Consider the following 115,343-nt stretch of genomic DNA (forward strand, 5'->3'; position numbering starts at 1 on the left):
CCGGAAGGCTCTATTGGAGAGAAACTGTACCACGCCAAGATCTACCTGAATACGCCGGACCTGTTTGCCTGGACCCTGGTAATCATTACGATCAGCTTCTTGTTTGAAAAATGTTTCCTGTGGGGACTAGGCAGAATCATCCAGTGGATAGAAAGGACATAGAAGGATGGATATTATTGTAGACAATGTAAGCAAGTCCTACGGAGACCAGGTAGTTCTTAAGAAACTGGCTTTTTGTTTCCCGGAGGGGAGAATCTCCTGCATCATGGGCCCATCCGGGTGCGGAAAGACTACGCTTATGCGGATTCTTCTTGGATTGGAAGGTGCGGATGAAGGACGGGTAGAAGGCGTCCCTTACGGAAAGATAAGCGCCGTATTTCAAGAAGACAGGCTATGCGAGAATGTAAGCGCCATCCGGAATCTGAAGCTTGTGTCAGACAAAGGCGAAGCAGAACTACGCCGCGAGATGGAGGCGCTGTGGCTTGGGGAGGCATTTGGAAAGCCCGTGCGGGAACTGAGCGGAGGGATGAAGCGCAGGGTCGCGATCCTGCGGGCACTTCTGGCACCGTGCGCCTGCATCATGATGGATGAGCCGTTAAAGGGACTGGATGAAGAGACGAAGATCGTTACGGCTGATTATATCCGTAAGAACGCAAAAGAAAAGACCCTGATTGTCATTACGCATGACAGGCAGGATCTGGAACTTCTGGGGGCAGATAAACTATTGACCCTTGCATAGGCTAAGGGCGGATGCCTTCCACTTCTACCACCTTGATGCCAAGAAAACTTTTCAGGCGCAGCCTGATAATGTCCTCATAGATGAGGGCTGGGGAGAGAATCAGGAGTTCGCCCGCCTCTCCGGGGATGATGCGGACGACTTTTCTGTGTTCTTTCAGGCTTTTGGAGAGCCTCTGGTCAGCAAACCTTGCTGAGATTTCCGGACGGCCTGTTCAAGAATGCCCGGCGTAGGACTCAATGACAATCGCGCAGAATCCCTTCTTGTCCATATAGTCTTTTAACTTCTGTTCATAGATGATCTGCATTTTCATTCCTCCGTATATGAGATAATGGTGTCCCTGATACTGTATGGTTAGATATTATACAGTCCGCTTGAGGGAAATACAATAAAACTTGGGAAAATATGAGATTTTGTAACCCGGTCACAGAAGATCCCTTTGGATTGCGCTATGATAATGCCAACAAATCAAACCAAGCAACGAAATCAGGAGGGATCACTATGAAGGCAGTAATAGATAAAAAATTAAGAGATTACATGGAAAATAAGAAATTAAAGAATATCGTTTTATTCAAAGAAACGTGCAACACCTGAGGCGGCTCCTACGAGGATATATCAGCAAGGTTTGCTGATGAGGAAGAAAAAGAGGAGTTAAAGGCAAGCGGGTTTAAAAGCATTCCGACGGAAACGGGCGAACTGTTCGTGCCGGAAAGAGGCATCTCGGTATCCGAGAATATCAAGCTGGGGCTTGTGAAGTTTCTATGGGGCACAAGAATCACTATCAAGGGAGTAGCGGTACAATAGGATATCTGCATAAAGGACTGCCGGGGTCACGTATGACTGCCGGCAGTTTTTTGATCAAATGATCCAAGCAAATTTACGTATACACGGGGATGTAAAAGGGGCTATAATAAGCCCATAGAAAGGAGGCAATATTATGGACGATTATAAATGGAAAACAGCTGTCATTACCTTAAGCGACAAGGGCTACAGGGGAGAAAGAGAGGATAAAAGCGGTCCGCTGATCTGCGAGATGCTGCCGGAAGATTCCTACAGTATCGAGGAGAGGCTGCTGCTCCCGGATGAGCAGGAGATGATCGAGAAGGAACTGATCCGTCTGTGCGACGATGACCATATGGATCTGATACTCACTACGGGGGGAACCGGATTTGCCCAGCGGGACTGTACGCCGGAGGCAACCTTGCATGTGGCTACGAGAAATGCGCAGGGAATCGCCGATGCCATGCGCTACTGCTCCCTTCAAGTCACTCCGCGCGCCATGCTAAGCCGGGGCGTATCGGTGATCCGGGGAAAGACGCTGATCATCAATCTTCCGGGCAGCACGAAGGCTGTCAGGGAAAATCTCTCATTCATCCTGTCCTCCTTGGAGCACGGGCTTGGCATCCTTACAGGAAGGGATGGAGAATGCGGAGGTGCATAGAATGAATGCAGGAAGAATAAGCAGGATTCAGGTATTTGAAGCGAAGAATATGCTGGGAAGGCAGGAAGCCGCTGTGCGTGTCGTCAGAAACGGCGGGATCGAAGGAGACCGGCATTGTATGGACCAGGAAAAGCAGATCAGCATTATGTGGGAAGATGCCAGCCGCTTTGTAGAAGAGGAAGAGATAAAAGGGCTGTGCTTTTCCAGGATAAAGGCGAACCTGATGATCGAGGGCCGGATGAGGCTTGAAGTCGGAGACAAGATCCGCGCAGGCAGCGCCCTGCTTCTGATTACTGATAGGAAAGGCGCTTGCTTTGACGAGTGCGGGCGGTACAAGACAGGGATGGATTGTATGCTGAAGGACTGCTGCTGGTTTGCCACAGCGCTTGAGGACGGGGAGATCCGTACAGGCGACTTGCTGACAAAGCCAGGTAGCCAGGAATATGACTGGCAGCGCTATGAAAGGCAGATGATGGTTCCCGGGATGGGAAGAGAGGCCCAGGAGAGGCTTGAGCGGGCATCCGTTCTGGTGGTGGGGGCCGGCGGGCTTGGATGCCCGGTATTGACCGCGCTGGCAGAGGCTGGCGTGGGGCGGATCGGAATCATGGACGGGGACGTGGTAGAACGGTCGAATCTAAACCGGCAGTATCTGTATACCCCTTCCGATATCGGAAAGAGAAAGGCGGCCTGCGCCGGAGCATGGCTTCAGCGGTTCCGGCCGGATATCGAGCTTGAGATATGGGAAGAACGGCTGACCCGGGAGAATGGGAAAAGAATCGTATCATCGTTTGATTTGGTTATCTGCGCGGTGGATAAGGTCAAGACCCGCCTGCTGATCAACCGGCTGGCAAAAGAAGCCGGAAAGCCCCTGATCGACGGAGCCATAGACGGGCACTATGGAACGGTGACCGCCGTGACCGGAAGGCAGGATCCCTGCCTGGCCTGCATGAATCCGGAGGGGAAAGAACCGGAACATATAAGCAGCTCCCTGGGAACCACTACGATGATTGTCGGAGCGTTGGAGGCCCAGCTTGCGGTGGCGTATCTGGCTGGTCAGGAGCGAAAAGGAGGCAGCGTGCTAAGCTACGATGGAATCTATGGAACCGTGGAAGAAATTCCGGTATTTAAGAATCCCTCATGTCCGATATGTGGAGAAGATGACTGTTAAATTGACAAATTATTAACGTAATTGGACATGCTGATGAAATAATTAATGATAATTTATGGAAATTTGTGGTATTATCAGTCACTTTATATTATAATGAGTACTAGAACAAGTAAATAAACTCCGAGTCCCGGATTTCTGACGTATGGATGCCGATAAGCATACGGGAAGGCGGGACCAATGGGTAGCGCGGGTAACGGCGCTGCCTGCCTGATTGCGAAGGAGTCCATTATTATGCGGGGCGTGATAATGGATTTTTCTATGTAGAGAAGGAGGTATTGGCTAATGGGTAAGCAGTTATTAATTAAGCCCGAAAAATGCCTGGGATGCAGAACCTGCGAACTGGTCTGCTCTTTCGGGCACAATGGAGCATTCAATCCAAGATTTGCCAACGTCAGCGTAATGGCCTATGAGGAGGCAGCCATCAGCGTGCCGATGATGTGCATGCAGTGCGAAGAGCCCTGCTGCATGGAGGTCTGTCCGGTAGGCGCTATATTCAGGGACGAGAAGGATGCTGTTATTATCAATCCGGATAAGTGTATCGGATGCAAGATGTGCATGAATGCATGTCCTCTCGGCAATATCGGGTTTAATACAGAGAGAAGGCAGGTACATAAGTGCGATTTGTGCGGCGGAGACCCCAAATGTGCCAAGTTCTGTCCGACAGGAGCCATCTCTTATGAGGATCCGGAAGAGGGTATCGACAGAAAGCGTGCGATTGCCGACCACTTTAAAGATGTGTTTGGAGAGGAGGCAAAAGCATGATGTATGGATATATGGGACAGATTATCAGAGTAAATCTATCGAACGGCAGTATAACAAAAGAACCGCTGAATATGAAGTCCGCACAGGATTTTGTAGGTGCAAGAGGGCTGGGAACGAAATATTTCTGCGACGAGGTGGATCCGCAGACAGACCCGCTTGGACCAGATAACAAACTGATATTTATGACGGGCCCGCTTACCGGAACCGCGGCATCCTGCAGCGGCCGTTTCGAGGTCGTAGCGAAAGCACCGCTTACCGGAACCATAGGCGCTGCCAATTCCGGCGGACATTTTGGGCCAGAACTGAAGTATGCAGGCTATGACGGCATCATCTTTGAAGGCGTAAGCGATCATCCGGTCTATCTGTATATCAATGACGATACGGTAGAGTTAAGAGATGCGCAGGAACTGTGGGGAAAGACGGTATATGATACGACAGACGAACTGAATAAGGCCTGCGGATCTTCCTTCCGGATCTCCTGTATCGGGCCTACAGGCGAGAACCTGTGCCTGTACGCGGGCGTTATGAACGACAAGCACCGTGCGGCAGGAAGAGGCGGCATGGGAGCGGTTATGGGAAGCAAGAAGCTTAAGGCAGTGGCGGTGAAGGGGACGAAGTCCATCTACGTTGCAAGACCGGAAGGCTTCATGGATGCCATTGAAAACGCAAGGAAGGTACTGAAAGCACATCCGGTTACAGGAGAAGGCCTGGGCGCATATGGAACGGAGATCCTGGTCAACATTATCAATGAGTCGGGAGCGCTGCCGCTGCGCAATGGGCGTGACGGTTCCTTGTATGCGGATGCGGATAACATATCCGGCGAGACGCTGGCAGAAAAATATCTGGTTCGAAACAAAGGATGCTTTGGATGCTGTATCGGATGCGGGCGTATCGTAGACATCCCGGATGGACCGTTCAAGTCCAGGGGAGAGGGCCCCGAGTATGAGGCAGGCTGGTCCTTTGGCGCGGACTGTGGCATTGATGATCTGGAGGCGGTGTGCAAGGCCAACTTCATCTGTAATGAATATGGATTCGATCCGATCACGCTTGGCTCCACCATTGCCTGCGCGATGGAATTGTTCGAGGCAGGATACCTCACAGAAGAGGACACTGGCGGCATCCCGATCCGGTTCGGGGATGCGGCGACGATGGTAAGACTGGCGGAGATGACAGGAAAGAATGAAGGATTCGGCGCACAGTTGGCTATGGGCTCTTACCGGCTGGCAGAAAGATATGGCCATCCAGAACTTTCTATGTCCGTAAAGAAACAGGAGATGCCGGCCTATGACGGACGCGCGATGCAGGGAATCGGCCTTGAATATGCTACTTCCAACCGTGGCGGCTGCCATGTGCGTGGCTATATGACGTCCCCGGAAGTCCTGGGGCTTCCGGTTAAGATGGATCCGCTGGTAACAGAAGGAAAGGCCTCTATGCTGAAGGTATTCCAGGATCTTACCGCGCTGATCGATTCTGTAGGAATCTGCCTGTTCACCTCATTTGCCATCGGACTGCCAGAAGTAGCGGCGCAGTACCGGGAGGCAGTAGGAAGCGATGAATCGGATACGGATATCCTGCTGAAGGGCGAGCGTGTCTGGAACCTTGAGAAGAAGTTCAACATCGCTGCCGGCGTGGAGAAGGATACCTTGCCGCCGAGGCTCCTTAGGGAGCATCTGCCGGAAGGGCCTGCCAAGGGCAAGGTGAATGACCTCTATACCATGCTGGCAGAGTATTATCAGGTTAGAGGATGGGATGCAGAAGGCGTTCCGACACCAGATAAAGAAAAGGAATTAGGATTATAGAACGGAATCATGAATCATAAATTGCGGCAGGGCAGCGGCCCTGCCGCAGGCAAAAGGAGATGAAGCAATGCAGATCAAGTTTTTTGCTTATCTCAGAGATTATACCGGCTGCAAGACGACGGATTTCCCCTATGAGGAAGATCTCTATCATCTGGCGCATTCCTTATGCGACGTTTACGGGGATAGGCTGAGGAAAAAGATGCTTACGCCGGATGGGGAAGATCTGGGAGAAGAGATCATTATTCTGATTAATGGAAGGCATGTGGCACATCTGGGAGGCATCCATGCGAAGCTTCTTCCCGGCGATGTGGTGTCGATCTTTCCGGTCGTGGCAGGCGGTTAAAGGTGGTGGAATTGTTGGAAGTTTCCAAAGAAAGTATTGAGAGGATCATTCATTCCTATGAATGCAGCCAGAGATATGCACTGGCTATCATGCAGGATATGCAGAGGACTTACCAGTATGTGCCAAGGGAAGGATTAGAGGCTCTTGCCGGATATCTTGGGTGTCCGGTATCGGCGCTGTATGCCATGGCGACGTTTTACAAGGCATTGAGCCTGGTACCAAAAGGCGAGCATATCATCAAATGCTGCGATGGCACGGCGTGCCATATCCGCGGCGCATCTACGCTGATTGACGGGATAGAGAGAGAACTGGGCATCGGACCCGGCGAGACGACAGAAGACGGGCTGTTTTCCTTCGAGACAGTGAACTGCCTTGGCTCCTGCGCGCTGGCGCCGGTGCTGGTGGTGGATGATGTCTATTATGGAAAAGTGACGCTGGAGAAACTAAGAGAGATTATCGAGGATGTCCGGGAAGGTGGTGCTGCATAGATGGAGAAGCAGATTCTTATATGCTGTGGTACCGGATGCCGGGCTAATGGCAGCATGAAGGTTGCCGAGGCGCTCTCGGAGGCAGCAAAGGCAAAAGGGGCCAAGGCCCAGGTGATTGCGGAAGTTAAGACTACCGGCTGCAATGGATTCTGCGAAAATGGGCCGATCGTGAAAATTATGCCGGATAATCTGGTATACTATAAAGTAAAGCCTAAGGACGCAGAAGAGATTATAGAGAAGACGGTTCTGGGGGGAGAAGAGATCAAGCGGCTCATGTATCAGGATGACAGCGGCGCGAGGGTACGCTCCCAGGAAGAGAATCCATTCTATGCCCATCAGCAGAAGGTGGCATTAAGACATATCGGGAAGATTGATCCCGAGAATATAGAAGACTACTTAAAAGAAGGCGGATACGAGGCTCTTAAGAAGGCGGTATCCATGACATCGGACGAAATCATTTCCGAAGTAGAGAAGTCAGGGCTTCGGGGAAGAGGCGGAGCCGGTTTCCCGGCAGGGAGGAAATGGAGGACTGCCGCTTCTTATGAGAATTTCCCCAAATATGTGGCTTGCAATGGAGACGAGGGAGACCCGGGCGCATTCATGGACCGCTCGATTCTGGAAGGCGATCCCCACTGCGTCATAGAAGGACTGGCCATCGCCGCGGTAGCGGTAGGAACTGAGGAAGGCTTCTTCTATATCCGGGATGAGTACGACCTGGCAGTGCGGCATGTAAAGAAAGCCATCGAGGATGCAAAGGCCAGAGGCATTATCGGCGAATCCGTGATGGGCTCGTCCCACAGGCTGGAACTTTCGGTAGTCAGGGGCGGCGGCGCGTTCGTATGCGGCGAGTCCACGGCGTTGATGGCATCAATAGAAGGACGGGTGGGAGAGCCCCGGGCTAAGTATATCCGTTCCGTGCAAAGAGGCCTGTGGAACCAGCCTACCGTGCTCAACAATGTGGAAACACTGGCTAATATACCGGTGATCATTAAGAAAGGCGGGGAGGCCTTTGCAGATATTGGAACAGAAGGCAGCAGCGGGACGAAGGTCTTTGCCCTGGTAGGAAAGGTAAAAAGGACCGGGCTTGTAGAAGTGCCAATGGGCACGACCCTGCGCCACCTGATCTATGATATCGGCGGAGGAATCCTGAACAACCGGGCGTTCAAGGCTGTACAGACGGGAGGGCCGTCAGGAGGCTGTATTCCGGAATCCATGCTGGATCTGGAAGTGGACTTTGATTCGCTGGCGAAGTACGGAGCCATGATGGGCTCCGGCGGTATGATCGTTATGGATGACAGAAGCTGCATGGTGGAGGTGGCCAGATACTACACCAACTTCCTGTGCGAGGAAAGCTGCGGAAAATGTACGCCTTGCCGCGAGGGCTTAAGGCGGATGCTGGAGATCCTTACGGATATCTGCGAGGGCAGGGGAAGAGAAGGAGATATTGAACTGCTGGAACGCCTGGGGCGGGCTATGCAGGACGCGTCCCTTTGCAGCCTCGGAAAGACGGCAGCCAATCCGGTGCTGACGACGATCCAGTATTTCCGGGAAGAATACGAGGCGCATATCCGCGAGAAGAGATGTCCGGCGGGCGTATGCAAGGAACTGACCAGGTTCGCCATACAGCCGGAGAAATGTATTGGCTGCGATATGTGCGCCAGAGGGTGCCCGGCGAATGCGATCAGCGGCGGCAAGAAGGAAATTCATGCCATTGACCAGGAGAAATGTATCGCCTGCGGAAGCTGCAGGGAAGCGTGCAAGTTTGACGCGGTCATTACCCTGGGAAGAAATGATGCCGCGGAAAGGGGGCAGCAGGCATGATAGAGATTACGATCAACGGAAAAGCATGTACCTGCGAAAAGGGAGAGTTCCTGCTTGAAGTAGCCAGAAGGAATGGCTTTTACATACCGACCTTATGCCATCATCCTGGCGTAGCGGAACAAGGATGCTGCCGGGTGTGCCTGGTGGAAGTGGTGGAAAACAAAAGAAGCAAGATCGTGGTATCCTGCGTATACCCGGTGGAGCGGCCCTGCGAGGTGTATACGGACAGCGCCCGGGTCAGGGAAGACCGGGGAGCAGTCCTGATGCTTCTGGCGGCAAGAGCCCCGGAAAGCACGGAGATCAAACTCCTGTGCAAGCAGTATGGAGCCATGGATGGCAGCCGTTTTGCCCCGATAGAAGGGGAGAAGTGCATCATGTGCGGACTATGTGCCAGGGCGTGCGCAAGCCTTGGAACAGGAGCCATCTCTACCGTCATGCGCGGAACTTCCAAGAAGATATCCACGCCTTACGACGAGCCTAGCAGCGCGTGTATCGGCTGCTTAAGCTGCGCAAAGATCTGTCCCACCAGAGCCATTGATTTTGCGGAAGATGAGAAGACGCGAAGCATCTGGGGACGGGAGTTTGAACTGATCCGCTGTAAGGAATGCGGCGCGGCCGTAGGAACAAAAGAAGAGATGGACTATGCGGCAATGCGCTGCGGCGAAGAACCGACGTATCTCTGCCCGGACTGCAGGAAGAAGAAGTTGGCAGACGTGATGGCGCACGCTTATGGCACGGAATAGACTTAAAACAGAAAATGACGCTTGAAAGAAGGAACGCAATGTGAAAGACCAGTATGGAAGAACCATAGATTATATCCGAATATCGGTGACGGACCGCTGCAATCTGAGATGTGTCTACTGCATGCCCGAGGAAGGCGTAGAGCAGGTGGCGCATGAAGAAATCCTGACCTATCAGGAGATTGTAAGAATTGCCGGGCTGTGCGCCCGGATGGGGATATCGAAAGTAAAATTGACCGGCGGAGAGCCGCTGGTACGCAAGGGCCTCTATAGCCTCGTAAGAGATCTGAAGAGATGCGAAGGCATCGAGCAGGTGACGCTGACGACCAATGGCGTAGAATTAAAAAGCCAGATGGAGGAACTTGCCAAAGCAGGGCTGGATGCTGTCAATATCAGCCTGGATACGCTGGACGCTATCATGTATGCCTCGGTCACGCGCCGGGATATGCTTGATAAGGCCCTGGAGGGACTTAAGGAAGCGCTTCGGTATCCGCAGGTCAAGGTCAAGATCAACTGCGTTCCTATGAGAAATGTCAATGAAGGACAGTGGACGGCACTGGCAGGGCTCTCCAGGGATCTGCCGGTGGACGTGCGCTTCATTGAGATGATGCCTATAGGGCTGGGAAAAGAGTTCCATGGGAGGAGCCAGGATGATATCCTTGAGGCGCTTAGAAAAGCCTATGGGCAGGAGACCCTCTTTTACGGGAAATGTGGAAATGGTCCGAGCGTTTACGTAAAATTTCCGGGATTTAAAGGAAGGATAGGATTCATCAGCGCCATATCCCATAAGTTCTGCGGGGAATGCAACCGTATCCGGCTTGCCTCGGAAGGCTTCTTAAAGCCCTGCCTCCAGTATGAAAGTGGAACGGATATAAAGGGACCGCTGCGGCGCGGGCAATCAGATGAAGAACTAGCCATGCTTATAGAGGATGCTATATACAGAAAACCCAGAAGCCACCATTTTGAACAGGCAGAAGGGGAAGGATTTGAACAAAGGCAGATGTCAAAGATTGGAGGATGATAACGGTGGGAAAAGTGATAGCGGTCTGCACAAGCCCGGCCAAGGGAACGCAGAAGACAAGCGTAGAACAGGCAGTGTTCATCGAAGATTATGGAATCGAGGGCGATGCCCATGCAGGCAAATGGCACCGGCAGGTTAGCCTGTTATCCTATGATAAGATCGAGGAATTTAGGAAGAAGGGCGCCCAGGTGGCAGATGGGGCTTTCGGAGAGAACCTGGTAGTGGAAGGGATTGATTTTAAAACGTTGCCGATTGGCACGATCTTTCAATGTAATGATGTCATCTTGGAACTGACGCAGATTGGGAAGGAATGCCACCATGGATGCGAGATATTCCAGAAAATGGGCGATTGTATCATGCCCAGGGAAGGCGTATTCGCAAAAGTAATCAAAGGAGGTGTGATTAAAGCCGGCGACATTTTAAAGATAGTAACCAATTAAAAATTACATATCAATTGCAGGAATTCGAGCCTGGCTGTCTAAAGTAGCAAAAGATGCCATGACAGCAGGCCAATGGGTGCTTTTTGAAAAGAGGGCGCCTTCCATATTTGAAAAGAATATCCGCAGACATCGATAGGTGTATTTTGCGTGGTCTTCTTTTTCAGAGGCCATTTTTTTAATGGGAGCGTGGCAATAGAATGTAATGGTACATGCTGAAAAGGAGGAAGAATTGTATGAAAAAGAAGGTTTTGGCAGTGATGCTTGTAGCTGCAATGTGTCTGGGGCTTGCGGCCTGCGCGAGCAAAGAAGAGCCCAAGAAAGAGGAGCCAAAAAAAGAGGCAGAATCCAAGGACTCGGTGAAGGATAAAGGGAAGCTTATGATGGCGACCACGACCAGCACGGAGGATACGGGACTTCTGGACTATCTGAAGCCGCTGTTTAAAGAGGACACGGGATGGGATCTGGAATGGAATGCCGTAGGTACCGGAGAAGCCTTGAAGATGGGAGAGAATGGGGACGTGGACGTTGTACTTGTCCATGCAAAGGCCAGCGAGGAGGAATTCATTGCAAACGGCTATGGCGTGGAGAGATTTCCTGTCATGTATAATGATTTCGTAGTGATTGGCCCGAAAGAGCCTATCGCCAAGACAGAAGACATCAATGCCGTATTCACACAGATCATCAATGACCAGCTTTCATTCGTATCCAGAGGCGACGACTCAGGTACGGATAAGAAGGAGAAGAAGATATGGAGCGAGTTAGGGCTTGACCCTGCTTCAGATCCGAACTACGTAGAGTCCGGACAAGGAATGGGCGCGACCATTACCATGGCGGACGAGCAGAAGGCTTACTGCCTGACGGACAGAGGAACCTGGCTTAAGCAGAGTAAGGACGCGACGCTTGAAAGCGAGCTTGAGATTATCTGCGAAGGAGACAAGAACCTGCTGAACCAGTATGGGGTGATCGCCGTTAATCCGGAGAAGTATCCGGAATTGAATAATGAAGGAGCCAATGATTTTATCGAGTGGATATGCTCTGACAAAATACAGAAACTGATCGGGGAATATGGAATCGACGAGTACGGGCAGGCATTGTTTACGCCGAATGCAGGTACCGATTCATAGATAGGAGGTATTAGCAGATGGTAGAGTGGTTAAAAAGCGTGATATCAGATCCGGGAATTATCAGCGCCATCAAAGTGACATTTACGATGGCGGTCTGTTCTACCGCGATATCATCTGTGCTGGGGATCGTGCTGGGGCTTCTCCTTGAGAGGTTCCAGTTTCCCGGAAAGAAGATTGTCGTCCGGTTCAACCGGACGCTGATGGGAGTGCCGCCGGTGGTCGTGGGCCTGGTGGTCTATCTCCTGATAATGCGCAGGGGGCCTTTGGGCCCTTTGTCGCTTCTATTTACCATCAAGGGGATGGTGATCGCGCAGACGCTGATCATTACCCCCATCATATGCGGGATGATCTATTCCTATGCAAGGAAGACGGCGCCTTCGATCAGAGTATTCGCGGTGACTATGGGGGCGGACAGATGGCAGACGGCGAAACTGACGGTGCGGGAGATGAAAAAGGAAATCTATTTCTGCATGGTTACCGGATTCGGGCGCTCCATCAGCGAAGTGGGGGCAGTCATGCTGGTGGGCGGCAATATCAAGGGCAGGACGCGCACGATGACGACGACGATCTCGCTGCTAAAGAGCCAGGGCATATTCACGGAAGGAGTGGCGCTTGGAGTCCTGCTTCTGGTCATGGCATTCCTATTGCAGTGGATATGCGATATACTCCAGAAAGAGGAGGCGGAGGATGAAAATTACTAACTTGGAAAAGACGATTGGAAACTTCCATCTGGAAGTTGATGATTTATATATAGAGCCGGGAAAGATCCACGGGATCGTGGGTCCTAACGGATGCGGCAAGACGGTGTTCCTTAAGATGGTGGCCAAAATATTGAAGCCGGACGGCGGGAGCATTGATTATGAGGGGCTTACGGGCCGGGATATCACGATGATGTCCCAGAGGCCCTATCTGATGGATGCATCCGTCTATCAGAACCTGATATACCCGCTTACGCTTCGAGGGATCAGGCCGGATGAGGATGCGGTAGACCAGATGCTTGAAAGAGCAGGGCTTTTGAGCCAGAAGAAGCAGTACGCAAAATCCCTCTCCAGCGGGGAGCGCCAGAAACTGTCCTTCCTGCGGGCGCTGATCTTCCATCCCAAACTGATTATGGTGGATGAGACGCTGTCCAATCTGGACCCGGAGAGCGAGGCGCTATTTGAGGGAATGATCGTGGAGGTGCAGAAAGAGGCGCCGATTACCTGGATGATCGTAAATCATCAGCTGGATCACATCTATCAGCTCTGCGACCAGATCCACTATATGGAAAAAGGAAGGTTTGTGAAATCATGAAATTGCTGAATGTAGACACATTGGAGGAGGCCCGCCGGAAGGTGATAAGAGCGATGGAGGGCTCGCCGCTTAGAGTAGAAGAAAAGGAACTTTTAACGGCACAAGGATACGTGCTGGCAGAGGACGTCTGTGCCAGGGAGAATGTGCCCTTATTCCGAAGAACTACGGTGGACGGCTATGCAGTCCGGGCAGCGGATACCGGAGGCGCAGGCGAGAGTATTCCCGCATTCTTAAGGATCGTGGGGGAGGTGGAGATGGGCCGTGCGCCAGAGATGGAAGTCACGCCCGGCACCTGCGTCTACGTTCCTACCGGCGGCATGATTCCGGAAGGTGCAGATGGCGTCGTAATGGTGGAGTACTGCGAACTGTTCTCGGATACAGAAGCGGCAGTCTACAAGCCGGTGCCAGTAGGAGCCAACATTGTAGAAGCCGGGGATGATATGAAGGAAGGACAGAAAGTTCTGGAAAAAGGGACGAAGATTACGCCCCAGGCAATCGGAGCCCTGGCAGCGCTTGGAATCACCAGGGTTCGTACATACTGTCCGTGGAAGATCACGGTGATATCCACGGGAGATGAACTGGTGGCGCCCCGGGAGACGCCAAAGCCAGGGCAGGTGCGGGATATCAACACGTATGGGATCTATGCGGCGGCCAGGCGGATGGGCTTTGAGGTGACGGAATGCGCGGTGCTCAAAGATGACCGGGAACTGCTTCTGGAGACGGCGCGAAAAGGAATGGAACACAGCGATATCGTAGTGATCTCGGGAGGAAGCTCCCAGGGGAAGAAGGATGAGACCAATTCCGTCATAGACGAGCTGGCCAGCGAAGGAGCATTTACCCATGGGCTGGCCCTTAAGCCGGGCAAGCCTACGATCCTGGGATATGACCGGCCTACACAGACCCTGCTTGTTGGACTTCCGGGACACCCGGCGGCAGCCATGCTGGTATTTAGGCTGGTGATTGGGTGGCTGTGGCGTGCGTCGACAGGGGAGATGGAGCCTTATCCCCGAACGGCAGCCATTTCTACGAACCTTCCGGCAGCGCCGGGCAAACTGACCTGCCAGCTGGTGCATCTTGCCAGACTAGAAGACGGAAGCCTTTCAGCCATCCCGATATTTGGCCGCTCCGGACTTATCAGCACGCTTTCCGGGGCGGACGGCTATATATTGATTGAAGAGAATAAGGAAGGGCTGAAAAAGGGAGAGCGGGTATCTGTATACGAGATTTGAAGGAGGAGCCATGGGAAAACGGAATCTATACTTAAAAACCATACCAGTGGAGGAGGCGCAGGCATTATACCAGGATGCGCTGAAGGCGATTGCCGTCAGGAGGACGGAGAAGATACCGGTAGAAGAATCTTTAGGGCGGATGACGGCAAAGGCAATTTACGCCAGATGCTGCTCCCCGCTGTTCAATGCGGCAGCCATGGACGGCATTGCCGTGATCGCGAAGGAGACAGCCGGAGCAACGCAGGAGAATCCGCTCACCCTCGTCAGAGGGAAGGATTATCAGATCGTAGATACAGGAGATCCGGTACATCCGCCCTATGACGCGGTGATTATGGCGGAAGACCTGCTGGAAGCGGAGGAAGACGTGGTACAGATCATGGAGGCGGCCAGCGGCTGGCAGCATGTGCGCCCTATAGGAGAAGATATCGTGGCAGGAGAAATGCTGCTTCCCGGCAGCCATAAGATACGGCCAATCGACATTGGCGTGCTTCTAAGCGGCGGCATACTGGAAGTCGAAGTGATAAAGCGTCCTAGGGTGGGATTGATCCCTACGGGGACGGAGATCATAGAGCCGGACAAAGAGCCGGGCGAGGGGGATATCATTGAATCCAATTCCCGTATGTTCGCGGCGATGACCATCAATTACGGAGGCATCCCCCGTCGATATGCGCCGGTGGAGGACGATTATGACAAGATTAAGGACGCCATAAAAAAAGCCCATGAAGAGAACGACATCGTGGTGGTGAATGCCGGATCCAGCGCGGGGACGGAAGATTACACTGTACATATCTTACGGGAGATGGGAGAAGTGCTCGTCCATGGGGTGGCAATCAAGCCGGGCAAGCCGGTGATCCTCTCCATTGTGGATGGCAAGCCGGTGATAGGCCTGCCAGGCTATCCGGTTTCCGCATACATCGACTTTGAGAATTTTGTCAGGCCTGTGATGGACAGGATGTCAGGAGAACGCCATTACGCCGGACATACCGTCAAGGCAGTACTTTCCAAACGTCTGGTGTCCTCGCTTAAGCACCGGGAATATGTGCGGGTCAAGGTAGGAAAGGTAGGAGACAAGCTGATCGCCTCCCCATTGGCAAGAGGCGCGGGGGCTGCCATGAGTTTGGTGCGGGCGGACGGATTCTGCGTCATTGACCAGAACAGCGAAGGAGTAGAAGCAGGCGAGACGGTGGAAGTCGAACTCTACCGGGACTTAGAAGAGATTGAGCACACGGTGGTATCCATCGGAAGCCATGACCTGATTTTGGACTTTCTGGCAGACCTGATGCCGCTATCTTATCCGGGAACCTTCCTGTCCAGTACCCATGTAGGGAGCATGGCAGGACTGATGGCGCTGAAGCGGGGAGAGACGCATATTGCGCCGACCCATCTGCTGGATGAGGAGACGGGGGTATACAATGTCTCCTATCTGAAAAAACTATTCCCGGGTAAACGTATGGCGCTGATCAAAGGGGTGAAGCGTATCCAGGGGATCATTGTCCAGAAGGGCAATCCCAAAGGAATCCGCGGGATCGAGGACTTGACGCGGGTTATGTATGTCAACAGGCAGCGAGGCGCCGGTACCAGGGTATTGCTGGATTACCGGCTGAAGACAGCCGGAATCCGTCCAGAGGAGATTGACGGCTACGACAAGGAAGCCGCGACCCATATGGCAGTAGCGGCCCTGGTGAAAAATGGAGGGGCAGACGCAGGGATGGGAATCTATTCGGCGGCCCACGCGATGGATCTGGACTTCATACCTGTGGGAGAAGAAGAGTACGACTTTGCTATAGAACAGGAGTCCCTGGAACTAGAGGAGATTAAAAAGTTCCTTGAAGTGCTGAAAAGCAGCGCATTCGCGCAAAAGGCCCGGGAGGCCGGAGGCTATGATATCAGCCATGCCGGGGAAGTGGCGAGGTTATAAAAGAGGTTCTAAAAATAGTACTAGCTTTCTTGTAGAATAAATGGTATAATACAAAAAGGTTTAAAGACAAGGGAGCAAAAGACATGAAAAAACCATTTACTTTTATCGACTTATTTTCCGGTATTGGTGGATTTCATCAAGCGATGAGCAGTTTGGGCGGACAGTGCGTGTTCGCCTCTGAGATAGATAAATATTGTATTGAGACGTATCAGGAAAATTATGGAATGGACTCGGGCATTGATATACGCAATGTCGATGAGAAGGATATCCCGCCGCATGACGTGCTGTGCGCGGGATTCCCTTGTCAGGCGTTCAGCAAGGCGGGAAAGCAGGAGGGCCTGGAAGACGAGACCAGGGGCACCCTGTTCTTTGAGATCGTGCGGATCTTGAAGCATCATCATACGCCTTATATCGTGCTGGAAAATGTGAGGAATCTGGTGTCCCATGACCATGGAAATACCTGGAAGGTCATTCGGGCAAACTTAAGAAAGCAAGGCTACCGCCTGATGGAGAAGCCGTTAATCCTCAGTCCCCACCACTTTGGCGTGCCACAGCTTCGGGAGAGGGTGGTCATACTCGGAAAGTACGAGCCGGACCGTGTGGACGAGCCGCTTAATATCGCTTTCCACGATCTGATGAAGAAGGAGCAGAATTCAATCTACGACGTGGTAAAGGATCATCCCGTGGATGAGAAATATGCCATATCAGAGCATGAAGAGATGGTGCTGAATGCCTGGGACGAATTCTACCATGGCATTGATATGAAGGTGATCGGCTTCCCGATCTGGTCCGAGTTCTTCCGCTATGAGAAGGCTCCTGCAGAGTTCCCGGCCTGGAAGCAGGAGTTCGTCAATAAGAACATCCGGCTGTATCAGAGCAACCAGAAGTTTATTGACCAGTGGCTGAAGAAATATAACGACCTTAAGGATTTTACGCCTACCCAGCGCAAGATGGAATGGCAGGCAGGAACCAATATTGACAGCGTATGGGAAGGGGTCATCCAATTGCGCCCCTCCGGCGTCAGGATCAAGGTGCCTACCTGTTTTCCAGCCCTGGTGGCCATCGTGCAGATTCCGATCATCGGCAGATACAAGAGAAGGCTTACAGTGGAAGAATCAGCGGCTCTGCAAAGTTTTCCTGCGAAGTTCATCTCCAATGCCAATGACCAGCAGGCTTATAAGCAGTATGGCAACAGCGTAAACGTGACGGTGATCGCAGAATGCGCGAAGCGGCTGTTTGATCTATAGAAAAGTTAAATTATGACGTCGCAGATAGAAAACTTGCTGATCATATCATGGTCGATCATAATCTTCGGCTCCCGCAGCTTGCCATTGCTGTTGACGCCCTGGCGGAACATGCTGAGGAAGTGCTTATTGGAGTTATTGATGTCCAGGATATGCATCTTGGATAGCACCACATGATGCTTCATCCGCTTCTGATAGCTCATAAGATTGGATTTGCCCTGTGCGCGGTTCCAGAACTGGGTAGTCTCGTATCCGTGCTCGCTGTCCTTGTAAGTGGCATGCTCGCAGATAATGTAGTAAATGTGGTGCTCATAATCGGTCTGGCCTAGAATGCCGAATATGGTGTTCCAGTCGTTCCCCTGGATGCCCTTAGAATAATCGCTGTGGGCCTTAAGGTCGCCGTAATCCATAAGCGTGGGAAAGTACAGGTCCAGATCGATGCCGTTCTTCTTCTTGTTCTGCTCGTAGCGGATCAGATGCTCAAGCGAATTCTCTTTCAGATACTTTTCGAATCGGTACTCCAGATAGAATCCGGCCCATTCCGGCTGATACTTATTCCGGTAGTTGTCGGCGATCATTTCCTTATAGCAGTCGATGCCGTCCCAGCGGCTGGGCAGCCCAAGGAAGAAATCCCGGAAGATATCCACAATCTCATCCGGCATCGCCCCAGGAAAGGCTGGCGCTGTTCCGGAGACGGGGGATGGCAGGCCTGTGAAATAATCCAGGATGTCAAACGCTGAATCCTCGTCTGCGCTGGCCTCCTGCAATCCGGCTTCCAGGCCGAACTTCTCTGATAGGAAGGCTTCGACGCAGTCCGGGCGAAATACGGTTATGTGATTGCCACGGTAGTCTGTCTTTTGGAAGATGCCGTCCTCCGCCGCGAAGGAAAGATCCTCGGTATAGACATGGGCGGAAGAATTGTTAGACTTCTTTGCGACGAAATCCTCAATGTTAAAGTCACAAAACAGCGTCAAGTCATCCCGGGTATAAATGCCCAAAAGCAGCGGAGTCATTCCCCGTGAAAGGGAATCGTTGTAGAAATCTTTAAGATCTCCGGATATCTGGATCCGTTTTTTAAAAACAGGGTGGGGGATGCCAAGATAGGTGATGTTCTTCACTCGGATGGAGTAAAGGCGGTCTTTAAAATTACCGGTTATCATTCCCTTGTCTTTCCGGATGTCCGGGAAATATGTTTTCAAGACTTCCAAAAGATCTTTGGCCGACAGGCTGATGTCCACGTCCATGTATGTATTGCCATCATGATCGACCTGTTCAACGATGGTATTTCCTCTCATAAGCAGTATCTCCTTATCGTTTAAATATTTGTAATGCGCATATTATAAAAATATGTGCCAGGGTGATGTCTTCTAAAGATGATTATACAGTAAAATAGAGGAGAATAAGCGGGACTTTATTGTTTTTTAATGAAAAAAATGATACGTTAATACTGTATTATACAAAAGCAGTGAGAGAAGTGAAGAGGCTGCTTATCGAGGAGGGTAATATGGCAAGATTTGTAAGAGATTTGGTGATAAACCAGCCGGATGATTTTGTTCATTTTATAATGAATGACTATCTCCAGAAGAATCAGTTTATAATGGCGGACTGGAAAGGCGAGCCGGCATACCGCGCGGGAGATGCCATGCTGGAAGGCTATAAATACCTGAAATGGTTCTATTCCAACGGAGCGCTTCACTTGGAGGCGTGGATAAAAGGAACGGCCGGAGGCGAATGGGACCTCGACGGATTCGTGGGATGTATGGCGAAGAAGCCTTATAAAGAGAGCCTGGAGCAGCTGTTCGTGACGCTTCAGCAGCCGGTGCCGTTGCCACAGGGAATGCAAAATCCGCAGGGAGCACAAGGGATGCCGAATCCGCAGCCGATACCGGTACATACGGTGGACAACACAAAGGCGGCCACAATGGCGCTGACGTTCGGCATATTAAGCCTTGTGTTCTGCTGGATACCGATCGTCAGCATTATATTTGCGTGCCTTGGAATATCGAGGGCGAGAATGGGCTCGGGTTCCAGTAAGGCCAGCCAGGCAAAGACGGGCAGGATACTCTGCATCGTGGGACTGGTGCTTGCGATCGTGCTCTGGATCGCCAATATAGCGATACTCTACATATAGCAAGCAAAGGCATCTGGCGTAAGGCAGGTGCCTTTTGTGATAGAAAGCGCATTCTTTACTCTAAAGCAGAATTGGGGGTAGAAAAATGGATGTTCTCAGCGAGCAGCAAAGAAGGAAAACGATGCAGCATATCAAAGGGAAGGACACCAAGATAGAAGTCCAGCTGCGAAAGGCATTGTGGGCCAAAGGATACCGGTACCGGAAGAACTATGACAAACTGAGCGGCAGGCCGGATATTGTTCTGACGAAGTATAAGATTGCCATCTTCTGCGACGGCGAATTCTTCCATGGCAAGGACTGGGAGATGTTAAGGCCCAAACTTGCCATGGGAAAGAATCCGGATTACTGGATTCCCAAGATTACAAGGAACCGGCAGCGGGATGAAGAGGTCAATAAAAAACTGCTCTTTGAGGGATGGACGGTGATACGGTTCTGGGGAAAGGATATACAGAAGAATCTGGATGAGTGCGTAAAAGCCATTGAAGAAGTCATCTTTGAAATCAAGATGGAGCCGGAGGAAATCGGCTGGGAAGATATGGAAGATGAGATTGGGAAATGAGGCGGCTTTGTGGTATACTTGATATTACAAGGCTTAATCCTTCTGGCCGTCTTTAACACCTGCATGGACAAAGGGAAAAAGTTCTTGAATAATATAAAAACCAGGGAGTGACGTTCATGGAGAATAGGACGGTCCGCATATTTGCGGACAGCACATGCGATTTGACAGAGGACTTGATTCAAAAGTATGGAATCGCCATACTGCCCCTCTGCATCGTACTGGATGATAAAAGTTATTATGACAGGACCCAGATTACGCCGGATGAGATATTTGCCTGGGCAGAGGCAAATAAAAGGACGCCAAAGACGGCGGCTATCACCTTTGAATACGCAGAGAAGATGCTTAGACCTTGCATGGAAGCGGATGAGGATGTCATCTTTTTTGGCATTTCTGAAGAAATGAGTACAACCTGCAATGTTATGCGTCTCGCGGCGAAAGAATATGATAAGGGAAGGGTGTTCGTGATAGATTCCCAGAGCCTGTCCACCGGAATCGGGCTGCAGGTATTGCGGGCCGCCGAGATGGCAAGGCAGGGAAAGAGAGCGGAGGATATCGTGACTGAGATTGAGACGGCGCGCTCCAAAGTGAAGGCCAGTTTCGTGGTGGATACGCTGACCTACCTCGCCAGAGGCGGAAGATGCTCCGGCGCAACGGCTCTGTTGGCAAATACGCTGAAACTGCATCCTTGCATCAATGTAATCGATGGCAGGATGGAAGTCGGGAAGAAATACCGTGGCAGCATGAATAAGGCATTGCTGCACTATGTAAGGGAAAAGGAAGAAGAACTTAAGAAGGCGGACGGCACGCGGGTATTCATCACGCATTCAGGGGCGTCACCTGAGATTGTGGAGCAGATCCGGGATTATCTGGCATCTCTGGGACATTTCCATGAGATACTGGAGACGACCGCCGGAGGCGTCATCTCCAGCCATTGCGGCCCGGGAACCTTGGGCGTGCTGTATTACGCAGAGTAAGCGAGGCAGTGATAAGGCGGCTGCAAATTCCTACTTATCATTTTTTATACTGTCTATATCCACCAGATTATATTTCTTGACATTGGAAGATATGACAAGTACGCAGAAGACGCCACCCAGGAGAATGAAAATATTCGGCAGCCCTCCAAGATTGGACACAAGTTTGATCCCATCAATTCCGGAAATTGTCAGCATGACGTAAGACAGGACGGCAAACATTATGCCCCACATTACCTTTAAAAATACTGGCGACTCTTGATCCTTAGGCGATATGCCAGAAGTAGATAATGCAGCGATGGAATTAGTGGTAGAATCCATAGCAGTAATCATCGAAAACATCAGCGCCGCAAAAAATAACAGTATTATAAAGGTAGAGCCAGGCATATCGCGGAAAATGGCATAGATTACGCCTTCCGCCCCTTTGGTTTCGAGGATGTGGATCAGATCAAGCTTTCCAGTAAGCTGGTAGTTTATTGCAAGATTGGAAAAAACGCCGCACCATACAATGTTGAATAGTATCGGAATGCCGAAATTAATCTTGATTAAATCTTTTACTTTATAGCCCACCCCGAGACGTGCAAGGAAACAGGCGGATATGGGAGCCCAGCTTCCGGCATAGAATACGGTCCAGCTTTTGGCCCAGGAATCTTCTGCATATGCGCCCGTAGTCAGAAGTTTGGAGGAAAGCTGCGAGAATGTGCCGCCAACTGCTTCCACTGTGCCATCTATCATAAACATGGTAGGGCCGATAATGAATAATACCCCCAGTATTGCAAAATAAATAATAACATTTATATTGGACAGCAGTTTAATACCTTTCTGTATTCCGGAGATGGAAGAGATAATAAAGCAAACAGTGACAATGGAAAGAATGATGAGCCAGGCGCCGGATCTGCTTTCCATTCCTGTTAATTCCCGGAGCGCGCCGCCCATGTTTAAAGTGCCGGTGCAGATGACGCCGAGGATGCCAAGCCCCATGGCAAACAGGAGAATTGTATCCAGTATCTGAGTAAATTTGCTGTTTTCAGTGGTTTTTATGTGAAGCCTGTCTGTAATGACGCTCAGTTGAGATGCAACAGAAAAAGGCTTTTTCATATTGAAAAAGGCAAAGGCAAACGCGATAACAGGAAGCGTGTAGAGGGAGTAAGGGTGTATGGACCAATGAAGAACCATAGTCTCCATAGCAAATTTAGCCGATTGCCATGTGTTAGGCTCCATTCCTGCCGGGGGCGCCGACATATGGTATATCGGCTCTGAGATTCCCCAGAACAGAGCGCCTGCCGCCATTGCAGTACACAGTGTAATGGTAGCCCAGTTCTTTTTGGAAAGAATCGGCTTGGCATCTTTTCCTCCCAGGATTACATTGCCTAGGGGAGAAAAGTATGCGATGGCAACTGCGGCAAGACAGAGGAAGCTTGTAAGACTGTAAGTCCACCCAAAATGCTCCAACACCCAAGTATTGGCAGTGTCTGCCATGGCATAAAATCCATCTTTATCCACAATGCTGTATACGAGCGAGCCAAAAAGGAGGATAAAGGCGGGCCAGAATGCGATCTTTCTGATTTTGCTTGTTTTTTTGATTTTTCCCATCATAACGGATTTCCTTTCTTTGGTAAATATTAAAAAACAACAAAAGATGCCCCAAACCCTTTTAAAGTTTGTGGCATCTTTCTTCTACTCAACTGATGCATTATCATTAAATTATTTAAATATTAACAGATGATATAAGACATGTCAATGCAGAAGGGCCAAAACATGAATATGCAAAGTATACAAAAATAAATGGGGCGAATTGTCTAAATAATCGAAAATCTAAATAAGGATTGACAAACAAAAGCAAAACTGGTACGATTGGGGCAAATAAAATAAATGTATCGTTAGAAGCAAAGAAAGACGAACAGGCATACTTTTAGAGTATGCTTGGTTCGTCTTTTTTTATTCTCTGCACAGTGAATATACAGGGAGGGAAGGGCCTTCACGATACCTAAATTACGCGAATGGAGGATACAGGTATGCATCAAATCAACGATTTCCACATGGGATTATTTTCACTGGAAGGAAAGAATGCGGTAGTGACAGGAGGAAACTCAGGACTGGGCCAGGCATTTTCCACAGCCCTGGCTAAGGGCGGTGCTAATGTAATGGCAGCCAGTATCGTAGATGATGACGGAGAGACGAGGAAATTAATCGAGGAATGCGGCAAAGAGTACAAATTTATCAAAGCAGATATCACAGCAGATGGAGAATGTAAAAGAGTGATAGATGAATGCGTGAACACATGGGGAAGCATTGATATCCTGATTAACTGCGCAGGGCTCAGTATTAATGTGGAAGATGTGACAAAGTATACGAGAAAAGAGTGGGATAAGATGGTGGCTGTGAATCTGACGGCAGCTTTCGAGATGACGCACGAAGCATGCAAATACATGATTCCTCAGAAAAGCGGCAAGATCATTAATATTGGCTCCTTGTACACCTTCCTGGGAGGCCAGTGGTCACCGGCTTATGCGGCAACCAAACATGGAATCGCAGGTCTTGCAAAAGCCATGTGTGATGAACTTGCACAGTTCAATATCCAGGTAAATACTATCGCGCCGGGATATTTTGCCACGAAACTAACAGAAAAGACAAGAAGCGATGCCAAGAGGAATGCAGAAATTTTGGCACATATTCCGGCTAATCGGTGGGGAGACCTTTATGATTTGATGGGAGCATGCGTTTTTCTCTGCAGCAGCGCGTCAGATTATGTAAATGGGCACGTGCTGACAGTAGATGGCGGGTTTTTGATGAGATAATGCAAAGGAAGAAGGAAAGGGACAGGTGAAAGACTTTGGAAAAAGGGAAAAAGAGAAACAAGTGGGTTACTTTTATGATTATCTGTATGACATGCGGAATTATTACAGAGCTGCCATATCTTAGATGGGCGCTGTATGAGCCGCTTAGAGAGGCACTGGGACAGAATAATACGCAGTTTGGCATGTCTATGAGTCTGTTTGGATTATTGGCAGCTATCCTTTACATACCCGGTGGATGGCTGGCAGACCGGATATCGCACAGAAAATTATTTGCGGCATCGGCAACAGGATGTGGAATCCTTGGAATCTGGCTTTCCACGATGCCATCTTTTTCTTCGACAATGATAATCCACGGTTTATGGGCGATTACCAATATCGGGATGTTCTGGCCCGCCATGACTAAGGCTGTGTCGCTTTTGGAAGAAAAAGAAGGGCAAGGCAAGATATTCGGATTGTTTGAAGGAGTCAGAGGAGTGTTCGTCCTTGTTATGTGGCTGGGACTGATGCAGGTATTTGAACGTATGGGAGGCATTCGCGCCGTTATACTCGCATTGGCCATCCTCTCTATCATCTGCGGAGTGGTAAGCTTCTTCTTTATGGCGGACAATACCGGGCAGGGAACATCAAGTGATACTTCCATAGTAAAAGACATGCTTACGGCACTTAAGACCCCGTCCGCATGGCTGGTGGCTGGCGTGATCTTTACTATATATGCCGCATATTCCTCATCCTCTTATATGCAGGCTTACGGACAGAATATATTAGGAATGTCGGCGGTGGCCGCGGGATATGTCGGGATTTTAAGAAAAGATGTAATACGTCTTGTGGCTGCGCCTTTGAGCGGCTTCATCTCTGAAAAGATAGGAGGGAAGTGTACCCTCTTGATCGGAATATTTGATATTATTTTTATTGCTTCGCTGATAGCGCTGCTTGGTATTCCGGTGGGAGTAGAATATACCATTATTACGGTTGTGATAATGGTGGTAAGTTCTTTTGCCATCTACGGCATGCGGGGAATGTACTATGCAATTATTGGCGAAATCGGAACGCCAAAGAAGATATACGGGGCGGTGGCCGGGTTTGCCATGTTTATCGGGTTCCTTCCGGACGCATTCAACTCTACACTGTGCGGGCACTGGCTGGATGCATACGAGGGAGCGCTGGGATACCGTTACATATTTATCTATATGCTCTTAACCATTATCGTCTGCCTTATACTGGTAGGGATATTGCTTCGCTATATAAAGAAGAATAAAACGCAGATTGAGGCAAATCAAAAAGAAATGATAAAGGATGCCGAAGGAGGAAATGCGTAAATGAAATACGTAATTGGAATTGACGGGGGAACCCAGAGCACTAAAGTTGGGATATATGATCTGGAAGGCCGGATTATATGCGAGGAAAAGGTTATGCTGCGTCCGTTGCTCGTCCCGGATGCAGACACGGCCGAGCATCCAGAAGATGATCTGTGGGATTCATTGGTGACGGCATGCCAGAGGCTAATGCGGAAGTTTGAAGGAAGCAAGAAAGACATTCTGGGAATTGGGCTTGGAAGTATCCGGTGCTGCAGAACTTATCTTAAGAAGGATGGAACGCTGGCATATCCGGTTATCAACTGGATGGATAAACGCCTTGCCAAGCCTTATCAGAACGATATTAAAGATATGGCCTATCTGTCCACCACCACCGGCTATCTGACGGTAAGGATGACCGGCCAATTCAAGGATACAGCGGCAAATTATGAAGGGGTCTACGGACCTTTCGACAAGAAGGAATGGAAGTGGAGCGACGATCCCCAGGACTATAAAGAATATAACATTACGAGGGAGAATTTGTTTGATCTGGTGATGCCAGGCGACCTCCTGGGATATGTGACAAAGGAGGCAAGCGAAGCCACGCTGCTCCCGGAAGGGTGCCCGGTAATTGCCACCGCCAATGATAAGGCGGCGGAAGGACTTGGGGCAGGCCTCAGAGATGATGGCTCTGTGCTGGTGTCGCTGGGAACTTACATTGGCGGAATGATGAGGGGGAAGGCATATACAGATACGGCTTCTGAATATTGGTCCAACCTGTCTGCCATTCCGTATGAATATCTTTATGAAACAAGCGTGGGCATACGCAGGGGAATGTGGAGCGTATCCTGGTTCAAGGAGCTTCTTGGAGAAGCGGCAGAAGAAAAGGCGAAAAGCATGGGAACCAGTGTAGAAGAACTTCTGGAAAGAGAAGCGAGGCTTATATCGCCTGGGAGCGAAGGACTGATAACTGTAGGCGAATTCCTGGCGCCCAATAATATGCCATACAGAAAGGCAATGTTCATCGGCTTTGATGGACGACATAAGAGGGCCCATATGTATCGCTCTATTTTAGAAGCCATAGCAATGACAATGAAGATGAGCGTGGATGCGATGTGTGAAGAACAGGGCATAAAGCCTAGGCAGGTAATCGTGTCAGGAGGCGGCTCCAACAGTCCTCTGTTTATGCAGATATTTGCGGATGTATTCGGCATCCGAAGCGTGCGCAATGTAATAAATAATGCAGCAGGACTTGGGGCGGCAATAAATGTGGCCGTTGGAACAGGCGCATATCCGGATTATGAGACGGCTATAGGCAAGATGGTAAGAATTCGGGACAGTTTCGAGCCGGATCTGGAGCATCGGGAAATATATGAAAAGATTATCAACAATATATACCGTGATATCAAAGACTATTCAGATCCGGTAAATAAAAAGATATATGAATTATTCGGTTAGAAAACAATGGAAAGAGGTAATGATAATGAGTTTATTAAGGGAAGAAATTGTAGAAGAATTAGTTAAGATTTGTGGGCCGGATCGGGTTGTGACCGACATAGAGGTACTGCAGGAAAGTTCTTATGACAGGTTCAGGAAATACGAAGGCTATAATAAAGTATTTACCAATCCGCTGCCTGCGGCCGTTGTATTTGTGCAAAACAAAAAACAGGTATCGGAAGTGTTGAGATTTGCCAATGCCAATGGAATCAACGTGGTCCCGCGTACCGGCCATTCGGCCACGGAGGGAGGGCTTGAGACAATCGTAGAAAATTCTATCGTGCTGGATGGCTCTCAAATGAAGAAGATTATTAATATAGACACTTACAACATGCAGGTGACCTGCGAGTGCGGAGTTGTACTTGAAGATTTGGAAAACAAGGTAAGGGAACTTGGATTTACAACCGGTCATTCGCCTCAGTCTAAGCCTTTGGCACAGATGGGCGGTCTGGTTGCGACAAGAAGTATCGGACAGTTCTCCACTATGTATGGTGGAATCGAAGATATGCTGGCTGGAGTGGAGGCGGTATTTCCGGATGGAACCATCACGAATATTAAGGCAGTTCCAAGAAGAGCGGCGGGGCCGGATATTCGGCATATCGTGCTTGGAAATGAAGGCGCGCTGTGCTTTATCACGGAAGTTACGGTAAAACTATTTAAATATTTTCCAGAGTATCATGTGTGCATGGGCTACACGCTGGATGATATGATTACTGGCATCCGTATTATGCATGATGTGATGTCTGAGGGATATAAGCCTTCCGTGGCAAGGCTTTACGATGCAGAAGATGGTAAGGAGCATTTCTCCCACTTTGCAGCTGGGAAGTGTGTCATCCTCTTCGTGACAGAGGGGCCAGAAAGAATCTCTAAAGCAAATGCAGAGGGAATCAAGGAAATTGTAGGAAAATATCCCGAATGTATGGAAGTTGATCACAAATTGATTGAGACATGGTTTGCGAACCTTAACTGGGATGCGGCGCGTATTGAAGAAGAGCGCAAGGAAGTCCTCGAGACAAAGAATGTATGCTGCACAACGGAGATTTCTGCAAACTGGAGCGCGGTAGAGGAGATCTACCGTATATGCAAGGAAAGGGTTGTGAATGAGATACCCGATATCACAGTATTCGGAGCGCATGCCTCCCACTGCTACTCCAACGGAATTAATCTTTACTTTGTATACTGGTATAATGTGGTGGACTGCGCGCCGGAAGATGAGATTAAAAAGTACCATCTTCCAATTAAGAAGATTATATGCGAAGAGACGATCAAGGCTGGAGGCTCTATGTGCCACCACCATGGCGTAGGCAAGCACAGGGTACACTGGATTGATAAAGAGCATGGCTCAGCGCTTTACATAGTAAAGAAATTAAAAGCGGCATTTGACCCGAATGGCGTAATGAATATTGGAACGATTCTGCCTTATAAAAAATGATGAAACTTCTGGTATGCTTTAAAATTATACCGGATCTGGATCAGATGTCGGCGAAAGATTATGAGGCGGATGTAAGGATGCAGGTGAATACTTCTTATGTCCGCACCATGTGGAATTGTTTCGACGAGAGCGGGCTGGAATTTGGATTAAGACTTTCTGACGAGGCGGAAGGTCTTAATCTGCATCTTGAGAAAACAGCGTTTACGGTCGCGGGAGAGCAGGCAGAACTCTACCTTAAGACATTGAATTCGCTTAAATATGATGAGACAGTCCGCATAGATGATAAGGGTCTTGATATACGATTCGTACCGGAGGCAATTGCGCAGGAGATTGCTCTTTATGTAAAAGAACATCCTCAGGATTATATCATCATGGGCCGGCAGGCATCACCGGGAAATAACGGACTGACGCCATACTTTACGGCGTCAGCCCTTGGCATGCGTCTGGTTCCTGATGTAGTGGATATTCATCTGCTTGAGGGAGGCAGGCTCCGGGCAGTTACGGAAGAAGGCGGAGCTCTTTATGAGCAGATTGTGGATAGGCCTGCCGTATTCAGTATTGGGAATGCAGTAATTAGCAAACTCAGAGTTCCGACTTTAAAAGATCGTATTCAATATGGAAAGAAAGAAATAAAGGTGGCAGAAGCAAAAGCCCTGGACGGATTTGCAGGTACGATACCTATTGCGCTCTCCTATATCGACAGGAAGCGAAAAGGGGAGAGGGTCAAGGAGAAAGGAAGAAAGGCCGCAGAAGAACTGGGAAGATTAATAAATGAGCACAGACGTAGTTAAAGGAAGGGAATATTGCATATGAAATGGTTGTTTGTAATATGCGCGCCGGATGACGTTTCTTATAGAAAACAAAAGAAACAATGGAAAATTATTAATTCCGCGCTTATGGATAGTTCAATAAGCATAACTGCCGTTGCCTACCGGGAGGCCTATACAGAATCTATTGCACAGGATATCTTCGAGCTTGACTATTCGGAAGGATATGATGGGGTGCTGGTGGCAGCAGGAGATTATACGGAGGACATAGCTGGCAGATATGCCGCGCTTAAAGAATGCAGATGTATTCTTGGGATATCTGGCATCACACGGGACGGGAAAGAAGCCCTCTTCTATAAATCCGTGTATCAGGCTAATATGGAAGCGGTTTTTCGGCTGGAGCCGCCATTTGCTTTAGGGCTTGCCCAGTGGAGAGACAGGGAGGTTCCTGCGTATAGCCAGAATCAGATATTTGAAAGGATTGTGCCAGAGCATTTTAAAGATGGCGCAGAGAAGACTTTGATAGAAGCTGGAGAGAAACAGAAGGAATCGGATGTTCTGCTGGTAGTGGGAAAAGGAGTACGAAGCAAGGAAGAAGTGCAAAAAATTAAGGCATCTGCAATAAGCAGAGGGTACATGTTTGGAGTCACCAGGCCGGTAGCCATGAATGGCTGGGCGCTGATCGATGAGATCGTGGGAGTATCAGGACATATCTACTCGCCGGAGGTTTGTATTACTATAGGCGTATCTGGCTCGGCCGCCTTTTATGCGGGGATTGAAAACAGTGGATTTATTGCGTCTGTAAATCATGATGAATGTGCTCCAATCATTGGAATGTCGGACGTCTTTGTGATTGATGATTATGAAAACATTTTGGAAAGACTTTTTCAGGTGCTGTGAGGAACGGAGTTATGAATAGAATGTAAAAGGAAGACGGAACCCTGGGGAATATGATATAATCGAAAATATAGAGGAAGGAGGCAGGAAAGATGGTAAATACGACTGCAAGAGCCTGGGGATCCCCGTCAAGATATATACAGGGGCCTGGGGAACTGATGCGATTAGCAATGCATACAAAGAAATATGGCAAAAAGATTTTTGCTGTGATTGACGAATACTTTTTTGAGGATTATGGAAGTAAATTAGAGTCCATGTATGAAAAGGAGGGAGCCGAATTACATAGTTTTTGCTATCATACAGAGATTACAAAGGAGCGTATTGATGAGGCGCTTGTAAAAGCATGCGAAGCAAAAGCGGAAGTTATAGTAGGAATCGGGGGCGGGAAGGCCATTGATACAGCTAAGTGCGTAGCTGCAAAGATGGAAGCGCCGCTTATCGTCATACCGACAAGCGCTTCTACGGATGCGCCGACAAGTGCAATGGCAATAATCTATAATGACAGACACGAACACGATGATGTCTACTATTTTACAAAAAATCCGGACATGGTACTTGTAGACAGCAAAATTATTGCGTCGGCTCCGGTCCGCTATCTTGTGGCAGGTATGGGGGATGCGATGGCAACTGCGTTCGAGGCGCGTGCAACCATTGCTATGGACAGCAATAATTATATTTGTCAGGAGAGCGGATGCTATCGGCGGACAAGAACCGCAGAAGTTATTGCGCAGGAGTGCCTTAAGATAATTCTGGAAAACGGCCGCCTGGCAAAACTGGCTAATGAAAAGCATCTTGTGACGGAGGCATTGGAGGCAGTTATTGAAGCAAACACGTTAATGAGTGGCCTTGGCTTCGAGAATGTAGGATGTGCGGCTGCTCATTGTATCTGCAATGGCATATCTTTGGCGCCGGGAGGGAATAAAGCGCTTCATGGAGAGAAGGTGGCATTTGGCGTCATATGCCAACTTCTTGCAGAACATGCTCCGATGGAGGAGATAGAAGAGATAATACGGTTTAATCTTAGCGTGGGGCTTCCGATAACTTTGGAAGATATGGGGATCGCTGCAAATGAGGAAATCTATAGAACGATAGCAGGAGAACCGGGCCAAAGCGAATGGCAAAGAGAGCCTTTCTACACAAACGCCGAGACAGTTGCGGACATAATCAAATGTGCTGATGAGTTGGGAAAAATGTATAAAATGCAATAGGCCAAGAGATTGCGGCACAAGGTGAGTATTCCTTGTGAAATTGGAACTGAGAAAGAAGAGGCTTGTGCAATGAAAAGGATGATAGAACTGTTTGAAGATAATCCTGTGATTCCGGGGGTTATCAGCGATGCAGATGTAGAACTGGTATTAAAAAATGAGGCGAAGATTGTCTTTACGCTTTATGGGGATATCGCTGATATCGCCAATATTATAAAAAGACTCAAAGATGGAGGAAAAACGGTTTTTGTAAATATTGACATGGTGGATGGCTTTTCCGGAAGAAATTCTGTACTTAAGTTTATGAGGCAGAATACTCTGGCTGATGGAGTTATCAGCGCTAAGGCGTCTATGCTTCGGTATGCAAAGGAACTGGGATTTTACACAGTACACAGATTTTTTATACTTGATTCTTCTGCTTATAGAAGCATAGGAAAGCAGATGGAAATTAGTAAAGCCGATTTTATAAATGTGGTGCCTGGCTGGACAAAGGTTGTAGAGTGGACGGTAGAAGAGCATAAAAAACCCGTCATTTCGGCAGGGCTGGTGTGCGATAAAAAGATAGTGATAGATAATCTGAATGCTGGAGCGATCGCAATCTGTAGTACCAATCATAATGTGTGGGAACTATAGGAGAGTGGCCGACAGTGATGAAGTACGTGGAGGCAGAACTTGAAAAAGATGACAATATCTATGCGGTCTGTGAAAGAAAACTTTTGTCTTTGCATAAAAAGAACTAGCCTCTGGAATAAATTTAGCCGATAAATGCATATTTCTCCTGAAATCCCACAGAATAAAAAGAAAAACGGAGCGAGGGATCAGGTTATGGAAAAACAGACGGTTGAATTATTAAAGGAATGCAATTCTGGGTGCAAGATGGGGATCAACAGCATGAACCAGGTTCGGGAATATGTAATGGATGAGAAACTTGCGAAGGTACTGAAAGAGTATGACGAGAAGCACAAGAAACTGGAGAAGGAAACTTCTAAACTGCTGGCAGAATTCGGGAAGGATGAGAAGGAGCCGGAAAAGATAGCGACTGCATTTTCCTGGATCAGCACGGAGATGAAACTGATGATCAAGGATGACGCCTCCCAGATTGCCAAGATCATGACAGATGGCTGCAACATGGGAATCAAAAGCCTTACGGAAAAGATCAACCAGTATTCAGACGCCTCCAGGGAAAGCATATCGCTGGCAAAAGACATTGTCAAATGCGAGGAAGCTTTCCGGGATGATCTGAAGCAATTTTTATAAAGATTAAAAATGTAGATAAAATGGTGCCAGAGTGTTGATTCTGGCACCATTTGTGATTCTAGATATCGTCCAATGGGAAGATGGGTCTTTGTATATGCTGTAAAGGCAGGGTTTCCAAATTTCCGGTACTGATCCCTGGCGGATCTACGGTGATAATATTTCCGCTGATTTTTTCAAAATATGCTTTGAAGTGCTGCGCTGATTTTACAGAGACGATATTGTATTCTTTTACGTCTATGCCTAACAGTAAGAAAATGCCATCATCCATAATTTGAAAAGCATTAGACGCAACCACGATATCAACATTTCCTTTTTGAAGGCGAACGGTCCTGCCGAAGTTCACGGGTTGTCCATGCGTCATAGGGCTCATTATATTATATTTACCGTCAGTGATGGCTTTTACATATACATCTTCAAGCGAGACAGGAGCTCCGTGGAGAGCGTCCGTTTTGCCGCCCAGCATAATATTGATCCTGGCTCCGACTCCGGCGCTGACCGCCAGAGCGACTGTCTGTGGGTCGATAATAGCACCGCAGCAAGTTTTTGGAATGTCTCGCCTGATCAATTCTCTCAGAAGGAAGGTTCCATCTCCCGGAGTTCCTGCGCCTGGATTATCAGATGCTTCATTCATGATAATGGGGCCATGGGATCTGGCAAGAAGCGCTTCTGCCAAGTCTACGCCTTGGGTTACTGTCAGGCAATCTGAGAGAAAGTCCTTACGGTTCTCCATCACATAATCTCCGATGTCATTGGCGGTTTCCTGGGCGAGTTCTTGATTCCCGTCTGTAATTACGACGACGGATGCGCCGCATTCTTCGATGTCGCTATAGGGAAACCCGTGCACGAATGTACAGGCTATCATTCCTGCAATAGTTTCTTTTTCGGAGCATTTTTCCAATAGGGTTTTCATGGGGGCTTCATCGGTACAGCCTTTGGTAATGGGAATCAATAGCGGTAATTTTTTTACATGCATTACAGGACTGATCTTTTGGTCCAGCAGATCCTTCAGGAGCTGGGCAGCCTTTTCCCCGGTCTCGTAAGTGTCTGTATGAGGATACAGTTTTGAGGGTAGCAACAGGGCTTTCGACTCGATCATCTTCCTGGTGATATTAGCATGAGGATCTAACGTTACGACGATGGGGACTTCATAACCAAACCGCCTTCTGATTTCTTCTAACACGGCGCCCTCTACGTCGGGTTTGTCCTGGGATACGCCGGCTCCGTGAAGAGCCAGGCAGAAGCCGTCGATTGGCTTGTCCGTATCGATTCCATCAAAGAATCTGTCCATCAAAGTCTGGAAGCAAGAGGCTGATATTACTCCGGATGGACTTGCAAATGTACAGAAACAAGGGGCAATTTCCATTCCCAATTCCGTACCCTTTTCCATGATTCCTGTTAAATAGTCCCGCATGCCAATTTCCGATAGCTGGAATACATCGTTCTTTTCAAACCAGATGAGGGTTCTGCGGAAATTTTCAACTTCCGTAGGATGCTTGGCCAAAGAACTGCTTTCATGCATGATCTGGCCTGCTACAATATGTTTCATAATCTTGTTCCTCCAATGCATTATTATGCTACTTAAAGATGTTTGCTGTGAAAACGGCGGCATAATTACCAATGATGTAGCCGTACAGACCTACTAAGGTGGCTGGCGCGATCAGACTAGACCAGCCTTTGCCGATAACGTATGCGGCGGCTGTCGTAGGCCCTCCCAACGCAGCATTAGATGCCGTGAAACATTCTTCAATGTTCCATTTGAATAGTTTGCCTAAAGCCATGGTTCCGCCAATATTGATCACAAACATTAATATTTTGAATCCCAGTACCACAGGAGCAAGCATGATAATCTCGCTGATTCTTGCCCCGGCGCCGATCTGTACGAACCACATCGTAATCATGATGGTTCCGATTTCCGTGGCGCCATGAATGTTTTCAAACACCTTTGGAAAAGCAGTAACCAGAATGATCGTAATGGTGGTCATAACAAGATAGATGTTCCCGAATAAAGTCTTAACGAGTCCCGGCAGCGATGAGGTATTTACTATATTGCATAAGATCTGGGTAACGGCTAATATTCCGAAAGTGATCGCCAGGCATTTCGCGATGTCAAGCAGCGATATATCATTTCGCTTCCAGAATTTCGCCGCCTGTGTCTCGCCGTCATCGACAGAAATTCCTGCTTCCAGCGCGTCTATATGTTCGTGTTTGAAATGCTTTCGGAAGATATGATTGATTTTCTGGAACCAGAAGAAGGCTTCAGCGGGATGAAAGATCAATACTTAGACGTCCTGGAGCCTGATACGATCATTCATGTCTCAGACAGAGACAGCCTGATCCGCTTTTTGAATACGACCGGCTGTTATCATATTGCAACCAAAAATATAAAGGCGTATCGTGAATTCTTATTCCATGAATCCATAAAAGCCATTCCGATCATAGACTGTCCATTTTCTCTGGAAATTGGCTGGATAAAAGAAAAGAATAGTTATTTGTCAGAATCCGGAAAGCAATTTCTTATTAAGACTCAGGAATTACTTGTCCTGGAGAACCCTCCGATCCTACAATAATAAATAGAAAGCCGGCAAATGGCCGGCGGCTTATTCGACATCTATATAAAAACTGCCAATAGACATTCTTGATCTATTGGCAGTAATTTTATGTACTTATATTACCACAAAATCGACAATTTTTCAAGTCTTGTAAGCGTGCCAGCCAGGGAGTAGAATAGGAAATCACCACAAAGGGGTGATGGAATGGATTATGAGATGGAGGAACTGATTCCTCTGGTAAAGGAACTTTGTGACAGATATACAGGGAAGGAAAGCACATCCGTGACGTATGAGGCAGCCCAGCAGCTGATGGAAGCCGTACTCTACTGTATTCATGAGACGGCAGGGGACGTGGATGCGGCCGGCGTCTCGGACGGAAGGCGGACGGCGAGAATGGCGTACGAGTATGGCTATGAACTGGCGGTTCGAAAGGTGGGACAGGCGAGAGAGTTATATAATCGGATGGCAGAAAATTTTCGAAGTTATGGGAACAAAGCCTATGAGGAGACATTTAGATGTGGAATTCCGGCATTCTTCCTATGGTATGATGTCCGGCTGAAGCCGCAAGATCATATCATTACTATGGATTATCCGGTCATGAAGAATCTGGAAGGGCTGTGCGGCATAGATGCCATATGGGAGTATCTCCGGTGCCTGGAAGCGGAGCAGACGTTCCTGGCAAGATTCCCGGAAGACTATATCCGCCAGGTGAATGTGGCGCGCTGCGCAGACTATGAGGAATACTTCATCAATCCGTGCAGGGTAATGCTCCGCCATGTCCTATGCTGTATGCTTGCGGACATTCCGGCAGATAAGAACCGGTTCGGGGAGGAGGACTATATGCGGCTGAAAGAGGAAGTGCAAAGCCAGGACCGGGAAGGCCTAAAGAGAAAACTGACGTGTCTTTTGCACGTGCTAGTGAAGCAGAAGTACTATGAGGATGAGAAACTGTCTGGGTACCTGGAATATGATATGGCAGACTTGGCCTTTGAACTTCAAAATGCTGCCAGTCATGGCTGTCTTCCAGCGGTGGTGTAGGCGGGGAAAGGAAGGCGTATAATGGAGGAATGGTTTGAACTTATGACTTTGGAAGCAAGCAGGCAGGAACTAAAGCGCGTGCTTGAATGCAACCAGGAGACGTCGAAGTACGGGCTTTGCCTGACGGAGAAAGAAGCAAGGGAACTGATGGCCTGCCGGAAGGAGACGCTAAGGGAGAGCAGGAGAGTAGAATTCGCAGCCGGAATACTCCCGGAACTGATCAAGGAGTTCTGCGATTCCCAGTTCATCCAGAGCGGGGAGTATGTGGACACTCTGGCAAGGCTTCAGGAGATATTCTATCTGTATAAGAATGAATCCATGGACGAATTGACAGATGGGGAACTGCTGGAGATTATGAAAGAGAACTTTGAACAGATCTGCTACGGAGATCTGGAATACCTGGAGACAACCTGTCTGGAACGGTTCGCGGCTGCAGTCCGGGCCGGATATGAGACGGAATTCCAGAAGAAGGAGAGGGATGAGTATACGCTTAAGAAGAGCGGGAATGAGTATGAGGAATTCTCGGAAGAGACCAGATGGGAATTTGAACTGTATAGGATAAAATTGGAAGAGTCGGAATAGAAAAACTGGTTGACAAAAGCGTAACAAGTTACTAAAATAACAATAAGTAACTTGTTACGCTTTTGGAATATGAAAGGAGAGTTATGAAAAAAGAGAATTCAGTTACATATGAGCGGATGGGAACCAGCCTTGACTGGATAAAGAAGCTGATTTTCGCGGGAGTATTTATCCAGGAGAATAAGCTGCACGCCATATTTGACCGCTACAATGAGATGTCCAGCAAGCAGTGGCTTTTGATGGCAGTGTCGGCTTCGTTTGATGCGCCGCCTGACCTGACTACGCTGGCAGGAGCCATGGGATGTTCCCGCCAGAATGTGAAGAAGCTGGCAGTCAATCTTGAGAAGGCCGGATATATCAAACTGGTAAAGTCGGACGCGGATGCCAGGGCGCTTTGCGTTAAGATGACAGAAAAAGGCATGAAGTTCGCGGAATATATGGCGGATGTCACGGATGACGTGCATGCGGCCATGTTCGGTGAATTTACGGAGGAAGAGATCCGCAAGTACTACCAGCTGTCGATAAAGCTGATGCACGGAATCGACCATCTGGAATCGTATTTTCAGAATCAGAGAAAAGGAGAAGCAGACGTATGATCAGAGTCATGTATAAGAGCAGGAAGAATAATAAGAAGGTGGCGCAGGCCATGGCAAAAGCGCTGGGGGTAGAGGCAGAGAGCATTGACGGGGCGCAGGAGGTAAAAGCCGATCTATTGTTTCTGGGGTGCGCAGTCCTGGGCGGAAACGCCCGGCCAGAGATGGAGCGGTTTGTAGAAGGACTGGATAGCGGCAGCGTTTCCAGGGTGGCGTTATTTTCATCCAATGGATATGGCACGGATCAGTTCGCCGCCTTAAGAGAGAAACTGAAGGCAAAAGGCATAGAAGTGGAAGCTGGGGCGTTTTCCTGCAAAGGAAGCGCATTTATATTCAAAAACATGGGAAAGCCGGATCAGGAAGATCTGGAGGCAGCAAAGCGGTTCGCGTTATCCGTCAGGGATGGCAGAAGGAGTTAACCAATGGTTGATTTTGTTTCCGTAAATATCGTATCATTCCATGGTGTTTTCCGGAATTATTCCGTATACTGATAGCAAGAAAGGAGATGCGATATATGGATACATTGAATTTGGCGGAGAACCTGATCCGCTTGCGCCGGGAGAAAGAAGTCACCCAGGAAGAAGTGGCTAGCTTCATTGGCGTTACCAAAGCGTCGGTTTCCAAGTGGGAGACGAAGCAAAGCCTTCCGGACATTCTGCTGCTACCGGTGCTTGCGTCCTATTACGGCGTGACGGTAGACGAACTGCTGGGCTATAAGCCTCAGCTGGGGAAGGAACAGATTCAGAAGATCTATCATGATCTGGCGGCAGAATTTGCGGAAAAGCCCTTTGAAGAGGTGATGGACGCAAGCAGGAAACTGGTTAAAAAGTATTACTCCTGCTATTCCTTCCTCTTGCAGATCAGTATTCTGTGGCTGAACCATTATACATTTGCCGAAGATCCAAAGAGTCAGATGGGGATTCTGGATGAGACGGTGGAACTGTGCACGCACATCATAGAGAACTGCAAGGATATCAGCATCTGTAATGACGCGACGGTACTCAAAGCGATCATGGACCTGCAGCGCGGAAGGCCTCAGGAAGCATTGGACTTAGTGGAGGATATGCTGAGTCCCTACCGGCTTGCCAGCCAGAGCAGCGGAATTCTTATCCAGGCCTATCAGATGGTGGGAGATATGGATAAGGCGGTCAGTTATACGCAGATCAGCATGTTCCTCCATCTGCTGTCCCTGGTAGAAGGAGCGACGCAGTATATTGCGTTTCGTGCGCAGGATAAAGAGTCCTGCGAGGAGACGATACGCAGAATGGATGGACTGATAGAATTATTCCAATTAGAAAGGCTGCATCAGAATATAGCGGCAGTCTATCACTACCAGGTGGCAGTCTATCAGTGCCAGCAGGAGGATATAGAGGGCGTGTTCGCAAGACTTAAAAGGTTCGTGGAGATTATCTGCGATCTGCTGGATCATGAGGCAGCCTTGCATGGAGACGGTTATTTTAACCGGCTGGAAGAATGGTTTGAGGGACTGGATCTTGGAAAGCAGATGGTCAGAGATAAGAAGCTGGTCTTAGACAACGCTTGCCAGGCCCTGGAGAACCCGGTATTTTCTCCGCTTATAGAAGATAAGCGTCTGGTAAGATTGAAAAGAGTATTGACGGAAAAGAGGGAGACATTATGAATATAAAAGATATGCTGCCATTTTTGATACCATTGGTCATTGTAGAGCTGATTCTTGTGATTATCACGCTTCGGCACATCTTCACGCACCAGCACTATAAGAGGGGGACCCGCGCGTTCTGGGTAGTGATGACCATCGTGGGGATACAGTTTTGGGGACCGATTCTTTATTTTCTGCTGGGAAAGGAAGATGCTTAGATGGATATGCTGACATTATCCCATGTATCCAAGCGCTTTGGCGCAAATCAGGTGATCGATGACTTGAACTTTAAGGTTCCGGCACATTCGATCTATGGGTTTATCGGACAGAATGGGGCAGGAAAGACGACTACGATGAAGATGATATTGGGGCTTCTTAAGGCAGATTCCGGAGACATCCTTGTAAATGGCGAGAAGGTCTGCTATGGGCAGAATAGGACGAACCGCTATATTGGCTATCTTCCGGATGTGCCGGAGTTCTATTCTTACATGACGCCGATGGAGTACCTGGCATTGTGCGGCGAGATTACGGGAATGCAGAAAACACTGATCCGCAAACGGTCTATGGAACTCCTGGAACTAGTAGGACTTGAGAAGTCTGACAAGAGAATCCAGGGATTCTCAAGAGGGATGAAGCAAAGGCTGGGCATCGCACAGGCCCTCCTTAACAGTCCGAAACTTCTGATCTGCGATGAGCCTACGTCCGCCTTGGATCCGCTGGGAAGAAAAGAGATACTGGATATCCTTCTGGCGGTAAGGGAACATACGACCGTCGTGTTCTCTACGCACATTCTCTCTGATGTAGAGAAGACTTGTGATGAGATTGGCCTGCTCCATGAAGGAAAGGTTGCTCTTCAAGGTACTATAGAAGAGATCCGGCAGATTCGGAAAAGCGACGGATTCGAAGTAGAGTTCAGGAATCCGGCGGATTCAGAAAAAGCCCTCCGGTTATGGGCAGGAGGCGAGCGCAAGGGGAAGAATCTGATTTTCTTTGCAAAGCAGGATGAGAAAGATATGGCATCCGCCATGCAGGGCATGTCAAAGTCCGGAATCTATCCGCTTCGCATGGAAATGCGGGAACCTACGCTGGAAGCGTTGTTTATGGAGGTGGTAGGAAGATGAGGCAGTTAAGCGCATTTCTAAGAAAAGAAGGAATGGAGTTCATCCGTACGGGTAAGATCTGGATTCTTCTGATCATATTCATATTGTTTGGCATCATGAATCCGGCAATCGCCAAATTGACGCCCTGGATGGTAGAGACGATGTCAGACAGCCTTGCAGAGTCGGGGATGGTGCTGACGGAGGTTAAGGTCAATGCCATGACTTCCTGGAACCAGTTCTACAAAAATATATCCATGGCGCTGATCATCTTTGCTCTGATGCTCAGCGGGATCCTGACAACGGAATACCAGAAGGGCACCTTGGTAAATATGCTGACCAAAGGCCTGGTCAGGTGGAAGGTAGTGGGGGCAAAAGCCATCGCGTCTATCGGTCTGTGGACAGTCTGCTATTGGCTGTGCTATGGCATCACATACGGATATAATATGTATTTCTGGGATAATAGCATCGCCTCGCATGTTGCCTTTGCGGCCTTGTGCGTCTATCTGCTGGGAATCTGGGTCATGCTCCTGATCCTGCTGATATCCACGCTGCTTAAATCCGCTTCAGGGGTGCTGGCAGTGACGGGCGTAGCAGTCATTGCCAGTTATGTGGCCGGAATGTTCGGAAAGATTGGGGAATATCTGCCGATACGGCTGCTCTCTGCTGGTAATCTGCTGGCGGGCAGCATGTCACCTGAGGATTTCTGGAAGGCGATAGCGGTGGCCCTGGCATCTGGCGTGGCGTTCTTTATATTGTCAGTGGCGTGCTTTAATAGAAAGAATATTGGATAGAGTGCCTGGGGAATTGCGATTCCCCAGGCTTGTGTTATAATATAATCCATAAATTAGAATGGAGATCTATCATGCTGTATACAATACCTGACTATTATCAGAATTTCAAATGCACGGCCGATGAGTGCGAGGACACCTGCTGCGCCGGATGGCAGATTGCCATCGACAGGAAATCCCTGGTCCGCTATGGAAAGGTGTCCGGGAAGTTTCGAAGAAGGCTTAATCGTTCCATCCGGTGGCTGGAAGGAACCTTTAAGCAGGGCGAGGGCGGAAGATGTGCCTTTCTGAATGAAGAGAATTTGTGCGATCTGTATTCTGCCCTTGGCAAAGAGAGCCTTTGCAGGACTTGCAGGCTGTATCCGAGGCATATCGAGGAGTTCGAAGGCGTGCGGGAAGTCACGCTGTCCATCTCCTGCCCGGAGGTGGCGAGAATCCTGCTTAAAAAAGAAGAACCGGCAAGGTTCCTGGAATACGAGAAGGAAGGCGAAGAAGCGTATGAAGATTTTGATCTGCTTGTGTATTCCAAACTGGCGGAGGGACGGGAGGTCTTGCTCAATATCCTAAGGGACCGGGAACTTGGGCTTGATTTGCGGACTGGGCTTGTGCTGGCGCTGGCCCATGATATGCAGGTGAGGCTTAAAAAGGGAGAAGTGTTTTCCTGCGACCAGGTCTTTGAACGCTACCAGAAAGAAAAAGCCAGGGAATTTATCAGACTGAAACTTATGGAGTCGGGAGACAATATAGAAGAAAGATATGCGTTTTCCAGGCAAATGTTCCAGAACCTGTACCAGCTGGAATTACTCCGGGAAGACTGGGAGTCTCATCTGCGCGAGTCGGAGTACCTGCTGTATGGAAGCATGGATGACAGTCAGGATAGCCGGGACGCCTATGGGAAGATGCACCAGGATTTCGCCGCATGGCTTACGGCCAATATGCCGGAATGGGAAATCCAGTGCGAGCAGCTGCTGGTATATTTTATCTATACGTATTTCTGCGGGGCCGTCTATGACGGGAGAGCCTACGCGAAGATCCAGATGGCTGTGGTCAGCGTTATGCTGATCTACGAGATGCTGGCGGCAAGGTGGAGGAAGAATGAGAAGCAGCTGGACTTTGAGGATGTGGTGGAGATTGTCTACCGCTATTCCAGGGAAGTGGAGCATTCAGACCAGAATCTGGAGGCAATGGAGCAAATGATGGAAGAACAATTGGTCCCATGGTTTTCAAAGGAGAGATGCAAGGAAAGGATTGAGGGAAAGGAAGGAAAGATATGGATGTAAATATGACAGGAAATACGGAAGAAAATACGCAAAGAGAGCAAAATCTGAAAACTGCGGGACAACTGTTTTCCTTTATACAGGCAAGTCCCAGCCCTTTCCATGCGGTTGCGAATATGAAGAGGGAATTGGACGCGCACGGATATGCCCAGCTTCTGGAAGGGGAAGAGTGGAGGCTGGAAGAAGAGGGGAAATATTATGTCATCCGGAACGGGTCGGCATTGATCGCGTTTCGAATTCCGAAACGGGATTTCTCAGGATTCCAGATTATGGCCAGCCACAGTGATTCTCCAAGCTTCAAGATCAAGGAAAACCCGGAGATGGATGTGGAAGGGCATTACGTGAAGCTGAACGTGGAAAAGTATGGAGGGATGCTGTGCGCGCCTTGGTTTGACAGGCCGCTGTCCGTGGCGGGCAGAGTCATTGTAAAGGACGGAAGCCGCCTCGTGACAAGGCTGGTGAATATAGACCGGGACTTGTGCATGATTCCGAATCTGGCGATCCATATGAACCGGGAGGCCAACGAAGGCTACAAATACAACGTCCAGAAAGACATGCTGCCGCTGTATGGAGGCGGAGGATCCGGGGGAATGTTCATGGAGGACATTGCCCGGGCAGCAGGCGTGGCACAGGAGGATATGATAGGAAGCGATCTATTTTTATATAACCGGATGGAAGGAAGCATCTGGGGAGCGCAGGAAGAATTCATTTCCATCGGAAGGCTGGATGACTTACAGTGTGCCTTTGCATCCCTCCAGGCCTTCCTGGAGGCGGATGGCGGAGAAAGCATTCCGGTACACTGTGTCTATGACAATGAAGAGGTGGGGAGCGGTACGAAACAAGGCGCTGGCTCTACGTTCCTTCTGGATACGCTGCTGCGGATCAATGAAGGGCTTGGGCGAAGCCCGGGCCAGTACCGCCAGGCGCTGGCATCCAGCTTCATGCTGTCTGCGGACAATGCTCATGGCGTACATCCCAATTATCCAGAGAAGGCCTGCCCGACGAATCGGCCTTATCTGAATGAAGGAATCGTGATAAAATACAGCGCGAACCAGAAGTATACCACGGATGGGATGGCTGCGGCAGTATTTACGCAGATTTGCGAAAGAGCCGGCGTTCCCGTGCAGAAGTTCCTCAACCGTTCGGATATTCTGGGAGGCTCTACCTTGGGCAATATCTCAGGAACCCAGGTAGCGCTGAATTCAGTGGACATCGGACTGGCCCAGCTTGCCATGCATTCACCGTATGAGACGGGCGGCATAAAAGATACGGATTATCTGATCGCGGCGGCAAAGGAGTTCTTCCGGGCATCGGTGGTGGAAATAGGCAGCGGAGAATACCGGGTGAAGGAGTAAGAAGAGATCCTCCCGCTCTTTGACTTCTGCTCCCAAAAGTACTATAATTCGATAGTAAATGACAGAAAGGGAGTTGGAAATCATGAGTAAAAGAATCGACAAGAAGAGAATGAAGAGACAGGCGGAAATCACATCTGCACCGCGCGATATAAAGGCGCCGGCGGCAAAAGAGGCAGAGAATATAGACTTCTACATCCAGTATCAGGGCCAGGAGTACCTGGAGAGGGAGATTATAGAGCGAATCAAGGAAAAATGCAAGGTAGAGGGGGCTTTGACTTCAGGAAATGAAAAGTTATCTGTCTACCTGAAGCCGGAAGAACAGAAAGCGTACTATACGTGCGGCAGTTTAAGCGGGGATATAGATATCTAACCTATGAGGAATAGATAAGGCTCCGGGACGGCAATGGCAAATATGCCAGGACTGTCCCGGAGCCTTTGGTTTATATGAGATTTATTCTACAAAACCGATCTCGCTGTGCAATTGCTGCAATGATTTTACATCTCCGTTGCCATGCTCTTTCACGTAGCGGATTCCCTTAGCAGTTGCCCTTGCAGCCGCGATGGTGGTCATGTAAGGAATCTTGCCTTTGATGGCAGCCTTGCGCAGGTAACTGTCATCGTGGACGCTGTCCTTGCCTACCGGAGAGTTTACGATCAGGTCGATCTTGCCGTTGGTGATCATATCCAGGATATTCGGACGGCCTTCGTAGAGTTTCTTTACCTTCTCGGCCTCGATTCCCGCTTCGCGGATCAGATCACAGGTAGTTCCTGTAGCTACGATCTTGAATCCATCTTCGGCGAAGCTTCTGGCAATCTCAACGACCTCTGCCTTGTCCTTGCGGTTTACGGAGATCAGTACCGTACCGTTAAGAGGCAGTTTGGACTGGGCGGCTTCCTGTGCCTTATAGAAGGCTTCTCCATAGGATGGAGACAGGCCCAGGACTTCTCCGGTGGAACGCATCTCAGGCCCTAATACCGGGTCGACTTCCTGGAACATGTTGAACGGGAATACGGCTTCCTTGACGCCGAAGTAAGGAATTACCTGTTCTTTTAATTCCGGTACCGGCGATGGGCGTCCTGTGATGTCGGAAGTGATGATGTCTGTTGCCAGAGGCACCATGCGGATGTTGCAGACCTTGGATACCAGCGGTACCGTACGGGATGCGCGTGGATTGGCCTCCAGCACGTATACTTTGCCATTCTCGATGGCATACTGCATGTTCATCAGGCCCTTGACATGCATTTCTTCTGCGATCTTTCTTGTATATTCCTTGATGGTCCTTACATTTTCTTCAGAAATATGTACGGACGGGATGATGCAGGCGGAGTCTCCGGAATGTACGCCGGCAAGCTCGATATGCTCCATAACCGCTGGAACGAATGCGTGGGTTCCGTCGCTGATCGCGTCTGCTTCACACTCGAGGGCGTGGTTCAGGAACCGGTCGATCAGGATCGGACGGTCAGGCGTTACGCCAACGGCAGCCTTCATGTATCCTTCCATGCTTTCGTCATCATAGACCACTTCCATGCCGCGGCCGCCAAGAACGTAAGATGGGCGGACCATAACCGGATAGCCAATCTCTCTGGCGATAGCCAGCGCTTCTTCAACGGTGGTTGCCATACCAGATTCCGGCATAGGAATCTCTAATTTTTCCATCATCTCGCGGAACAGGTCGCGGTCTTCTGCCAGGTCGATGACAGATGGCGAGGTTCCCAGAATCCTGACGCCATTCTTCTCAAGCTCGGATGCAAGGTTCAGAGGAGTCTGTCCGCCGAACTGGGCGATAACGCCAAGCGGCTTTTCCTTATTATAAATGCTTAGCACGTCTTCCAGAGTCAGAGGCTCGAAATACAGCTTGTCAGAAGTATCGTAGTCGGTGGAAACCGTCTCTGGATTGCAGTTGACGATAATCGTCTCGAATCCCAGCTTCTTAAGAGCCAGCGAAGCGTGTACGCAGCAGTAGTCAAACTCGATGCCCTGCCCGATACGGTTCGGGCCTCCGCCGAGAATCATGATCTTTGGCTTGTCTGTACTTACCGGATTCTTGTCTGGCGCATTATAGGTAGAGTAGTAGTAAGCGCTGTCAGGCGTTCCGCTTACGTGCACGCCTTCCCATGCTTCCTCCACGCCAAGTGCTAGGCGGCGGTTGCGGATATCGTCTTCCGGAATCTCCAGGATCTGGCTTAGATATTTATCTGAGAAGCCATCTTTCTTCGCCGCGGTCAGCATCTCGTCGGATGGGAGGCTTCCTTTTCCGGCTGCAAGCGCTTCTTCTTCCTCCACCAGTTCTTTCATCTGCTGGATAAAGTAAGTCTTAACCTTGGTGATCTCGAAGATCTCCTCCACGGTCGCTCCCTTGCGGAGCGCTTCATACATGATGAAGTGACGGTCGCTGGACGGAGTGATCAGCATCTGGAGAAGCTGATCCTTAGTCTTCGCGTTATAATCCTTGGCGTAACCCAGGCCATAACGGCCGGTCTCAAGGCTTCGGATAGCCTTCTGGAAGGCCTCTTTGTAAGTCTTTCCAATACTCATGACTTCGCCAACTGCGCGCATCTGGGTGCCAAGCTTATCTTCTACGCCTTTGAACTTCTCAAACGCCCAGCGGGCGAACTTGATTACGACATAATCCCCATCCGGTACATATTTGTCCAAGGTTCCATACTTGCCGCAAGGGATATCCTTAAGCGTAAGGCCGGTTGCCAGCATGGCGGATACCAGGGCGATCGGGAATCCGGTAGCCTTGGAAGCCAATGCGGAAGAACGGGAAGTTCTCGGGTTGATCTCGATGACGACGATACGGTCGCTGACAGGATCGTGGGCGAACTGTACGTTGGTGCCGCCGATAACCTGTACGGACTCTACAATCTTGTAAGCCTGTTCCTGCAGACGCTTCTGGCATTCCTCTGAAATAGTAAGCATCGGAGCAGAACAGAAAGAATCTCCGGTGTGTACGCCCAGGGGGTCGATATTCTCGATGAAGCACACGGTAATCATATTGTTGTCGGCATCGCGGACGATCTCAAGTTCAAGTTCTTCCCAGCCCAGGATGGATTCTTCTACCAGGACCTGTCCCACAAGACTGGCCTGAAGGCCTCTTGCGCATACCGTCTTTAACTCATCCTTATTATAAACCAGGCCGCCGCCTGCGCCGCCCATGGTGTAGGCTGGTCGAAGCACGACAGGATAGCCAAGGTCATCAGCGATCGCCAGCGCTTCTTCTACCGTGTAGGCAACTTCGCTTCTGGCCATCTCGATGCCAAGGGCATCCATGGACTTCTTGAATTCAATACGGTCCTCGCCGCGCTCGATGGCATCCACCTGTACGCCGATAACCTGTACGTTGTACTTTTCCAGAATGCCTGCCTTTGCAAGTTCTGAACAAAGATTCAGCCCAGACTGTCCTCCCAGGTTTGGAAGAAGCGCATCCGGGCGCTCTTTGGCGATGATCTGCTCAAGCCTCTCTACATTTAATGGCTCTATATAAGTGACATCCGCTGTCTCCGGGTCGGTCATGATGGTAGCTGGATTGGAATTGACCAGCACGATCTCATAACCCAGCTTGCGCAGCGCTTTGCAGGCTTGGGTACCCGAATAGTCGAATTCGCAGGCCTGTCCGATGATGATCGGTCCAGAGCCGATAATAAGTACTTTGTGAATATCTGTTCTCTTTGGCATATGTATCCTCCTAATATGACATGCATGGCTTATGGAACGCCCGGTTGCGTGTGCGATTGCGGGCCTCCAAAAAACCCTTTACCCTCTATTATATAGTAGATTGAAAAAAAGGGAATAGGGAATTTCACCAAATATGGAGAAAAATCATGGAAAATTTCTCAATTTTTTGGCATAAAATATATTTCTTATTAAACTGTGAATTGTAAAAGCCTCTTTCTTATGATAAAGTGGGTATAGATAAATGTTGATTAAATTTATATGCAAGGGGATAAAAGACATGGAAAGAAGAGTAGGAACTATATCAAGAGGAATCCGCTGCCCGATTATCCGTGAAGGAGACAATCTGGCGGATATTATTGTTGAAAGCGTATTAGAGGCAGCAGAAAGCGAAGGATTCGAACTTCGTGACCGCGACGTGATTGCAGCCACAGAATCCATCGTGGCAAGAGCGCAGGGAAATTATGCGTCTATCGATGCGATAGCCAAGGATGTCAAGGCGAAATTGGGCGGAGAGACGATAGGAGTCATCTTTCCGATTCTGTCTAGAAACCGTTTCTCCATCTGTCTGAAGGGTATCGCAAAAGGCGCGAAGAAGGTAGTGCTCATGCTGAGCTACCCAAGCGACGAAGTGGGAAATGAACTGGTTTCCCTGGACAAGCTTGATGATGCAGGCATTAACCCATACAGCGACGTGATGGATCTTGAGAAATACCGCGAACTGTTCGGAGAGAATAAGCATCCATTTACTGGCGTGGATTATGTGCAGTATTACAGCGATCTGATCAAAGAGGCAGGGGCTGAAGTGGAAGTTATCTTCGCAAACCAGCCGCAGGAAATCCTGAAGCATGCCAAGAACGTGCTGACCTGTGACATACATACCAGGGCAAGGACCAAGCGCATCCTGGAGAAGAATGGCGCCAAGGTTGTTCTGGGACTGGACAATATCCTGACCTGTCCGGTGGGCGGAAGCGGATGCAATGAACGATTCGGGCTTCTTGGATCTAATAAATCTACAGAGGAATCCGTGAAACTGTTCCCGAGAGACTGCACAGACCTGGTACTGGAAGTGCAGGGCAAGATTCTTGAAAAGACCGGAAAGCATGTTGAAGTCATGGTATATGGCGACGGCGCTTTCAAAGATCCGGTAGGAAAGATCTGGGAACTGGCAGATCCTTGCGTATCCGTGGCTCACACCGAAGGGCTTAACGGCACGCCGAATGAAGTCAAATTAAAATATCTTGCAGACAATGACTTTAAAGACCTGAAGGGCGAGGAACTCAAAGACGCCATCTCCAAGAGAATCCAGGAGAAGGAAGACGACCTGGTAGGCGATATGTCTTCCCAGGGAACGACGCCCCGCCGCCTGACAGACTTGATCGGCTCTCTGTGCGATCTGACCAGCGGTTCTGGTGACAAAGGAACGCCTGTGATTCTGGTACAGGGCTATTTTGACAACTTTACCACCGATAAATAAGCGGCAGACAGGCAGATGCTAATAGATAACGAAGGATTAATGATAGGAAAAAATACTCAGGAGGAAATGAAACGAATGAAACAGGATATGATTGTAATTCTGGATTTGGGCAGTACCGAAAATACGGTAGTTGCCAGAGAAATTCGCGATATGGGCGTTTACAGCGAGATTCATCCCCATGACATCACCCCGGAAGAATTAAACGGGCTGGATAATGTGAAGGGAATCATCTTGAACGGAGGAGAGAACCGTGTCGTAGACGGAGCAGCGGTGGATGTAAGTCCCGCACTCTATGATCTGGGATATCCGGTGATGGCAATTGACCATCCAACAGCCAAATGCGTACAGAAACTGGACGCGCTTCCGGATGAGGCTACCCTTAAGAAATTCGTATTCGACGAGTGCAAGGCAGAGCCAAACTGGAATATGAAGAACTTTATCGCTGACCAGGTAGAACTGGTGAAGCGCCAGGTAGGCGACCGGAAAGTCCTTCTTGCCCTGTCCGGCGGCGTGGATTCTTCCGTTGTGGCAGCGCTCCTTTTGAAGGCAATCGGGCAGCAGCTGGTATGCGTGCATGTAAATCATGGCCTGATGCGTAAGAACGAGTCAGAAAGCGTAGTGGAGGTATTCCAGAACCAGCTTCACGCGAACCTTATCTATGTGGATGCCACAGAACGTTTCCTGGGCAAATTGGAAGGCGTGAAGGATCCGGAAGAAAAACGTAAGATTATCGGCGGAGAATTCATTCGCGTATTTGAAGAAGAAGCAAGAAAACTGGACGGAATCGACTTCCTCGGCCAGGGAACCATTTACCCGGATATCATCGAGAGCGGAACCAAGACCGCCAAGATGGTAAAATCACACCACAACGTAGGGGGATTGCCGGAGGATCTGCAGTTTGAACTGGTAGAGCCTTTGAAGCAGCTCTTCAAAGATGAAGTCCGCGCCTGCGGAATTGAACTGGGACTGCCACCGCACATGGTATACCGCCAGCCATTCCCAGGTCCGGGGCTTGGCGTCAGGTGCCTCGGTGCGATTACAAGAGACAGACTGGAAGCAGTCCGTGAATCGGATGCCATCCTGAGAGAAGAGTTTGAGAAAGCGGGACTGGATAAGAAAGTATGGCAGTACTTTACGGTAGTGCCGGACTTTAAGTCTGTGGGCATGAAGAACCATGCCAGATGCTTTGAATATATGGTAATCATCCGGGCGATCAATACGATCGACGCGATGACAGCCAGCATCGAGAAGGTTGATTGGGACGTGCTTGAGAAGATCACGAACAGGATATTGGCGGAAGTGGAGAATGTCAATCGAGTATGCTATGACATGTCACCGAAGCCGCCGGCTACGATTGAATTCGAATAGCGGACAGAACCCCGGAGATGCCTGTAAAATGGGCGCTTTCGGGGTTTCTTTATGTCGTTTGACTCTATTTTATAATTTTGATTAGCAATAAGGAGTTGATTATATGCCTAGTATTTTACCAGTATCTGATTTGAGAAATTATAATGAAGTTCTCAAAAATTGCAAAGTTGGAGAACCAGTTTTTTTAACCAAGAATGGTAGGGGAAGGTTTGTAGTGCTTGATATTGAGGACTACGAGAAAGACCGAGCAGAGAAAAAACTGTTGGCAAAGTTGCAGGAAGCGAAAGAAACTGTTGCAGATGGGACAGGTTGGTTGAGCCTTGATGAATTAAAATCGGCTATGGAGGAATAACACTTGATGAAATTAAGGATTAACCCTCTCGTAGTAGCCGATCTGAAAGCAATTAAGGATTATACTGCAGAGGATAATGCAGAAGCAGCCAGAAAGACAGTAGACGAGATTTACAAGAGTTTTGAGAACTTACAGCAGTTTCCTACTATGGGAGCAGATTTGTCAAAACTAGTGAGTTTCAAGACAGATTATAAGTATCTTGTTCATGGGAATTATATTACGCTGCATCTTATCAAAAAGGATTACGTAGAGATATATCGTGTGATTGACAGATATCAAGAAATACCGAGCATTTTATTTAGATAGATTTGAATTTAGAGGAATTATGCTGCCACTCTATTAAGCGATTTATAACCGAAATGACCGTAGTTATTGGGAAGCACTTGATATAGATTTAAAAGGATATGCCGCTAAAATCGGTCTTGACTATGTGACCAATGACGATAGCGTGAGTCGTCCTTTCGGCGATCCACCCGTGATTGTCAATTATTTCTATCACAGTGAAATCAAAAAATCAGCAAGAAAAGGCGTAATACATCCGTCGGACGCATGTTCTGCGCCGGCCAGAGCGAAGAGTAGAGGTGCGAACAATGCCTGAATTACCTGAAATAGAAACAATAAAAAACGTAATTGAGCCACAAATCTCCGAATGTCTACGCTATTATGCACGGCAGAGAATAAAATGGCTCTAAACCAGAGTATTGCATGGGATTAAGAAAACTCCTCGTAATAGCGGAACGCCTTCACAATATAATCAGAGGCCCCTTCCCCATATTTAGCATCTGCTATGTTTCTTACATATTCGCTGGAATAGGCGTTGATAAGTACATTCAAATAGGGCTTGCTAAGAGAGACGCCGCTACTATTCTTCTGAATAAACTGGAATATCTCCTGAACAATAGACTGTATTTCCGGGGAAGAAACATCTGCCGTCAAATCAGCAGTGAGTTTCGCATACAGTCTATCAGACTGTTGGCCGATTTCTTTAACATCCTCTGTTAATTGGGTTTCCGCAATTTCAGAGAAGTGTTCCAGATTATATCTCATGGCTTCGGTATAGTTCTCTATACTTCCAAAGTGCTTGATGGCAAGCTTAGCAACCTCGGACTCATCCTCTTTGACTTTCTGGATAAACAGATCAAAGTTTTCAATGCTTCCCCAGTGTTTGATAATATCATCTGTATTACGGCTTTTAAAATTCTCCAATGCGTCGATGTAATCAGACAAATCAAATTCTTTAAAACTCATGCATTGTTCCCCTTTCTCTAAGCGGCTAAGAAGCTGGATCAGCCGGTCCGTGCGATTGCGTTTTAGAAGTAGCAGTTCCTTTTGCTTCTTGAACGCGGCTATTTTGTCAAAATCCGGTTTTTGCAATATTTCGCGAATCTCCTTTAAGCGAAAGCCTAATTCTTTGAAAAATAGAATCTGCTGGAGTTTCTGTAAAGCGTCATCATCGTATAAGCGATAGCCCGAAGGGGTTAATTCACTTGGCTTTAGCAGCCCGATTTCATCATAATATTGTAAAGCACGTATGCTGATACCTGTTAATTCCGCAACTTGGCTTATGGTTTTCATTTCTATCAACTCCTTTGAATATAGCATACAGTATCACGTTACGTTGGAGTCAATAGTTTTTTCATAATCAGGGATTTTCTCGAAAAGTATTTGCAATATGCTTAGTATTTGGCTTATGCTTAATATCAAGCATGTCCCTGGGTATCAAAAATATAAGTGTAAAAATGGAGGGTGTTATGGAGGCTTTTGAAGCAGAGATCAAAAAGGAGGAGACAGGCAGGCTTACTTATGTAAAAGTGCCTTTTGACGCAAGAGCGTGTTTTTCTATACCAAAAGGAACCATCTATGTCGCTGGAAGGATTAATGAAGTTGAATATCGGGGGAAGCTGCTGTCGCGCGGCAAGGGTGAGTACATTCTTGTTTTGAACAAGGCATTGCAGAAGGCGGTAGGCTTTAATGGAGAGCAGATGCAGGTAGAAATCACCATGGATTTAGAGCGGGAAGGCGAAAAGAAGAGTGGAGATAAGATCGAAACTCTGGGGAGCAGCATGGATGTCATAACAGCGATTAAGAGCCGGAAAAGTATTCGTAAGTTCACGGCAAAAGCCATTGATGATAAGATGCTAAATACTCTATTAACCGCAGGCTTGCAGGCGCCTTCGGCGAAGAATAAAAGACCCTGCCATATTGTCGTAGTGAAAGATAAGACAATGCTTGCAGCGCTTGCCAGTTACAACCCAAATGCCAGAATGCTTGCAGATGCTGCCTGTGCGATGATTGTCTGCGGGGATAGAAATGCAGAAGGGATGAAAGAATTCCTATATGCGGATTGTGCGGCGGTATCGCAAAATATTCTGCTGTGCGCCCATGGTTTGGGCTTGGGAGCCGTATGGTGCGGCGTTGTGATGAATTCTGATTGGAAGAAACGCATTGCAAAGGAACTGAAATTTCCTGTAAAAGTAGAACCTATATCCGTTATTGCGCTGGGGTATCCAAACGAGAGTAAAGAGGAAGAGGACAGATGGGATGCTGGAAAAATCCATTTTGACCGATGGTAATGAGGCCGGTATTTTGGAAGAAATGAAATAGAGAGCGCCCCCTGCCGAATGGCAGGGGGCGCTTTTCGGATAAAAGATACATTTAAAGTACCGGCTTGGAAGCGGGCAGATCCAGCGCATCCTTCCATCCGGCCTCGGCCTCTACGCACTGAGGGATAAGATTGATGCTAGGCGCAGTGCTGGTAGCAAAAGATTCCACTCCAGGAATCATCCCTTCTATGGTCACTTTCAGATCCGGCTCGCCATAGATCGTATAACTGTCGGCCATTGGCGGCTCTGGCTGTACGTCATGGCACACTTTGTGGATAAAATGGAAGCCGGTAACTTCTTTGCCGTCTCTTAGGCATTTCATAATAAATTCATGGGCAGATATGGTACCAGGCATAACCTTGCCGCAAGGAGGATTCAGTTCCATCTTGGAGGTAAAGAGCCGATGCTCTTCAACATAATCGTCGTATTCAATGCCGCATCTTCTGGCAATCTCCATGACAGTCGGCCCGTAGTAAGAAGTGATGATATCCTTGATCACGTCTCCATTAAAATCCTTCGGATCTTTCCCGTACCCGAATACCTGCACCCATGGCGAAGTATTATAGGAGTCGTCCTGTCCTCCTGTGACGATTAATTTGTCAATGCGTCCGGCCATAGAAGATACGACGACAGGAAGATAGGAGTTGAACAGTCCCGGGAAGATGCCTTGCTGTATGTAAGTCACGCCATGTTCCAGCGCGCAGTTATTTACCATATCATATAATTGGGGCGCGGTTTCCTTCATGTTATAGACCGGCAAGGTTGTCAGTACGTTCTTGTTGGCGGACAGCGCCTTGCAGATATTCCTGGCGTTAGGCGTGAAGCCTGTGGGCCTTAGATTCCCCTCATCCCTCATGTTCGGAAGATAGATTAGCACTACATCTGCTTCTTGCTTCAGCACTTCGTCAATATCATCGGAGACGATAACATTGGCCTTGTCGAATCCAAAGATTTCCCCCGCGTCTTTTCCGACCTTTTTCGGATCAACGTCTACGGCGCCTACCAGTTCCAGGCTTTTCTTGGATTGGATCATTTTCACGGCATAACGCCCGACGCTTCCCAATCCCCATACGATTACTTTGTACTTCTTCATAAATAAGGCTCCTTTCATAATTGTATACATGTTTAGTATACGTGTTTACTAAATTCTAAAATCATGGTATCGCATTCATGCAGAATTGTCAATATTAAAAGGATAAGGATATATTATTTTTACAAAATATGTTAAAATGAGTACATTATAAAGGAGTTTTGTCATGAAAAATAAACATCAGCTACAATCAGAAAAAACATATCAGGCATTTATCGATGCAATCATGGAAATAATCGCAAAAGGGGATATTGAGAAATTTACCATCCGCTCTCTTTGCAGCAGTCTGGGACTGTCTCCCAGAACCTTCTACCTATATTTTAAGAATAAAGACCATGCGATCCTGCAGTGCTATAGCACGCATGAAGAGGAACTGCTGAAGCAGATTCTGGAAGCGCAGAAGGAGGCCGCAGATCCTCTGGACAAGGTACTTCAAATATTTGACGCAAAAGTCATTGTCTCCTTGAAGTTCGCAAAACTGGGAAGAGAGTTATACGTCTGCGCCTTGCATTATTATGATGAGAATCTGTTTGATGATACCATTCCGCTCTATGTGAAGGTAAAAGAAGCCTTGGACGAATGCGTGGAGAAGAAATTGTATTCATTCAATGAGGATACCAGGACGGTTGCATGGGAACTGATCGACTTTTCCAGGGGGATTGTCTTCGACTATTATCTGAGGCAGGAGAGTTATGATTTAAGGTCTGTTTCGGCAAAACGGATGAAACGGTATTTGGGGACGTTTATAGAAAAATAAGGATGATTGATTTCGTGTTATAGATGAAAAAAATATAACGCGCCATCTATTCCCTTTTTCAATAAATGGAGTGCATGAAATGTGCTAAGATTAATTTAGAGCGGGCAAGTAATAACCATTGACTCCCGCATACGGACAAACACTTCACACAGGGGGGAAGAAGATGGAAAGAATATACTTTGATAATGGCAGCACATCCTGGCCAAAGGCGCCAAAAGTCGCAGAGTCTATGGCGAAACTTCTGACGAATGGCGCGTTCAATATCAACCGGGGCAACTATGAAGGCGCATATGAAGTAGCTGGAATTGTACTGGAGACCAGGGAGCAGCTGAAGCGGCTGTTTCATGCCGCGGATTCAAGAAGCGTAATATTTTCCCCGGGCGTTACCTATTCCCTGAACTACTTTATTCAGGGATTCCTTAAGAGCGGGGATCATGTAATCGTGACCGGAATCGAGCACAATGCAGTGATGCGCCCTCTTCACCAGATGACGAGACGGGGCGTGACGTATGACGTTGCTCCTGCGGATGAGCAGGGGAATGTAAGCGTAGAAGAGATGGAGAGGCTGGTTAAGCCGCAGACAAGGGCAATCATCGTCTCGCATGCGTCCAATGTCTGCGGAACCGTCGTGCCTATCCGGGAGATTGGGGATCTGTGCCGCCGGAGGCATCTTATTTTTGCGGTAGATACGGCACAGACGGCCGGCACGCTTGATATAGACATGCAGGAATGCGGCATTGACTTCCTGGCATTTACCGGGCATAAAGGACTTCTGGGGCCCCAGGGGATCGGCGGGTTTCTGATATCCGAGGAACTGGACCGCCAGATGCAGCCCTATATTGCAGGCGGAACAGGGAGCCAGTCGGATTCCTTCGAGATGCCGGATAATCTGCCGGACAAGTATGAGAGCGGGACAATGAATCTGCCGGGAATAATTGGGCTGCATGCTGCGCTGTCTTATCTTGAAGAGACGGGGATAGAGAAGATTCACGCCAGGAAGATGGAATTGACAGAGTATTTTCTGGAGAATATAAAGGAACTGCCGGGAATCCGGATTGCCGGAAGGCCAGATGTAAGGCAGCGCGTAGCCGTGGTGTCTCTTGACTTTCAGGCTGGCGATAACGCAGTCGTGGCATTTGAACTGGAGCAGCGGGCAGGAATTATGACGAGAGTCGGCCTTCACTGCGCGCCTTTGGCCCATCAGACGCTGCGTACATTTCCACAGGGTACGGTGCGATTTGCATTTAGCGCGAGCAACACCAAAGAGGAGATTGATATTTGCATTCAGACACTGCGTGAACTTGCCTGATGAAGATATAGATAAGATATAGATAATTTAAATAAGTATGGATAATGTTGGGAATTAACAATAGCCCAATCCGGCAGGTTTCGTTGTCCTTGATAGGAAAAAATGGTACGGTAAATACAGTCGAACATTGTAAAAATCAAGGAGGACGATAATATGGACAATAATCACAAGATGTGGAGCGACCTGGGCATGAATCTGGAACTGCATGACCAGTTATGCGAAGTACTGCCGCAGGCATTTGGGGATGTTTTCTTATCACAGGAGAACAGGCCGGAAGGCATGGATTACTATAACATGGTTGTGGCGGATATCCACGGAATTCGGCCATCGGAACTGATCGAACATCAGAACAAGGGCGGAAAGGTCTTCGGAACATTCTGCGTCTATGTGCCGGATGAGGTTATATTTGCGGCGGACGCGATCGCGACAGGCCTGTGCGGAGGCTCTCAGTTCTGGGTTCCGGGAGGAGAGAAAGTGCTACCGACGAATACCTGTCCGCTGATTAAGGCATCTGTCGGCGCAAGGCTTGACAGAACCTGCCCATTCTTCCGGATTGCGGATATGTACATTGGCGAGACGACCTGCGATGGAAAGAAGAAGGCATGGGAGATTTTAAGCGAGGATGTGCCGGTCTATGTAATGGATCTGCCTCAGATGAAGCGTGCGAAGGACGTCAAGGCATGGGCTGAGGAGATCGGGGCGTTAAAAGAAAAGGTAGAAGAGTTTACCGGAAATAAGGTGACTGCCGAGAAACTTGCCGAGAGCATCAAGCTGATCAACAATAAGAGAAAGGCTCTGGAGAGGCTCTATAACTGCCGCAAGAGCGATAACCTTCCGATCAGCGGCACGGATGCCCTGGTAATTTCCCAGATTGCATTCTACGATGATCCGGCCAGATTCACGCAGATGACCAACAAGCTCTGCGATGAGCTGGAACAGAGGATACAGGACGGCATAAGCGTCGTTCCGGCAGGTACGAAGCGAATCATGCTTACGGGTACGCCGCTTGCCATCCCGAACTGGAAATTACATAATATCGTCGAGACCAGCGGCGGCGTGATCGTCTGTGAAGAGATGTGCACAGGCACGCGCTATTTTGAGAACCAGGTAGATGAGACCAAGGAGACGGTGGAAGAGCAGATCGAGGCAATCGCAGAGCGCTATATGAAGATCAACTGCGCATGCTTCACCCCGAACAGCGGAAGAATCGATGATATCCTGCGCCTTGCGAAGGAATATAAAGTGGACGGCATCATTGACGTGAATCTGAAGTTCTGCAACCTCTATGATACGGAAGGCTATTTGGTAGAAAGGGCGATGAAAGAGGCAGGCATTCCGGTACTTGGAATCGAGACAGACTATACAGACAGCGATGCGTCACAGCTTCGTACAAGAGTAGGAGCATTTATCGAGATGCTCAACAACAGATAATAAGTAAACAAAAAAGAGGGGATTGCCAGATGCAGCAACTACAGCATTATGTGCTGTTTCCAAACCACGACAATGGCATGCGTCTCTATAAGGAATTAAAAGCGCTGGGAGTGCGGGCGGTCATATCCCCCACTCCCAGAACTGCCAGCAAATGCTGCGGAATCTCGCTGATGGTGGAGGAAGAAGATCTGGATACCATCCAGTCCTGCGCCAAAGAGCGCGGCATCGAGATTCTGAAGATCGCGGCAGTGGAGCGCGACTTGAATCCGAAAAGGGACCGGTATTGCTAGATATGGCGGTATCTTGACGTTATCTTGACGGGCCTGCATATTTGGAGTAATATGGACAGGACTGAATCAGAACGGGAGATATCGCTATGGAATTACAGAAAGGCCGCCCGGCATCTTTGGAGGGGCGGGAAGAAAAAGAAATTAAAGTATATGATCTGCTGGATCGTCTTGGCATAGAATATTTTAGGACGGATCATAAGGCAGCAGGCACGATCGCGGACTGTCTGGAAGTAGACCGAGTGCTTGGAATTACGATCTGCAAGAATCTGTTCCTGTGCAATCGGCAGAAGACAGCGTTCTATCTGCTGATGATGCCAGGACATAAAAACTTGCGCACTAAAGAACTGTCCGCCCAGATCCCAACATCCAGACTGTCCTTTGCGTCCGGAGAGGATATGGCCAAGTATCTGAACGTGCTGCCTGGCTCCGCGACGGTCATGGGACTGATGAATGACACGGAGAACCATGTGCAGCTGCTGGTGGATGAAGAGATATTCAAAGATGAATATGTAGGCTGCCATCCATGCGTGAACACATCCAGCCTGAAGATCCGTACGGAGGATGTGTTTGAGAAGTTTCTGGATGCAGTGCATCATGACTATATAACCGTAACACTAAGCGATGATTCCCCTCAATCTTGAGGGGAATTATTTTTATCCATCATGTAGAAGCTGATCATCAGGTGCATCATGGTCTCATAGTCTTCCAGTGAGGAATTAGTCAATTCCTCGATCTTGTTAATCCGGTACAGGAGAGTATTCCTGTGGATGTGCAGCAGTTCTGCCGTTTTCTTTGTGTTTCCCAAATGAAGAATATAAGCCTTGAGCGTATCCAGGAATTCCGTGGAATGCCAGACATCATAATCCATGATGGCCGTAATGACCGGAGAGAGGTAGTTGCTCTTTGGCATCTGCTCGATGCGCGGCGTCAGGATGGCGGGCAGATAATAATCCTGATAGTAATAGATCCGGTATTTCTGACCGGGCCTGCGGCCCAGTTTTAGCGCATCCTCGGCCTGAATCTGGAAGTTTGATGTATCCAGCAGGTCATAGAACAGGTTGCTTAAGCCGCAGTGGGCGTTGAACTTGCTCAGGATATGGTTGAACTGACGCTCCGAGGCTTCTGCGTCCTGCTTAAGGCTTAGTTCATATTGCAGGATGTAGAGGATGTTGTGCTGGATCATCGCCAGCTGGTAGGGGAAGAACTGGAGGATGGATTTGCGTATGTAGGAAAGCACGTTCTTCTCCTGGGTGGATTCTGTACTGATGGCGGCAATCCGGTAGGGTGGAGTGGGCAGATATCCCATGTCATTGGACCACAGTTTCAACTGCCTGGGGGTCTTGATCCGGTTGTTCATCAACTCTCCGATAAACAGTTTCTGATAAGTATAATCCATGCTGCTTTCAGAGTCGCTTTTAAAAAACAGGCTGCAGGTGTGCATGATAAGTTCCATGGCCTTCATTCGGTCCGGCGTGATCTGCCCCCTGGTGCACTGCATTGTCACGTAGCCTTCCACGATTCCATTTACCTTGATAATGCCTTGGATCTTAGGGTACAGCCTGTTCACCTCTCCCCAGTCGATCACATAGGGGGCCTCCATTTCATTTACGGACTGCATGATCCCTTCGTTATAAAGTCCGACAACCATATCCGTCTCATACCCCTTATGTTCCAGAAGATAGTCCCAATAGTAGTCCCCGGTCTTTACCTGAGGAGCGATGCCAAGCAGGTTGTACATGATATCAACAGCAAGTACGGGAACGCCTGTGATGTCATTGGCAAGTTCCATCAGTTTCTGGATATTGCCGCTGGGCAGCAGCTGAAACATTCGTTCATAAAGTTCTAGAAAATCGATTTTGTCTTCCATCTGTCACCTCCTGTTTCATAAGAAAATCCATTGTAAGATATCACAACATAAGGAAACCTATAAAAGCATTATATAAAATGGAAAGAAGAAAATCCATAGAAATCCAGGGTAAATTATACAAATATGCAGGATGAGCACCAGGTTATTCAGAAATACTGCAAAAAACATACAGAGGACAAAACATTGTGCAACTGCCCAAAAATATACGGCTTGTTTTTGAATGCTGCCTAATGTACAAGGAGTAAAGTCGTTATATAATTAACAAAAAGAAAGAGACAATAAGGAGGTCGAGATTATGTTTGATTTGACAGGTAATGTTGCGGTAGTTACGGGTGCATCCGTAGGGTTGGGACGCCAGTTCGCACTGGCATTGGCGCGTCAGGGAGCCGATGTAGCCATTCTCGCAAGAAGGAAAGAGAAACTGACGGAGGTTGCAAAAGAGGTGGAAACGCTGGGCGTCAGATGTCTTCCGGTAGGATGCGACGTGACGGACGTAGCGCAGGTACAGAATGCGGTGCAGGCAGTTCTGGATGCATTCGGCACCGTGGATATTCTGGTCAATAACGCAGGAGGCGGCTCCTGCATCCCGCTGGAGGAACTTCCGGAAGAGGAGTGGAGAAAGGTGCTTTCTCTGGATCTGGATGGCTCCTTCTACTGTATGAAGCATTTCGGCAAGGTCATGCTTGAAAAAGGATATGGACGGGTGATCAATATCGCTTCGATTCTCGGAAAAGGCGGATTGAAGGAACTTCCTGTTATAGCCTATGCATCGGCCAAGGGCGGAGTCATCAATATGACGCGCCAGGCAGCGATCGAGTGGGCGACAAGGGGAGTTACGGTCAATGCTCTCTGCCCAGGCTTCTTCGCATCTGAGTCCAATGGGCCGGAGGCAATGGAGTCTATGAACGACTTTATCTGCAACCGAAGCGCAATGTGCCGCCCAGGTAAGGAGGGAGAACTGGATTCCTCCATCGTATTCCTGGCTGCCAGGGAATCCAGCTATGTGACAGCAGCGATCCTGACCTGTGATGGAGGATGGACAGCAGTCTAGAGTGTTAGGCGCAAGGTCGGACGACGGCGGTTTAAAAGGAATGTGAACCAGATTAAAAAAGATTCAGAAAAAGGAGATAAAATATGACAGGGAAAATGAAAGGTTATGGAGTTGTAGTGCCGTTTAAGGAATTCGGGCCGGTGGAAGCCGAGATTCCACAGATCGGGCCATTGGATGCCCTGGCAGAGCCGGTAGCGCTGGCGGCCTGCTCATCCGATCCGCACCAGGTACATGCCGGGCTTCCGGCAGGACTGATTCTGGGCCATGAGGTAGCGGCAAGAATCGTAGAGGTCGGTGCAGAAGTAAAATGCTTCAAGCCGGGGGATGTGGTAGCGGTAGGCGCTGTGACGCCGGATTACCTGACACCGGAAATCCAGGACAATCTGACCCAGCATAGCGGCGGGCAGAACGGCGGAATGAATTGGTGCGTGTTTGAAAATGGCACCTTTGCGGAATATTTCCGCATCCGTCAGGTAGACTTAAATGCCTGCCCGATACCGGAAGGGCTTTCTTATGAACATGCGGTAATGGCAGCGGATATGTGTACCACCGGATTCCATGGGGCGGAACTTGCGAATATTCAATTCGGAGATACGGTAGTCGTATGCGGCATCGGCCCGGTAGGACTTATGGCAGTCGCGGCCAGCGCCCTTCGCGGAGCGGGACGGATCATTGCCATCGGCAACCGCCAGAATACCATTGACCTGGCTAAAGAGTATGGCGCGACAGATATCGTGAAGTATAAGGATGGCCCGATTGACGACCAAGTAATCGAACTGCTGGGAGGAAAGCAGCCGGATGCGGTGATCACGGCAGGCGGTAATGCAGATTCCTTTGCAAGATGCATTAATATGGTGAAGCCAAACGGCTATGTGAGCAACTTAAATGCGCAGACCTTTGATGCAGTGATTCCCAATGCCTATACGTTGGGCTTCTGCAGCCATAAGCACATCAACGGAGGCTTATGCCCGGGCGGAAGAAGGCGGCTTGAGAGACTGTTCGCGCTGATGACGGCAGGACGCCTGGATCCTACTAAGCTGATATCCCACCGGTTCCATGGATTCGAGCATATCCAGGATGCGTATGACCTGATGGCATTCAAAGAAGATCACCCGGAGGTAGTGAAGCCGATTGTATTTATCGATTAATGAAATATAAAGGATATAGGAGAACGCTATGAGTTACGATTATAAAAAATTATGGCAGCCGATTAAAATCAACAATATGCGGCTGAGAAACAGAATCATGCTGTCTGCCATGGGAACATTTACGCCTATGCAGGACGGCACGGACAGCGAGGAAGGCATCCGCTATTATGAGGAGAGAGCCAAGGGAGGCGTGGGCCTGATTATGACGGGCGCCATGTTCCTGAACGAGAAGACAGCTCAGGGTGGGCCTACCCTTGCCCTTCATTCTACGAGAGCCATCCCGAAGGCTACCGTCATGACGGAGCGGATACATAGATGGGGCGCCAAGGCCTGCCTTCAGCTTAGCTGCGGTACAGGAAGAAACGGAATGCCGGACATCGGCGAGCGGGTGCCGATCTCGTCTTCCGCCAATCCATCCTTCTATAACCCGGAGATGATCTGCCGCCCATTGGAGACAGAGGAGATCAAGGAAATTATGAAGGACTTTGCCAATGCGGCTCAGTTTGCGGTAAATGCCGGATTCGACGCGGTAGAAGTACACGGGCATGCCGGGTATCTGATCGATCAGTTCATATCCCCGCAGTGGAATTCCAGAACGGATGAATATGGCGGCTCCTGGGAGAACCGGGTACGCTTTGCCACGGAGATCGTAGATTCTATCCGCAGCGTGACAGGGCCGGGATTTCCGATCATCTTCCGCATATCCCTGGACCATATGTACAAGGGCGGACGTACCCTTAAAGATTCGATGCCGATTATCGAACTGCTGGAACAGGCAGGCGTGGATGCCCTGGATATTGATTCTGGCTGTTACGAGACGATGGATTATATCTTCCCGACCCGCTATACTGGGGAGGCGTGCATGGCCTATGTCTGCGAGGAGGCAAGGAAGCATGTAAACATTCCGATCATCAATGCCGGCAATCATTCTATGGAGACGGCCGTAGATCTGCTGGAGTCCGGCAATGCGGACATCATTAGTTTCGGACGCCAGCTGATCGCGGATCCGGAATTCCCGAACAAGCTGAAAGAAGGACGGCGGGAAGATATCCGCCCATGCCTTATCTGCAACGAGGAATGTATCGGACGCATTTTCGGAAGGCTGACCCAGTTGTCCTGTACGGTCAATATCCAGGTGTGCCAGGAAGGCGCAACACAGATTGAAAAACTTCCGAAGCCGGGCAGGAAGGTGGCGGTCATCGGCGCAGGCCCGGGCGGCCTTGAGGCGGCCAGGGTGGCAGCATTGCGTGGATGCGACGTGACTGTCTATGAAGCCTCCGACCGGATTGGCGGAACCTTTGGGGCGATTGCGACGGCACCGTTTAAGAAGCGGATCCGGGAACTCATTACCTGGTACGGCGTGCAGTTAGAGAAACTGGGCGTATCCATTCGGCTGAATACGAAGGTAACGCCAGATACGCCGGCGCTTGCCGTGGCGGATGAAATCTTCGTGGCAACAGGCTCGGTTCCATTCGTTCCAGCCATCAGCGGCATGGAAGATGAGAAGGTCATGGACGTGACCCAGGCGCATATCTGCGGCGTGAAGGGACAGAAGGTGGTGATCTGCGGCGGAGGCCTCTCCGGATGCGACGCTGCGCTGGAACTTGCTATGGAAGGAAAGGATGTTACCATTGTGGAAATGATGGATGCCTGCGCCAGGGATGTCATGAGCATCAACAAGATCAGCATTGACCGGATGCTGGATGAATACAAGGTCAATATCCTGACCGGCACCAAAGTGACAGGAATCACGGAAGAAGGCGTAAAAGTAGAAAATGCGGACGGCAGTTCTCAGATCCTTCCTGCGGAGACGGTAATCACGGCGTTTGGCCAGAAGCCGAACAGCGAACTGGCAGAGACGATTGCAGACAAGTATCCGCTTAAGACGACGTTGATTGGCGATTGCCAGAAGGTTGCAAAGGCCGGAAACGCAATCCGCGAAGGCTTTTATGCGGCCATGGCGCTTCAGTAAGTCCAGGGAGGGCATTGATATGGCGAAAGAGACGAAATTTTTCGGATATAAAGCAGCAGTCGGGGCCTTTCTGGTAATATTCGCCAACCTGGGAGCCTGTACGACCCTTGGAACCTTTATCGCCACGCTGGCAAATTACAGCGGCCATTCCGTAGGCGCGGTCGGGCAGATTGCCACAGTCAATACGATCTGCAATATTGTACTAAGCGTAGTGGCGTTAAAGGCGCTGGGCAAGCTGGGCGCCAGAAAGACTATGCTGATATCCGTAATCGCCTGCGCGGCGCATATGATATTCTATACGTTTGTCACGCCGGGGGCAAATCCCCAGAGCCTGATATTCATGTATATTGCGGGAGGGCTGGCATCCTTTGCCATTACCTTTGGAACCCATGCGGTATGCTCTTCCGTTATCGCAGAATGGTTCGTGGAGAAACGGGCCCAGGTGACTGGAATGGTGCTTTCCGGCGCAGGACTTGGCGCGGCAGCATGGGTATTCCTTGCGGGCCAGCTCTTCAAAGTGACGGACTATAAGAACTGCTATCGGATATTTTCCTGCCTGGTCCTGGTAATCGGATTGCTGGCGGTGCTTCTCCTGATCAAGAGTCCGGAACAGATGGGACAGAAGCCTCTGGGCTGGGAGAAGGCTGCAGCAGGCGAGACAGAGGAACTGCCAGGGGTATCCTACAAGGAGGCAGTAAAGTCAGGGTCTTTCAAGGTGCTGATCTTAGCGCTTCTTTTTTCTACGGTAGGCGGGTCCGCATATCTGGCCTATGCGCCTACCTGGTGGCAGATGAATGGCATGACAGCCACCAATGCGGCTAACTGGAATGCCGTGTACCTTCTGCTGGCAGGATTGCTTCTTCTGGTTGCCGGCAGCATCTCGAGCAAGCTGGGGACGGGCGGATTTGTCATCTATGTCTGTATGGCATTTATCCTCACCTTCGTCTGCATGGTGCTCTGGCCCATCAGCGGGGCGACGTACCTGATGGTGCTGACCGTCATCTTTGCGGCAGCCGCTTATCCGGTGTGTGCCAGCATACCATCCTTCGTAGGAACGGCGGCCTTCGGGCCAAAAGAGTTTGGCCAGATATCAGCCACGTTGATGATCGCAGTATACATCGGCCAGGCCATCGCCTCCCCGGTTATGGCGCTTCTGCTTGCGACAGAAGGCGGAATGGGCCTTGCATGGAAAGTGTTCGCAGTGACGACGGCCATTGGAATGGTATTGCTTCTTATGGCGCTTAAGATGTCTCCTGTTAAGGAGAAAAACTAAATTTGGAGGAAATAAAATGGGATATGAAATGTTATTTACCCCTTTTAAGATAGGGAAAATGGAAGTCAAGAACCGCCTGGTCATGTCTCCTATGGGGACCAACTCGGCATTTACCAACGGGCGCAAGGATGCCCAGGAAATCGATTACTTTATTGAAAGAGCCAAAGGCGGCGTGGGAATGATCATTATGGGATGCCAGCCCTTGAATGAAGAGATCGCACAAGGCTCTATGGAAGGATACATGGACTCCTTTAGCGTGCTTCCTGCGCTTACAAGCGTCTGCGACGGCGTGCACCGTTATGGTGCCAAGATCGTATGCCAGTTAAGCTGCGGTACCGGGCGCAACGCATTTCCGGATACTTTTGGCAATCCCCCCATGTCGGCATCTGCCATTCCTTCTGCATTCAATCCCGATGTACCATGCCGGGCCATGACCAAGGAGGACATTCAGAAGGTGATGGATGGATTCGCCTTTGCGGCGGGCGCGGCAAGGGACGCGGGATACGATGCGGTGGAGATTCACGCCCATGCCGGATATCTGGTGGATCAGTTCATGTCTCCGGTATGGAATAAGCGGACGGATGAGTACGGTGGAAGCCCGGAGAATTACGCGCGGTTTCCAAGAGAGATCATTCGTGCCATCAGAGGCGCAGTGGGGCCGGATATGCCGATTCTGTTCCGTATTTCCCTGGATCATCGGTTTGAAGGCGGCCGCACGCTTGCGGACAGTATTCCGTTGCTGAAGCTTCTGGAGGAAGAAGGGGTAGACGCGTTCGACATTGACGCAGGCTGTTATGAGACGCTGGATTATATCTTCCCGCCATCCTATCTGGGAGAATCCTGCATGTCCTACGTGACAGAAGAAGCCAGGAAGGCAGTGAAAGTGCCGCTTCTTAACGCCGGAACGCATAACCCGGATACGGCGCTGGAACTTCTTGAGAGCGGCAATGTGGATCTGGTGATGATGGGGCGCGCGCTGATTGCGGATCCGGAATTACCTAACAAGTTGATGGAAGGCCGCAGGGAAGATGTAAGACCTTGCCTGCGCTGTAATGAAAATTGTATCGGCCGGATCTGGAACCGTCATACGAAATTAGGCTGCTCCATCAATGTGCAGGCCATGGAAGAAGAGCGTTTCCGTCTGGAGAAGACAGATTCTCCCAAGGAGGTCGTAGTGATCGGCGGAGGCCCCGGCGGTATGGAGGCGGCCCGGGTGGCAGCACTTATTGGACATAAGGTAACCTTGCTGGAACGCTCGGAGAAGCTTGGGGGAGTCATGGGCGAGATCTGTACAGCGAAGTTTAAGAAGAATATCAAAGAACTGACCAAATGGTATCTGGTGCAGCTTCAGAAACTGGGCGTGAATGTGCGCCTGAATACGACGGCCACGGCAGACGACCCGCTGCTTGAGACATGCGACCGGATTATCATAGGCTGCGGCGCGGTTCCGGTAGTCCCTCCGATTCCGGGAATTGACGGAAAGAATGTTATCAGCATCCTGGATGCGCATCGAGATCCAAAGCTGATCAAGGGAGATCATATCGCCGTATGCGGCGGCGGAGCATCCGGGTGCGATGGCGCGCTGGAGATCGCGGAAGAAATGGGCAAGAAGGTAACCATCATAGAGATGCTTCCGGAATGCGCGAAAGATGCCATGTTTATCAATAAGATATCCTTGTTTAACGCATTAAACCGTAATCATGTAGAGATGCTTACAGATACCAAGGTAGTCTCTGTGCAGGCAGATGGCCTGACGCTGGAGAAGAAAGACGGAACTTTGGAAACGCTGAAAGCAGACACGGTCATCACTGCATTTGGCATGAAGCCGGACCTTACGACGGTGGATGCCATCAAGGCCAAATACCATACGAAGACGAGAGTTGTTGGGGATAGCAATAAGCCGGGAAAAATCGGCGATGCAGTGCGGGATGGCTTCTATGCGGCATCCAGCCTGTAAGATACGGTAGGACTAACAAGAATGGAGGAAAGTTATAATGAAAAATTATTTTGACCTGACAGGAAAATATGCGCTGGTAGCCGGAGCGTCTTCCGGCATCGGAACCCAATATGCCAAAGCGCTGGCCAGCCAGGGTGCGGCAGTGGCAGTTGCGGCAAGACGGAAGGAACGCCTGGAAGAACTGAAGGCAGAGATTGAAGCCATGGGCGGAACCTGTATCGCCGTAGCATGCGACGTGTCCGATGAAGACAGTGTAAAAGCCTGTGTGGCAGAGGTGGAAAAGGCCTTTGGGCGAATTGATATCCTGGTGAACAATGCAGGCATCAATATCATAAATGAGTTCAGCGAATTTTCAACGGAAGACTGGGATAAGGTAGTCAATATCAATCTTCGCGGGCAATTTATCATGAGCCGGGAAGTATGCAAGCTGATGAAGAAGCAGAATTATGGAAAGATTATCAATACGGCATCCGTAGGCGGCTACGCCGGCGGCGCTGCCCAGATTGCCTATTATGCCTCCAAAGGCGGCGTGGTGAACTTCACCCGAGCGCTGGCTTCTGAACTGGCGCCCTATCATGTGACGGTCAATGCCATCGGGCCAGGCGTATTCGACACAGAGATGACCCACGACTCTCTGGATGGAGACTTTGCCAAGTATCTGGAAGGCCGCGTGCCACTTGGAAGATGGGGAAAAGATGGGGAACTGGATGGTGCGCTGATCTACTTTGCGTCCGACGCATCCAGCTACTGCACAGGCCAGACGCTGTATGTGGATGGCGGCATGGTCTGCGTGCTATAGACACGCACTGGCGCGAACAAAAAGAATCTGTATATTGAATCCCTTACGGGGCGGGCGATCCTTGGATTGCCCGCTTTTTTTGCTATCCAAGGCTGTCTTTTTGTGAATGGCCATGATATAATTTGATAAATCGGGTTTAACTATTGTACCAGGAGGCATATCATGAATAGCAACCAATTATGGCAATTTAAGACGATTGCGGAGTGTGGAAACATTACCAAAGCGGCAGAATTGCTTTTTATAACGCAGCCTGCCTTAAGCACGGCGCTGGGCAAACTGGAGGACGAACTTGGGCGGCCGCTGTTTATAAGGGAAGGGAGGAATCTTTCCCTGACCGAGGATGGCAAAGTGCTGCTTCATTATGCGCGGATTGTCACCGATGCCATTGACCGGGCGCAGGAGCATTTCCGAGCGAAGAATGAGACCCAGTCCATCAATCTGTACCGTATCGGCGGCATTGCTGCAAACCTGCTGACGGAAGGCTGTTTTAATATTGAAGGGTGCAGGCTGAACGGCATATTGGTATCCAACAAGGATCTGGCAAGGATATCGACATCCGGCATAGCCGATCTGATTATAGCGGACGACAGATATATGAACAGTGTGACGCACAAATATGAGGAGAAGGAACTTCTTTATCATCAGCAGCTGATTCTATCCGTAAGAAAAGAAGATCCGCTGGCCAGATTCGACCAGCTGGATGTACAGGATATCCAGGGACTGTCTATGCTGGGGCATGTCAATCCGCTGGGATTTGCGTCCTGGATATCTGAGATCAAGCGGGACAATCGCTGTGATTTTGTTGAAGAGGTGGCGCTTGATAATATGACCTATTTTGCGGAGCGGGACAGACTTCCGTGGCCGGTATTCATGAGTTCCTTTGGGATAGGGACGGAAAGAGGCCGGGATTATTTTTCCCGCAGAAAGAGCATCAAGGTCAACGGAACATATACGCAGAGGGATATTTACCTGTGGTACAGCCGGAAGAACGGCAAGAATCTGAAACCAATGGTTGACAAGATAAAGGAGAATGCCGCAAGGATATTGGAGATGGACCGCAAGTCAGGGTTTTTGTAAGGGAGAATTGTAAAAGGACTCGGCTAATGGACTGGCGGATCTATAATTTTGCGGCGAGGCTACATAGAGGAAGAGAAATGAGTATAAAGATTATGTCGGCAGAAGAAGCCGTAAGGATGGTAGAATCTCAAAAGACGCTGTGCTGCGAGGGATTTGTAGGAGCCGCGCTTGCGGAGGAACTTCTGATAGAACTTAGAAACCGCTATCCGGAAACAGGAAGCCCCAGGAATCTGACGCTTTTATATGCGGCAGGCCAGGGAGATGGAAAAGAGCGGGGATTGAATCACCTCGGAGAGGAAGGGCTGCTTAAAAGAACGGTAGGCGGACATTGGAATCTGGCAGGAAGGCTGCAGAAACTGGCGCTGGAAGAGCGGATGGAGGCTTACAACATTCCCCAGGGAGTGATAGCCCAGATGTACCGGGATATTGCAGCAGGAAGGCCGACCATATCCCGTATAGGGCTACAGACATTTGTAGATCCAAGGGTTGACGGAGGCAGGCTGAACAGCGTTACAGAAGAAGAAATCGTTCATTTGCTGGAGATTGACGGAGAAGAATATCTGAAATACGACCATCTTCGTCTGGATTATGCATTTATCCGGGGAACTTATGCGGACGAGCGGGGCAATATTTCTATGGAAAAAGAATGCTGCGACCTGGGAGTGCTTGCTATCGCGGAGGCAGTGAAAAACTGCGGAGGAACCGTATTCGTCCAGGTAGAAAAGGTAGTGAAGACCGGAACGCTGGATCCCCGCTATGTGCGGATTCCCGGCATGCTGGTGGACGTCGTGGTTCCGGTGAAGGATCAGAAGAATCATATGCAGACCTTCCACACCCAGTATGAACCCGCATTTTCCGGTAAAGCGGCTGTGTCCGGGGAAGAACAGGATACTCTTGCGGCAGGCGTCCGCAGGCTGATCGGAAGGCGATGCGCCCTGGAACTTGCTAAGGATACTACCGTGAACTTGGGGATCGGGATGTCGGAGATTGTAGGGGCAGTGGCCTGGGAGGAAGGAATTGGACAGGAGATGACCTTTACGATAGAGGGAGGGCCAGTCGGGGGAATTGCCATGTCAGGCATGGATTTTGGAGCAATGGCAGGGCCAACGTGTATTATAGACCAGGCATCCATGTTTGATTTCTATGACGGCGGCGGCCTGGACGAAGCATTTTTGGGAATGGCGGAATGCGACCGCCTTGGAAATATCAATGTCAGCAAGTTTGGCTTAAGAATCGCGGGCGCTGGAGGATTCATCAATATCAGCCAGACGGCCAGAAAGGTCGTGTTCTGTGGCACGTTCACAGCCAAAGGACTGGAAGTGGAGGCCAGGGATGGAAGGCTTATAATCCAAAGGGAAGGGCAGATCAATAAGTTTGTGAAGAAGGTGCATCATATGACCTTCAATAGCGGGCTGGCAAGAAAGCGAAAGCAGGAAATACTGTATATTACCGAACGTGCCGTATTTGAGATGACGCAGGAAGGAATCATGCTGACGGAGATTGCCCCCGGTATTGATCTTCAGAAGGACGTGCTTGATCATATCGAGTTTGCGTGTGCGGTGAAAACGGATCTAAAACGGATGGATGAGCGCATTTTCCGTGAAGAGAAGATGGGGATAAGACTGGATTGAAAGGAAGAGTGCATTAAAGAGGATACCAAAAATAAAATTTATGCTTCGATAAATTTTAGAAAGTGTTATTTTTCCTGGAGTTATGGTACTGTTTAACAAGAGTGTTTAAGAAATCTATGGAGGATATTGAATATGCAGTTAATGAAAAGTTTCCGCGAGTATGTAGAAAAACTGGAAGCGTGTGGAGAGATCGTTCCGGTTACGAAGGAGGTGGACTGGAATCTGGAGATGAGCGCCATCACAAGGCATGCCTATGACCTTCCATCCGCGGCGCCGCTCTTTAAGAATATCAAGGATTGCACGCCGGGGTTCGAAGTATTGGGAGCGCCGGTGGGCTTAAGCCCGGATAAGGAGCATCCATTCAAACGAGTGGCCCTCTCCCTTGGACTTCCCATTGATACTTCCGCGCCGGGAATCGTAAAGGCCTGGTCAGAACTTGCGGATGTTACGCCCATCCCGCCACGCGAAGTTGAGACGGGCGCATGCAAGGAAAATAAACTGTTCGGCAAGGATGTTGACTTGACGAAGCTTCCGGTTCCGTTGATCCATTACGGAGACGGAGGCCGCTACATCAATACCTATGGCATCTTCATCGCCCGCACGCCCGACGGATCCTGGGTAAACTGGGCGATATCCAGGGCAATGCTTGACGGCCCGCAGACGATCGCGGGAGTCGTGATTCCGACGCAGGACTTTGGCAAGATCTATGCCGAGTGGAAGAAGATCGGCAAGGAGATGCCTTTCGCGCTGTGTCTGGGCGTAGATCCGGCCATCGCCATGATCGCGGGCTACCCCCTTCCTTCCCGTATCAGCGAAGGAGAGGTGATCGGCGGCTGGTATGGCGAGCCAGTGGATGTAGTAAAGTGTGAGACGAATGACCTGCTGGTACCGGCATCCAGCGAGATTGTCATAGAAGGATTTGCATCCCTTGACCATATGGTTCCGGAAGGGCCGATGGGTGAATACGGCGGATATGTTTGGTCCGGGAAGAATAAGCCGGTTCCGTGTTTTGACGTGACTGCCATGACCTACCGGGACAACCCGATCATGCCGCTATGCGTGGCCGGCGTGCCGACCGAAGAAAACCATACAAACTGGGGAATCAGCATTGCCGCCAGCATCCAGAACGTGCTGGATAAGAAGGGATTTCCGATCAAGGAATGCTTTATTCCTATGGAATCGGCAGCACACTGGTTTGTAGTTTCCGTAGACCGCAGCAGGGAAAATGAAGACGATGAAGAACTGGCGCTCGAGATTGGCAAGGCAGTCTTCGCGTCAAAAGGAGGCTCCTATATTCCGAAAGTGATCGTTGTGGATGACGATATCGACCCAAGCAATATCAATCAGGTCGTATGGGCTCTGGCAACCCGCCATCACCCGGACCGAAGGGTAGCCATACCGGATCAGTACATCTTCCCGCTTGTGGCATACTTAAGCGCAGAGGAGAAAAGCGAGGCAGTGTCCACAAGGGTCATCTATAACTGCCTGACCCCTTTCCACAAATGGCCAAAAGAACGCCAGCCTGTAGAACCGTCATTCAGAGGCTATCCGAAGGAACTGCAGGAACAGGTATTGAAGAATTGGGAAGAGTATGGATTTAAGAAGGACTAGATCACAAGCATTATGGAGAGAAAAGGCATGAGAATCATTGTAGGAGTATCCGGGGCCAGCGGCGTGGAGATGAGTTATTACTTGCTGAAGGCTTTGAAAAGCATAGAGAATTGCGAGGTGCATCTGATTCTGAGCCAGGGGGCGAAGACGACTTGGAAACTGGAAAGCGACATTCCTGTGGAAGAACTGCTGAAACTGGCAGACTGCGTACATGACGAGCATAATCTGGCAGCGTGCATATCCAGCGGCTCCTTTGTTACGGATGGCATGATTATCATGCCATGCAGTATGAAGACGCTGGCCGGGATAGCCACAGGCTATGCAGATAATCTGACCGTCCGGGCAGCGGATGTATGTATGAAGGAGGGCCGGAAGGTAGTGCTGGTTCCAAGAGAGATGCCGTTCGGAAAGGTGCACATCAGGAACATGAAAGAGGCGTCAGACTTAGGCTGCGTGATCGTTCCGCCGGTACTGACATTTTACAATGGAGCAAGGACGCTGGAGGACCAGATCTGCCACATCGTGGGGAAGGTGCTGCTGCAGTTTGGAATTGACTATGACAAATTCGTGCCATGGACGGGGGCAGGAGAAGAATGTTAAGAGAAGAATTGTTTGATGGATATTCGGTATACTGTGACGTCATTCCCATGGGAAAAGATTACACGCTGGCCGTCTACGGGGGAGATACTCCCCACGTAGGCAGCGTGGTGCTATCAATAGCAAGACCTAGCCTTGCAGGAGAGGGCATCGGGGTGACATCCTCGGTGCTGTTTGGCGTGGGACATAAGGATGAGGCCATCGCACGGCTGTTCGCGGAAGCCTTGGCAAAGGAGCGGTACTGTACGGTGGCCTGCTCCTGCGGCATCCATGTGGATGATATTACGCCCGGACAGATAGAGGCAGTCCGGGAGGCCTGTGACCGGCTGCTCGGCCGACTGCTTAAGCAGACGAGAACGCCTAAGGAAGAGCAGTAGCCAGCCGGTATTCTGAATTTACCTCTACGGCTACCGCGTCCGACCTGCCAGTCTGACATATTTCATATACGCTATCCAGTGTCCATTGCTGCCGTTTCTGGCAGCTTTGTTCATTTCCGGACCAGTCTGGCACAAGCAAGTCTTTTCTGGAGATAATCTGATGCGTATCGCAGTCAAAGGTAAAAGAATCTGCGATAATATTCAGATACTCGCCTATATTTTCTATGGGAACCATCTTATCCGTTATCTGGTAGATTCTCTTGCCGCAGAGCAGCTGCGTGCAGTCTTGGGGATTGACAGAGAAATCTGTATCGGATGATTCTGTATCACGGTCATAGTGGAAGATATTATCCTCTGCTTTGACCATACTGCTTGGAATCGCCTCATGATAGCCACCGTCTGCCTCCACGATCAATTCCTGCCCTGGGCCATCTTTAACGGTATAGACATTCAAAAATGGTATGACATGGGAGGCGTTGGGGATGGAATCAGCCATCTTTGCAAGAGACTGGAAAGGCTCTTTGGTAATGCTTTGCTGCTTTAGTATCTTTCCGGACGAGTCTATGACAGCCAGTTTTCTTATATACCCGATCCAAGAGCCCAGATCTTCATCTGGCAATGTGTTTTCCAAGAGCGTGTAGTCTTCTCCCTTATAGGTGAACTGTGTTACATTGTCCGTGCTTAGAAGGCATTCTTCCTTATCTTTTGCGTAATGGCGAATGCCGCTTTCTAGAATGCCGCATCCGGCGAGGCATAGGGGAAGCAGTAAAATCAAAGATAGTATTAAAGATAATTTTTTCATTATAAGTTCATTCCTTTCTGCGTGATCGACTTTATCTTTTGAAAATGATTCTACCAGGAATTTTTCAGGATTTTATAAGGAAATAGAAAATAAAAAATGTATTTGACAAACATACTGTCGGTATGTATAATGAACTTACCATCCACATACAGGAGGGAGCCATGGCAAGAAATAAATATCCGGAAGAGACAAAAAAATTAATCGTTGATACAGCCGCCAGACTATTTATGGAGAAAGGATATGACCATACGTCTATCCAGGATATCATTGACAATCTGGGCGGTCTCACGAAAGGAGCCATCTACCACCATTTCAAATCCAAAGAAGACATCGTGTACGCGGTTTTTGAGAAGATGTACGCACAGGTAGACATAGATACGAAGAAGGTCTGCGAGAGTAAAAATATGAATGGCTTTCAGAAGTTACAGGAAGTCTTCAGATTATCCATCTTCAATCCGGCGCAGAACGATGTGCTCGTGGTAGCGATTGATATGATCAAGAATCCGCAGTTGCTAGTCATCTATCTGCGCGATATGGTGCAGACAGAGTCGACAGAGATGGTGAGGCGTATTCTTGAAGAAGGGATAGAAGATGGGTCTATAAAGACCGAGTACCCCAAGGAACTGGCAGAGGTATTGATGCTGCTGGGAGGAATATGGATCAATCCAATGGTTTATCCTTGCGATTCGTCAGAAATCGTGAAAAAGGTAAGATTCTACCAGCATATGCTGGAGGCGCTTGGCCTTAATATTATTGAAGATTCATGGATTGACCAGATAGAATCATATGCCGCATTGTATCAGGAGAATCAAAAGTAAGAAAAACTGTCCTGTTTTTACAGGGCAGTAAAATTTTAAAATTATACATACCAACGGTTGGTATTAAAAGGAGATAAGTCGTGATTAAAGTAAAAAGGGCAGGAAAAAACTTTGGAAACAGATCGGTAATAAATGACTGTTCCCTGACAATTGACAAAGGCGAGATCTATGCGCTAGTCGGCGTTAATGGGACAGGAAAGACCACTTTGATGAAGATGGCAGCAGGATTTTTACAGCCCTCTATGGGAGAAATCTATGTAGAGGGAGTATCGGCCTGGAAGAACAAGGAGAACATACAGAGGCTGATCGGCAGTCTGATCGAGGTTCCGGTGTTCTATGAGCACCTGTCAGCAGGAGAGAATCTAAGGCTGCATCAGGCCTATATGGGCTGTCAGGAAGACATATCCGCCATGCTTTGCACGGTGGGTCTGTCAGAGAATTATGATAAGCCGGTGGCGAAATATTCGATGGGAATGAGGCAGAGGCTGGCGATTGCAAGAGCCATGCTTCACAAGCCGGATATCCTGATCCTGGATGAACCTTTGAACGGGCTGGACCCTGTGGCAGTAGAAGATATGAGAGTGCTGCTGAGAAAAAAGGCGGATAAAGGAGTAGCAATTCTGATTTCCAGCCACATCTTAAGCGATGTGCTGCAAATTGCAGATAGAGTTGGCGTACTGTCGGAAGGCAGGATAAAAAGGGAGTTTGTCATGCAGGAATATAAAGAGCAGAGTTTAGAGACGTTCAGTCAGGAAGTTCTGGGAATCATGAAGGGAGAAGCGTAATGAAGATATGGGAGCAGGAATGGAAAAAGATCAATAAAAAGCCTTTTTTGCGGGGAATCATGGGGCTGGCGGCATTCAGCCTGTTTATTGCTATGCTCTTTCTGTTTATGCCGGACGAAGAGATGGGCAGAGGCGACGCCATGATCATCAGGGAGTGGAGAAGCCTGATCATACTGGTATCCTGCATCACGTTATTTGGATTTGCGGTGCTTGGGGCAGTCCTCTATGTGAATGCGGTTTTTAAGGAATACAGAGGCAAGCGCTCGCTTCTTTTGTTCTCCTATCCCATAGAGAGAAAAAGGATGTTCAGGGCAAAGGCCTGCCTGTCAGGCATAAGTATCATGGCAGCGGCGTTTATCGTAAACTATCTGGTGCTTTTGGTAGCGGGGCTTACATCGAATGTATTTCATATTATGCCGCATTCTTTTGGATTGGCGGAGATGATGGAACTTGTCATCTATAGTCTTGCGATGGCGGTCCTTGCAAGCGGCATCGGCCTGATCGCCCTTGGAATCGGCATGTTCAGATCCTCGGCTATGACGGTCGTTATAGCGACTCTGATTATCGCTGGAGTGATGACCAATCTGTTTTCCGCAAATATGTTTACCAGAATTGGCATCGCGATAGCGCTGGTTCTTGTATTGGCGGCAGGCTGCGTCGCATTTCATCAGATGGAAGTCAGGATTAAGAATATGGAGGTTAGGTAAATGCATCAGAAAAAGGGCTATTCAAAGGATTTTTACCTGGTCGTTATCGGCCAGATCATTTCACTGTTTGGAAATGCGGTTATGCGGTTCGCGCTGCCCATACATCTGCTGAACGTAACGGGATCAGCGGCCGTCTTAGGCGTGGTGTCCGGATGCGCATTTATTCCTCTGGCGGTGATGTCACCGATCGGCGGAATCATAGCGGATCGAGTGAATAAGCGGAATGTAATGGTATTTCTGGATTTTTTCACTTCTGGGCTGACCGTTCTATTCTTGCTTCTGTATGGGAAGGTAAGCATTACAGGAATGGTGCTGGTGACGCTATTCTTGCTGTATGGAATCAGCGGGGCATATCAGCCTTCCGTCCAGGCAAGTATTCCGGTATTGGTGGAGTCGGAGCATATTATGCCAGCGAATGCTGTTATCAATATGGTATCTTCCTTATCCGGCCTGCTGGGTCCTGCGCTTGGCGGCACGGCGTATAGCCTGTGGGGAATCTATCCAGTGCTGTCCATTGCCGCGGGGTGCTTTTTTCTTATCGGCGGTGATGGAGATATTCATTAAGATTCCATATGAGAGGAAGCAAAGCACAGAATCCATCCTGCGTCAGACGAAAGATGATCTGTGCGAGAGTATTGCCTATATCGGCCAGAAAAAGCCGGAACTTGCAAAACTGACGCTTTGCTGCGCGGGCGTGAACCTGGTCATGTCTGCGCTGATGATCATCGGCCTGCCGGTTATCGTGATGAATATCCTTGACTTTTCCAAGTCTGAGGCATCCAGGCTATATGGATACATGGAGGCGATTCTTGCAATCGGCGGCCTGGTTGGAGGGATTGGCGCAGGCGTCTTTGGACGAAAGTTAAAAGTCAACGGAAGCTGGAAGCTTCTCCTTGCTTCAGGAATGCTTTTAATCCCCATGGGGGTCGTGCTTATGATAGAGTGTCCGGCGTATCTGGCATATGGGGTGCTTGCAGCTGCGGGGCTTGTCATTATGTCTCTTTCCGCCATCTATACCATACAGATTATGTCTTATATCCAGATGACCGTGCCACATCATATGGTTGGCAAGGTCATCGCCTGGATTATCGCGGTGTCTACATGTGCCCAGCCGGTGGGGCAGGTTCTGTATGGAGTCCTGTTTGATGAGATGGCGAAGAACGTATATATCATTTTTGGCGCTGCTACTATTTGCTCGGTGCTTATCGCGCTAGGAAGCCGGAAGGCGACGAAGGCGTTATGATGCGTTTTTAGATAGAGCAGGAAACTTAGTTAAAATATATTGTACATTCATCTTGAATTGATTATACTGAGAATATTGAAGTTAGAGTAGATTCGGAAGGTTGCGAGGAGAGATAAAGGATGTTTTTTTTCTTTGATGTTAATGAGTATAATGATGGGATACCAGGATATGAGCAAATGATGAAGCCAATCCTTGCAGCATTAGTGGAGTTAGGTGGGAAAGGAACCGTTGCGGAAATCGATAGGAAGGCAAGCGAGTTAATGAATCTGCCGGAAGATATTTTGAAGATTATGCATAAAGGTTCTACAACCAGAAGCGAAGTAGCTTATCGGATGGCCTGGGCCAGAACGTATTTGAAGAGTTATGGCTTGATCGAGAATAAAAAGAGAGGATTTTGGTCCGTTACAGAAAATTTTGATGGAGATATTGAAAATATTGATCCTTCTGAAATTGTAAGAAAACTTCAAAACGAGAAAGAGCAGGTCAATAAGGGAGAAAGAAGTTTAGAATTCGAATCTGCAAAGGCGTTTGAAAATCTGAGTATATCCTTGCTTAAGGATATAACATTATCAGAAGGAAAGAGGATATCAATCAATGCAATAGCCAATGAATCCCCATTTGATTTGTACTTGCCAGATGGCATAGATGATTATAGTGGTCACTTGAATTGTGCGATTAAATTTGAAGCAGAGGGGAAACGTCATAGTTTATCAATATTGCAAGAGTATTGTGAAGAACTTAGAGCAGGCTTAAAAGAACAGAGATTATTGCTTATAACAAATCTTATTATTCCGGAAGAGTTTAGAAATAAATACAGGGATATGATATTTTTTTGGGATAAGGAAGATTTAGAAGAACGAATAGATCCAGAAGCATCATATGCAGGCTATCTAATCAATCCCCAGAAGACTTTCATAGAAGAAATCGTATCGTTAGATGTTTCCAGGGAAGAACGAGATAAAGAAAAGGAAAACTATATCAAAAGAGTTTCAACTGCTTTTAAAAGCGGAGACATGGTCCTTTTTCTCGGAGCGGGAATTTCTATTGATGGAGGCATACCATTATGGGATACATTGATAAAGCGGTTACATATCCATATGATAAATAGATTGAACAAGGATTGGACATTAAATGCAAAAGAACAAGAAATAATGAAGGGGCTAGCCTTTAGTAACGAAATGGATTCTCCTTTATTACAAATGCGATACATAAAGTCAGCATTTTCGAATGATGAATATTATAAGCTAGTACATTCTGTGCTCTATGAAAGTAAGACTAATATTGATACAAAATTGTTAAGTGCTATAGCCAAGATCTGTACTCCGCAAAGGTCATACTGTGGTGTGAAAAATATTATTACTTATAATTTTGATGACCTGCTAGAGAGAAAATTTGACGAAAGGGACATTAGATATAATGATATATCCTGTGAAGAAGACAGACAGGTAGTGGATAAATTGAATATATATCATGTACATGGCTATTTGCCTAATAATATGAAAAAACTAAAAGGAGAGCCGGAACTGATATTTTCCGAGGAAGATTACCATAGAGTGTATCGGGATGCATATTCATGGTCTAATCTAATTCAATTGAATGCCTTACGTGAAAATACTTGCTTATTTATTGGATGTTCATTAACGGATCCTAATCTTAGAAGACTGTTGGACGTGGCAACAAGAAAGGAAGAGATGCCCAGACATTTTGCAATTTTAAAAAGAAACGAGATTAAAAATAATAATCTCGTTAGCAAGTCTGATCGGGAACTCCTTGAAATATATCAAAGGATAGATAATAATATCCAAGTGGGTTATTATCAAGAATTAGGACTTAATATTATATGGATAGATGATTATAGCGAGATTCCTGAAATACTTGAAAGAATAATTGAATGAATATTATTCATTGACAGCCGGAATCCTTTCTGCTATACTGTCTGCAAGATCAAAGGAGGCGATAGGCAATGCCACGAATCACAAAGGAACCGGCGGAGCGCAGACAGGAGATTATAGATACGGCCATGAGGCTATTCTATGAAAAGGGATATGAAAGGACGTCGATTACAGATATAGCGAGGGAGATGGGTGTGGCCCAGGGACTTTGCTACCGATATTTTGCGTCAAAAGAAAGTATCTTTGACACTGCACTGGAACAGTACGCGGATATGCAGGTAGCTCAATTGTCACGGGGAATGCTGGATTCTGGGCGTTCCCTTAAGCAGATGATCGCAGAGATGCCGACCTTCCTGGATGTAGAGACGGATGATAATTTCTATTATAAATTTTGCCATGAAGCCGGAGGCATAAAGACGCACCAGCAGCTGTCCATGAAGATCTGCGAGAAGATGATGCCTATTGTAGCACAAATGCTGGAGCGGGCGGTTGAAAGAGGCGAGATAGGGCCTTGCGATACCCGGACAGCCGCTTCTTTCTGCGTATATGGCCAGCTGGGTATTCTGCTGGACCGTACGGTCGACGGAGAAGAACGGGTCCGAAGGATTAAGACATTTTTGCTTGGCATGCTGGATATAGCAAAGTAGTTTTCCCTGCCGTTAGGGGCAGGGATTCTTTAAACAACAATAATGAATGATATTCATTCAATGGAAGGAAAGAGAATTATGGAAACAAAAATGGATTTTGTAAATGAGAGCACAGGCAGATGCTTCTGGATGATGTTCCTGCCGGTCATGGCGGCTATGTTTCTGAATATGGCATATAACGTGGTTGACAGTTTGTGGATCGGGAATCTGCTGGGGGAGAGGGCCTATGCGGCACTGACCAGTTCGACACCGGTTATTTTGATCTTAAATTCGATTGCCATGGGAGCCACCAATGGTGTTGCAATCCTGGTATCGCAGGCAATCGGGGCGAAGGACCGTAAAAAGGCGGACGGGATTATTGCGACTTCGCTTATCGTTGCAGTGGCGTTTGCCCTATTGGTGACGATCCTGCTGGAACTGTCTCTGCCGATGGTCCTTCATGTACTGAATACGCCAAAAGAGACCTGGCAGCTGGCAAAAGAATATCTGTCTATCTATCTTTTGGGATATATGGCGGTATATCTGTACTGCTATCTTACAGCGGTGCTCAGAAGTTTCGGCAATGCGGTCTTCCAGATGGCTGCAATGCTAGTCTGTACCATGTTAAATGCCATCCTGGATCCTTTGTTCATTCGGCGAATGGGATTTCGGGGAACAGCCATCGCCACGTTACTGTCCCAGACGATCTGCCTGGCGTTCATGGTGATCTATATGTATAGGAAAAAAGTAATACGGCTCCATATCCAGGAATTTCGTAAGGGATTGATCGGGGAGATTATTGCCAAGGCAGTCCCTTCCGTAATCCAGCAGAGCATCCCGGCCATCAGCACAGCGTTTCTGACATCGCTGGTAAGCAGCATGGGCCTTTGTGCGATAGCGGCCTACGGGATAACGGGAAAACTGGAGATTATCCTGTTCTATCCGGCGATGGCAATCAATATGGTGCTGACGAATATCATCGGGCAATGCGCCGGAGCAAAAAGAAGCGACCGGGAAAAGGAGTATCTCATATATGCCCTGAAGATGGGGGGAATTCTGCTACTACTTTTGTCTGTCGGAGTAGTGGGATTTGCGCGTCCGCTGTCGGGACTATTTTTAAGAAGCGAAGATGTCGCGGGAATCGTTGCGGGATATTTCCTGATTGTCGGCGCAGGCTATGTGCTGAATACGGTAACGAACTGTTTCCTAGGGGCGTTAAATGGACTGGGAAGACCTTTTAAAAGTATGATGCTCATGGTATTTTACTATATTCTTGTCAGAATGCCGCTGGCTTGGATCCTCAATCATGCAGGATGGGGGCTTGATGGAATCTGGACGGCAGTGCTGATCAGCCATATCGTTGCAAGCATAGCTGCTTTTTATGCAGGATACACAGAAATACGCAAAGAAGCAGAGGCGAGTGCCATTATTGATTGAACGAGACTAGAAAAGGGGTGGGAAGATAGTGTCCTACTCCTTTTTGGCTATGTTGAACAAAAATATCAGGATTTATTTGTAAAATTGTTAGAATTGACAAACCATGGATATATGCGTATTATAATATTAAATAATATTTATAAACACTATTTAGAAATAATATTTAAAATCAGAAAAGAAAAAGGAGAAGACAATATGGCAAAGAAATTATTTACGACGATCTATGGACGCAACCTGGTGGGAGAGCTTAAGAACATCGTGCAGAGGCCATACCTGGTGGTGACAATGGAGGACTTATGGGACCGGTTCAAGGACGAGTTCGATGATGACTGCATCGTGCATTTCGTGAAGACGCTGGAGTACGACGAGATCATGGCGGAGGTGGAGAGGCTTCCGAAGTTCGAGGCGGTCATCGGCCTTGGCGGAGGCCAGGCGGTGGACTATGCCAAGATGGCGGCGTGGAAGACCCATATGCCGCTTTACCAGGTGCCGACCTCCATCGCCACCAATGCAGTGTTCGGGCATCGCGCAGGGGTGCGCTTCGACAGCGTGGTAAGATACGTGGGCTACGTGGAGCCGGTAGCGGTCTATGTGGACTACGACATCATCCAGAACGGCCCGAAGGACCTGAACCGCAGCGGCGTGTGCGACGTGCTCTGCTACAACAACTCTATGTTCGACTGGAAGTATGCGGCGGACCAGGGGAAATGCGAGGCGAAGTGGCCCTATGACGAGGAGATGGTGGCGGAGGTCAAGGAGGTGTTCGACTCCGTGGTGAATGGCCTGGATGACATCTACGAGCTGAACGAGAAGGGAATCCTCACCCTGACGGAGGGCCTGAGATGGGGCGGCGGGGCGTTCCACAACAATGGCTGGAACCCGAGGCCGATCGAGGGAAGCGACCACTTCCTGTTCTACACGCTGGAATACATGACGAAGAAGAAGTTCATCCACGGCCAGCCGGTATGCCTGGGGATCTTCGTGGGCTCCGCGATGGGCGGGAACGACCCGGACGGGATCCTGGACCTCATCCACCGCGCGGGAGTGGAGATCCGCCCGGAGGGAATGGGGATCACGTGGGACGACGTGTTCGCGGCGATCAAGTACGAGAAGGAGTTCCTGGAGAGCAACGGATACTGGTATACGGTGGTCAACGACTTCGAGGTGACGGAGGAATTCTGCCAGATGATCAAGGAAAAGGTGATCGCCAAATACGGCGAGTGGGATAAGTAAAGGAGGGGATGGTTTGAGAGGCAAACAAGATGCGTATGACATAGACTTTACTTCCACGACGGCGAAAGTGCCCTGGGCAGACAAGATTATCCACAGCATGTATGGTGCCTATAGTTTTCAGGTATCCTGGGTGATTTTCGGATACTATCTGGTGTATTTTTACACGGATGTGGTCGGATTGAGCGCGACGGTGGCAGGAACCATCATGCTGGTGGCCCGTTTTGCGGACTGCTTTACAGACTTGTGGGTGGGCTATATGCTGGATAATGTCTGTTACCGATGGGGGCGCTACCGTTCCTGGGCGATCTTTGGAATTATACCGCTGTTCCTTTTGTTCGTTGGCGTATTTACCGCGCTTCCGACGGAGAGTACTGGACTTAAGATCGCATGGGCGGCTATCTGTTATGGCTGTTTTGGAGCAATAGGGGCCACATTCTCATTCATGCCTCAGATTGCCCAGTTCTGCAACATGACCAGAAATCCCAGAGAAAGGGAAACGATCGCTGTCATCAAAAGCGTATGCACCAATCTGGCCCAGGTAGTCGCGGCTTCCCTGTTTCTTCCTCTGGTCAATCTGTTCGGAGGAAATAGCGGCAATCCGGCGCAAGGGTATTTCTGGGCGGCAGTCGCTATAGGCCTCACGGTGATGTTTTTTCAGATATTGAATGTTATTATGACCAGAAAATATGAGTTAAACCGCGACGGATCCTGCAGGGAGCATTTAAGACAGGTGGATCATGAGAAGGTATTTGCGCAGCTTAAGAGTTTTGGCAGGAACCGGCCCGCAATCATACTTCAGATCGGAGAAGTACTGAAGCAGATCATGCAGGCAATCAAAAATGGAATGGTTATCTATGTATTTACATATTATTTGGGGCTGAAGGGCTTTTATTCGGTAGCCATGTTTGCATTTACTGTGGCGTTAATGGCGGGCGTGTTCTTCATGAAGCCATTGATTAGAATGTTCCGGGATACAGGGAGGGCCTACCAGTTCTGCATGATGGCAGGGGCGGGCACCAGCGTTCTCCTCTATATCCTCTGCAGGATATACGGTCCCGGGGCGGCAGCGGATTCCATGCAGTTTGGAGTGCTGTTCATGCTATTCATTGTCAATGGAATATTCAGCGGCGCGTATTATTCATTCTCCAATGTCATGATACCGGCGACCGTGGATTATGGGGAGTGGAAGAATGGCAAGGGTCAGGCAGGCATTATATCCGCGATCAACGGGTTCTGCATCACGATTGGCGCAGCGCTTGGAGCGCAGATTATGGGCATCCTTTTGGATGGTTCCGGCTATGTAGCCAATCAGGCCCAGTCGGTGTCCACGCTGAACTGGCTCTTGATCCTGGCGTTTATCATTCCTGCCATTGTGACAGGCATCCATTTTGTGATGCAGATGTTCTACGGGCTCAGCGATAGGCGGCTGGATGAGTGCATGAAAGAAGTGCGGGCCAGAAGACAGAAGTGCGAGACAAAAATAGTTGAGGAATCTATGGAAATGTAATTGACAAATAAATGGATTCATTATAACATAATATTAAATGGTGTTTATAAATTATATTTAGGAAATAAAATGCAGATTATGAAAGGGAGATAGAATTATGGCAAAGAAATTATTTACGACGATCTATGGACGCAACCTGGTGGGAGAGCTTAAGAACATCGTGCAGAGGCCATACCTGGTGGTGACAATGGAGGACTTATGGGACCGGTTCAAGGACGAGTTCGATGATGACTGCATCGTGCATTTCGTGAAGACGCTGGAGTACGACGAGATCATGGCGGAGGTGGAGAGGCTTCCGAAGTTCGAGGCGGTCATCGGCCTTGGCGGAGGCCAGGCGGTGGACTATGCCAAGATGGCGGCGTGGAAGACCCATATGCCGCTTTACCAGGTGCCGACCTCCATCGCCACCAACGCGGTGTTCGGGCACCGGGCGGGGGTACGCTTCGACAGCGTGGTAAGGTACGTAGGCTACGTGGAGCCGGTAGCGGTCTATGTGGACTACGACATCATCCAGAACGGCCCGAAGGACCTGAACCGCAGCGGCGTGTGCGACGTGCTCTGCTACAACAACTCCATGTTCGACTGGAAGTATGCGGCGGACCAGGGGAAATGCGAGGAGAAGTGGCCCTATGACGAGGAGATGGTGGCGGAGGTCAAGGAGGTGTTCGACTCCGTGGTGAACGGCCTGGATGACATCTACGAGCTGAACGAGAAGGGGATCCGCACCCTGACGGAGGGGCTGAGATGGGGCGGCGGGGCGTTCCACAACAATGGCTGGAACCCGAGGCCGATCGAGGGAAGCGACCACTTCCTGTTCTACACGCTGGAATACATGACGAAGAAGAAGTTCATCCACGGCCAGCCGGTATGCCTGGGGATCTTCGTGGGCTCCGCGATGGGCGGGAACGACCCGGACGGGATCCTGGACCTCATCCACCGCGCGGGAGTGGAGATCCGCCCGGAGGGAATGGGGATCACGTGGGACGACGTGTTCGCGGCGATCAAGTACGAGAAGGAGTTCCTGGAGAGCAACGGATACTGGTATACGGTGGTCAACGACTTCGAGGTGACGGAGGAGTTCTGCCAGATGATCAGGGACAAGGTGATCGCCAAGTACGGCGAGTGGGATCAATAATAATATGCGAAAACGACCAGAGGTGCGCAGATGAAAGTATACATAGTAAAAGATTATCATGAGATGAGTAAAAAGGCGGCGTCCATTATTGCCGTACAGGCAGCCATGGACCCAGACAGCGTTCTGGGCCTGGCTACAGGCTCTACCCCGGTAGGCGCCTATGAATATCTAAGGAAATGGTCTGAGGAAGGAACCCTTGATTTTTCAGGCATTCGTACCGTGAATCTGGATGAATATAAAGGGATAGCAAAGGAAAGCGACCAAAGCTATTATCATTTTATGCGGGAGAACCTATTCGATCATATCAATGTCAAAGAAGAAAATACCTACATTCCCGATGGAGAAAAAGAGGATATCGATGCTGTGTGCAGAGACTACGAAGCGTTGATCCGGAAACTTGGCGGCGTAGATCTCCAGCTTCTGGGGATCGGGAGAAATGGGCATATTGGATTTAATGAACCTTCGGAGACGTTCCCGGGAGAATGCCACTGCGTAGATCTTGCAGAGAGCACCATCGAAGCCAACAAAAGATTCTTCGAAAGCGCCGAGGATGTTCCGAGGCAGGCTTACACAATGGGAATCGGAACCATCATGAATGCAAAGAAAATCCTGCTGCTCGCAAGCGGAGAAGATAAGGCAGAGGCTATGTACCAGACGATGTGCGGCCCTATCACGCCACGGGTGCCAGCATCCGTGCTGCGGCTTCACCGGGATGTAACAATCATTGCCGACGAGGCAGCTATGGCAAAAGCAGGGACAAGATAATCTTGATGAAACAGGAGGGAGAGGTCAGCATGACGACATTGGAAAAAGATAAAAAATATTTGATACAGTGCTATACAACGGATGATATTGTATTTACCAAAGGCAAGGGTATGTATATGTACGACGAAGACGGAAAAAAGTACCTGGATTTCTCAGGCCAGTTCTCCGCATGCACCCTTGGACATGGAAATGAAGAAATGATTGAAGCCTTAAAAGATCAGCTTGAGAAACTAGTGTCAGTGACTTCCTGTTTTGCGACAGAAGAAAGAGCGGCCCTGGCGGAAAAGATGATCGAGATATCTCCGGAAGGCCTGGACAAGGTTATGTTCGGCTGTACCGGATCTGACGCAAACGAGTTTGCTCTAAAACTGGCAAAATATTACCGCGGAGGCGGAAGAATCATATCTTTTAGAAGAGGATTCCATGGCTCTACGGCAGGTGCGGCTGCGGCAACCGGAAAGTCGGAGATGATCCAGGAAAACTCGGGAATATCGGAACTGCTTCCAAGGGGATTTGTCCACTCAGCCCCGCCTTACTGCTACCATTGTGATTTTGGCAAAGAGCCGGGCAGCTGCGGCCTCCAGTGCCTGAAGTATCTGGAGCAGACCATGCTCCATGAGGGCGGAGATAAGATCGCGGCAGTCATATCAGAGCCTATCTTTGCGGCTGGCGGCGTTATCGTGCCGCCGAAGGGATTCTGGAAAGGTGTAAGAGAATTGTGCGATAAGTACGGCGCGCTTCTCATTTTTGATGAGGTAGTAACCGGAATCGGACAGACAGGTTCCATGTTTGCCTGTCAATATGAAGACGTGACCCCGGATATCCTGGTAACGGGAAAAGGGCTTACCAGCGGCTATGTTCCTGGCTCGGCCGTACTCTGCCGCAAGGAGATCGGCGAGGCGATGAGCAAGATCAGCCTTCACGGACATACGCATTCCTGCTATCCGATGACCTGCCGCAGCGCTTTGAAGAATATAGAGATTATTGAGAGAGAGGGACTTGTAGAAAATAGCCGCCTAGTGGGAGCGTATCTGCATGAGAGGCTTCTGGGCTTAAAAGACAAGTATGAGGTGATAAAGGATGTACGAGGACGCGGACTTCTTCAAGGGATTGAGATAGAAGGAAGCGAGAAGGCGGACAAATATGTGCTGGGCCAGGAGTTCTATGAGACTATGCTCAGAAACGGCCTGATTACAGAACTGGAGAGCCGGAAGAACCTGGAGAACGTTGTCGTTGTCATGCATCCTGCCTTGATCACATCCAGGGAAAATGTGGATGAAGCAGTTGAAATTATTGACAAATCTCTTTCGGCTTGTATACAATAATCTAATAAATTCAGAGGGAGATTCATAACGCTATGACGAGAGAAAAGAAACAGGTTTTGACGGTAAAGAATATCAGAAATGTCAATATGGAAAATATTCTCCAATCTATCCTTAGAAAACGGGAGACTACGAGAAGCGTCCTTTCTAAAGAGAATAATATCAGCCTTATGACGGTAAAGCATGTGGTAGATGACCTGATCGAGGCCAAAATCCTGGTGGAAAAAGATTCCTGTAACTCGGATGTGGGGAGAAACCCCAAGGTGCTTGAGATTGCAGAGAACTACGGGAATATCGTGTGCGTGAATCTCACCTCGAAAGACGAGATCAGCTTCCTGATATATGATATCTATGAGAATCTTCTGAAAGAGCAGAGTATGCTGCTGCATCAAGATAGGCCTTATCGGGAAGAACTGGCCGCGGCAATAGCGGCCATCCAGGCAGAACTAAAAACCATACCATCGCTGACCGTCGGCGTGGCAGTATTTGTGCCAAGTGCATACGATGCCAGCGTGGACCTGGTGAATTATGATTTGATACCGGAGTTTAAAGAACTGCATATCAGATCATTGTTTGAAGAGAAATTTGAAATTAATAATATATTGATACTTCATGATGTATTTGCAGCGGCAAGATCAGAGTATGATAGTCTGAATCCCAAGATGGAGAGCCAGTTTTATTTCTATTGCGGCTATGGCGTAGGCGGCTTTTTCATTCATAAGGATGAGGCGGTTGCCGGCGCCAGGAATATGGCAGGAGAAGTAGGAAAAATGCTCGTATCTATGGATGGAAGAGAGGCGGCATATGCAACGCTGGAAGAATTCGTATCCATCTCCGCGGTAAAGCAGAAGATGAAGGAAGCGGGAATGGAAGGCAGTTTTGACGAACTGCTGATACAGTATCAGGCAGGAGATAAAAGGGCAGGAGAAATATTTGACCCAGTGCTAAATACAATATGCCGTGTTCTATACAATCTTCTATGGGTATACAATCCTACCAGGATCGTAATTGACAGTTGCAAAAGTGATTACAGCCAAGTGATTACAGAACATTTTGAACAGTTTATGGAAAGTATGAAGAATGACGCGATTCCCATACATGTGGAGGCAAGGACCGCAAAATATGATGAATACCATATGATGCGCGGCTGCTTCTATATGGCCAGAAATGCATGGATCGAGGGGATAGCCGACTCCATATAGCAGGCTGATTGCATCGGAAAGTAGGAATGGAGTAATATGGAAAGCGTAATTATTGGAATTGACCTTGGGGGAACCAATCTGCGGATTGGAGCGGTAACGCCGGATAACAGAATGCTGGCTCCAAGAGTAATGAAAAGTTCGATTGTGGCGGATGCAAAGAATCCAATTGGAAAGATCTGCGAGATTATCACAGGCTATATAGAGCAGAATCAGCTCGAGAATGTGGAAGCAATCTCTATAGGGGTTCCTTCCTCCGTGGAGAATGACAAGGAAACGGTGATCTGCACCACTAATATACGAAATCGGGCGGGAGAAGTTGTATTTTCCCATACGAATATGGCAAAGGACGTCAGGGAGCATTTCCAGATTCCCGTATTTATCAACAACGATGTAAATAATATCATGCTGTATGATATTGCCGCCAACCAGCTGGAAGAGAAAAAGGTGGTAGTAGGAATCTATATCGGAACAGGAGTGGGCGCGTCGGTGGTGATAGATGGAAAGCCTCTGGAAGGAAAGAACGGAGCGGAACTTGACATTGGGCATATGCCTTACTTCCAGGGCGAGGTGGAATGCAGCTGTGGAAAGAAGGGGTGCTGCGAATGCTACGCTTCCGGCTGGAGACTTCAGGAAATCCGAAAAATATATTACCCGGATACAGACATTAAAGATATGTTTACGCAGCACAAGGATGAACGCCCGCTTAAGGAATTCATCCAGGCGTGCGCGAATATATACGCGGTCATGGCTACTATATTTAATCCGGACACCATGATTGTAGGAGGCGGCGTGCCGGAGATGAAGGACTTTCCCAAGGAAGAATTTGAAAGAGAAGTAAACAAGAATACAGGAACGGATGTCATGTATTATGGATTCGATTATCTGTATTCGAGAGAATTCGTAGGAAAAGGAGTGATCGGCGCGGCCGTGTTTGCAAGAAGGAAATTAAGACCTATATAAAGTACGATGCGGAGAGGCTATGAAGTCTCTCCGCTTTGCATATCACCGGCAGCCCCGGGCATAGAGGAATCCCGCCCTAAAGGTTGTGCAATCTGGCCATTTGTCTTATAATAGATGCGATTACTAGAATGAAGGATTGGTAAAAGGTACGAATGATGAATAGAAAAATAATGAAAAAGGCAGCAAAGCGCAGCCTAAAGAAGCACTATTGGATCTTCCTGGCTGCGTGCCTGATCGCGGCTTTTCTGAATGTGGAATTTTCCGGGACTCTGAGTTTTGCACAGGTGAATGTAAAGCCGGCCCAAGAGGCAGAAGGAAGTCCATCTTCCGGGAACACCGCGCTTCAGCAGGCAGGCGCGTGGGATGTTATGAATGATATCCTCAGCGGCAATGAGAAGGAAGGAAAGCAGCTGTCCGAGCAGATCAGGCAGGCGCAGATTCAGCAGTCCGGGCAAGCGAATCCCGCATTTGGCAGGAGCAGAGGCGTGCTGGCCCAGGCGGTGAACTCTATTACATCCGGCTCTTTATTTGTAACCATCGCGTCTGCGGTCAATGGAATGGTGAAGTCAAAAGAGGTGGCGCTTCTGATCCTGATTGGCCTTAGCATGACATTGATGCTGGGCTTCTGGTTCTTTGTTACCAATGTATATATGGTGATTTCCAGAAGGATATTTCTGGAGGGGCGTAATTTTGAGATCGTGCCGATCCAGCGTTTCCTTTTTCTGTTCCGCGTGCGGAAATGGACGAAGGCGGCATGGACCATGCTGGTCAAATACATATATGAGTTTTTGTGGTCATTGACGGTTATTGGAGGGATCATCAAGCATTATTCTTATTACATGGTGCCATATATTGTGGCAGAGAATCCGGATATTTCCGCAAAGAACGCAATCCGGCTGTCCAGGAAGATGATGAATGGGCATAAGTGGGAATGCTTTGTATTTGAACTGTCATTTCTTGGATGGAGTATGCTGGGAGCAGTTACGATGGGGCTGTCACAGGTGCTGTATTCCAATCCATACAGGGTGGCATCTTTTACAGAGTATTATGTTGCCCTTAGAAAAATGGCCAAAGAACGGAACATACCGGAGGCGCAGCAGTTAAATGATATCTATCTGTATCGGCCCGCCGGGAGGGAAGCACTGGATCTTGCATATGCTGATGTGATTGCGGTGATGAAAAAGCCAAAGAAGGAGATAGACGACCTGAAAGGCATCCGCAAGTTCTTTGCGGACTATTTGGGCATCCTGCTGTTCCCGAGCGCAAAAGAGAGAGAGTATGAGAAGGATCAGGCAGAGCGGACCAGGATCTTTGCCCTGCAAAGAGCGGTAGAAGGGAAGTGCTACCCCAGCCGCCTGGATCCGATTCCAGAGATGGCGAAGCGGCAGAAGGTAGAGACGGTTCATTATATGCGTCATTATACGGTGTGGTCCCTGATACTATTATTCTTTATATTTTCCTGCATCGGATGGGTATGGGAAGTAAGTCTTCATCTGGTAAATGACGGTGAATTTGTCAACCGCGGAGTCCTCCATGGCCCATGGCTTCCGATATATGGAAGCGGCGGCGTTCTGATCCTTACCGTGCTCAATAAGTTTCGCAAGAACCCGGCGGCAGAATTTGTGGCGATCGTCGTATTGTGCGGAGTGGTGGAATATTTTACTTCTTATTATCTGGAAGTGACCCAGGGAAAGAAATGGTGGGATTATAGCGGATATTTCCTGAACCTGAATGGCCGCATCTGCGCGGAAGGGCTGCTGGTATTTGGCGTGGGAGGCATGGCTATTGTATATGCGCTGGCCCCTGTCCTGGATAACTTTATACGGAGACAGAAGCTAAAGGTAGTGATTCCTGCCTGTCTGGTACTTCTAGGAGCCTATATAGGAGATGCCGCATATTCGTCGGAGCATCCCAATGCGGGAAAAGGGATCACGGACTATCAAAGCAGGGATGTAAGACTTGACATGTATGCCAATAAATGATAAGATGCAAGTGATCACTTGCAAGGAGATTGAATATGCTTGACGATACCCAGGAAAAGATTATTAAAGCGACGATGGAACTGGTGATGGAAAAAGGATATTCCAATACCACGACGAAAGACATTGCCCGAAGCGCCGGGATCAATGAATGTACAATTTTCCGCAAATTCAGGGGTAAGAAGGAAGTCATACTGGCAGCGATGGAAAAGCCGGAGTGGAATCCGGATTTAAAGCCAGAAGACTTTGAAGGATATTCGGGAGATATGCTGGAAGATCTTACTCGTTTTTCCAAAGTTTATATGCAGAAGGTAACGCCCCGAATGGTAAAGGTATCTATCGGGCTTCGTACGCCTGAATTATATCCTTATACTGCCAAAGGAATCTTGAAGATTCCTCAGACCTTCAAGAAGGCATTAAAAGAATATTTTGTGGAGATGAAGGAACGAGGAAAGATCCGGCGGGCAGATCCGGAGGAACTGGCAATGATGTTCTTGTCCATGAATTTTGGGTTCGTATTTTTGAAGGCATCTTTCGGCTCTGAACTTTCACCGATCGAAAGTGCAGCGTATATCGAAAGTAGCATAAACACTTTTGTAAAAGGGATTCTATAAAGAACCATTATTATGGCACTGAAAGGTGCCATATATTTTTAACATGAATGCAAGCGAATGCTTGCATAGAAAGGAGAACGACTTGACTTATTTTGTTGTAAGCGTGCAGATAGATGAAGAGAAGGGGATCGGAAGTTATGAGGATTATATCCGACAGGTAAAGCCTTTGGTAGAGCTGCATGGCGGGAAATATCTCGTACGCTCGGAGAAGATACAATACCTGGGAAATGTCTGGAAGCCGGATCGCCTGATTATCATCTGTTTTCCTTCAAGGAAAGAGTTGGATGCATGTTTCCAATCAGAAGCGTATCAGGAAATTGCGGACAAGAGAAGAGCGTGGGTTGATGCCCAGGCGGTGATCATAGAGGAGGAGATCTATGGAGATTTGTAATCATGTGCACCAGATTCGAATTGATTTTAATGTGACGGAAGATGTAAAGCGGTATGTGTATGTATATCTGCTAACCGGAAGTTCCTGTTTTCTGATTGATGCCGGGGTTGCAGGCGCCAGCCGGGAGATTGGAAATTATATGGAATCGATTGGAAGGCGGCTGGAAGAGATAGAAGGCATCTTTCTTACCCACTCCCATCCCGATCATATTGGAGGCGCGTTAGAAATCCAGGAACTGGCCCACTGCAAGATTTACGCAGGCGCAAGGGAGCGAGATTGGATGGAAGATATAGACCGTCAGTTTGCAGAACGTCCGATTCCTAATTTTTATAAACTGGTCAATGCTTCGGTAAAGATCGATAAGATCTTGGCCGAAGGCGAGACTATCGTGCTGGAAGAAGGCATGACCTTAAGCGCGGCGGAAGTTCCGGGCCATTCGAGGGGGTCTATGGCGTATTGCCTGGATAAGGGGAAAGTTAAAGTGCTTTTTACGGGGGATTCTATTCCTGCAAAAGGCGATCTGCCTATATTTACGGACAGCGGCAAGAGCAAAGAGACGATAGAAAAGATAAGGAGGATGCAAGGCATAGATTTCTATTGTCCTGCCTGGGATAGGGTGTATGCAAGCGACGAGATATCTGCTATCCTGGATAGCGCATTTCATATAATTGCAGATATCGAGAAGTGTTCGGCAGCAGTATTCTTGGAATATGCAGATCGGAGCATGGAGGAGAAGATGGGGCAGATATGCAAAGAACTTCGGATGGAGCATCTATCCAGGAATCCGCTGTTTTATAGGAGCGTACTGGGCAGCCTGGAGCATAGATAGAGATATGGGGAGCACGTTCTTCGTGCTCTCTTTTCAATTTTTGGATAGAGAAATATATGGATCAATAGAAACCTTATAATGGATGAAAAGAAAACCCGTGAAACGGGTTAACCTTCAAGGGCATTATACAGGATATCAAGGAACTCGCTATTAGTCGGTTTTTCTTTCAACGGATACCGGGCTATTTTTATTAGGTATTCCCGGTTTCCATTATACCAGCAATAAGCTATGGCGGTGCGCATACAATGTTCGACATTATCTTGAGATGTCTGGTATTTCCTGGCAACTTCCGGATATATGTACTTGCAGATGGACTGGATCTTATCTCCGTCATCAAGGCAGAGACATAGAGCATGCTTAATATAGTGGAAGCCCTGGTACGTAGAACGTATGCCAAGAGTGAGCAAAGTATCTTTAACACGTTTATCCATAATTTCCCCTCCTTTCGTTATTAATAACACTTAAAGGGCAGAAAATACAAAGGAGTGGAGCGAATTCTATGAAAACATATAGAATTCGACAAAGCGGAAACAGAAGCCTGTATGTCTCCGGATCTTTATGGGAATAATAGGAAGCAGCAGATAATGATATAAGGGAGGCAGATTATGAACGAATTTTTGACAAGTTATCTAGGCGGCATCATACCGGTAGCATTCAGGATTCAAAGTGGTGAGGAAAGCATGATCGTAGGAAGGGACCGGCCTGAGTTTACGGTCACGCTTAACGAAGATCTGGACAAGAAAGAATTGCTGACCAGTACTTCTCTGGCGCTTGGGGAGGCTTATATGAAGGAAGAACTGGAAGTAGACAGAGACTTATATGAAGTCTTGAATCTGTTTCTTGGACAGATGGGAAAGTTTAAGACGGATAAATCTGCTTTGAAAAAATTAATCCTTACATCAAAAGCAAAAAAGAACCAAGAAAAAGAGGTAAGGTCTCACTATGATATCGGCAATGAATTCTACCGTCTGTGGCTGGATGAAACGATGAGCTATTCCTGTGGATATTTTAAAAATGCAGAGGATACGCTGTATGACGCGCAGGTTAATAAGGCGGATCATATTCTGGAGAAACTGCAGCTTCAGGAGGGAATGACCTTGCTGGATATTGGATGTGGATGGGGATTCCTTCTAATGCGGGCCGCAAAAAAATATGGGATAAAGGGAACCGGCATTACGCTTAGCAAAGAGCAGTACCAGAAGTTTTCAGAGGATATCGAGAGAGAAGGCTTGAAGGACTGTCTGCAAGTCGAGTTGATGGATTACCGGGACTTGAAGCATAGCGGCGCCCAGTTTGACCGCGTGGTGAGCGTAGGGATGCTGGAACATGTGGGCAGAGGCAACTATGAATTATTCATGGAGAATGCGGAAGCAGTGCTGAAGCCGGAAGGGTTATTCCTTCTGCATTACATCAGCGCTCAGAAGGAGCATGAGGGCGACCCATGGATAAAAAAATATATTTTCCCGGGAGGAACGATCCCCAGCCTGCGCGAAATTATTGATATTCTTCCAGAATACGAATTCCACGTGCTGGATATTGAGAGTCTGCGCCGTCATTATAATAGAACCCTGCTTTGCTGGCGGGAGAATTTCCTGAAGCATAGAGCGGAGATTGCCAGAATGCAGGGAGAGGAATTTACCCGCATGTGGGAACTTTACCTGGCTTCCTGCGCAGCGACATTTAATAATGGAATTATTGATCTGCACCAGATCCTGGTCTCAAAAGGAATCAACAACAGACTGCCGATGACCAGGGTGGTATAAGCATAAGGGGGGATAGGCCGCATGCGCCGTCTCCCCTAATTGATTATTGATTTTCTATGGAATCTGTGCTAACGTATCCTATATTATCTATTCTATTTTGCCAGTAAGCTGGCGTCAGCAACTCTTCCGCGGATTCTGCGGGCCAATTCAATTTGAATGATGATATTTTAGAAGGGAGCAGTCTATGGGTAAGAACGACATAGCAGTAAAACAATGGCTTTCTGCAAAAGACCGGTTTGCAGATTTATTTAACATGATGATTTTCGGAGGCATCACGGTCGTGCATCCGCAGGATTTGGAAGATATGGAGGGAGAGGCAGATATCTTTGTTCCTGACAAGGCAGGAGGGGAGAGTGGGATAAAGCGTTATCGAGACATTGTAAAGCGATGGGGAAATACGGCGACGTTTGCGGTGATGGCTGTGGAAAACCAGGACAAGATTCATTACGCTATGCCAGTAAGGAATATGATATATGATGGACTGGCATATACCTCGCAGATGAATCAGATATGGGAGCAGCGCAGCGAGAATAGGGAAAAGATGTCGGATGCAGAATTCTTGTCCCGCTTTCGGAAAGGAGATCGCCTCTATCCAGTGATTACCGCGGTTCTATACTATGGGACAAAGCCCTGGGATGCAAGCCTTAATATTCATGGAATGCTTCGTCTGGATGACAGCAGCGGAAAATTCAGGCGTATCAAGGAATATATCCCGAACTATAGGATTAATCTGATTGACGCGGAAAGGCTGGAACGGACAGAACTTTTTCGCACGGATTTACAACAGATTTTTGGCATGTTAAAATACAGGGGAAAGAAGCGGGAATTAATTCGATACATTAATCAGCATAAAGACTATTTTAGTAATCTGGATCAGGAAACTTATCGTGCAGCCAGAGTATTCCTTAATTCTGAAAAGCAGCTGAAGGATATCGCAGGCGATGAAAAGGAGGCGATTGATATGTGCAAGGCATTAGAGGAACTATATGAAGAAGGTATGGAAAAGGGCATGGAAAAAGGCGAGGAACGATTGAACCAGTTGATAAAACGGCTGCTTGCGGATTCCAGAGAGGAAGAGATATCGAAGGTAGTGGGGGATAGGGAGTATCGCCAGCGGCTATATCACGATTTTCAATTATAAGTTGATACATAGACAGGAAGCGAGGCGGATGGAGAATGTCCGCTTCGTTTTTTATCGGCGTACTGTAATTGATAAAATAGAAATCAGCAGTAAAATTCATTGACAGGCTAGTAAACACTTGCTAAAATGAAGAAAAGGCTAGTACTTACTAGCAATAATCAGAAAGCAGGTGCATCGAATGGGAGAGTTTAATCTGGAGTCCTATCTGAGCAACGGAGTAGAAAATATCGTAAAAGGCGTTATGAAAGCCTCGGCCAAGAATCCTATGGCCAGCGTCTATATGATGCAGGCAGTAAAAGAAAATAAGCGGACAAGGCAGATGAGACAGAAAGCCGAGAGCGAGGGGAGGCACATTCCGCCCTTCCTGATTGCCAGCATTACCAGTCAGTGCAACCTTCACTGTAAAGGATGCTATGCCCGGGCAAATCACAGCTGCTGCGATGAAGAGGATGGCAAGGAAAAACTTCTGGATGCCGGACAATGGGAAGCAATATTCGAACAGGCGGCAGGGCTGGGGATCAGTTTTATCCTTTTAGCTGGCGGCGAGCCTTTTGTCAGGAAGGACGTACTTTATGCGGCGGGACGGCAGAAGAAGATATTGTTCCCTGTATTTACCAACGGAACTTTAATGGACAATGATTCTCTGGAAATGCTATCCAGGAACCGTAATCTGCTGCCAGTGCTGAGCATAGAAGGGAACGAGAGAACGACGGATGCAAGGCGCGGGGATGGCGTATTTTGTACATTAAAGCAGACGATGGAAGATCTGAAGTCAAGTGGGATCTTATTCGGGGCATCGGTAACCATACATAAGGAAAATGCGAAGGAGGTATTGTCAGAGGAATTCCTGGAGGATCTGAGGATGTCCGGCTGCAAAGCCGTTATCTATGTAGAGTATGTACCGGTTGACCATGCAAGCATGGAATTGGCATTTGATGATTCTGACAGGAAGGCCATGCAGGAGCGGCTTGCGGTACTTAAGGAAGAAGATGAGAAGATGCTGTACATAGCGTTCCCAGGAGATGAGAAAAGTTCCGGCGGATGTCTGGCGGCCGGAAGGGGGTTTTTCCATATCAATGCCAGCGGCGGCGCGGAGCCGTGTCCCTTTTCTCCATATTCCGATACCTGCCTTACAGAAGCATCTTTGGAAGAGGCGCTGGGGTCCCCTCTATTTAAAAGGCTTAAGGAAGAAGGAGCGCTGATGGGTGAGCACATTGGCGGGTGCGTGCTGTTTGAGCAAGAGAAAAAAGTAAAAGAACTGCTGGGAGGGAATCTTTAATGACAACGAGAGAAAGAATCGTGGATGAGGCGTTGACTCTGTTTTCAATAAAGGGCTTTAAAGGAACCAGCGTCAAGAATATAGCAGATGCGGTAGGAATTAAGGATAGTTCGTTGTATAAGCATTTTAAGAGTAAAAGAGAAATCTTTGATACGATTGTCCTAAAGATGCGCAAGAGGATGGAGTGCATGACAGAGCAAATCGGACTGCCGGATGAAGAAAAACTGGAAGAGGCCGCGAAGTTCTACGGCAGGATCACGCTTGAAGATTTGCAGGAGTTCAGCCGTAAGGCATTTCTCTTTTATCTGAAGGATGAATTCATCTCCCGATTCTGGCGACTGGCAAATATGGAGCAGTATCAGAATCCGGAGATATACGAGATTTACAGGCAAATATTCATGGAAGAAAGCATTGCGTACCAGAAGCAGCTCTTCAGTATGATGATACACAATGGCTCTTTTGCAAAAGGGGATCCGCAAATAATGGCAATCAGCTTCTATGCGCCTATCTTTTTTCTGCTGAGCAAATATAATGGCAGGGAAGAGGGCGTATCGGAGGCCCTTGACATCCTGGACAGGCAGATACAGGAATTTTACCAAATATACAGCCGGAGAAGCCAAGAGAAAGAATAGTCGAGAGCCGGCATGTCTCTGGCTCTCAGCCTTGCCGTAAGCCAGAAACGCCAAAGTATGTACAAGGAGTGGAAGCAGGAGCGGATTAAGAGGAAGAGAATCCCAGGATACAATTAGAGCCGATTGGAAGCAAAGGCTATATAGAACTGATGACAATTAAAAGAATAGGATGCCTGATGGATGTCCCTGAGCGGGACGTCCATTTTTGCAAAAATGTTATTAAAAATATTTTATCTGTACTATATTTTAATATTGACAATGGTGTGTGACACACAGTATAATGAAAACACAAGGAGGAGCCACTATGGGAGAAGAAAAAGATTTGATGCACAACCTGATATCGGAACTGCGCAGAGGAACCTTGATATTAAGCGTATTAAGCCAGCTCAGCGAGGCGAAGTACGGGTATGCCCTTGTGCAGAGCCTGGAGGAAAAGGGCGTGGAGATAGATCCCAATACCTTGTATCCGCTGCTTCGCAGGCTGGAGAAGCAGGGAATACTAACGAGCCAGTGGGATGTGGGCGAGTCAAAGCCGAGAAAATACTACAGCAGGACTCTTATGGGAGACGACATATTCCGGCGCTTAAAAGAACAGTGGGAACAACTGTCAGAAAACATGGAGCAGATATTGAGGGAGGAAGAGATATGACAGACAGGGAGAAGGAATTAGTCAACCGCTATGTCTATGAGGTGACAAAGAGGATCCCGAAAGAACAAAGAAACGAGATTGAAATGGAACTTCGGGAACTGATCGAAGATATGGCAGAAGGGGCGCCGCTTGAGGAAGTGTTCGTAAAACTTGGGGATCCGGCAGTATTTGCCAGGAAGTACAGGGAATATAAGAATTATGTCATCAGCCCTGAATACTTCGATAACTATGTCTGGGTGATGAAGATCGCGATTGCATGCATATGGGCAGGGCTGCTTATCGCCACGGCGGTGAAGTGCTTTATTGACTATCAGGATATCATCCGGATAGCCGGCGAGTTTATCAGTGACGCAGTCATGGCATCGTTAGCAATCGTTGGAACCGTTACCTTGATCTTTGCATTTCTGGAGAGACAGAAGATCAAAGTGGATTTGAAGCAGGAAAAGCCGTGGTCGCCGGATATGCTAAGCCCGATTCCAAATAAGAAGTCCAGGATCAGCAGAGGAGACTGTATCGCGTCCCTGATATTTCTTGCGCTGTTTAGCTGCCTGCTTATTTTTGCGCCGCAATTGATCGGAGCATATTCGGTAAACGGAAGGGATGTCTCATACGTGCCTGTCTTTAACCTGGGACGGTGGGATGTGATATTGCCGGTACTTCTTTTTGCGATGGCGGTGGGATTCTTCAATGAGATCATCCGCCTGATTTACGGATGCTACTGCAAGATGGTTTTGCTAAGCAGTATCGTGACCAATTGCATAGGTATCGTTCTTGCATTTATCGTGCTGAAGCTCCTGCCATTCTGGAATGCTAATTTCGCGCAGGAGGTTGCGACACAGTTTGATGATACATTTAAATTCAAAGTATTCTGGCAGAATAAGATGATTCTGGGGTGGGATGGAGACGTCCTGTCGAATGTCCTGCTGGCAATCATTGTGATCGCCTCTGTAGGCGAGATCATCACGACTGCGTATAAGACGGCCAGATATGGAACAGACAGATAGAAAAGAAGACACGCCTCCAGGATGCGATTCGCTTCCTAGGGACGTGTCTTTTGTTTTAGAATGCTTTCAAGGAATTACTGTGCCTTTGCAGCTTTTTCCTTTTTCACGATGCGGCTTAAGATAAAGGTAATGATAGCACAGAGTACTGCGGCAACCATTGCATAAGCCCATGTCATATTGTAGCCGGTCCTGCCGTAATTATCCATCCAGCTGCCGACTAAGGTATACATAAAGATGTCAGGCGTGTAGCCTAAGCAGGATGCAATACCAGATACACGGCCACTCATGTTGAGCGGGATGCCTGCATCGTCATGCACTGCGAAGTACTGGCTTCTTACGGCGTAGATAAAGAACAGGCCGACGAAGAAGTTTGCTACTACCATGACGCAGAGGCTGGCTTTTGATGGTACGACGATAAAGAGGCCGAAAGATAAAGCCAGACCGATACATCCGCCGATGATAACTTTAAAGCGGGATTTCAACTTATCTGCCAGGAAACCGCCGACAATACCGCCAGCACCCTGGATGAGGTAACGGATACCGCCGAGCGTAGCAGCTGATGCAGCGGATAATCCATAGAATTTCTGTGCAAATGTGGTTGCATATGCAATCAGTCCGTATACGCTGTAAGCAGTGAAGACGATTGCTACAAGCAGCCATACTCTCGGGATCAGGAGAGCCTTGAACATACCCTTTGTAACTTCTATAAAGGATTCGGAATTCTCTTCCTTCTTTGTATCTTCGATAAAGATAAAGTTAAGGATACCAATGATAATAACTACGATAGAGCATACTTTGATTGCTGCGGATGCTCCGGCAACTTCATCTGCAAAGTGAGTAAATGCAGCCGTCATACCGAATACAAGCAGAGCGTTCATAATACCTCTGAGTCCTTCCTGAAGTCCGAACAGACGTCCCTGCTCTTCCTCAGTACCGAGCATACGCGTTGCCTTGATGCATGCGGACCAGTAGGTGATAATAGTAGAGATACCCATAAGTACGAAGATAACACGGCTTATGGTATAGCCAGGGAATGTGGAGAACCAAAGTCCCAGGGCACCCGTTGCGATAAAGGAGAAAGTAAGCAGCTTTCTCGCTGAAAACTTATCGGCTATAATACCGCCTATAAAATAAGAGAAAAGTGACATTGTCGCATAACCGGATGATAACAGTCCCATCTGCGCGTTAGACAGGTTCATTGCATTCTGAATCGGTACATAGAAGGTTTCTCTTATGTACGGCAACTGAAAGATGATTCCGGCACCAGTTGCTAGAAGAAGCAGAGTGCCATACTTCTTAATAAAAGCTTTGTTCATGATTTCGCCTCCAGATTAACTATAATAATTTAGTGGTGATATGGCGCTGCAGTCGCCCTATCTGTTATGAATGTAACAAAAAAAGAGAAAAGTAATGCCTTGACAGCGTTACTTCTCTCCTCACTCTTTGTAACTAACACGAATCATAAAATATTTGTGAAAAAAAGTCAATCAAAAAACTAGTAAAAATTGAAATATAATCATTCTGCACAAAAACTATGATCCAATAATATGAAAAATAACCAATTGACATTTTGCGCAAAATGGTTTTATACTATATGCAGTTACCGAAAGAGATTTTCAGAGAAAAGTAACCAGCGTGGCAGGAGTTCCCTGCTCGTGTTGTGTTACTTTTCTTTTTTTATTCCCATTTATCTCCCACGGTGAAGAAGCAAAGAAAAATGCGTTATAATGAAAGGAGCCCAGAGTCATGGCAATTATTTCAAGAGAACAAATCGTAGAAGGATTAGTTGATATCCTTGGAAAAGATCAGGTCGTAACAGACGAGCAGGTATTAAAAGAAAGCAGTATCGACAGATACAGAAAATATGAGCAGGTATGCGAAGTATATACGCAGCCTATCCCGGCAGCAGTCGTATATGTTAAGAGCGCCGAGGAAGTATCAGAAGTGCTGAAATTCGCTAATGATAATGAAATTAACGTAGTGCCAAGGACAGGACACTCCGCGATCGAGGGCGGACTTGAGACAGCCCTTAAGGATTCTGTCGTAATCGACGGCTCTACTATGAATAAAGTAATCAAGGTAGATGAGTACAACATGCAGGTTACCTGCCAGTGCGGCGTACCGCTTCAGGAACTGGATGACATGCTCAGAGAAAGAGGACTTACGACAGGACATTCCCCACAGTCCAAGCCGCTTGCGCAGATGGGCGGACTGGTTGCTACAAGAAGTATCGGACAGTTCTCTACCCTGTATGGCGGAATTGAAGATATGATCGTTGGAATGGAAGCAGTATTCCCGAACGGCAAGATCTGCAGAATCAAGAATGTACCAAGACGTGCGGCAGGACCGGACATCAGACACATCATCTGCGGCAACGAGGGGGCGCTCTGCTTTATTACGGAAGTTACATTAAAACTCTTCAAATGGCAGCCGGAGAACAACCGCTATATCGGATACAAGCTGGATGACGAGCACATGAAACTTGGATTTGACTGCCTGCGCGAGGTTATGGTAGCAGGATATAAGCCATCTTTCGCAAGACTTTATGATGCGGCAGATGCGCAGCAGCACTTCAGCTCCTGGCTGGAAGAAGGCAAGGCAATCCTGATCTGGATGGCAGAAGGCCCGGCAAATATCACGCCTGCGATCGAAGAAGGCATCAAGGATTTGATGTCCAAGCATCCAGAACTGGAAGAAGTAGATCCGAAGCTGATCGAGAAATGGTATGGCGGACTGAACTGGGGACCAGAGCAGATCGCGGAAGAGAAGGAAGAAATCAAGGCTACCCAGAACATCGGCATTACGACAGAGGTATCCGGAAGCTGGGATAATATTTATGAAATCTACAAGACTGCATGTGACAGAATCATGGAAGAAGTACCGGATATGACTTTGATGGGAGGACACTCTTCTCACAGCTATATCAATGGAACGAACATGTATTTCGTATACTATTACAATATTGTAGACTGCGCTCCGGAAGAAGAGATCAACAAATATCATGACAGAATCAACCAGATTATCTGCGAGCAGGTTATCAAATACGGCGGATCCATCGTTCATCATCATGGACTTGGAAAGGCAAGAGCAAAATATGTAACAGAGGAGTATGGATCTTCCTACTATATGCTGAAGACTCTGAAGCAGGCATTCGATCCAAACGGCGTTATGAACATGGGAACATTGATTCCGCTGCGGAAATAATCCATGAAGATCTTAGGGTGTTTCAAAATAGTTCCGGATCTGGATTTCATTGCACAAGAAGACTGGATGGCAGATGGACAGCTTCAGGTAGACACTAGTTACGCAAAACTGCTGTGGAACTGTTTTGATGAAGGAGCACTGGAAATGATGTTAAAGCTTTCTGATTTATCAGAAGGCTTTGATGTCGTATATGAACTGAATGCGCTGACGGTCGGCAGGCTCCGTCATGAAACTTTTTTAAAGACCTTGTATGCGCTTGGATTTAGCCATGCTGTCAGGGTAGAGGCAGAAGAGGATATGGACTTAAGATTCTGCCCGGGCCTGATTGCAGATGTAACAGCAAAGTACGTAAAAGAGACTGCTTCTCAGGATGTGATCATTATGGGGACGCAGAGTTCGGATGGCAGCAACATGAAGACGCCGCTGCTTCTTGCAGAGAGGCTTGGGTGGCCGTGCATCACGCAGGTGACGGCGTTGGAACCCGTAGATGAGAAGCATCTGAGGGTAACCAGCCAGGAAGATGGAAGAACGGCGGTACAGATTGTAACGGTTCCCGTCGTGCTGGCGGTAGGAAATGCGCCTTGTGCCTACTTAAGGGTACCTACGCTGAAAGACAAGATGAAGTTTGGGAAAAGGCCGATCGAGCATATCAGCCTGGACAGGAAACTGGCGGAAAGCCAGAGCCGGAATGTAGAGCTTATGGAACTGGCGCCGATAGATGACAGCAGGGATACCATACGGATAGAAGGAGAGACGCCGCAGGAGAAGGCAGAGAAACTATATGAGACGTATCTGAAAGGAAGGCTTGAAAAACTATGAGATATCATTGTATTATAAATGCATATTCTGATGATGCCATCCGCCAGATGGAGGAATTCCATGCGTTCCAGGATGCCTTCCTGAAGGATGCCGAGCAGGGCGAGGCCTATATTCTTTGCCGCGGCAATGAAGATATAGAACTGCTTGCAAGGCGCATCGCTGAAAATGCGGTTACGGTGACTGGGCCGGACTACTCTCCGGAGGCAGTTCTGGAGGTTCTTGAACAAGAGGCAGATTCCGAAGACCTTTATATTTTCGGGAGCGGCTACAGCGGCATCGAACTTTCTGTAAGATTGTCCGAAAGACTTGGGGGAAGTTCCGTAACGTCCGTCCATGCCTTGGAATTAAAGGGATCTGTGACGGCAAGGAAGATGGTCTATGCAAACCATATGGAAGGCGCGTTTGCGATGAAGAAAGGGCCTTACTGTATCTCGCTTGCGAAAGGAATGGAGCGCAAGGAGGCACAGGAAGGCATGTTCCATATTGAGAGGGAACTTCGCTGCAGAAAGGGAAACGATTTTGTGGTTTCCAGGGAGACCATGAAAGAAGAGACAGCCGGAGGCCTAAGCGATGCAAAGATCGTGGTTGCGGCTGGTAGAGGAATTCGGAATAAAGAAAATGCAAGTTTCCTTGAGGAAACGGCAAAAGCCTTGGGCGGAGAACTTGGGGCAAGCCGTCCGGTGGCGATGAATGCCTGGACGCCTATGAGCAGGCTGATTGGCGTGTCCGGGGAAATGATCGCGCCGGAGGTCTGCATTACAGCGGGCGTATCCGGAGCCGCGGCGTTTTATGCAGGAATTGAAAAGAGCAAGTTTATCGTAGCAATTAATACGGACGAGCAGGCGCCGATCATGAAGAAGGCCGATGTGGCGATCGTGGACGATTTCATGCCAGTGATCCAATCCTTGCGCGAGATTGTAAAAGAGCAGAAGGATACGCTGGAGTAAGAATAAATGACAGGGGATGGGCATATGAGACAATTGATTTATCCGATGAAAGAACAATATGAAGAGTTTTTAATAGACGAGTCAAAATTTTCCGGATATGCGGACAGCATTTCTTTCCCGGAGAGCGCAGAAGAGATGCAGGAAGTGCTGCAGGAACTGAAAAAGGAACGGGTACCCGTGACCATTCAGGGAGGAAAGACTGGAATTACCGGAGCAGGCATTCCAAGAGGCGGACATGTCATGAACCTGTCTCATATGAATAAAGTGAAAGACAGTGTCCTGCTGGAGGACGGGACCGGGCTGATCACCGTGGAGCCCGGTATTAACCTGATCGATCTTGGGAAAGAGATTGCCGCGCGGTTCAGGAAGACCCCCTTATTCTGGCCTCCGGATCCTACCGAGAGTTCTGCCACGGCAGGCGGCATTGCGGCGACGAATGCCCAAGGCATCTGTCGGCTTTTATATGGACCAAGCAGGGATTACATCGCGTCTTTAAAACTTATGAATAGCGATGGAGAGATGATGTTGATAGAAAAAGGGCAGAAACTGACCCTTGCGTCAGGCAGGGAAATCGACCGGATGGATGCGGTACTGGGAAAGGAAGGAATCACCGGGGCAATCTGCGAACTGACGCTGAAACTGATCCCGAAGCCGCAGAGCCAGTGGGGGATTGCGTTTTTCTTTGGCAGCAGCGAGGATGCAGGAAGGTTTGTCGACATTCTTAGGCTCGACATGCCGCAATGCGAGCATGCGAAGGTAGCTGCGGTAGAATACATTGACCGGATGGCGATGAACCTGATCGAGGAGCATAAGGCTACAATGACGAAGATCAAGGAACTGCCGGATATCGGGGAAGAGACACAGAGCATGGTCTATATAGAACTGCACGGAGACGAAGAGAAAATAGAGATCCTTGCCGAGTCCTTGATGGAATCGGCGATGGTATGCAATAGCGACCCGGAAGAAGCTTGGGCCGTATCCGGCGAGACGGATGTGGAAAAAATGCATGCGTTCCGCCATGGAGCCGCAGAGACATCCAATTTGTATATCGAGAAAGCGCGGCAGATGGATGCGCGGATCACCAAGCTGGGAACAGACATGACGATATCCGGCACGCCATTTTCAGATATCCTTTCTTATGTGGAAAAGGAACTTCACGATGCTGGATTAAAGGGCAGCGTATTTGGTCATGCGATGGAAAACCATCTGCATGTAAATATACTTCCTGAGAATTACGAGGAATACGAGGCAGGTATCCAGTTGATACGCAGATGGGCATCGCAAGTGAGCGAACATCAGGGAAAAGTGGTCGGCGAACACGGAATCGGCAAGCTGAAGTTGGAAATACTGGACGGATTCGTGCCGGAGCGCTATACAGGGCTTTGTAAAGAATTAAAAAGGCAGCTGGATAAAGACAGCCTTTGGAACAATGGAAATATATTTAAAGAAGAGGAGGCTGCCATATGAAGATCGCAGTATGCATGAAGCAGGTGCCAGCGGCCTCCGAAGGGAATATGGATCCTGAGACAGGCGTGCTCCTCCGGGCAGGGCTTCAGGCAATTGTAAATGTATATGATCTGGCGGCCTTGGAGGCCGCCCTTAAAATAAAGGAAACATACGGTGCAGAAATCCATGTATTCACGATGGGACCACAGAAGGCAGAAAGCGTGCTTCGGGAAGCATTTGCCATGGGGGCGGATGAAGGGTTCCTGATCTGTGATAAGGCCTTTGCAGGCGCCGACGTGCTTGCCACATCCTATACGCTGATGCAGGCCATAAAGTCAGCGGGAGATTATGATCTGATCCTGTGCGGCAAGCAGACGACCGACGGCGATACCGCCCAGGTAAGCGGCGCGCTGGCAAGGTGGATGGACATGCCGCATGCAAGCTGGGTGGTCGAAATTGTAAAAGTTCTTCAAAACGCAGTCGAAGTGAGATATAATATGGATAGCCGGACGCTATCGGCACGGGTTGCATTGCCCTGCCTGCTGTCTGTAGAGAAGGATTCCTTCGTGCCAAGGATGCCATCGCTTAAACTCAAAATCAGTGGAAAAAAGAAAGAGATCCATCTGCTGGGGATCCATGATTTTATAGATCAGGAAGAAGAGCATTATGGCCTAAAAGGCTCAGCCACAAGAGTGAAGAAGATATTTCCGCCTGAGCGTACGAAGCGTCAGGACGTAGCAGCATTGGAAAGAAAAGAGGCGGCGGAATATATTCTGAATATCTTAGCTGTGGACAGGCAGGAGGAACAGAGATGAGACAGGCAAATATAGAGGAATGGTCTAAGATCCTGGTATATATCGAGTGCAGGAAAGGGAAGATACACCCGGTAGGACGCGAGTTGATCGCAGAGGCGTCAAGGCTTGCAAAAAGGCTTGATATGCCGGTCTATGCGGCAGCGATAGGCAGCGATCTGGAGGAGATAGAGGGGCAGTTAAGCGGCTGTCCGCTTGAGAGGCTCTATCTATACGAAGCGGCGGATGAGTATACTCCGCTTGCATATGAGAAGATCCTGGCGGATTGTATCAAGGAGATTAAGCCTTCCATCGTCCTGATCGGTGGAACTTCTGAAGGAAGGGCGCTGGCGCCCAGGCTTGCGGTTGCTTTTGAGACTGGCTTGACAGCGGACTGTACTTCCCTTGAGATTGATGAGGAGGGCAATCTGGTGCAGATCAGGCCTGCGTTTGGCGGAAATGTGATGGCCAGCATTGTGACGCGCTTTACAAGGCCTCAGTTTGCCACAGTAAGGCCTGGGGTGATGGAGCCAGCGTGTATAGAAGGACAGCCGGCTCCGAAGATCATTAGAAGATCGGTGCATGCTGATAAAGATGCATTTCAGATTCTGGAAGTAAAAGAGGCGAAGGCTACAGAGAGCATTGCGGACGCGCATATTCTTGTCGTGGCAGGAAGAGGCGTCAGGAAGAAAGAGGATCTGTCAATGCTTGAAGAACTGGCAGTCCTTCTTGGAGGAAGACTTGCCTCAAGCAGGGCCCTGGTGGAGAAGGGATGGATGCCTGCCAAGTGCCAGATCGGCCTGTCAGGCAATACGGTGAGCCCGCAATACATCATTACCTGCGGGGTATCGGGAACCGTTCAGTTTATGGCTGGCATGAAGCATGCCAAGAATATCATCGCGATCAATACGGATCCGGATGCGCGAATATTCGAGATTGCCCACTATCCTGTACTTGGCGATCTGTATGAGATCGTGCCGGAGATGATCGGGCGGTTAAAGGCAAAGAAAGGCGATGATGTTGCTGAAACTTAGATATCAATTAACAAAAGATGAGATAGAGGAAGCCTTGCTGGATCTGAACTGGAGAAAGGAAGGCGTTTTCCGCAGTATAAATCTATGGGCTATGAGTCTGATTGGCGTTCTTTTGCTGATCGGATATATGAGGAATCCCGGGCAGTTCTTTCTGTTCCTGCTTTTGCTGCTTGACATACTTCTGCTCCTATATATGGCATATGGGACTGCGTTCCTAAGAAAAAGAAGGGCTGGGAAGATCGCGGCCAAGGAGGGGGAATACCGGATTGAGATCACGGAGTCATATGTCGTGGTAGGAGATGCGTCTAAAAAGACAGAGTTATCCGGCAGAAAACTTCAGTTTCTTTGTTCCGAGCATGTATTGGTCATTCGGCTGGACAGAGAAGTTGTTACGATTCCCCGGCGGATATTGACGGAAGACGAGTATGAGGCGATAAAAAGAATCGCTGGACGATACAAAAGTAAATTTATAAATATAATGACGGGAAAGGAGTAACAAGATGGAAACAGAAGCACAAGAGAAGACCGTGAAACTATCGTTGAGGAAAGGAGTATTCTTTCCGCCCTGGCTATTACTGGTGGCAATGGTCGTAGTGAGCCTTACGAACGGCGAAGCCTTTATGGCAGGACTTAATACGGTGACAAATTGGATACTGGGCAACTTTGCGTGGGCATTCAACCTGACGACGCTGGCCTGCGTGATCACCGTTATCATGGTATACTTTTCCCCGCTTGGAAAGGTGCGTATCGGGGGAAGCAAGGCAAAGCCTATGATGCGGTTCATCGATCTGGTGTGGATCACGCTATGCACGACGGTTGCGGCAGGCATACTGTTCTGGGCATGTGCAGAGCCGCTGTATCATATGTACGCGCCTGCGGCAGTAGAAGGAGTGGAAGCAGGAACAGCCAGTTCCGCCCTGTTTGCTATGAAGACGATGTTCCTGGAATGGACCTGGTCTCCATATGCGATCTATACCGTAGCAACCCTGATCTTCGCGTTCGTATTCTACAATATGAACCAGTCCTATTCCATGGGATCTGCGCTGGTGCCGGTCTTTGGAGAAAAGATAAAGAAATACAACGGAGTCGTGGATGTCATCTGCCTGTTTGCCCTTGTAGCCGGAATGGCCGCATCGCTTGGAACCGGCACGATGACGATTGGGGGCGGCATCGAGAAGGTGTTTGGCATCAAGAGCGGCCCTGCGGCGTGGGGCGTGATTATCGCCATAATCGTGACCACGTTCATCATATCAAGCATCTCAGGGATCATGAAAGGCATTCGGCTTTTGTCGTCTATCAATGCCAAGGTATATATGGTTCTTCTGCTGTTCCTGTTCGTATTCGGGCCTACGGCATTCATGCTGAACTTTTCCGTGGAATCATGGGGCGCTTATATCCAGGACTTTTTCAAACTGAGCCTGATGACAGGAGATGTATTCCAGGATAGTTGGGCAAAGAGCTGGCCAATCTTCTATTGGTGCAACTGGCTGGCCTGGACGCCGATAACCGCGGTATTCCTGGGAAAGATCCTGAGGGGCTATACGATCAAGGACGCGATTAAGTGTAACTTTGTCATTCCTGCAATTTTCAGTACTATCTGGATGGGACTTTTTGCGACGGCTTCCATTTATTATGAATTGAATGGCGCAGGAATGTATGATATATTGACGAGTAAAGGGGCAGAGTCTGTGGTATATGCCGTATTTGACCAGCTGCCGCTTTCCATGATCGTGATCCCGTTCTATCTGTTCATCGTATTTATATCATTTGTCACAGCATCCGACTCTAATACGAATGCCATGGCAGGATTGTGCATGAGCGGCATTACGCAGGATGAGCAGGAGTCCCCGGCATGGCTTAAGATCGTGTGGGGCATCTCTATCGCGCTTATGACGTGGCTGCTGATCAGTTTCGCGGGAATCGACGGAATCAAGGCAGCATCGAACCTTGGCGGCTTCCCGAATATGTTCCTGATCATCATTATGATCATTGGATTATGGAAATTAAGCCACAATCCGAAGAAGTATGATGTACACAAAGAAGATTATGACAGCAGCGGGCGGCCGATTGAATCGCCACGGCTGCCAGTTGAAAAGGAGTAAGACGATATGTCTTTGACAAAAGAATACTTTATGGAAGCAACAGAAGCCTGCCCGGTTATTCCGGCCATCAAGAATGACGAATGGCTGGAAGGCTGCAAGGAGTCGGAATGCGGGATTGTCTATATCATTTACGGAGATATCTGCACGATTGCAGATATCGTGGATAAAGTAAAAGAAATGGGCAAGAAGGCAATCGTACATGTGGATCTGATTTTAGGCTTGTCATCTAAAGAGATCAGTGTGGACTTTATTAAGAAGTATACGAAGGCGGACGGCATCATAAGCATGAAGCCGACGCTGATCAAGCGCGCCAACGAACTGGGCATGTTCACGATACAGCGGTTCTATATGATGGACGCGCTTACCTATGCGAACATCGTCAAGCATGTCAAAAACTGTAACCCGGATGTGGTCGAGTTCCTGCCGGCGGGATTGCCCAAAGTCATACAATATCTACTGGAAGAGATTGACAAGCCGGTGGTAGCAAGCGGGCTGATCCTGGACAAGGATGATGTCATGGGGGCCCTAAAGGCCGGCGCATTTGCAGTATCGACCACCAACCGGGAAATGTGGGACTGTTAGGAAGAAGGAGAATGAAATGAAAGCAGACATTGAATGTCATGGATGCTGCGTCCGGAAGGCAGAAGGGCTTCTGGAACAATACCAGGTGCCGGATGAGAAGAAGGAACAGGTCATGGAGGCGGTTTTAGAGACGGTGAAAGGGGCTGGGGCAGAAGAATCCGCCCCGGTGATGATGGCTCGCGTTATGAGGATATTGGAGTCAGAAGTGGGCATTACGGATGCCTATGATATCCCGAAGCAAAGATACAATGAACTTCTTTTAAGCAAGGAAGATGGAATATGCCAGGAGATACGACAGGAGAAGGATCCATTCTTTGCGGCCCTGCAGTATGCCATTACAGGGAATTATATTGACTTTGGAGCAATGGCGGATGTCAATGAGGAGAAATTAAACGAACTGCTGGCAGATCGCCACAGCGTTACCCTTGATGCCGAGGAGACTGCCTTGCTTAGAAAGGAATTGGCCTGCGCGAAGAAACTGGTGTATATTACAGACAATGCGGGGGAGATCGTGCTGGATAAGGTCTTTATCCGCGTGATTGAGGAAATATTTCCGGAACTGGACATTACGGTGCTGGTACGCGGCGTACCGACCCTGAATGATGCGACGGTGGAGGATGCCGAATTTGCCGGGGTGGATCAGCTGGCCCGCATACTGCCAAATGGCACGGATATCCCGGGAACGCCTCTTGAGGAGATCAGCCAGGAGGCCTTAAAAGCAATCGATGAGGCAGATCTTTGCATTGCCAAAGGACAGGGGAATTTTGAAACTTTGCGGGGATGCGGCAGGAACATATATTATCTGTTCCTGTGCAAGTGCCAGCTTTTCGTGAAGAAGTTCCAGGTTGAGCGCTTCACCCCGGTACTTAGTAATGAAACAAGAATTGTGCAATATGCATAAAAGCCACCCCTCGCTTTTAACAACAATCACGATATTGACAAATGAATTAACTAGACTTAAAATAGACGTAGTTACTAAAAGAGCGGAAGAGAGAGTAACTTTTACCCACGGCAAGTGGGTGGAAGTTGCTCTCTTTTTGTTCGGGGCTTCTATTGTGCGCAGGTAGAATCCGGAAGGCTCTTTTTAATAAAAATAATGTCAAGAGTATATGGAGGTACAAAAAATGAGTTTGAATATTAATGATTTTTCTATGGATTTCTTTTCACTGAAGGGTAAGAATGCAATCGTAACAGGCGGAAACAGCGGACTGGGACAGGCATTCGCACTGGCGCTTGCAAAAGCAGGAGCAAACATCTTCGCATTTGCATTTGTAGATGATGACGGAACAACCAAGAAACTGATCGAAGACTGCGGCGTAAAATACACATTCATGCAGGGGACCTGACAGAAGACGGAATGTGCGACAAAGTAGCAGAGAAGTGCGTAGAGACCTACGGAAGCATCGACATCTTAGTAAACTGCGCAGGCATCTGCAAGATCGCAGACGTACTTGACTTTGGCAGGGCAGAGTGGGATCCGATGATCGCCATCAACCTGACAGGCGCATTCGACTTAAGCCACGCGGTTGCGAAATACATGATCCCTCAGAAGAGCGGAAAGATCATCAACATCTGCTCCCTGTTCTCCTTCCTTGGCGGACTTGGATCACCGGCATACGCCGCTATGAAGGCAGGACTTATGGGTCTTACCAAGGCTTATGCTGACGAACTTGGAAAATATGGCATCTCTGTAAATGGAATCGCTCCTGGATATTTCCAGACAGCAATGACATCTGGTACAGGAAGCGCCAACGATGAGAAATATAACAAGATCAAAGATCATATTCCGGCTGACCGCTGGGGCGAGAGACAGGATCTTATGGGCGCGACTGTATTCCTTGCAAGCCATGCTTCCGACTATGTAAACGGAACCGTGCTGGTAGTTGACGGCGGATACCTTGTAAGATAATTATTTGAATCAAATAACACGAAGAAAGAGGTTTGGATCATGAGTGAGAAATATATTATCGGAATCGATGAAGGATCCCAGAGTGCAAAAATTCTTATATTTGACACTAAGGGAAATATTGTATGCGAGGCAAAGCACGCATTAAAGCCATATAACCTTCCGAGGCCGGGCATCGTAGAGCATCCGGATGACGACTGGTGGGATGCGATCTGCGAGGCAGGAAAGAAATGTATGGCGAAGTTCGAAGGGAATAAAGAAGACATCGTAGGAATCGGACTGTGCACGATCCGTTACTGCCGTGCTTATCTGAAGGCCGATGGCACGCTGGCTCAGCCAGCGCTCAGCTGGATGGATATCCGCGTGGCGCACCCTTACGAGCATACCAACCCAGATGTAAAATACATCGTGGCATCCTCCGGCTATATTACTCATCGCCTGACCGGAGAGAAGAAGGACACGGTTGCGAACTATGAAGGCGTATGGCCAATCGACGTGGACAACTGGGGCTGGTCAGAAGATCCGGCCGCATATGAGGCAACCGGCATGCCAAGAGAGATGCTCTTTGACCTGGTAATGCCGGGAGATATCCTTGGATACGTCACGAAGGAAGCGGCAGAAGCCACCGGCTTCCCACAGGGACTTCCGGTTGTGGCAACATCAAATGACAAGGCGGTAGAAGGACTGGGAACCGGATGCATGGGCGATACGACGGCGTGTATCTCTCTTGGTACCTATACGGCAGCCATGATGGAGGGAAAAGAGAACTTAAAGGATACAAAATGCGTATGGCCGAAGTTCTCCTGCGTTCCGAACAAATACCTCTATGACAGCAACGGAATCCGCCGTGGAATGTGGACCATCAGCTGGTTCAGGGATATCCTTGGGGACAGTTACATCAAGGCGGCCAAGGAGAAAGGCTTATCTGCGGAAGAACTGCTAAGCGAAGAAGCAGAGCAAGTACCAGCAGGTTCTGACGGCCTGATGACGGTGCTTGACTGGCTGGCACCAGTGGACGCCTTATATAAGAAGGGCGTAATGATCGGCTTTGACGGAAGACATACAAGAGGCCATATCTACCGCTCTATTCTGGAAGCAGTTGCACTGACGATGAAGAAGCATGTAGATGATATGTGCGATGAGCTGGGCGTCAGTCTCGACAAGATCATCATTACCGGAGGCGGTTCCAATAGCGACTTGTTCATGCAGATATTCGCGGATGTATTCAATATCCCATCTGTGCGTAACGAAGTAAACGGAGCAGCAGGGCTTGGCTCTGCGATCTGCGTAGCTGTTGCGGCAGGCGTATATGGCAGCTTTGACGAAGCGGTTGCCAATATGGTAAGGATTAAGGACGCATTCCAGCCAGATCCGGAGAAGGTGGCATTTTATGAGAAAATGTTCCCAATCTACACGGATATAACGAAGCATACGGACGAAGTACTGAAGAAGTCTTACGAACTCTTCCAATAATTTTATATGAAGCCACTTATCTTGATCACGAATGACGATGGCATCCATTCGCCGGGCCTTGCAGCTGCGGCATGTGCGGCGGCAGATCTTGCGGATATCTTGATTGTCGCCCCGCACACCCAGCAGACAGGTATGGCAAGAGCATTTCCAAGAACCGAGGATGCCGGGATAATAGAAGAAGAATGGATACAGATTAATGGGCAGAAAGTGAGGGGCTATGGGGTTCATGGCTCCCCGGCTCTTGCCGTTGCGCATGGCGTGCTGGAACTGGCAGAGCGAAAGCCCGACCTGTGTATCAGCGGCGTCAATTATGGCGAGAATATGGGAGCCGTGCTTACATGCAGCGGCACGCTGGGAGCGGCATTTGAAGCCATAAGCCATGGCATTCCCGCCATCGCCATATCCCTGGAGGCAGAACTTGCCATCCAGCGATCCAATGATTTCAGGCAGACAGACTGGGATGCGGCTAAGAGGATGCTTCATTCATGGATAAGCCGGGTGTTGGATAGAGGGATGCCGGAGTATGTAGATCTGATCAATATCAATATGCCGGCGGGCAGCGGACATCCTGACGAATTTAGGATCACATCCTTAAGCAGGCAGAATTATTTCGAATTCATTCGGCCAAAGGCCAGGAATTTAAAGGAGCCCTTTGCGCTTAAGTCCAGGCTGTCTGTAGATATGGATACGCTGGAAAGAGATAGTGATATCTATGCGGTGTATGTGGATCGGATTACCTCTGTCACGCCGATCAATATGAATATGTCCATAGGTTTAAAAGAAACGATGGTGGAGAAATATATGTAAAGAAACAGGCCTTTTTTAGAGGCCTGTTTTTACTGTTATTTCGATTGACTTTAAAGGGCAATTTGATATGATGGAGTTAACAATAGATTTTGTTAATACAATTTATTCCGGAGGCGTACATGCAAAAGAGAATCTTTCCTGTCTTATTAACGGTGGCACTGGTATTTTCCAGCATTTTCTCCCTTTTTTCCTTACATAATCTTCAGGGCAATGCAAAGGTGATTAACTATGCGGGAGTCGTGCGAGGGGCAACCCAACGGCTTATTAAGCAGGAATTAAACAATTTCCCCAATGATGCGCTGATTGAGAAACTGGACGGTATCATTGATGAACTTCAGACCGGAAGAGGAGAGCATGGCCTGATCCGACTAAACAGCAGCCGATTCCAGGATCTTATAGCAAAGATGGAAGCGGACTGGGAGCAGTTAAAAGAAGAGATCTATGCGGTACGTTCAGGGGGAGACAGCGAAAAACTTTTTAAGGACAGCGAGGCGTACTTTGAATTGGCGGATGATGCCGTCTTTGCGGCAGAGC

General features: G+C 48.6%; 112 protein-coding genes, 1 pseudogene and 2 riboswitches (2 of these 115 cut by a window edge). Of the genes and pseudogenes, 102 read left to right on the forward strand and 11 right to left on the reverse strand.

The window, feature by feature from the left end; genetic code table 11:
• From K0036_RS02530 to K0036_RS02615, 18 genes are all read left to right on the forward strand, one after another.
• A protein-coding gene (locus K0036_RS02530) for an ABC transporter permease (protein ID WP_259283374.1) crosses the window boundary here: on the forward strand, nt 1-162 show its final stretch. The gene continues 630 nt to the left of window position 1, outside the view; the window shows 162 of its 792 coding nt (coding positions 631-792); the start codon falls outside the window, past its left edge; the stop codon is at nt 160-162.
• A 4-nt stretch (nt 163-166) separates the two neighbouring features.
• Entirely contained in the window at nt 167-739 is a 573-nt protein-coding gene (locus tag K0036_RS02535) for an ABC transporter ATP-binding protein (RefSeq protein WP_220430671.1), read from the forward strand.
• A gap of 934 nt (nt 740-1,673) precedes the next feature.
• A complete protein-coding gene (locus K0036_RS02540) occupies nt 1,674-2,177 on the forward strand; it encodes a MogA/MoaB family molybdenum cofactor biosynthesis protein (RefSeq protein WP_220430672.1) in 504 nt (167 codons plus the stop codon).
• A 1-nt stretch (nt 2,178) separates the two neighbouring features.
• Nucleotides 2,179-3,345 (forward strand): ThiF family adenylyltransferase, encoded by a 1,167-nt coding sequence (locus K0036_RS02545; RefSeq protein ID WP_256184009.1) that lies wholly within the window; start codon nt 2,179-2,181, stop codon nt 3,343-3,345.
• A gap of 106 nt (nt 3,346-3,451) precedes the next feature.
• Nucleotides 3,452-3,582: riboswitch (molybdenum cofactor riboswitch) on the forward strand.
• Between the two features lie 45 nt (nt 3,583-3,627).
• Nucleotides 3,628-4,107: a 4Fe-4S dicluster domain-containing protein gene (locus tag K0036_RS02550; protein WP_025645519.1), complete on the forward strand. Its 480-nt coding sequence runs from the start codon at nt 3,628-3,630 to the stop codon at nt 4,105-4,107.
• A complete protein-coding gene (locus tag K0036_RS02555) occupies nt 4,104-5,906 on the forward strand; it encodes an aldehyde ferredoxin oxidoreductase family protein (protein WP_330627199.1) in 1,803 nt (600 codons plus the stop codon). The genes K0036_RS02550 and K0036_RS02555 overlap by 4 nt, the downstream gene beginning before the upstream one ends.
• Nucleotides 5,907-5,973: 67 nt before the next feature.
• A complete protein-coding gene (locus K0036_RS02560) occupies nt 5,974-6,249 on the forward strand; it encodes a MoaD family protein (protein WP_025645516.1) in 276 nt (91 codons plus the stop codon).
• Nucleotides 6,250-6,251: 2 nt separating this feature from the next.
• Complete coding sequence (gene nuoE / locus K0036_RS02565; protein ID WP_220430673.1) at nt 6,252-6,737, forward strand: NADH-quinone oxidoreductase subunit NuoE; 486 nt, start codon at nt 6,252-6,254, stop codon at nt 6,735-6,737.
• The gene (locus K0036_RS02570) at nt 6,738-8,558 is read left to right on the forward strand and encodes an NADH-ubiquinone oxidoreductase-F iron-sulfur binding region domain-containing protein (protein ID WP_220430674.1); all 1,821 of its coding nucleotides are present in this window, start codon (nt 6,738-6,740) and stop codon (nt 8,556-8,558) included.
• A complete protein-coding gene (locus tag K0036_RS02575) occupies nt 8,555-9,301 on the forward strand; it encodes a 2Fe-2S iron-sulfur cluster-binding protein (RefSeq protein ID WP_220430675.1) in 747 nt (248 codons plus the stop codon). Before K0036_RS02570 ends, K0036_RS02575 begins: the two co-directional genes overlap by 4 nt.
• A gap of 40 nt (nt 9,302-9,341) precedes the next feature.
• Nucleotides 9,342-10,319, forward strand: a complete 978-nt coding sequence (gene moaA, locus K0036_RS02580; RefSeq protein ID WP_220430676.1) for a GTP 3',8-cyclase MoaA — start codon at nt 9,342-9,344, stop codon at nt 10,317-10,319.
• A complete protein-coding gene (locus K0036_RS02585) occupies nt 10,316-10,759 on the forward strand; it encodes an MOSC domain-containing protein (RefSeq protein WP_044955619.1) in 444 nt (147 codons plus the stop codon). The genes moaA and K0036_RS02585 overlap by 4 nt, the downstream gene beginning before the upstream one ends.
• Before the next feature lie 10 nt (nt 10,760-10,769).
• A riboswitch (molybdenum cofactor riboswitch) is annotated at nt 10,770-10,893 on the forward strand.
• Between the two features lie 99 nt (nt 10,894-10,992).
• Nucleotides 10,993-11,883, forward strand: a complete 891-nt coding sequence (locus K0036_RS02590; protein ID WP_220430677.1) for a substrate-binding domain-containing protein — start codon at nt 10,993-10,995, stop codon at nt 11,881-11,883.
• Between the two features lie 17 nt (nt 11,884-11,900).
• Nucleotides 11,901-12,584 (forward strand): ABC transporter permease, encoded by a 684-nt coding sequence (locus tag K0036_RS02595; RefSeq protein ID WP_220430678.1) that lies wholly within the window; start codon nt 11,901-11,903, stop codon nt 12,582-12,584.
• A complete protein-coding gene (locus K0036_RS02600) occupies nt 12,571-13,176 on the forward strand; it encodes an ATP-binding cassette domain-containing protein (RefSeq protein ID WP_025645501.1) in 606 nt (201 codons plus the stop codon). The genes K0036_RS02595 and K0036_RS02600 overlap by 14 nt, the downstream gene beginning before the upstream one ends.
• Nucleotides 13,173-14,405, forward strand: a complete 1,233-nt coding sequence (gene glp / locus K0036_RS02605) for a gephyrin-like molybdotransferase Glp (protein ID WP_220430679.1) — start codon at nt 13,173-13,175, stop codon at nt 14,403-14,405. Before K0036_RS02600 ends, glp begins: the two co-directional genes overlap by 4 nt.
• A 10-nt stretch (nt 14,406-14,415) precedes the next feature.
• A complete protein-coding gene (locus K0036_RS02610; RefSeq protein ID WP_220430680.1) occupies nt 14,416-16,323 on the forward strand; it encodes a molybdopterin biosynthesis protein in 1,908 nt (635 codons plus the stop codon).
• Nucleotides 16,324-16,406: 83 nt separating this feature from the next.
• Nucleotides 16,407-17,570: a DNA cytosine methyltransferase gene (locus tag K0036_RS02615; protein ID WP_173693525.1), complete on the forward strand. Its 1,164-nt coding sequence runs from the start codon at nt 16,407-16,409 to the stop codon at nt 17,568-17,570.
• 5 nt (nt 17,571-17,575) lie between these two features.
• On the opposite strand, the gene K0036_RS02620 is transcribed toward K0036_RS02615, so the two are convergent.
• Entirely contained in the window at nt 17,576-18,862 is a 1,287-nt protein-coding gene (locus K0036_RS02620) for a hypothetical protein (RefSeq protein WP_220430681.1), read from the reverse strand.
• A 209-nt stretch (nt 18,863-19,071) separates the two neighbouring features.
• On the opposite strand from K0036_RS02620, the gene K0036_RS02625 reads away from it, so the two are divergent.
• The 3 genes from K0036_RS02625 (at nt 19,072) to K0036_RS02635 (ending at nt 21,231) form a co-directional block, all read left to right on the forward strand.
• Entirely contained in the window at nt 19,072-19,698 is a 627-nt protein-coding gene (locus K0036_RS02625) for a hypothetical protein (RefSeq protein ID WP_044955679.1), read from the forward strand.
• A gap of 85 nt (nt 19,699-19,783) precedes the next feature.
• A complete protein-coding gene (locus K0036_RS02630; protein WP_220430682.1) occupies nt 19,784-20,257 on the forward strand; it encodes a very short patch repair endonuclease in 474 nt (157 codons plus the stop codon).
• Between the two features lie 116 nt (nt 20,258-20,373).
• Nucleotides 20,374-21,231, forward strand: a complete 858-nt coding sequence (locus K0036_RS02635; RefSeq protein WP_025645496.1) for a DegV family protein — start codon at nt 20,374-20,376, stop codon at nt 21,229-21,231.
• A gap of 30 nt (nt 21,232-21,261) precedes the next feature.
• On the opposite strand, the gene K0036_RS02640 is transcribed toward K0036_RS02635, so the two are convergent.
• Complete coding sequence (locus tag K0036_RS02640; protein ID WP_220430683.1) at nt 21,262-22,824, reverse strand: BCCT family transporter; 1,563 nt, start codon at nt 22,822-22,824, stop codon at nt 21,262-21,264.
• A 419-nt stretch (nt 22,825-23,243) separates the two neighbouring features.
• Between K0036_RS02640 and K0036_RS02645 the strand changes: the two genes are divergently transcribed.
• From K0036_RS02645 to K0036_RS02685, 9 genes are all read left to right on the forward strand, one after another.
• Complete coding sequence (locus K0036_RS02645) at nt 23,244-24,026, forward strand: SDR family oxidoreductase (RefSeq protein WP_025645493.1); 783 nt, start codon at nt 23,244-23,246, stop codon at nt 24,024-24,026.
• A gap of 74 nt (nt 24,027-24,100) precedes the next feature.
• Entirely contained in the window at nt 24,101-25,342 is a 1,242-nt protein-coding gene (locus K0036_RS02650; RefSeq protein ID WP_155857644.1) for an MFS transporter, read from the forward strand.
• On the forward strand, nt 25,343-26,776 hold the full coding sequence (locus K0036_RS02655; RefSeq protein WP_025645488.1) for an FGGY-family carbohydrate kinase: 1,434 nt from the start codon (nt 25,343-25,345) through the stop codon (nt 26,774-26,776). It abuts the gene before it with no gap.
• 25 nt (nt 26,777-26,801) lie between these two features.
• A complete protein-coding gene (locus K0036_RS02660) occupies nt 26,802-28,247 on the forward strand; it encodes an FAD-binding oxidoreductase (RefSeq protein ID WP_025645486.1) in 1,446 nt (481 codons plus the stop codon).
• On the forward strand, nt 28,244-29,038 hold the full coding sequence (locus K0036_RS02665) for an electron transfer flavoprotein subunit beta/FixA family protein (protein ID WP_025645484.1): 795 nt from the start codon (nt 28,244-28,246) through the stop codon (nt 29,036-29,038). The genes K0036_RS02660 and K0036_RS02665 overlap by 4 nt, the downstream gene beginning before the upstream one ends.
• 18 nt (nt 29,039-29,056) lie before the next feature.
• On the forward strand, nt 29,057-29,914 hold the full coding sequence (locus K0036_RS02670) for an FAD-binding protein (protein ID WP_220430684.1): 858 nt from the start codon (nt 29,057-29,059) through the stop codon (nt 29,912-29,914).
• 89 nt (nt 29,915-30,003) lie between these two features.
• Nucleotides 30,004-31,119, forward strand: coding sequence for a glycerol dehydrogenase (locus K0036_RS02675; RefSeq protein WP_025645478.1), 1,116 nt, complete (start codon nt 30,004-30,006; stop codon nt 31,117-31,119).
• 69 nt (nt 31,120-31,188) lie between these two features.
• The gene (locus K0036_RS02680; protein WP_025645476.1) at nt 31,189-31,749 is read left to right on the forward strand and encodes a glycerol-3-phosphate responsive antiterminator; all 561 of its coding nucleotides are present in this window, start codon (nt 31,189-31,191) and stop codon (nt 31,747-31,749) included.
• Between the two features lie 192 nt (nt 31,750-31,941).
• Nucleotides 31,942-32,373: a hypothetical protein gene (locus tag K0036_RS02685; RefSeq protein ID WP_025645468.1), complete on the forward strand. Its 432-nt coding sequence runs from the start codon at nt 31,942-31,944 to the stop codon at nt 32,371-32,373.
• A gap of 58 nt (nt 32,374-32,431) precedes the next feature.
• Here the strand turns inward: K0036_RS02685 and K0036_RS02690 are convergent, their stop codons facing one another.
• Nucleotides 32,432-33,919: a M81 family metallopeptidase gene (locus K0036_RS02690; RefSeq protein ID WP_220430685.1), complete on the reverse strand. Its 1,488-nt coding sequence runs from the start codon at nt 33,917-33,919 to the stop codon at nt 32,432-32,434.
• A gap of 28 nt (nt 33,920-33,947) precedes the next feature.
• On the reverse strand, nt 33,948-34,649 hold the full coding sequence (locus K0036_RS02695) for a DUF819 family protein (RefSeq protein WP_220430686.1): 702 nt from the start codon (nt 34,647-34,649) through the stop codon (nt 33,948-33,950).
• On the opposite strand from K0036_RS02695, the gene K0036_RS02700 reads away from it, so the two are divergent.
• From K0036_RS02700 to K0036_RS02755, 12 genes are all read left to right on the forward strand, one after another.
• A complete protein-coding gene (locus tag K0036_RS02700) occupies nt 34,638-34,940 on the forward strand; it encodes a hypothetical protein (protein WP_220430687.1) in 303 nt (100 codons plus the stop codon). The genes K0036_RS02695 and K0036_RS02700 overlap by 12 nt on opposite strands.
• 186 nt (nt 34,941-35,126) lie before the next feature.
• Nucleotides 35,127-35,960: a DUF6179 domain-containing protein gene (locus tag K0036_RS02705; RefSeq protein ID WP_220430688.1), complete on the forward strand. Its 834-nt coding sequence runs from the start codon at nt 35,127-35,129 to the stop codon at nt 35,958-35,960.
• A gap of 21 nt (nt 35,961-35,981) precedes the next feature.
• Nucleotides 35,982-36,542: a DUF6323 family protein gene (locus K0036_RS02710; RefSeq protein ID WP_220430689.1), complete on the forward strand. Its 561-nt coding sequence runs from the start codon at nt 35,982-35,984 to the stop codon at nt 36,540-36,542.
• Between the two features lie 83 nt (nt 36,543-36,625).
• Nucleotides 36,626-37,135, forward strand: coding sequence for a MarR family winged helix-turn-helix transcriptional regulator (locus K0036_RS02715; RefSeq protein WP_173693538.1), 510 nt, complete (start codon nt 36,626-36,628; stop codon nt 37,133-37,135).
• A complete protein-coding gene (locus tag K0036_RS02720; RefSeq protein ID WP_025645455.1) occupies nt 37,132-37,551 on the forward strand; it encodes a hypothetical protein in 420 nt (139 codons plus the stop codon). The genes K0036_RS02715 and K0036_RS02720 overlap by 4 nt, the downstream gene beginning before the upstream one ends.
• A gap of 95 nt (nt 37,552-37,646) precedes the next feature.
• Nucleotides 37,647-38,771, forward strand: coding sequence for a helix-turn-helix domain-containing protein (locus K0036_RS02725; RefSeq protein WP_025645454.1), 1,125 nt, complete (start codon nt 37,647-37,649; stop codon nt 38,769-38,771).
• On the forward strand, nt 38,768-38,968 hold the full coding sequence (locus K0036_RS02730; protein ID WP_025645452.1) for a PLDc N-terminal domain-containing protein: 201 nt from the start codon (nt 38,768-38,770) through the stop codon (nt 38,966-38,968). The genes K0036_RS02725 and K0036_RS02730 overlap by 4 nt, the downstream gene beginning before the upstream one ends.
• Nucleotides 38,969-39,871 carry an ABC transporter ATP-binding protein gene (locus tag K0036_RS02735; protein WP_173693539.1) on the forward strand — a complete coding sequence of 301 codons (903 nt, stop codon included), beginning with the start codon at nt 38,969-38,971 and terminating at the stop codon, nt 39,869-39,871.
• Nucleotides 39,868-40,641, forward strand: coding sequence for an ABC transporter permease subunit (locus tag K0036_RS02740; RefSeq protein ID WP_025645448.1), 774 nt, complete (start codon nt 39,868-39,870; stop codon nt 40,639-40,641). The genes K0036_RS02735 and K0036_RS02740 overlap by 4 nt, the downstream gene beginning before the upstream one ends.
• A 71-nt stretch (nt 40,642-40,712) precedes the next feature.
• Nucleotides 40,713-41,918: a flagellin lysine-N-methylase gene (fliB, locus tag K0036_RS02745; RefSeq protein WP_220430690.1), complete on the forward strand. Its 1,206-nt coding sequence runs from the start codon at nt 40,713-40,715 to the stop codon at nt 41,916-41,918.
• Entirely contained in the window at nt 41,909-43,270 is a 1,362-nt protein-coding gene (locus K0036_RS02750) for a M18 family aminopeptidase (RefSeq protein ID WP_220430691.1), read from the forward strand. Before fliB ends, K0036_RS02750 begins: the two co-directional genes overlap by 10 nt.
• 82 nt (nt 43,271-43,352) lie before the next feature.
• A complete protein-coding gene (locus K0036_RS02755; RefSeq protein WP_025645442.1) occupies nt 43,353-43,640 on the forward strand; it encodes a DUF6465 family protein in 288 nt (95 codons plus the stop codon).
• Between the two features lie 81 nt (nt 43,641-43,721).
• Here the strand turns inward: K0036_RS02755 and carB are convergent, their stop codons facing one another.
• Nucleotides 43,722-46,949: a carbamoyl-phosphate synthase large subunit gene (gene carB, locus K0036_RS02760; RefSeq protein WP_220430692.1), complete on the reverse strand. Its 3,228-nt coding sequence runs from the start codon at nt 46,947-46,949 to the stop codon at nt 43,722-43,724.
• A 277-nt stretch (nt 46,950-47,226) separates the two neighbouring features.
• On the opposite strand from carB, the gene K0036_RS02765 reads away from it, so the two are divergent.
• The 4 genes from K0036_RS02765 to K0036_RS02780 all read left to right on the forward strand — a co-directional run bounded on the left by K0036_RS02765 (nt 47,227) and on the right by K0036_RS02780 (nt 50,449).
• Nucleotides 47,227-48,423, forward strand: a complete 1,197-nt coding sequence (locus tag K0036_RS02765) for a coenzyme F420-0:L-glutamate ligase (RefSeq protein ID WP_220430693.1) — start codon at nt 47,227-47,229, stop codon at nt 48,421-48,423.
• 75 nt (nt 48,424-48,498) lie between these two features.
• Nucleotides 48,499-49,791: a glutamine-hydrolyzing GMP synthase gene (gene guaA, locus K0036_RS02770; RefSeq protein ID WP_220430694.1), complete on the forward strand. Its 1,293-nt coding sequence runs from the start codon at nt 48,499-48,501 to the stop codon at nt 49,789-49,791.
• 103 nt (nt 49,792-49,894) lie between these two features.
• Complete coding sequence (locus tag K0036_RS02775; RefSeq protein ID WP_173693544.1) at nt 49,895-50,143, forward strand: type II toxin-antitoxin system prevent-host-death family antitoxin; 249 nt, start codon at nt 49,895-49,897, stop codon at nt 50,141-50,143.
• Nucleotides 50,144-50,146: 3 nt separating this feature from the next.
• The gene (locus tag K0036_RS02780) at nt 50,147-50,449 is read left to right on the forward strand and encodes a type II toxin-antitoxin system RelE/ParE family toxin (protein WP_173693545.1); all 303 of its coding nucleotides are present in this window, start codon (nt 50,147-50,149) and stop codon (nt 50,447-50,449) included.
• 405 nt (nt 50,450-50,854) lie between these two features.
• On the opposite strand, the gene K0036_RS02785 is transcribed toward K0036_RS02780, so the two are convergent.
• On the reverse strand, nt 50,855-51,718 hold the full coding sequence (locus K0036_RS02785; protein WP_173693546.1) for a MerR family transcriptional regulator: 864 nt from the start codon (nt 51,716-51,718) through the stop codon (nt 50,855-50,857).
• 176 nt (nt 51,719-51,894) lie between these two features.
• Between K0036_RS02785 and K0036_RS02790 the strand changes: the two genes are divergently transcribed.
• Nucleotides 51,895-52,716 (forward strand): nitroreductase family protein, encoded by an 822-nt coding sequence (locus tag K0036_RS02790; protein ID WP_025645433.1) that lies wholly within the window; start codon nt 51,895-51,897, stop codon nt 52,714-52,716.
• An 82-nt stretch (nt 52,717-52,798) separates the two neighbouring features.
• Here the strand turns inward: K0036_RS02790 and K0036_RS02795 are convergent, their stop codons facing one another.
• Nucleotides 52,799-53,839, reverse strand: a complete 1,041-nt coding sequence (locus K0036_RS02795; protein WP_025645431.1) for a Gfo/Idh/MocA family oxidoreductase — start codon at nt 53,837-53,839, stop codon at nt 52,799-52,801.
• Nucleotides 53,840-54,002: 163 nt separating this feature from the next.
• On the opposite strand from K0036_RS02795, the gene K0036_RS02800 reads away from it, so the two are divergent.
• From K0036_RS02800 to K0036_RS02820, 5 genes are all read left to right on the forward strand, one after another.
• The gene (locus K0036_RS02800) at nt 54,003-54,593 is read left to right on the forward strand and encodes a TetR/AcrR family transcriptional regulator (protein ID WP_025645429.1); all 591 of its coding nucleotides are present in this window, start codon (nt 54,003-54,005) and stop codon (nt 54,591-54,593) included.
• Nucleotides 54,594-54,756: 163 nt separating this feature from the next.
• Nucleotides 54,757-55,902 (forward strand): aminotransferase class V-fold PLP-dependent enzyme, encoded by a 1,146-nt coding sequence (locus tag K0036_RS02805; RefSeq protein ID WP_220430695.1) that lies wholly within the window; start codon nt 54,757-54,759, stop codon nt 55,900-55,902.
• Between the two features lie 153 nt (nt 55,903-56,055).
• Nucleotides 56,056-57,333: a double-cubane-cluster-containing anaerobic reductase gene (locus K0036_RS02810; protein WP_220430696.1), complete on the forward strand. Its 1,278-nt coding sequence runs from the start codon at nt 56,056-56,058 to the stop codon at nt 57,331-57,333.
• 29 nt (nt 57,334-57,362) lie between these two features.
• Entirely contained in the window at nt 57,363-57,623 is a 261-nt protein-coding gene (locus K0036_RS02815) for a DUF3343 domain-containing protein (protein ID WP_025645426.1), read from the forward strand.
• 86 nt (nt 57,624-57,709) lie between these two features.
• Complete coding sequence (locus tag K0036_RS02820) at nt 57,710-58,264, forward strand: prolyl-tRNA synthetase associated domain-containing protein (RefSeq protein WP_220430697.1); 555 nt, start codon at nt 57,710-57,712, stop codon at nt 58,262-58,264.
• On the opposite strand, the gene K0036_RS02825 is transcribed toward K0036_RS02820, so the two are convergent.
• The gene (locus K0036_RS02825) at nt 58,255-59,490 is read right to left on the reverse strand and encodes a PucR family transcriptional regulator (RefSeq protein WP_220430698.1); all 1,236 of its coding nucleotides are present in this window, start codon (nt 59,488-59,490) and stop codon (nt 58,255-58,257) included. The genes K0036_RS02820 and K0036_RS02825 overlap by 10 nt on opposite strands.
• Nucleotides 59,491-59,785: 295 nt before the next feature.
• Between K0036_RS02825 and K0036_RS02830 the strand changes: the two genes are divergently transcribed.
• The 11 genes from K0036_RS02830 (at nt 59,786) to K0036_RS02880 (ending at nt 72,983) form a co-directional block, all read left to right on the forward strand.
• Nucleotides 59,786-60,541, forward strand: a complete 756-nt coding sequence (locus K0036_RS02830; protein WP_220430699.1) for an SDR family NAD(P)-dependent oxidoreductase — start codon at nt 59,786-59,788, stop codon at nt 60,539-60,541.
• Between the two features lie 83 nt (nt 60,542-60,624).
• Nucleotides 60,625-61,689 carry a zinc-binding dehydrogenase gene (locus K0036_RS02835; RefSeq protein ID WP_227060479.1) on the forward strand — a complete coding sequence of 355 codons (1,065 nt, stop codon included), beginning with the start codon at nt 60,625-60,627 and terminating at the stop codon, nt 61,687-61,689.
• A gap of 28 nt (nt 61,690-61,717) precedes the next feature.
• Nucleotides 61,718-63,661, forward strand: coding sequence for an NAD(P)/FAD-dependent oxidoreductase (locus tag K0036_RS02840; RefSeq protein ID WP_220430700.1), 1,944 nt, complete (start codon nt 61,718-61,720; stop codon nt 63,659-63,661).
• 19 nt (nt 63,662-63,680) lie between these two features.
• The gene (locus K0036_RS02845; RefSeq protein WP_025645414.1) at nt 63,681-64,934 is read left to right on the forward strand and encodes an MFS transporter; all 1,254 of its coding nucleotides are present in this window, start codon (nt 63,681-63,683) and stop codon (nt 64,932-64,934) included.
• 16 nt (nt 64,935-64,950) lie between these two features.
• On the forward strand, nt 64,951-66,891 hold the full coding sequence (locus K0036_RS02850; protein WP_220430701.1) for an FAD-dependent oxidoreductase: 1,941 nt from the start codon (nt 64,951-64,953) through the stop codon (nt 66,889-66,891).
• Between the two features lie 37 nt (nt 66,892-66,928).
• Complete coding sequence (locus K0036_RS02855; protein WP_220430702.1) at nt 66,929-67,690, forward strand: SDR family NAD(P)-dependent oxidoreductase; 762 nt, start codon at nt 66,929-66,931, stop codon at nt 67,688-67,690.
• Nucleotides 67,691-67,852: 162 nt separating this feature from the next.
• Nucleotides 67,853-68,767 carry a LysR family transcriptional regulator gene (locus K0036_RS02860; protein ID WP_025645410.1) on the forward strand — a complete coding sequence of 305 codons (915 nt, stop codon included), beginning with the start codon at nt 67,853-67,855 and terminating at the stop codon, nt 68,765-68,767.
• Between the two features lie 77 nt (nt 68,768-68,844).
• Nucleotides 68,845-70,398 carry an acyl CoA:acetate/3-ketoacid CoA transferase gene (locus K0036_RS02865; protein WP_220430703.1) on the forward strand — a complete coding sequence of 518 codons (1,554 nt, stop codon included), beginning with the start codon at nt 68,845-68,847 and terminating at the stop codon, nt 70,396-70,398.
• A 132-nt stretch (nt 70,399-70,530) separates the two neighbouring features.
• Nucleotides 70,531-72,009, forward strand: coding sequence for a UbiD family decarboxylase (locus K0036_RS02870; RefSeq protein ID WP_220430704.1), 1,479 nt, complete (start codon nt 70,531-70,533; stop codon nt 72,007-72,009).
• 27 nt (nt 72,010-72,036) lie between these two features.
• Entirely contained in the window at nt 72,037-72,609 is a 573-nt protein-coding gene (locus K0036_RS02875; protein WP_220430705.1) for a UbiX family flavin prenyltransferase, read from the forward strand.
• A complete protein-coding gene (locus tag K0036_RS02880; protein ID WP_220430706.1) occupies nt 72,603-72,983 on the forward strand; it encodes a hypothetical protein in 381 nt (126 codons plus the stop codon). The genes K0036_RS02875 and K0036_RS02880 overlap by 7 nt, the downstream gene beginning before the upstream one ends.
• Here K0036_RS02880 and K0036_RS02885 read toward each other — a convergent pair.
• Entirely contained in the window at nt 72,967-73,785 is an 819-nt protein-coding gene (locus tag K0036_RS02885; RefSeq protein ID WP_180213990.1) for a NisI/SpaI family lantibiotic immunity lipoprotein, read from the reverse strand. The genes K0036_RS02880 and K0036_RS02885 overlap by 17 nt on opposite strands.
• A gap of 161 nt (nt 73,786-73,946) precedes the next feature.
• Between K0036_RS02885 and K0036_RS02890 the strand changes: the two genes are divergently transcribed.
• The 19 genes from K0036_RS02890 (at nt 73,947) to K0036_RS02975 (ending at nt 93,230) form a co-directional block, all read left to right on the forward strand.
• Nucleotides 73,947-74,603: a TetR/AcrR family transcriptional regulator gene (locus K0036_RS02890; RefSeq protein ID WP_173693558.1), complete on the forward strand. Its 657-nt coding sequence runs from the start codon at nt 73,947-73,949 to the stop codon at nt 74,601-74,603.
• Nucleotides 74,604-74,683: 80 nt separating this feature from the next.
• Nucleotides 74,684-75,388 (forward strand): ABC transporter ATP-binding protein, encoded by a 705-nt coding sequence (locus tag K0036_RS02895; RefSeq protein WP_220430707.1) that lies wholly within the window; start codon nt 74,684-74,686, stop codon nt 75,386-75,388.
• Nucleotides 75,388-76,095: an ABC transporter permease gene (locus K0036_RS02900; protein ID WP_220430708.1), complete on the forward strand. Its 708-nt coding sequence runs from the start codon at nt 75,388-75,390 to the stop codon at nt 76,093-76,095. Before K0036_RS02895 ends, K0036_RS02900 begins: the two co-directional genes overlap by 1 nt.
• A complete protein-coding gene (locus tag K0036_RS18960) occupies nt 76,096-76,659 on the forward strand; it encodes an MFS transporter (RefSeq protein ID WP_259283375.1) in 564 nt (187 codons plus the stop codon). It abuts the gene before it with no gap.
• Nucleotides 76,643-77,338: a hypothetical protein gene (locus tag K0036_RS18965; RefSeq protein ID WP_259283376.1), complete on the forward strand. Its 696-nt coding sequence runs from the start codon at nt 76,643-76,645 to the stop codon at nt 77,336-77,338. Before K0036_RS18960 ends, K0036_RS18965 begins: the two co-directional genes overlap by 17 nt.
• 119 nt (nt 77,339-77,457) lie before the next feature.
• Nucleotides 77,458-79,233, forward strand: a complete 1,776-nt coding sequence (locus K0036_RS02910) for an SIR2 family protein (RefSeq protein WP_025645393.1) — start codon at nt 77,458-77,460, stop codon at nt 79,231-79,233.
• A gap of 68 nt (nt 79,234-79,301) precedes the next feature.
• Nucleotides 79,302-79,877: a TetR/AcrR family transcriptional regulator gene (locus tag K0036_RS02915; protein ID WP_173693562.1), complete on the forward strand. Its 576-nt coding sequence runs from the start codon at nt 79,302-79,304 to the stop codon at nt 79,875-79,877.
• 78 nt (nt 79,878-79,955) lie between these two features.
• Nucleotides 79,956-81,293, forward strand: coding sequence for an MATE family efflux transporter (locus K0036_RS02920; protein ID WP_220430709.1), 1,338 nt, complete (start codon nt 79,956-79,958; stop codon nt 81,291-81,293).
• A 195-nt stretch (nt 81,294-81,488) separates the two neighbouring features.
• On the forward strand, nt 81,489-82,526 hold the full coding sequence (locus K0036_RS02925; protein WP_220430710.1) for an iron-containing alcohol dehydrogenase: 1,038 nt from the start codon (nt 81,489-81,491) through the stop codon (nt 82,524-82,526).
• 13 nt (nt 82,527-82,539) lie between these two features.
• Nucleotides 82,540-84,033 (forward strand): MFS transporter, encoded by a 1,494-nt coding sequence (locus K0036_RS02930; protein WP_220430711.1) that lies wholly within the window; start codon nt 82,540-82,542, stop codon nt 84,031-84,033.
• A gap of 97 nt (nt 84,034-84,130) precedes the next feature.
• Nucleotides 84,131-85,168, forward strand: a complete 1,038-nt coding sequence (locus K0036_RS02935; protein WP_220430712.1) for an iron-containing alcohol dehydrogenase — start codon at nt 84,131-84,133, stop codon at nt 85,166-85,168.
• 30 nt (nt 85,169-85,198) lie between these two features.
• Complete coding sequence (nagB, locus tag K0036_RS02940) at nt 85,199-85,933, forward strand: glucosamine-6-phosphate deaminase (protein WP_025645386.1); 735 nt, start codon at nt 85,199-85,201, stop codon at nt 85,931-85,933.
• A gap of 29 nt (nt 85,934-85,962) precedes the next feature.
• The gene (locus K0036_RS02945) at nt 85,963-87,258 is read left to right on the forward strand and encodes an aspartate aminotransferase family protein (protein WP_220430713.1); all 1,296 of its coding nucleotides are present in this window, start codon (nt 85,963-85,965) and stop codon (nt 87,256-87,258) included.
• Nucleotides 87,259-87,290: 32 nt separating this feature from the next.
• Complete coding sequence (locus K0036_RS02950; RefSeq protein ID WP_220430714.1) at nt 87,291-88,457, forward strand: ROK family protein; 1,167 nt, start codon at nt 87,291-87,293, stop codon at nt 88,455-88,457.
• 36 nt (nt 88,458-88,493) lie between these two features.
• Nucleotides 88,494-89,417: an allose kinase gene (gene alsK / locus K0036_RS02955; protein WP_220430715.1), complete on the forward strand. Its 924-nt coding sequence runs from the start codon at nt 88,494-88,496 to the stop codon at nt 89,415-89,417.
• 152 nt (nt 89,418-89,569) lie between these two features.
• Complete coding sequence (locus K0036_RS02960) at nt 89,570-91,399, forward strand: DUF975 family protein (RefSeq protein WP_220430716.1); 1,830 nt, start codon at nt 89,570-89,572, stop codon at nt 91,397-91,399.
• Between the two features lie 35 nt (nt 91,400-91,434).
• Nucleotides 91,435-92,010 carry a TetR/AcrR family transcriptional regulator gene (locus K0036_RS02965; RefSeq protein WP_220430717.1) on the forward strand — a complete coding sequence of 192 codons (576 nt, stop codon included), beginning with the start codon at nt 91,435-91,437 and terminating at the stop codon, nt 92,008-92,010.
• An 82-nt stretch (nt 92,011-92,092) separates the two neighbouring features.
• Nucleotides 92,093-92,401 (forward strand): DUF1330 domain-containing protein, encoded by a 309-nt coding sequence (locus K0036_RS02970; protein ID WP_025645372.1) that lies wholly within the window; start codon nt 92,093-92,095, stop codon nt 92,399-92,401.
• Nucleotides 92,388-93,230 carry an MBL fold metallo-hydrolase gene (locus K0036_RS02975; RefSeq protein ID WP_220430719.1) on the forward strand — a complete coding sequence of 281 codons (843 nt, stop codon included), beginning with the start codon at nt 92,388-92,390 and terminating at the stop codon, nt 93,228-93,230. The genes K0036_RS02970 and K0036_RS02975 overlap by 14 nt, the downstream gene beginning before the upstream one ends.
• A 107-nt stretch (nt 93,231-93,337) precedes the next feature.
• On the opposite strand, the gene K0036_RS02980 is transcribed toward K0036_RS02975, so the two are convergent.
• The gene (locus K0036_RS02980; protein ID WP_025645367.1) at nt 93,338-93,661 is read right to left on the reverse strand and encodes a sporulation initiation factor Spo0A C-terminal domain-containing protein; all 324 of its coding nucleotides are present in this window, start codon (nt 93,659-93,661) and stop codon (nt 93,338-93,340) included.
• A gap of 174 nt (nt 93,662-93,835) precedes the next feature.
• Here K0036_RS02980 and K0036_RS02985 point away from each other — a divergent pair, with 174 nt between their 5' ends.
• The 6 genes from K0036_RS02985 (at nt 93,836) to K0036_RS03010 (ending at nt 99,698) form a co-directional block, all read left to right on the forward strand.
• Nucleotides 93,836-94,993, forward strand: coding sequence for an SAM-dependent methyltransferase (locus tag K0036_RS02985; RefSeq protein WP_025645365.1), 1,158 nt, complete (start codon nt 93,836-93,838; stop codon nt 94,991-94,993).
• 184 nt (nt 94,994-95,177) lie between these two features.
• Nucleotides 95,178-96,134, forward strand: a complete 957-nt coding sequence (locus tag K0036_RS02990) for an Rpn family recombination-promoting nuclease/putative transposase (protein ID WP_220430720.1) — start codon at nt 95,178-95,180, stop codon at nt 96,132-96,134.
• 178 nt (nt 96,135-96,312) lie between these two features.
• Nucleotides 96,313-97,413 (forward strand): radical SAM/SPASM domain-containing protein, encoded by a 1,101-nt coding sequence (locus tag K0036_RS02995; RefSeq protein ID WP_220430721.1) that lies wholly within the window; start codon nt 96,313-96,315, stop codon nt 97,411-97,413.
• On the forward strand, nt 97,413-98,045 hold the full coding sequence (locus K0036_RS03000; RefSeq protein ID WP_173693574.1) for a TetR/AcrR family transcriptional regulator: 633 nt from the start codon (nt 97,413-97,415) through the stop codon (nt 98,043-98,045). Before K0036_RS02995 ends, K0036_RS03000 begins: the two co-directional genes overlap by 1 nt.
• Before the next feature lie 304 nt (nt 98,046-98,349).
• The gene (locus K0036_RS03005; RefSeq protein ID WP_220430722.1) at nt 98,350-98,694 is read left to right on the forward strand and encodes a PadR family transcriptional regulator; all 345 of its coding nucleotides are present in this window, start codon (nt 98,350-98,352) and stop codon (nt 98,692-98,694) included.
• Nucleotides 98,691-99,698, forward strand: a complete 1,008-nt coding sequence (locus tag K0036_RS03010) for a hypothetical protein (RefSeq protein ID WP_220430723.1) — start codon at nt 98,691-98,693, stop codon at nt 99,696-99,698. The genes K0036_RS03005 and K0036_RS03010 overlap by 4 nt, the downstream gene beginning before the upstream one ends.
• Before the next feature lie 74 nt (nt 99,699-99,772).
• On the opposite strand, the gene K0036_RS03015 is transcribed toward K0036_RS03010, so the two are convergent.
• A complete protein-coding gene (locus K0036_RS03015; RefSeq protein WP_025645353.1) occupies nt 99,773-101,014 on the reverse strand; it encodes an MFS transporter in 1,242 nt (413 codons plus the stop codon).
• A 430-nt stretch (nt 101,015-101,444) separates the two neighbouring features.
• Between K0036_RS03015 and K0036_RS03020 the strand changes: the two genes are divergently transcribed.
• The 14 genes and pseudogenes from K0036_RS03020 to K0036_RS03085 form a co-directional block, all read left to right on the forward strand.
• On the forward strand, nt 101,445-102,902 hold the full coding sequence (locus K0036_RS03020; protein ID WP_025645351.1) for an FAD-binding oxidoreductase: 1,458 nt from the start codon (nt 101,445-101,447) through the stop codon (nt 102,900-102,902).
• A 3-nt stretch (nt 102,903-102,905) separates the two neighbouring features.
• A complete protein-coding gene (locus K0036_RS03025; protein ID WP_025645349.1) occupies nt 102,906-103,721 on the forward strand; it encodes an electron transfer flavoprotein subunit beta/FixA family protein in 816 nt (271 codons plus the stop codon).
• Entirely contained in the window at nt 103,718-104,668 is a 951-nt protein-coding gene (locus K0036_RS03030; RefSeq protein ID WP_025645347.1) for an electron transfer flavoprotein subunit alpha/FixB family protein, read from the forward strand. The genes K0036_RS03025 and K0036_RS03030 overlap by 4 nt, the downstream gene beginning before the upstream one ends.
• 24 nt (nt 104,669-104,692) lie before the next feature.
• Nucleotides 104,693-106,135 carry an FAD-binding oxidoreductase gene (locus K0036_RS03035; protein WP_259283377.1) on the forward strand — a complete coding sequence of 481 codons (1,443 nt, stop codon included), beginning with the start codon at nt 104,693-104,695 and terminating at the stop codon, nt 106,133-106,135.
• Complete coding sequence (locus tag K0036_RS03040) at nt 106,132-106,929, forward strand: electron transfer flavoprotein subunit beta/FixA family protein (RefSeq protein ID WP_220430725.1); 798 nt, start codon at nt 106,132-106,134, stop codon at nt 106,927-106,929. Before K0036_RS03035 ends, K0036_RS03040 begins: the two co-directional genes overlap by 4 nt.
• Complete coding sequence (locus tag K0036_RS03045) at nt 106,926-107,939, forward strand: electron transfer flavoprotein subunit alpha/FixB family protein (protein WP_220430726.1); 1,014 nt, start codon at nt 106,926-106,928, stop codon at nt 107,937-107,939. Before K0036_RS03040 ends, K0036_RS03045 begins: the two co-directional genes overlap by 4 nt.
• Nucleotides 107,920-108,435, forward strand: a complete 516-nt coding sequence (locus K0036_RS03050; protein ID WP_025645340.1) for a hypothetical protein — start codon at nt 107,920-107,922, stop codon at nt 108,433-108,435. Before K0036_RS03045 ends, K0036_RS03050 begins: the two co-directional genes overlap by 20 nt.
• A gap of 4 nt (nt 108,436-108,439) precedes the next feature.
• A complete protein-coding gene (locus K0036_RS03055) occupies nt 108,440-110,041 on the forward strand; it encodes a BCCT family transporter (RefSeq protein WP_220430727.1) in 1,602 nt (533 codons plus the stop codon).
• 6 nt (nt 110,042-110,047) lie between these two features.
• Entirely contained in the window at nt 110,048-110,623 is a 576-nt protein-coding gene (locus K0036_RS03060; RefSeq protein ID WP_044955611.1) for a glycerol-3-phosphate responsive antiterminator, read from the forward strand.
• Nucleotides 110,624-110,639: 16 nt separating this feature from the next.
• Nucleotides 110,640-111,524, forward strand: a complete 885-nt coding sequence (locus tag K0036_RS03065) for a damage-control phosphatase ARMT1 family protein (RefSeq protein ID WP_220430728.1) — start codon at nt 110,640-110,642, stop codon at nt 111,522-111,524.
• Between the two features lie 250 nt (nt 111,525-111,774).
• A pseudogene (locus K0036_RS03070) lies at nt 111,775-112,532 on the forward strand (SDR family oxidoreductase).
• 39 nt (nt 112,533-112,571) lie between these two features.
• Nucleotides 112,572-114,002 carry an FGGY-family carbohydrate kinase gene (locus tag K0036_RS03075; RefSeq protein ID WP_025645332.1) on the forward strand — a complete coding sequence of 477 codons (1,431 nt, stop codon included), beginning with the start codon at nt 112,572-112,574 and terminating at the stop codon, nt 114,000-114,002.
• Nucleotides 114,003-114,023: 21 nt separating this feature from the next.
• Nucleotides 114,024-114,809 (forward strand): 5'/3'-nucleotidase SurE, encoded by a 786-nt coding sequence (gene surE, locus K0036_RS03080; RefSeq protein WP_238106862.1) that lies wholly within the window; start codon nt 114,024-114,026, stop codon nt 114,807-114,809.
• Nucleotides 114,810-114,928: 119 nt separating this feature from the next.
• Nucleotides 114,929-115,343, forward strand: partial view of a GGDEF domain-containing protein gene (locus K0036_RS03085; RefSeq protein WP_220430729.1) — the beginning only. It continues 2,285 nt past the right edge of the window; the window shows 415 of its 2,700 coding nt (coding positions 1-415); its start codon is at nt 114,929-114,931; the stop codon falls past the right edge of the window.

It is taken from the genome of [Clostridium] scindens, from assembly GCF_019597925.1.
Classification (GTDB): domain Bacteria; phylum Bacillota; class Clostridia; order Lachnospirales; family Lachnospiraceae; genus Clostridium_AP.

What these genes read in the sequence shown, in the direction of transcription:
- K0036_RS02815 (WP_025645426.1), top strand. Translation starts at nt 57,363, where the DNA reads ATGCAGCAACTACAGCATTATGTGCTGTTTCCAAACCACGACAATGGC.
- K0036_RS02915 (WP_173693562.1), top strand. Translation starts at nt 79,302, where the DNA reads ATGCCACGAATCACAAAGGAACCGGCGGAGCGCAGACAGGAGATTATA.
- K0036_RS02825 (WP_220430698.1), bottom strand. Translation starts at nt 59,490, where the DNA reads ATGGAAGACAAAATCGATTTTCTAGAACTTTATGAACGAATGTTTCAG.
- K0036_RS02575 (WP_220430675.1), top strand. Translation starts at nt 8,555, where the DNA reads ATGATAGAGATTACGATCAACGGAAAAGCATGTACCTGCGAAAAGGGA.
- K0036_RS03000 (WP_173693574.1), top strand. Translation starts at nt 97,413, where the DNA reads ATGACAACGAGAGAAAGAATCGTGGATGAGGCGTTGACTCTGTTTTCA.
- K0036_RS18965 (WP_259283376.1), top strand. Translation starts at nt 76,643, where the DNA reads ATGGAGATATTCATTAAGATTCCATATGAGAGGAAGCAAAGCACAGAA.
- K0036_RS02960 (WP_220430716.1), top strand. Translation starts at nt 89,570, where the DNA reads ATGATGAATAGAAAAATAATGAAAAAGGCAGCAAAGCGCAGCCTAAAG.
- K0036_RS02750 (WP_220430691.1), top strand. Translation starts at nt 41,909, where the DNA reads ATGGATGTAAATATGACAGGAAATACGGAAGAAAATACGCAAAGAGAG.
- K0036_RS02700 (WP_220430687.1), top strand. Translation starts at nt 34,638, where the DNA reads ATGAAAGATCAATACTTAGACGTCCTGGAGCCTGATACGATCATTCAT.
- K0036_RS02950 (WP_220430714.1), top strand. Translation starts at nt 87,291, where the DNA reads ATGACGAGAGAAAAGAAACAGGTTTTGACGGTAAAGAATATCAGAAAT.
- K0036_RS02875 (WP_220430705.1), top strand. Translation starts at nt 72,037, where the DNA reads ATGAGAATCATTGTAGGAGTATCCGGGGCCAGCGGCGTGGAGATGAGT.
- K0036_RS02680 (WP_025645476.1), top strand. Translation starts at nt 31,189, where the DNA reads ATGAAAAGGATGATAGAACTGTTTGAAGATAATCCTGTGATTCCGGGG.
- K0036_RS02830 (WP_220430699.1), top strand. Translation starts at nt 59,786, where the DNA reads ATGTTTGATTTGACAGGTAATGTTGCGGTAGTTACGGGTGCATCCGTA.
- K0036_RS02850 (WP_220430701.1), top strand. Translation starts at nt 64,951, where the DNA reads ATGGGATATGAAATGTTATTTACCCCTTTTAAGATAGGGAAAATGGAA.
- K0036_RS02675 (WP_025645478.1), top strand. Translation starts at nt 30,004, where the DNA reads ATGGTAAATACGACTGCAAGAGCCTGGGGATCCCCGTCAAGATATATA.
- nagB (WP_025645386.1), top strand. Translation starts at nt 85,199, where the DNA reads ATGAAAGTATACATAGTAAAAGATTATCATGAGATGAGTAAAAAGGCG.
- K0036_RS02710 (WP_220430689.1), top strand. Translation starts at nt 35,982, where the DNA reads ATGGAGGAATGGTTTGAACTTATGACTTTGGAAGCAAGCAGGCAGGAA.
- K0036_RS02670 (WP_220430684.1), top strand. Translation starts at nt 29,057, where the DNA reads ATGAAATGGTTGTTTGTAATATGCGCGCCGGATGACGTTTCTTATAGA.
- K0036_RS02660 (WP_025645486.1), top strand. Translation starts at nt 26,802, where the DNA reads ATGAGTTTATTAAGGGAAGAAATTGTAGAAGAATTAGTTAAGATTTGT.
- K0036_RS02860 (WP_025645410.1), top strand. Translation starts at nt 67,853, where the DNA reads ATGAATAGCAACCAATTATGGCAATTTAAGACGATTGCGGAGTGTGGA.
- K0036_RS02920 (WP_220430709.1), top strand. Translation starts at nt 79,956, where the DNA reads ATGGAAACAAAAATGGATTTTGTAAATGAGAGCACAGGCAGATGCTTC.
- K0036_RS03075 (WP_025645332.1), top strand. Translation starts at nt 112,572, where the DNA reads ATGAGTGAGAAATATATTATCGGAATCGATGAAGGATCCCAGAGTGCA.
- K0036_RS03055 (WP_220430727.1), top strand. Translation starts at nt 108,440, where the DNA reads ATGGAAACAGAAGCACAAGAGAAGACCGTGAAACTATCGTTGAGGAAA.
- K0036_RS02945 (WP_220430713.1), top strand. Translation starts at nt 85,963, where the DNA reads ATGACGACATTGGAAAAAGATAAAAAATATTTGATACAGTGCTATACA.
- K0036_RS02640 (WP_220430683.1), bottom strand. Translation starts at nt 22,824, where the DNA reads ATGATGGGAAAAATCAAAAAAACAAGCAAAATCAGAAAGATCGCATTC.
- K0036_RS02685 (WP_025645468.1), top strand. Translation starts at nt 31,942, where the DNA reads ATGGAAAAACAGACGGTTGAATTATTAAAGGAATGCAATTCTGGGTGC.
- K0036_RS02540 (WP_220430672.1), top strand. Translation starts at nt 1,674, where the DNA reads ATGGACGATTATAAATGGAAAACAGCTGTCATTACCTTAAGCGACAAG.
- K0036_RS02650 (WP_155857644.1), top strand. Translation starts at nt 24,101, where the DNA reads ATGATTATCTGTATGACATGCGGAATTATTACAGAGCTGCCATATCTT.
- K0036_RS02805 (WP_220430695.1), top strand. Translation starts at nt 54,757, where the DNA reads ATGGAAAGAATATACTTTGATAATGGCAGCACATCCTGGCCAAAGGCG.
- K0036_RS02550 (WP_025645519.1), top strand. Translation starts at nt 3,628, where the DNA reads ATGGGTAAGCAGTTATTAATTAAGCCCGAAAAATGCCTGGGATGCAGA.
- K0036_RS02885 (WP_180213990.1), bottom strand. Translation starts at nt 73,785, where the DNA reads ATGAAAAAATTATCTTTAATACTATCTTTGATTTTACTGCTTCCCCTA.
- K0036_RS02615 (WP_173693525.1), top strand. Translation starts at nt 16,407, where the DNA reads ATGAAAAAACCATTTACTTTTATCGACTTATTTTCCGGTATTGGTGGA.
- K0036_RS03025 (WP_025645349.1), top strand. Translation starts at nt 102,906, where the DNA reads ATGAAGATCTTAGGGTGTTTCAAAATAGTTCCGGATCTGGATTTCATT.
- K0036_RS02855 (WP_220430702.1), top strand. Translation starts at nt 66,929, where the DNA reads ATGAAAAATTATTTTGACCTGACAGGAAAATATGCGCTGGTAGCCGGA.
- K0036_RS02590 (WP_220430677.1), top strand. Translation starts at nt 10,993, where the DNA reads ATGAAAAAGAAGGTTTTGGCAGTGATGCTTGTAGCTGCAATGTGTCTG.
- K0036_RS02620 (WP_220430681.1), bottom strand. Translation starts at nt 18,862, where the DNA reads ATGAGAGGAAATACCATCGTTGAACAGGTCGATCATGATGGCAATACA.
- K0036_RS02900 (WP_220430708.1), top strand. Translation starts at nt 75,388, where the DNA reads ATGAAGATATGGGAGCAGGAATGGAAAAAGATCAATAAAAAGCCTTTT.
- carB (WP_220430692.1), bottom strand. Translation starts at nt 46,949, where the DNA reads ATGCCAAAGAGAACAGATATTCACAAAGTACTTATTATCGGCTCTGGA.
- K0036_RS02820 (WP_220430697.1), top strand. Translation starts at nt 57,710, where the DNA reads ATGGAATTACAGAAAGGCCGCCCGGCATCTTTGGAGGGGCGGGAAGAA.
- K0036_RS02880 (WP_220430706.1), top strand. Translation starts at nt 72,603, where the DNA reads ATGTTAAGAGAAGAATTGTTTGATGGATATTCGGTATACTGTGACGTC.
- K0036_RS02645 (WP_025645493.1), top strand. Translation starts at nt 23,244, where the DNA reads ATGCATCAAATCAACGATTTCCACATGGGATTATTTTCACTGGAAGGA.
- K0036_RS02585 (WP_044955619.1), top strand. Translation starts at nt 10,316, where the DNA reads ATGATAACGGTGGGAAAAGTGATAGCGGTCTGCACAAGCCCGGCCAAG.
- K0036_RS02990 (WP_220430720.1), top strand. Translation starts at nt 95,178, where the DNA reads ATGGGTAAGAACGACATAGCAGTAAAACAATGGCTTTCTGCAAAAGAC.
- K0036_RS03060 (WP_044955611.1), top strand. Translation starts at nt 110,048, where the DNA reads ATGTCTTTGACAAAAGAATACTTTATGGAAGCAACAGAAGCCTGCCCG.
- K0036_RS02840 (WP_220430700.1), top strand. Translation starts at nt 61,718, where the DNA reads ATGAGTTACGATTATAAAAAATTATGGCAGCCGATTAAAATCAACAAT.
- K0036_RS02925 (WP_220430710.1), top strand. Translation starts at nt 81,489, where the DNA reads ATGGCAAAGAAATTATTTACGACGATCTATGGACGCAACCTGGTGGGA.
- K0036_RS02690 (WP_220430685.1), bottom strand. Translation starts at nt 33,919, where the DNA reads ATGAAACATATTGTAGCAGGCCAGATCATGCATGAAAGCAGTTCTTTG.
- K0036_RS02845 (WP_025645414.1), top strand. Translation starts at nt 63,681, where the DNA reads ATGGCGAAAGAGACGAAATTTTTCGGATATAAAGCAGCAGTCGGGGCC.
- K0036_RS03015 (WP_025645353.1), bottom strand. Translation starts at nt 101,014, where the DNA reads ATGAACAAAGCTTTTATTAAGAAGTATGGCACTCTGCTTCTTCTAGCA.
- K0036_RS02665 (WP_025645484.1), top strand. Translation starts at nt 28,244, where the DNA reads ATGATGAAACTTCTGGTATGCTTTAAAATTATACCGGATCTGGATCAG.
- K0036_RS02545 (WP_256184009.1), top strand. Translation starts at nt 2,179, where the DNA reads ATGAATGCAGGAAGAATAAGCAGGATTCAGGTATTTGAAGCGAAGAAT.
- K0036_RS03020 (WP_025645351.1), top strand. Translation starts at nt 101,445, where the DNA reads ATGGCAATTATTTCAAGAGAACAAATCGTAGAAGGATTAGTTGATATC.
- K0036_RS03005 (WP_220430722.1), top strand. Translation starts at nt 98,350, where the DNA reads ATGGGAGAAGAAAAAGATTTGATGCACAACCTGATATCGGAACTGCGC.
- K0036_RS02555 (WP_330627199.1), top strand. Translation starts at nt 4,104, where the DNA reads ATGATGTATGGATATATGGGACAGATTATCAGAGTAAATCTATCGAAC.
- K0036_RS02985 (WP_025645365.1), top strand. Translation starts at nt 93,836, where the DNA reads ATGAACGAATTTTTGACAAGTTATCTAGGCGGCATCATACCGGTAGCA.
- K0036_RS02870 (WP_220430704.1), top strand. Translation starts at nt 70,531, where the DNA reads ATGCAGTTAATGAAAAGTTTCCGCGAGTATGTAGAAAAACTGGAAGCG.
- K0036_RS02935 (WP_220430712.1), top strand. Translation starts at nt 84,131, where the DNA reads ATGGCAAAGAAATTATTTACGACGATCTATGGACGCAACCTGGTGGGA.
- glp (WP_220430679.1), top strand. Translation starts at nt 13,173, where the DNA reads ATGAAATTGCTGAATGTAGACACATTGGAGGAGGCCCGCCGGAAGGTG.
- K0036_RS18960 (WP_259283375.1), top strand. Translation starts at nt 76,096, where the DNA reads ATGCATCAGAAAAAGGGCTATTCAAAGGATTTTTACCTGGTCGTTATC.
- K0036_RS02810 (WP_220430696.1), top strand. Translation starts at nt 56,056, where the DNA reads ATGGACAATAATCACAAGATGTGGAGCGACCTGGGCATGAATCTGGAA.
- K0036_RS03065 (WP_220430728.1), top strand. Translation starts at nt 110,640, where the DNA reads ATGAAAGCAGACATTGAATGTCATGGATGCTGCGTCCGGAAGGCAGAA.
- K0036_RS02890 (WP_173693558.1), top strand. Translation starts at nt 73,947, where the DNA reads ATGGCAAGAAATAAATATCCGGAAGAGACAAAAAAATTAATCGTTGAT.
- K0036_RS02610 (WP_220430680.1), top strand. Translation starts at nt 14,416, where the DNA reads ATGGGAAAACGGAATCTATACTTAAAAACCATACCAGTGGAGGAGGCG.
- K0036_RS03045 (WP_220430726.1), top strand. Translation starts at nt 106,926, where the DNA reads ATGAGACAGGCAAATATAGAGGAATGGTCTAAGATCCTGGTATATATC.
- K0036_RS02600 (WP_025645501.1), top strand. Translation starts at nt 12,571, where the DNA reads ATGAAAATTACTAACTTGGAAAAGACGATTGGAAACTTCCATCTGGAA.
- guaA (WP_220430694.1), top strand. Translation starts at nt 48,499, where the DNA reads ATGAAACAGGATATGATTGTAATTCTGGATTTGGGCAGTACCGAAAAT.
- K0036_RS02775 (WP_173693544.1), top strand. Translation starts at nt 49,895, where the DNA reads ATGCCTAGTATTTTACCAGTATCTGATTTGAGAAATTATAATGAAGTT.
- K0036_RS02835 (WP_227060479.1), top strand. Translation starts at nt 60,625, where the DNA reads ATGACAGGGAAAATGAAAGGTTATGGAGTTGTAGTGCCGTTTAAGGAA.
- K0036_RS02865 (WP_220430703.1), top strand. Translation starts at nt 68,845, where the DNA reads ATGAGTATAAAGATTATGTCGGCAGAAGAAGCCGTAAGGATGGTAGAA.
- K0036_RS02570 (WP_220430674.1), top strand. Translation starts at nt 6,738, where the DNA reads ATGGAGAAGCAGATTCTTATATGCTGTGGTACCGGATGCCGGGCTAAT.
- K0036_RS02715 (WP_173693538.1), top strand. Translation starts at nt 36,626, where the DNA reads ATGAAAAAAGAGAATTCAGTTACATATGAGCGGATGGGAACCAGCCTT.
- K0036_RS02720 (WP_025645455.1), top strand. Translation starts at nt 37,132, where the DNA reads ATGATCAGAGTCATGTATAAGAGCAGGAAGAATAATAAGAAGGTGGCG.
- K0036_RS02705 (WP_220430688.1), top strand. Translation starts at nt 35,127, where the DNA reads ATGGATTATGAGATGGAGGAACTGATTCCTCTGGTAAAGGAACTTTGT.
- K0036_RS02625 (WP_044955679.1), top strand. Translation starts at nt 19,072, where the DNA reads ATGGCAAGATTTGTAAGAGATTTGGTGATAAACCAGCCGGATGATTTT.
- K0036_RS03040 (WP_220430725.1), top strand. Translation starts at nt 106,132, where the DNA reads ATGAAGATCGCAGTATGCATGAAGCAGGTGCCAGCGGCCTCCGAAGGG.
- K0036_RS02975 (WP_220430719.1), top strand. Translation starts at nt 92,388, where the DNA reads ATGGAGATTTGTAATCATGTGCACCAGATTCGAATTGATTTTAATGTG.
- K0036_RS03035 (WP_259283377.1), top strand. Translation starts at nt 104,693, where the DNA reads ATGAGACAATTGATTTATCCGATGAAAGAACAATATGAAGAGTTTTTA.
- K0036_RS02790 (WP_025645433.1), top strand. Translation starts at nt 51,895, where the DNA reads ATGGAGGCTTTTGAAGCAGAGATCAAAAAGGAGGAGACAGGCAGGCTT.
- K0036_RS02630 (WP_220430682.1), top strand. Translation starts at nt 19,784, where the DNA reads ATGGATGTTCTCAGCGAGCAGCAAAGAAGGAAAACGATGCAGCATATC.
- K0036_RS02635 (WP_025645496.1), top strand. Translation starts at nt 20,374, where the DNA reads ATGGAGAATAGGACGGTCCGCATATTTGCGGACAGCACATGCGATTTG.
- K0036_RS03050 (WP_025645340.1), top strand. Translation starts at nt 107,920, where the DNA reads ATGATGTTGCTGAAACTTAGATATCAATTAACAAAAGATGAGATAGAG.
- K0036_RS02980 (WP_025645367.1), bottom strand. Translation starts at nt 93,661, where the DNA reads ATGGATAAACGTGTTAAAGATACTTTGCTCACTCTTGGCATACGTTCT.
- K0036_RS02765 (WP_220430693.1), top strand. Translation starts at nt 47,227, where the DNA reads ATGGAAAGAAGAGTAGGAACTATATCAAGAGGAATCCGCTGCCCGATT.
- K0036_RS02730 (WP_025645452.1), top strand. Translation starts at nt 38,768, where the DNA reads ATGAATATAAAAGATATGCTGCCATTTTTGATACCATTGGTCATTGTA.
- K0036_RS02785 (WP_173693546.1), bottom strand. Translation starts at nt 51,718, where the DNA reads ATGAAAACCATAAGCCAAGTTGCGGAATTAACAGGTATCAGCATACGT.
- K0036_RS02535 (WP_220430671.1), top strand. Translation starts at nt 167, where the DNA reads ATGGATATTATTGTAGACAATGTAAGCAAGTCCTACGGAGACCAGGTA.
- K0036_RS02655 (WP_025645488.1), top strand. Translation starts at nt 25,343, where the DNA reads ATGAAATACGTAATTGGAATTGACGGGGGAACCCAGAGCACTAAAGTT.
- fliB (WP_220430690.1), top strand. Translation starts at nt 40,713, where the DNA reads ATGCTGTATACAATACCTGACTATTATCAGAATTTCAAATGCACGGCC.
- K0036_RS02795 (WP_025645431.1), bottom strand. Translation starts at nt 53,839, where the DNA reads ATGAAGAAGTACAAAGTAATCGTATGGGGATTGGGAAGCGTCGGGCGT.
- K0036_RS02755 (WP_025645442.1), top strand. Translation starts at nt 43,353, where the DNA reads ATGAGTAAAAGAATCGACAAGAAGAGAATGAAGAGACAGGCGGAAATC.
- K0036_RS02800 (WP_025645429.1), top strand. Translation starts at nt 54,003, where the DNA reads ATGAAAAATAAACATCAGCTACAATCAGAAAAAACATATCAGGCATTT.
- K0036_RS02995 (WP_220430721.1), top strand. Translation starts at nt 96,313, where the DNA reads ATGGGAGAGTTTAATCTGGAGTCCTATCTGAGCAACGGAGTAGAAAAT.
- K0036_RS03010 (WP_220430723.1), top strand. Translation starts at nt 98,691, where the DNA reads ATGACAGACAGGGAGAAGGAATTAGTCAACCGCTATGTCTATGAGGTG.
- K0036_RS02965 (WP_220430717.1), top strand. Translation starts at nt 91,435, where the DNA reads ATGCTTGACGATACCCAGGAAAAGATTATTAAAGCGACGATGGAACTG.
- K0036_RS02735 (WP_173693539.1), top strand. Translation starts at nt 38,969, where the DNA reads ATGGATATGCTGACATTATCCCATGTATCCAAGCGCTTTGGCGCAAAT.
- K0036_RS02725 (WP_025645454.1), top strand. Translation starts at nt 37,647, where the DNA reads ATGGATACATTGAATTTGGCGGAGAACCTGATCCGCTTGCGCCGGGAG.
- K0036_RS03030 (WP_025645347.1), top strand. Translation starts at nt 103,718, where the DNA reads ATGAGATATCATTGTATTATAAATGCATATTCTGATGATGCCATCCGC.
- K0036_RS02560 (WP_025645516.1), top strand. Translation starts at nt 5,974, where the DNA reads ATGCAGATCAAGTTTTTTGCTTATCTCAGAGATTATACCGGCTGCAAG.
- K0036_RS02910 (WP_025645393.1), top strand. Translation starts at nt 77,458, where the DNA reads ATGTTTTTTTTCTTTGATGTTAATGAGTATAATGATGGGATACCAGGA.
- alsK (WP_220430715.1), top strand. Translation starts at nt 88,494, where the DNA reads ATGGAAAGCGTAATTATTGGAATTGACCTTGGGGGAACCAATCTGCGG.
- K0036_RS02595 (WP_220430678.1), top strand. Translation starts at nt 11,901, where the DNA reads ATGGTAGAGTGGTTAAAAAGCGTGATATCAGATCCGGGAATTATCAGC.
- K0036_RS02740 (WP_025645448.1), top strand. Translation starts at nt 39,868, where the DNA reads ATGAGGCAGTTAAGCGCATTTCTAAGAAAAGAAGGAATGGAGTTCATC.